109 protein-coding genes and 1 tRNA gene (2 of these 110 only partly in view) are annotated in these 113,701 nt (G+C 64.2%); 63 read left to right on the top strand and 47 right to left on the bottom strand.

The features are described from left to right. The 17 genes from WD006_RS03170 to WD006_RS03090 form a co-directional block, all read left to right on the top strand. A protein-coding gene (locus tag WD006_RS03170; RefSeq protein ID WP_024973173.1) for a hypothetical protein crosses the window boundary here: on the top strand, window positions 1–157 show its 3' portion. The gene continues 680 nt to the left of window position 1, outside the view; 157 of the gene's 837 nt are visible here — the last part of the coding sequence; the start codon falls outside the window, past its left edge; the stop codon is at window positions 155–157. Window positions 158–259: 102 nt separating this feature from the next. After that, the gene (locus WD006_RS03165) at window positions 260–1,696 is read left to right on the top strand and encodes a hypothetical protein (protein ID WP_024973174.1); all 1,437 of its coding nucleotides are present in this window, start codon (window positions 260–262) and stop codon (window positions 1,694–1,696) included. Window positions 1,697–1,709: 13 nt separating this feature from the next. Next, a complete protein-coding gene (locus tag WD006_RS03160; RefSeq protein ID WP_024973175.1) occupies window positions 1,710–2,642 on the top strand; it encodes a hypothetical protein in 933 nt (310 codons plus the stop codon). 85 nt (window positions 2,643–2,727) lie between these two features. Further along, a complete protein-coding gene (locus WD006_RS03155) occupies window positions 2,728–2,991 on the top strand; it encodes a helix-turn-helix transcriptional regulator (RefSeq protein ID WP_024973176.1) in 264 nt (87 codons plus the stop codon). Window positions 2,992–3,002: 11 nt separating this feature from the next. Next, on the top strand, window positions 3,003–3,485 hold the full coding sequence (locus WD006_RS03150; protein WP_024973177.1) for a hypothetical protein: 483 nt from the start codon (window positions 3,003–3,005) through the stop codon (window positions 3,483–3,485). Then, window positions 3,482–4,330: an ATP-binding protein gene (locus tag WD006_RS03145; RefSeq protein WP_024973178.1), complete on the top strand. Its 849-nt coding sequence runs from the start codon at window positions 3,482–3,484 to the stop codon at window positions 4,328–4,330. The genes WD006_RS03150 and WD006_RS03145 overlap by 4 nt, the downstream gene beginning before the upstream one ends. Window positions 4,331–4,335: 5 nt before the next feature. Next, window positions 4,336–4,962: a hypothetical protein gene (locus WD006_RS03140; RefSeq protein ID WP_024973179.1), complete on the top strand. Its 627-nt coding sequence runs from the start codon at window positions 4,336–4,338 to the stop codon at window positions 4,960–4,962. Window positions 4,963–4,972: 10 nt separating this feature from the next. Continuing rightward, window positions 4,973–5,827 carry a P63C domain-containing protein gene (locus WD006_RS03135; protein ID WP_024973180.1) on the top strand — a complete coding sequence of 285 codons (855 nt, stop codon included), beginning with the start codon at window positions 4,973–4,975 and terminating at the stop codon, window positions 5,825–5,827. Continuing rightward, window positions 5,824–6,324 carry a DUF6511 domain-containing protein gene (locus WD006_RS03130; RefSeq protein WP_024973181.1) on the top strand — a complete coding sequence of 167 codons (501 nt, stop codon included), beginning with the start codon at window positions 5,824–5,826 and terminating at the stop codon, window positions 6,322–6,324. Before WD006_RS03135 ends, WD006_RS03130 begins: the two co-directional genes overlap by 4 nt. Then, entirely contained in the window at window positions 6,321–7,058 is a 738-nt protein-coding gene (locus WD006_RS03125) for a PD-(D/E)XK nuclease family protein (RefSeq protein WP_024973182.1), read from the top strand. Before WD006_RS03130 ends, WD006_RS03125 begins: the two co-directional genes overlap by 4 nt. After that, the gene (locus tag WD006_RS03120) at window positions 7,055–7,309 is read left to right on the top strand and encodes a hypothetical protein (RefSeq protein ID WP_024973183.1); all 255 of its coding nucleotides are present in this window, start codon (window positions 7,055–7,057) and stop codon (window positions 7,307–7,309) included. The genes WD006_RS03125 and WD006_RS03120 overlap by 4 nt, the downstream gene beginning before the upstream one ends. Then, complete coding sequence (locus WD006_RS03115) at window positions 7,306–9,597, top strand: phage/plasmid primase, P4 family (RefSeq protein ID WP_024973184.1); 2,292 nt, start codon at window positions 7,306–7,308, stop codon at window positions 9,595–9,597. Before WD006_RS03120 ends, WD006_RS03115 begins: the two co-directional genes overlap by 4 nt. A gap of 128 nt (window positions 9,598–9,725) precedes the next feature. Beyond that, the gene (locus WD006_RS03110; RefSeq protein ID WP_024973185.1) at window positions 9,726–10,190 is read left to right on the top strand and encodes a crossover junction endodeoxyribonuclease RuvC; all 465 of its coding nucleotides are present in this window, start codon (window positions 9,726–9,728) and stop codon (window positions 10,188–10,190) included. A gap of 1 nt (window position 10,191) precedes the next feature. Continuing rightward, window positions 10,192–10,401 carry a hypothetical protein gene (locus WD006_RS03105; protein ID WP_024973186.1) on the top strand — a complete coding sequence of 70 codons (210 nt, stop codon included), beginning with the start codon at window positions 10,192–10,194 and terminating at the stop codon, window positions 10,399–10,401. Then, the gene (locus WD006_RS03100) at window positions 10,394–10,810 is read left to right on the top strand and encodes a DUF6362 family protein (protein ID WP_024973187.1); all 417 of its coding nucleotides are present in this window, start codon (window positions 10,394–10,396) and stop codon (window positions 10,808–10,810) included. Before WD006_RS03105 ends, WD006_RS03100 begins: the two co-directional genes overlap by 8 nt. 357 nt (window positions 10,811–11,167) lie before the next feature. Then, complete coding sequence (locus tag WD006_RS03095) at window positions 11,168–12,601, top strand: site-specific DNA-methyltransferase (protein ID WP_024973188.1); 1,434 nt, start codon at window positions 11,168–11,170, stop codon at window positions 12,599–12,601. After that, on the top strand, window positions 12,598–13,860 hold the full coding sequence (locus WD006_RS03090) for a site-specific DNA-methyltransferase (protein ID WP_024973189.1): 1,263 nt from the start codon (window positions 12,598–12,600) through the stop codon (window positions 13,858–13,860). Before WD006_RS03095 ends, WD006_RS03090 begins: the two co-directional genes overlap by 4 nt. On the opposite strand, the gene WD006_RS03085 is transcribed toward WD006_RS03090, so the two are convergent. The 3 genes from WD006_RS03085 to WD006_RS03075 form a co-directional block, all read right to left on the bottom strand. After that, the gene (locus tag WD006_RS03085; protein WP_024973190.1) at window positions 13,824–14,192 is read right to left on the bottom strand and encodes a hypothetical protein; all 369 of its coding nucleotides are present in this window, start codon (window positions 14,190–14,192) and stop codon (window positions 13,824–13,826) included. The genes WD006_RS03090 and WD006_RS03085 overlap by 37 nt on opposite strands. A 97-nt stretch (window positions 14,193–14,289) precedes the next feature. Then, window positions 14,290–14,853 (bottom strand): DUF3489 domain-containing protein, encoded by a 564-nt coding sequence (locus WD006_RS03080; protein ID WP_024973191.1) that lies wholly within the window; start codon window positions 14,851–14,853, stop codon window positions 14,290–14,292. Window positions 14,854–14,946: 93 nt separating this feature from the next. After that, window positions 14,947–15,153, bottom strand: coding sequence for a DUF6900 domain-containing protein (locus WD006_RS03075; protein WP_024973192.1), 207 nt, complete (start codon window positions 15,151–15,153; stop codon window positions 14,947–14,949). 106 nt (window positions 15,154–15,259) lie between these two features. On the opposite strand from WD006_RS03075, the gene WD006_RS03070 reads away from it, so the two are divergent. From WD006_RS03070 to WD006_RS02935, 28 genes are all read left to right on the top strand, one after another. Continuing rightward, window positions 15,260–15,826 carry a hypothetical protein gene (locus WD006_RS03070; protein WP_024973193.1) on the top strand — a complete coding sequence of 189 codons (567 nt, stop codon included), beginning with the start codon at window positions 15,260–15,262 and terminating at the stop codon, window positions 15,824–15,826. Further along, window positions 15,826–17,784, top strand: coding sequence for a phage terminase large subunit family protein (locus tag WD006_RS03065; RefSeq protein ID WP_024973194.1), 1,959 nt, complete (start codon window positions 15,826–15,828; stop codon window positions 17,782–17,784). Before WD006_RS03070 ends, WD006_RS03065 begins: the two co-directional genes overlap by 1 nt. A gap of 30 nt (window positions 17,785–17,814) precedes the next feature. Then, a complete protein-coding gene (locus WD006_RS03060; RefSeq protein ID WP_024973195.1) occupies window positions 17,815–18,306 on the top strand; it encodes a hypothetical protein in 492 nt (163 codons plus the stop codon). Further along, window positions 18,306–18,698, top strand: a complete 393-nt coding sequence (locus tag WD006_RS03055; RefSeq protein ID WP_024973196.1) for a hypothetical protein — start codon at window positions 18,306–18,308, stop codon at window positions 18,696–18,698. The genes WD006_RS03060 and WD006_RS03055 overlap by 1 nt, the downstream gene beginning before the upstream one ends. Continuing rightward, window positions 18,698–18,919: a phage head-tail joining protein gene (locus tag WD006_RS03050; RefSeq protein WP_024973197.1), complete on the top strand. Its 222-nt coding sequence runs from the start codon at window positions 18,698–18,700 to the stop codon at window positions 18,917–18,919. The genes WD006_RS03055 and WD006_RS03050 overlap by 1 nt, the downstream gene beginning before the upstream one ends. Further along, the gene (locus WD006_RS03045) at window positions 18,919–20,430 is read left to right on the top strand and encodes a phage portal protein (protein ID WP_024973198.1); all 1,512 of its coding nucleotides are present in this window, start codon (window positions 18,919–18,921) and stop codon (window positions 20,428–20,430) included. Before WD006_RS03050 ends, WD006_RS03045 begins: the two co-directional genes overlap by 1 nt. 33 nt (window positions 20,431–20,463) lie before the next feature. Next, a complete protein-coding gene (locus WD006_RS03040) occupies window positions 20,464–21,699 on the top strand; it encodes a S49 family peptidase (RefSeq protein ID WP_024973199.1) in 1,236 nt (411 codons plus the stop codon). A gap of 1 nt (window position 21,700) precedes the next feature. Continuing rightward, a complete protein-coding gene (locus WD006_RS03035) occupies window positions 21,701–22,078 on the top strand; it encodes a head decoration protein (protein ID WP_024973200.1) in 378 nt (125 codons plus the stop codon). A gap of 2 nt (window positions 22,079–22,080) precedes the next feature. Then, window positions 22,081–23,094 (top strand): major capsid protein, encoded by a 1,014-nt coding sequence (locus WD006_RS03030; protein ID WP_024973201.1) that lies wholly within the window; start codon window positions 22,081–22,083, stop codon window positions 23,092–23,094. Continuing rightward, window positions 23,091–23,396 carry a head-tail joining protein gene (locus tag WD006_RS03025; protein ID WP_235202017.1) on the top strand — a complete coding sequence of 102 codons (306 nt, stop codon included), beginning with the start codon at window positions 23,091–23,093 and terminating at the stop codon, window positions 23,394–23,396. Before WD006_RS03030 ends, WD006_RS03025 begins: the two co-directional genes overlap by 4 nt. 4 nt (window positions 23,397–23,400) lie before the next feature. Continuing rightward, window positions 23,401–23,847, top strand: a complete 447-nt coding sequence (locus WD006_RS03020) for a hypothetical protein (RefSeq protein ID WP_024973203.1) — start codon at window positions 23,401–23,403, stop codon at window positions 23,845–23,847. Window positions 23,848–23,852: 5 nt separating this feature from the next. Next, window positions 23,853–24,080: a DUF7210 family protein gene (locus WD006_RS03015; RefSeq protein WP_024973204.1), complete on the top strand. Its 228-nt coding sequence runs from the start codon at window positions 23,853–23,855 to the stop codon at window positions 24,078–24,080. Further along, complete coding sequence (locus tag WD006_RS03010; RefSeq protein ID WP_024973205.1) at window positions 24,077–24,829, top strand: hypothetical protein; 753 nt, start codon at window positions 24,077–24,079, stop codon at window positions 24,827–24,829. Before WD006_RS03015 ends, WD006_RS03010 begins: the two co-directional genes overlap by 4 nt. 11 nt (window positions 24,830–24,840) lie before the next feature. Next, window positions 24,841–25,254: a hypothetical protein gene (locus WD006_RS03005; RefSeq protein WP_024973206.1), complete on the top strand. Its 414-nt coding sequence runs from the start codon at window positions 24,841–24,843 to the stop codon at window positions 25,252–25,254. A gap of 41 nt (window positions 25,255–25,295) precedes the next feature. Next, on the top strand, window positions 25,296–25,460 hold the full coding sequence (locus WD006_RS03000) for a hypothetical protein (RefSeq protein WP_235202021.1): 165 nt from the start codon (window positions 25,296–25,298) through the stop codon (window positions 25,458–25,460). Further along, window positions 25,435–26,079 carry a DUF6441 family protein gene (locus tag WD006_RS02995; protein ID WP_024973208.1) on the top strand — a complete coding sequence of 215 codons (645 nt, stop codon included), beginning with the start codon at window positions 25,435–25,437 and terminating at the stop codon, window positions 26,077–26,079. The genes WD006_RS03000 and WD006_RS02995 overlap by 26 nt, the downstream gene beginning before the upstream one ends. Window positions 26,080–26,082: 3 nt before the next feature. Next, window positions 26,083–30,060: a tape measure protein gene (locus WD006_RS02990; RefSeq protein WP_024973209.1), complete on the top strand. Its 3,978-nt coding sequence runs from the start codon at window positions 26,083–26,085 to the stop codon at window positions 30,058–30,060. Window positions 30,061–30,069: 9 nt separating this feature from the next. Beyond that, on the top strand, window positions 30,070–30,480 hold the full coding sequence (locus tag WD006_RS02985; RefSeq protein ID WP_024973210.1) for a hypothetical protein: 411 nt from the start codon (window positions 30,070–30,072) through the stop codon (window positions 30,478–30,480). Further along, complete coding sequence (locus WD006_RS02980) at window positions 30,480–34,088, top strand: hypothetical protein (protein WP_024973211.1); 3,609 nt, start codon at window positions 30,480–30,482, stop codon at window positions 34,086–34,088. The genes WD006_RS02985 and WD006_RS02980 overlap by 1 nt, the downstream gene beginning before the upstream one ends. A gap of 46 nt (window positions 34,089–34,134) precedes the next feature. Beyond that, window positions 34,135–35,403 carry a hypothetical protein gene (locus WD006_RS02975; protein WP_024973212.1) on the top strand — a complete coding sequence of 423 codons (1,269 nt, stop codon included), beginning with the start codon at window positions 34,135–34,137 and terminating at the stop codon, window positions 35,401–35,403. A gap of 3 nt (window positions 35,404–35,406) precedes the next feature. Next, window positions 35,407–36,402, top strand: coding sequence for a hypothetical protein (locus WD006_RS02970; RefSeq protein WP_425647910.1), 996 nt, complete (start codon window positions 35,407–35,409; stop codon window positions 36,400–36,402). After that, the gene (locus tag WD006_RS02965) at window positions 36,399–36,794 is read left to right on the top strand and encodes a hypothetical protein (RefSeq protein ID WP_024973214.1); all 396 of its coding nucleotides are present in this window, start codon (window positions 36,399–36,401) and stop codon (window positions 36,792–36,794) included. The genes WD006_RS02970 and WD006_RS02965 overlap by 4 nt, the downstream gene beginning before the upstream one ends. Window positions 36,795–36,811: 17 nt before the next feature. Beyond that, complete coding sequence (locus tag WD006_RS02960; protein WP_024973215.1) at window positions 36,812–38,779, top strand: hypothetical protein; 1,968 nt, start codon at window positions 36,812–36,814, stop codon at window positions 38,777–38,779. Then, entirely contained in the window at window positions 38,772–38,993 is a 222-nt protein-coding gene (locus WD006_RS02955; protein ID WP_024973216.1) for a hypothetical protein, read from the top strand. The genes WD006_RS02960 and WD006_RS02955 overlap by 8 nt, the downstream gene beginning before the upstream one ends. Window positions 38,994–39,060: 67 nt before the next feature. After that, entirely contained in the window at window positions 39,061–39,369 is a 309-nt protein-coding gene (locus tag WD006_RS02950; RefSeq protein ID WP_286879704.1) for a DUF6127 family protein, read from the top strand. After that, window positions 39,366–39,587: a hypothetical protein gene (locus WD006_RS02945; RefSeq protein ID WP_024974783.1), complete on the top strand. Its 222-nt coding sequence runs from the start codon at window positions 39,366–39,368 to the stop codon at window positions 39,585–39,587. The genes WD006_RS02950 and WD006_RS02945 overlap by 4 nt, the downstream gene beginning before the upstream one ends. Then, window positions 39,584–40,084, top strand: coding sequence for a lysozyme (locus WD006_RS02940; protein WP_024974782.1), 501 nt, complete (start codon window positions 39,584–39,586; stop codon window positions 40,082–40,084). The genes WD006_RS02945 and WD006_RS02940 overlap by 4 nt, the downstream gene beginning before the upstream one ends. Continuing rightward, window positions 40,081–40,575, top strand: a complete 495-nt coding sequence (locus WD006_RS02935) for a hypothetical protein (protein WP_037057371.1) — start codon at window positions 40,081–40,083, stop codon at window positions 40,573–40,575. Before WD006_RS02940 ends, WD006_RS02935 begins: the two co-directional genes overlap by 4 nt. A gap of 22 nt (window positions 40,576–40,597) precedes the next feature. Here the strand turns inward: WD006_RS02935 and WD006_RS02930 are convergent, their stop codons facing one another. The 5 genes from WD006_RS02930 to WD006_RS02910 form a co-directional block, all read right to left on the bottom strand. Continuing rightward, on the bottom strand, window positions 40,598–42,562 hold the full coding sequence (locus WD006_RS02930) for a DUF2357 domain-containing protein (RefSeq protein ID WP_286879702.1): 1,965 nt from the start codon (window positions 42,560–42,562) through the stop codon (window positions 40,598–40,600). A gap of 1 nt (window position 42,563) precedes the next feature. Beyond that, window positions 42,564–44,567 carry an McrB family protein gene (locus tag WD006_RS02925; protein WP_286879701.1) on the bottom strand — a complete coding sequence of 668 codons (2,004 nt, stop codon included), beginning with the start codon at window positions 44,565–44,567 and terminating at the stop codon, window positions 42,564–42,566. Between the two features lie 42 nt (window positions 44,568–44,609). Next, window positions 44,610–45,668: a DNA-methyltransferase gene (locus WD006_RS02920; protein WP_200868548.1), complete on the bottom strand. Its 1,059-nt coding sequence runs from the start codon at window positions 45,666–45,668 to the stop codon at window positions 44,610–44,612. A gap of 448 nt (window positions 45,669–46,116) precedes the next feature. Then, a complete protein-coding gene (locus WD006_RS02915; RefSeq protein ID WP_024973312.1) occupies window positions 46,117–47,874 on the bottom strand; it encodes a DUF262 domain-containing protein in 1,758 nt (585 codons plus the stop codon). 15 nt (window positions 47,875–47,889) lie between these two features. Then, complete coding sequence (locus WD006_RS02910; protein WP_037056838.1) at window positions 47,890–48,789, bottom strand: helix-turn-helix transcriptional regulator; 900 nt, start codon at window positions 48,787–48,789, stop codon at window positions 47,890–47,892. 208 nt (window positions 48,790–48,997) lie between these two features. Here WD006_RS02910 and WD006_RS02905 point away from each other — a divergent pair, with 208 nt between their 5' ends. Continuing rightward, a complete protein-coding gene (locus tag WD006_RS02905; protein ID WP_009238717.1) occupies window positions 48,998–49,402 on the top strand; it encodes a lysozyme in 405 nt (134 codons plus the stop codon). 81 nt (window positions 49,403–49,483) lie between these two features. On the opposite strand, the gene WD006_RS02900 is transcribed toward WD006_RS02905, so the two are convergent. The 11 genes from WD006_RS02900 to WD006_RS02850 all read right to left on the bottom strand — a co-directional run bounded on the left by WD006_RS02900 (window position 49,484) and on the right by WD006_RS02850 (window position 60,987). After that, on the bottom strand, window positions 49,484–50,638 hold the full coding sequence (locus WD006_RS02900; RefSeq protein WP_024973314.1) for a S1C family serine protease: 1,155 nt from the start codon (window positions 50,636–50,638) through the stop codon (window positions 49,484–49,486). 23 nt (window positions 50,639–50,661) lie between these two features. Further along, window positions 50,662–51,627, bottom strand: coding sequence for a zinc metalloprotease HtpX (locus WD006_RS02895; RefSeq protein ID WP_024973315.1), 966 nt, complete (start codon window positions 51,625–51,627; stop codon window positions 50,662–50,664). Window positions 51,628–51,634: 7 nt separating this feature from the next. Beyond that, window positions 51,635–52,105: a phosphate-starvation-inducible PsiE family protein gene (locus WD006_RS02890; RefSeq protein ID WP_024973316.1), complete on the bottom strand. Its 471-nt coding sequence runs from the start codon at window positions 52,103–52,105 to the stop codon at window positions 51,635–51,637. Between the two features lie 75 nt (window positions 52,106–52,180). Then, window positions 52,181–52,621: a thioredoxin TrxC gene (gene trxC, locus WD006_RS02885; protein ID WP_024973317.1), complete on the bottom strand. Its 441-nt coding sequence runs from the start codon at window positions 52,619–52,621 to the stop codon at window positions 52,181–52,183. Beyond that, window positions 52,618–54,501, bottom strand: a complete 1,884-nt coding sequence (gene ftsH, locus WD006_RS02880) for an ATP-dependent zinc metalloprotease FtsH (protein WP_024973318.1) — start codon at window positions 54,499–54,501, stop codon at window positions 52,618–52,620. The genes trxC and ftsH overlap by 4 nt, the downstream gene beginning before the upstream one ends. Window positions 54,502–54,528: 27 nt before the next feature. Beyond that, complete coding sequence (gene cls / locus WD006_RS02875) at window positions 54,529–55,959, bottom strand: cardiolipin synthase (RefSeq protein WP_024973319.1); 1,431 nt, start codon at window positions 55,957–55,959, stop codon at window positions 54,529–54,531. Between the two features lie 17 nt (window positions 55,960–55,976). After that, window positions 55,977–58,826: a heat shock survival AAA family ATPase ClpK gene (gene clpK / locus WD006_RS02870; protein WP_024973320.1), complete on the bottom strand. Its 2,850-nt coding sequence runs from the start codon at window positions 58,824–58,826 to the stop codon at window positions 55,977–55,979. 93 nt (window positions 58,827–58,919) lie between these two features. After that, window positions 58,920–59,489 carry an Hsp20/alpha crystallin family protein gene (locus WD006_RS02865; protein ID WP_016446189.1) on the bottom strand — a complete coding sequence of 190 codons (570 nt, stop codon included), beginning with the start codon at window positions 59,487–59,489 and terminating at the stop codon, window positions 58,920–58,922. A gap of 32 nt (window positions 59,490–59,521) precedes the next feature. Continuing rightward, window positions 59,522–59,803 (bottom strand): methylation-associated defense system helix-turn-helix domain-containing protein MAD1, encoded by a 282-nt coding sequence (gene mads1, locus WD006_RS02860; RefSeq protein WP_003454941.1) that lies wholly within the window; start codon window positions 59,801–59,803, stop codon window positions 59,522–59,524. Window positions 59,804–60,394: 591 nt separating this feature from the next. Further along, the gene (locus WD006_RS02855) at window positions 60,395–60,766 is read right to left on the bottom strand and encodes a hypothetical protein (protein WP_008643645.1); all 372 of its coding nucleotides are present in this window, start codon (window positions 60,764–60,766) and stop codon (window positions 60,395–60,397) included. Window positions 60,767–60,867: 101 nt separating this feature from the next. Next, entirely contained in the window at window positions 60,868–60,987 is a 120-nt protein-coding gene (locus tag WD006_RS02850; RefSeq protein ID WP_375199157.1) for a hypothetical protein, read from the bottom strand. Between the two features lie 287 nt (window positions 60,988–61,274). Here WD006_RS02850 and WD006_RS02845 point away from each other — a divergent pair, with 287 nt between their 5' ends. Further along, window positions 61,275–61,676, top strand: coding sequence for a hypothetical protein (locus WD006_RS02845; protein WP_008643644.1), 402 nt, complete (start codon window positions 61,275–61,277; stop codon window positions 61,674–61,676). A gap of 98 nt (window positions 61,677–61,774) precedes the next feature. On the opposite strand, the gene WD006_RS02840 is transcribed toward WD006_RS02845, so the two are convergent. Both WD006_RS02840 and WD006_RS02835 read right to left on the bottom strand, forming a co-directional pair. Next, the gene (locus WD006_RS02840; RefSeq protein WP_008643642.1) at window positions 61,775–62,245 is read right to left on the bottom strand and encodes a DUF1854 domain-containing protein; all 471 of its coding nucleotides are present in this window, start codon (window positions 62,243–62,245) and stop codon (window positions 61,775–61,777) included. A 34-nt stretch (window positions 62,246–62,279) separates the two neighbouring features. Beyond that, the gene (locus WD006_RS02835) at window positions 62,280–64,583 is read right to left on the bottom strand and encodes an ABC transporter ATP-binding protein (RefSeq protein WP_035881519.1); all 2,304 of its coding nucleotides are present in this window, start codon (window positions 64,581–64,583) and stop codon (window positions 62,280–62,282) included. A gap of 294 nt (window positions 64,584–64,877) precedes the next feature. Here WD006_RS02835 and cphA (WD006_RS02830) point away from each other — a divergent pair, with 294 nt between their 5' ends. From cphA (WD006_RS02830) to WD006_RS02820, 3 genes are all read left to right on the top strand, one after another. Then, on the top strand, window positions 64,878–67,529 hold the full coding sequence (gene cphA / locus WD006_RS02830) for a cyanophycin synthetase (RefSeq protein ID WP_286879696.1): 2,652 nt from the start codon (window positions 64,878–64,880) through the stop codon (window positions 67,527–67,529). Between the two features lie 36 nt (window positions 67,530–67,565). After that, window positions 67,566–70,136 (top strand): cyanophycin synthetase, encoded by a 2,571-nt coding sequence (cphA, locus tag WD006_RS02825; protein ID WP_286879695.1) that lies wholly within the window; start codon window positions 67,566–67,568, stop codon window positions 70,134–70,136. 236 nt (window positions 70,137–70,372) lie between these two features. Further along, a complete protein-coding gene (locus tag WD006_RS02820) occupies window positions 70,373–70,849 on the top strand; it encodes an SRPBCC family protein (RefSeq protein ID WP_286879693.1) in 477 nt (158 codons plus the stop codon). Between the two features lie 178 nt (window positions 70,850–71,027). Here the strand turns inward: WD006_RS02820 and WD006_RS02815 are convergent, their stop codons facing one another. Then, entirely contained in the window at window positions 71,028–71,936 is a 909-nt protein-coding gene (locus tag WD006_RS02815; RefSeq protein WP_017515503.1) for a glutamate/aspartate ABC transporter substrate-binding protein, read from the bottom strand. 88 nt (window positions 71,937–72,024) lie between these two features. Then, complete coding sequence (locus tag WD006_RS02810) at window positions 72,025–73,302, bottom strand: D-amino acid dehydrogenase (protein WP_286879692.1); 1,278 nt, start codon at window positions 73,300–73,302, stop codon at window positions 72,025–72,027. Between the two features lie 192 nt (window positions 73,303–73,494). Between WD006_RS02810 and WD006_RS02805 the strand changes: the two genes are divergently transcribed. Both WD006_RS02805 and WD006_RS02800 read left to right on the top strand, forming a co-directional pair. Further along, window positions 73,495–74,448, top strand: coding sequence for a LysR substrate-binding domain-containing protein (locus tag WD006_RS02805; protein ID WP_060784393.1), 954 nt, complete (start codon window positions 73,495–73,497; stop codon window positions 74,446–74,448). A gap of 82 nt (window positions 74,449–74,530) precedes the next feature. Then, window positions 74,531–75,847: a hemolysin family protein gene (locus WD006_RS02800; RefSeq protein WP_286879691.1), complete on the top strand. Its 1,317-nt coding sequence runs from the start codon at window positions 74,531–74,533 to the stop codon at window positions 75,845–75,847. 126 nt (window positions 75,848–75,973) lie between these two features. On the opposite strand, the gene WD006_RS02795 is transcribed toward WD006_RS02800, so the two are convergent. From WD006_RS02795 to WD006_RS02745, 11 genes are all read right to left on the bottom strand, one after another. Next, window positions 75,974–76,444, bottom strand: a complete 471-nt coding sequence (locus WD006_RS02795; RefSeq protein ID WP_186426348.1) for a pilin — start codon at window positions 76,442–76,444, stop codon at window positions 75,974–75,976. Between the two features lie 34 nt (window positions 76,445–76,478). Further along, window positions 76,479–76,946, bottom strand: a complete 468-nt coding sequence (locus tag WD006_RS02790) for a prepilin-type N-terminal cleavage/methylation domain-containing protein (RefSeq protein WP_214608526.1) — start codon at window positions 76,944–76,946, stop codon at window positions 76,479–76,481. A gap of 495 nt (window positions 76,947–77,441) precedes the next feature. Continuing rightward, complete coding sequence (locus WD006_RS02785) at window positions 77,442–77,912, bottom strand: pilin (RefSeq protein ID WP_186426348.1); 471 nt, start codon at window positions 77,910–77,912, stop codon at window positions 77,442–77,444. 34 nt (window positions 77,913–77,946) lie between these two features. Further along, the gene (locus WD006_RS02780) at window positions 77,947–78,387 is read right to left on the bottom strand and encodes a pilin (RefSeq protein ID WP_425648044.1); all 441 of its coding nucleotides are present in this window, start codon (window positions 78,385–78,387) and stop codon (window positions 77,947–77,949) included. Window positions 78,388–79,060: 673 nt separating this feature from the next. Continuing rightward, a tRNA-Ser gene (locus WD006_RS02775) sits at window positions 79,061–79,150 on the bottom strand. A gap of 87 nt (window positions 79,151–79,237) precedes the next feature. Further along, window positions 79,238–80,545: a serine--tRNA ligase gene (serS, locus tag WD006_RS02770; protein WP_024570726.1), complete on the bottom strand. Its 1,308-nt coding sequence runs from the start codon at window positions 80,543–80,545 to the stop codon at window positions 79,238–79,240. A gap of 165 nt (window positions 80,546–80,710) precedes the next feature. Continuing rightward, complete coding sequence (locus tag WD006_RS02765) at window positions 80,711–82,006, bottom strand: replication-associated recombination protein A (RefSeq protein ID WP_035832998.1); 1,296 nt, start codon at window positions 82,004–82,006, stop codon at window positions 80,711–80,713. A 156-nt stretch (window positions 82,007–82,162) separates the two neighbouring features. Further along, on the bottom strand, window positions 82,163–82,912 hold the full coding sequence (locus WD006_RS02760; RefSeq protein ID WP_011515544.1) for an amino acid ABC transporter ATP-binding protein: 750 nt from the start codon (window positions 82,910–82,912) through the stop codon (window positions 82,163–82,165). Window positions 82,913–82,914: 2 nt separating this feature from the next. Next, window positions 82,915–83,607 carry an amino acid ABC transporter permease gene (locus tag WD006_RS02755; RefSeq protein WP_286879688.1) on the bottom strand — a complete coding sequence of 231 codons (693 nt, stop codon included), beginning with the start codon at window positions 83,605–83,607 and terminating at the stop codon, window positions 82,915–82,917. Between the two features lie 2 nt (window positions 83,608–83,609). Next, window positions 83,610–84,305, bottom strand: coding sequence for an amino acid ABC transporter permease (locus tag WD006_RS02750; protein WP_008643604.1), 696 nt, complete (start codon window positions 84,303–84,305; stop codon window positions 83,610–83,612). A gap of 105 nt (window positions 84,306–84,410) precedes the next feature. Then, window positions 84,411–85,259 (bottom strand): ABC transporter substrate-binding protein, encoded by an 849-nt coding sequence (locus WD006_RS02745; RefSeq protein ID WP_017515515.1) that lies wholly within the window; start codon window positions 85,257–85,259, stop codon window positions 84,411–84,413. A gap of 287 nt (window positions 85,260–85,546) precedes the next feature. Between WD006_RS02745 and WD006_RS02740 the strand changes: the two genes are divergently transcribed. Further along, complete coding sequence (locus tag WD006_RS02740) at window positions 85,547–86,209, top strand: hypothetical protein (protein ID WP_286879684.1); 663 nt, start codon at window positions 85,547–85,549, stop codon at window positions 86,207–86,209. Window positions 86,210–86,371: 162 nt separating this feature from the next. Then, complete coding sequence (locus WD006_RS02735) at window positions 86,372–86,539, top strand: hypothetical protein (RefSeq protein ID WP_008643601.1); 168 nt, start codon at window positions 86,372–86,374, stop codon at window positions 86,537–86,539. Window positions 86,540–86,567: 28 nt separating this feature from the next. On the opposite strand, the gene WD006_RS02730 is transcribed toward WD006_RS02735, so the two are convergent. The 3 genes from WD006_RS02730 to WD006_RS02720 all read right to left on the bottom strand — a co-directional run bounded on the left by WD006_RS02730 (window position 86,568) and on the right by WD006_RS02720 (window position 90,263). Next, entirely contained in the window at window positions 86,568–86,984 is a 417-nt protein-coding gene (locus tag WD006_RS02730; protein WP_035881484.1) for a hypothetical protein, read from the bottom strand. 8 nt (window positions 86,985–86,992) lie between these two features. Next, window positions 86,993–87,637: an outer membrane lipoprotein chaperone LolA gene (gene lolA / locus WD006_RS02725; RefSeq protein ID WP_008643599.1), complete on the bottom strand. Its 645-nt coding sequence runs from the start codon at window positions 87,635–87,637 to the stop codon at window positions 86,993–86,995. Between the two features lie 298 nt (window positions 87,638–87,935). After that, complete coding sequence (locus WD006_RS02720; RefSeq protein WP_286879682.1) at window positions 87,936–90,263, bottom strand: DNA translocase FtsK; 2,328 nt, start codon at window positions 90,261–90,263, stop codon at window positions 87,936–87,938. A gap of 181 nt (window positions 90,264–90,444) precedes the next feature. On the opposite strand from WD006_RS02720, the gene trxB reads away from it, so the two are divergent. From trxB to WD006_RS02705, 3 genes are all read left to right on the top strand, one after another. After that, complete coding sequence (gene trxB / locus WD006_RS02715; RefSeq protein WP_008643597.1) at window positions 90,445–91,398, top strand: thioredoxin-disulfide reductase; 954 nt, start codon at window positions 90,445–90,447, stop codon at window positions 91,396–91,398. Window positions 91,399–91,516: 118 nt separating this feature from the next. After that, a complete protein-coding gene (locus WD006_RS02710; RefSeq protein ID WP_286879681.1) occupies window positions 91,517–92,191 on the top strand; it encodes a Smr/MutS family protein in 675 nt (224 codons plus the stop codon). 7 nt (window positions 92,192–92,198) lie between these two features. Further along, window positions 92,199–92,846 (top strand): trimeric intracellular cation channel family protein, encoded by a 648-nt coding sequence (locus tag WD006_RS02705; protein WP_008643595.1) that lies wholly within the window; start codon window positions 92,199–92,201, stop codon window positions 92,844–92,846. A gap of 69 nt (window positions 92,847–92,915) precedes the next feature. Here the strand turns inward: WD006_RS02705 and glnK are convergent, their stop codons facing one another. Further along, the gene (glnK, locus tag WD006_RS02700) at window positions 92,916–93,254 is read right to left on the bottom strand and encodes a P-II family nitrogen regulator (protein WP_008643594.1); all 339 of its coding nucleotides are present in this window, start codon (window positions 93,252–93,254) and stop codon (window positions 92,916–92,918) included. A 113-nt stretch (window positions 93,255–93,367) separates the two neighbouring features. After that, complete coding sequence (locus tag WD006_RS02695) at window positions 93,368–95,431, bottom strand: NAD(+) synthase (protein WP_286879679.1); 2,064 nt, start codon at window positions 95,429–95,431, stop codon at window positions 93,368–93,370. Window positions 95,432–95,586: 155 nt separating this feature from the next. On the opposite strand from WD006_RS02695, the gene WD006_RS02690 reads away from it, so the two are divergent. Continuing rightward, window positions 95,587–96,783: a GNAT family N-acetyltransferase gene (locus WD006_RS02690; RefSeq protein WP_286879678.1), complete on the top strand. Its 1,197-nt coding sequence runs from the start codon at window positions 95,587–95,589 to the stop codon at window positions 96,781–96,783. A 70-nt stretch (window positions 96,784–96,853) separates the two neighbouring features. On the opposite strand, the gene ppa is transcribed toward WD006_RS02690, so the two are convergent. Further along, on the bottom strand, window positions 96,854–97,381 hold the full coding sequence (gene ppa / locus WD006_RS02685) for an inorganic diphosphatase (RefSeq protein ID WP_008643591.1): 528 nt from the start codon (window positions 97,379–97,381) through the stop codon (window positions 96,854–96,856). Between the two features lie 164 nt (window positions 97,382–97,545). Here ppa and WD006_RS02680 point away from each other — a divergent pair, with 164 nt between their 5' ends. The 4 genes from WD006_RS02680 to WD006_RS02665 all read left to right on the top strand — a co-directional run bounded on the left by WD006_RS02680 (window position 97,546) and on the right by WD006_RS02665 (window position 101,469). Further along, a complete protein-coding gene (locus tag WD006_RS02680; RefSeq protein WP_286879677.1) occupies window positions 97,546–98,982 on the top strand; it encodes an aldehyde dehydrogenase family protein in 1,437 nt (478 codons plus the stop codon). Beyond that, window positions 98,975–99,214: a hypothetical protein gene (locus WD006_RS02675; protein ID WP_008643588.1), complete on the top strand. Its 240-nt coding sequence runs from the start codon at window positions 98,975–98,977 to the stop codon at window positions 99,212–99,214. Before WD006_RS02680 ends, WD006_RS02675 begins: the two co-directional genes overlap by 8 nt. A 70-nt stretch (window positions 99,215–99,284) precedes the next feature. Continuing rightward, on the top strand, window positions 99,285–100,046 hold the full coding sequence (locus WD006_RS02670) for an SDR family oxidoreductase (protein WP_008643586.1): 762 nt from the start codon (window positions 99,285–99,287) through the stop codon (window positions 100,044–100,046). 109 nt (window positions 100,047–100,155) lie between these two features. After that, window positions 100,156–101,469: an MFS transporter gene (locus WD006_RS02665; protein WP_286879675.1), complete on the top strand. Its 1,314-nt coding sequence runs from the start codon at window positions 100,156–100,158 to the stop codon at window positions 101,467–101,469. A 72-nt stretch (window positions 101,470–101,541) separates the two neighbouring features. Here WD006_RS02665 and WD006_RS02660 read toward each other — a convergent pair whose 3' ends face one another. From WD006_RS02660 to WD006_RS02635, 6 genes are all read right to left on the bottom strand, one after another. Further along, complete coding sequence (locus WD006_RS02660) at window positions 101,542–107,520, bottom strand: Hpt domain-containing protein (RefSeq protein WP_286879674.1); 5,979 nt, start codon at window positions 107,518–107,520, stop codon at window positions 101,542–101,544. Window positions 107,521–107,552: 32 nt separating this feature from the next. Continuing rightward, window positions 107,553–109,754 (bottom strand): methyl-accepting chemotaxis protein, encoded by a 2,202-nt coding sequence (locus WD006_RS02655; protein WP_286879673.1) that lies wholly within the window; start codon window positions 109,752–109,754, stop codon window positions 107,553–107,555. A 157-nt stretch (window positions 109,755–109,911) separates the two neighbouring features. Then, window positions 109,912–110,454, bottom strand: a complete 543-nt coding sequence (locus WD006_RS02650; protein ID WP_008644881.1) for a chemotaxis protein CheW — start codon at window positions 110,452–110,454, stop codon at window positions 109,912–109,914. 77 nt (window positions 110,455–110,531) lie between these two features. Beyond that, complete coding sequence (locus WD006_RS02645) at window positions 110,532–110,900, bottom strand: response regulator (protein WP_008644878.1); 369 nt, start codon at window positions 110,898–110,900, stop codon at window positions 110,532–110,534. Window positions 110,901–110,934: 34 nt separating this feature from the next. Further along, a complete protein-coding gene (locus WD006_RS02640) occupies window positions 110,935–111,438 on the bottom strand; it encodes a response regulator (protein ID WP_008644875.1) in 504 nt (167 codons plus the stop codon). A 377-nt stretch (window positions 111,439–111,815) separates the two neighbouring features. After that, window positions 111,816–111,986, bottom strand: a complete 171-nt coding sequence (locus tag WD006_RS02635; protein WP_008644874.1) for a rubredoxin — start codon at window positions 111,984–111,986, stop codon at window positions 111,816–111,818. A gap of 245 nt (window positions 111,987–112,231) precedes the next feature. On the opposite strand from WD006_RS02635, the gene hemL reads away from it, so the two are divergent. Further along, on the top strand, window positions 112,232–113,524 hold the full coding sequence (gene hemL / locus WD006_RS02630) for a glutamate-1-semialdehyde 2,1-aminomutase (RefSeq protein WP_286879672.1): 1,293 nt from the start codon (window positions 112,232–112,234) through the stop codon (window positions 113,522–113,524). Here hemL and dapA read toward each other — a convergent pair. Beyond that, a protein-coding gene (dapA, locus tag WD006_RS02625; protein WP_286879671.1) for a 4-hydroxy-tetrahydrodipicolinate synthase crosses the window boundary here: on the bottom strand, window positions 113,511–113,701 show its final stretch. It continues 718 nt past the right edge of the window; 191 of the gene's 909 nt are visible here — the last part of the coding sequence; the start codon falls outside the window, past its right edge; the stop codon is at window positions 113,511–113,513. The two genes, hemL and dapA, sit on opposite strands and share 14 nt — an antisense overlap.

Genomic DNA, 113,701 nt, shown 5'->3' with positions numbered 1-113,701 from the left:
CCCCGAGTTGCCCGGCACCAGTCTTTACCTGACGGCTGATGGCGACATCGAATGTTTGCAGAAGGCCGTGGCCAAGCGCTTCGGCGTCAACCGGCGGTTCATCCAGGTGCGGATGGAGCGCTATGGCCTTCTCAAGCCGGGGGCCAAGATCTTCTGATCAAAGCCTTCGTCCCGCCGCCGACTGCGTGTCGGCTTTTTTTGAACCGCTCAGTTAACCACTCGCGCAATCGCGCACTTCGTTTAGAAAAGGAAATTGCCTATGCCAGCGGACGAACAAATCATCGCTCAAGAACACAACCAGCCGACCGCCGCGCCGCAGCAGTCCGCGAAGCAGGCGCGATCCCGCCAATCGGACGATGGCCCGGAAATCCTGCCGTGTATGGAGCACTTCGTGACCCTGGTGCGCAAAGCCAAGCGCCCCGGCCTCGCCTTGCTCCTGGTCGAGCGCGCCAGCGCTACGTCGCTGCCGGAAGTGGCGGCGCTGACAGACGCTGCCAAAGGCATCCTGGCGGTGCAGTCGCGCAAGGCGATGTTCCACGCCGTCGCCAAGCTCGGCTCGGACGTCCAGCAGCGCATTGAGCGGGCGGCCGAGCGCGTGGTGCTGCTCGATGACGAGTACGGTGCGCAGGCCGTCCAGTCTCTCCTTGACGACGAGGACATCAATGACGCAGCGATCATGGCCGCGCCGAGTGATCGCTACAGCCGGGCCCTATTTCTCTGCCTGCTGCAGGACTTTCCGGAGACCGGTGCCACGCGCGATCAGCGCTTCGACAATGCCGAGCGCGTGCAAGTGATGCATCGGCAATGGAAGAGCGAGAACTACTCCAGCCACTACCTCGGCCCGAAGGGCGTGGTGCCGAGCATTGATGCCGACGTTGAGGGTGTATTGCGCGGGCGCATTTCGGCGCTGTTCCCGCAAGTGGCTCCCGACCAAATCATCATCGAGCAGTTCACGCGCCGTGATCTCGCGCATGCCGACCGCTGCGGCGGCAAGGACTCTGACGAGGTCACGCCCGTGCTCCTGCACACCCTGACTGCAACCTTCAACGGGTCGACGGCGCACTTTCGGCAGGTTGCCAACGGCGAGGTGGTCGAGCACGAAGAACCTGCAGCGATGTCGGCCAGCTTTTCGTGGGAGCCCGGCACCGGTGCGCTCGGCGTGTTCTGCGAAGACCGTGAGGTGCGCCGTGAACTGGCGACCATCTTCCGCGATGTCGTCTTGGCGTGCGACGGGGAGATCAACGACATGCCGATGCGCGAATTCGACCTGTTCGGATTCTCGACACCGGCGATGCTCAAGCGCATCGAGCAGGAGCGAGTGGCGGGCATCGAAAAGATTTCGATCTTGCAGATCAAGGTGGCGCGGCCGTTCGAGCAGCAAACCACCGACGCGGCCAACGGACGTGAGTTGATCCAGCATCTGTCGAGCACGATGCTGATCGGCAAGGATCGGCGCGACACCCGGCAGATTTATCAGGTCGCCTATGACGACTATGGCATCGACGACTTGACGGAATACACGCTGGCGCAGGTGAAGTTGGTAGTCAGGATGGCCAAACAGCCGCACCGCAAGGCCCACAACGTCGCCGTCCAAATCACGTCGCCGAACGGTCTGAACGACAAGAGCAAGACCGAAGATGACCGAAAGCGCGTTCTGGAACAGCTCACGCGAATTGGGGTGCTCCGTGAGTTCTGAAGGCGCTACCGCAATGTCGGCGCATCTGAGCTTTCTGGCAGTGCTGGAGCGGCTGCCCCGGGTTGAGTCCCGCGTCATGGCGGCGGCGCTCGGACGATGCAGACCAACGTTCCTGCAACGACGATGGGTCACGGAAGAGGACTACCTCAGCCATGTGATGGTCCCCGTCCGGGATTCGGAGCAGGAAGTCGAGGTTGAGATCGATCAGGATGCGGCGGTGTACCGGTACCGCAGCCCGCAGCAGCGATCACGAACAGTTGAGCGACCTCTTGCCGACATCGCGTTGTACGCCCTCCAGGTGGATGCGTGGCTCGCCGACTTGGCGTCCTTGATCGGCATCGAAGATCGACAGCGTTCCGACCGCCGACATCGCGTGCCGGGCCACCTGTGGCACCTCGGGGAAGTGCGAATCGCGGGCACCCACGACTTCGCCCCGGTGTTCGTTGCCCGAGCGTGGGAGCGTGCTCCTGTTGCCGCGATGACCTCGGTTTTGAGTGATCCGATCTGGCCGCGTGGCGGCATCGTGTTGCGGCATCAGCGAGATCCAGTTGAGCTGCCCCGCGACCATGTCATGCGCGGTCTGGACGAGTTCGTTCGCGTGGACGACGGTCAGGACGCTTTCGACGCGAGCGCATTCGACAGGGTGCTGCGTGGCTTCATCACCCCCACCGGTGCGCCGGAGCCAGAGCAGTTCTTCCAAGGCAATCGTTTGAAGTTGCCGCACTTCTCCGAATCACGCGAGCTGTCTGCGGAGCGGGCCAAGATCGTCAAGCAGATGTGGAGTGCCGACGGAAAGAACGCGCCCGAAGTTTCCTGGGCCGAGGTCAACAGGATCGCCAATACCGGCTACCAGTCGTTCGATGACGCCTTCGGCGGAAAGGCTGAGCGCGAGGACGTGATCGCATTGGTCAAGCGCGGCAAATACCGCCTGCGACGCAACCCATAAACGCGCCCATAAATCAAACCAGACACGGGCCATAAACCCGTGCGGAGACTTCGATGTGCCCATTTCATCTAGGAGGCACATCGAAATGCAAACCCAAGTTCCATCAATCGAATCCGGTCGGAATCCGCGCCGGATGAATCCCGGCGGTGCAACCTGCATCGCCCTCGACGAAAACGAGCTCGCCATCCGCTGGGGGCTCTCCGTCAAGACGCTGCGCCGCTGGCGTCAAGAGCAGCTCGGCCCCATCTACTGCAAGCTCGGTCGCCGGGTCACCTACCTCCTGCACGAAATCGAAGCCTTCGAGCGCCGCGTCTCGCGCTACTCGAGCTTCACTCGTGCGTACCAGTGAGGAGGACGGCCATGAGCGATCTGACCATCTTCCCCGTCGACATCGCTGAGATGTCTGTGAGCCAACTGGCCGCGCTGCCGCCCGAGCAGAAGTGCGAGGTCGACAAGAACCTTGATGCTGCCATCGACTGGCTAAAGAAGGCTCGCACCAAGTTCGATGCGGCGCTGGAACAGTGCTACGGCGAGCAGGCCCGTGTCGCACTGCGTGAATCCGGCCGTGACTTTGGTACCGCCCACATCAGCGACGGCCCGCTGCACATCAAGTTCGAGCTGCCCAAAAAGGTCAGCTGGAACCAGAAACAGTTGGGCGAAATCGCCGAGCGCATCGTGGCCTCAGGCGAGAAGGTCGAGGGCTACCTCGACGTCAAGCTCTCAGTGTCCGAGTCCCGGTACATCAACTGGCCGCCCGCATTGCAGCAGCAATTCGCGGCCGCCCGCACGGTCGATTCCGGCAAGCCGTCCTTCACCCTGAGCACCGATGGGGGTGAGGCATGAAGCGGCTACCCATCGTGTCCGCCGTCGAGCGGATGGCCGAGCGCAAGGGCGTGAAGCTGCTGATGCTGGGCAAGTCCGGCATCGGCAAGACGTCTCGGCTCAAAGACCTCGACCCCGCCACCACACTGTTCCTTGACATCGAGGCAGGCGACTTGGCGGTCGCCGACTGGCCGGGCGACACCATCCGCCCGGCGTCCTGGCCCGAGAGCCGCGACTTCTTCGTGTTCCTTGCGGGCCCGGACAAGTCGCTGCCGCCGGAGAGCGCGTTCTCGCAGGCGCACTACGACCACGTCATCGAGAAGTTTGGCGATGCGACGCAGCTCGGTCGCTACCAGACCTTCTTCCTTGACTCGATCACGCAACTGTCTCGCCAGTGCTTTGCGTGGTGCAAGACGCAGCCCGGGGCGGTCAGTGATCGTTCCGGCAAGCCCGATCTGCGCGCGGCCTACGGGCTGCTCGGCCAGGAAATGATCGGCGCGTTGACCCACCTGCAGCACGCCCGTGGCAAGAACGTTGTGTTCGTGGCGATCCTCGATGAGCGACTGGATGACTTCAATCGCAAGGTGTTCGTCCCGCAGATCGAAGGCAGCAAGACCAGCCTGGAGCTGCCCGGCATCGTCGATGAGGTCGTGACGCTGGCCGAGATCAAGGCCGAGGACGGCAGTTCCTACCGCGCCTTCATCACGCACACCGTCAATCCCTACGGCTTCCCGGCCAAAGACCGCAGCGGTCGTCTCGACCTGCTGGAGCCGCCGCATCTCGGCGCGCTGATCGCCAAGTGCGCGGGCGCTGTCCCCGCGCTAGCCAGCGCCGCCAACCCCGCACACATCGAATCTCAGGAGTAATCGCAATGACCGCATGGAATGACTTCAACGACGCCGACTCTCAGCAATCCGGCTTCGATCTGATCCCCAAGGGCACCGTCGTGCCGGTGCGAATGACCATCAAGCCGGGTGGCTATGACGACCCCGAGCAAGGCTGGGGTGGCGGCTACGCCACCGAATCGTTCGAGACCGGTTCCATCTATCTGGCCGCCGAGTTTGTGGTCACCGCTGGCGATCATGCCAAGCGCAAGATGTGGAGCAACGTCGGCCTGCTCTCCAAGAAAGGCCCGACCTGGGGCCAGATGGGGCGCAGCTTCATCCGGGCCGCGCTCAACAGCGCCCGCAACGTCCACCCGCAAGACAACAGCCCACAGGCCGCCGCCGCGCGCCGCATCAATGGCTTCGCCGAACTGGACGGTCTGGAGTTCTTGGCGCGCGTCGACATCGAGAAGGACGCCAAGGGTCAAGACCGCAACGTGGTGAAGCTGGCAGTCGAGCCCGACCACCCCGACTACGCCAAGTTGAAAGGTGTGCCGCCGAAGGGCAGTCCGGGCGGTGGCAACTCCGGCGCTCCCGCGCAGGCGGCCCCGGCCTATTCCGCGCCCACCCCGCAACGCGCACCAGTGACGGGCAAACCGTCCTGGGCTCAGTGAGGAGACGGCTATGAATGCATCCGTCCTCACTGCCAGTCACTACGGCGTCGTGCGCTTCGGCGATCTGCAATGCGAGGCCGTCGTCCTCAAGGGCGGCGAGCGTGGCTACGTTCGTCGTCAACTGGCCAAGCTGCTGGGCTTCCACGAAACGCACAAGGGTGGCCGATTTGCCCGGTTTCTTGCCGACTTCGCTCCTAACTCCTTGTCGGCATTGGAGAAAACTCGTGAGCCGATTCTGTTGCCGTCAGGTCGGCAGGCGCAGTTCTTCCCGGCCGGGATCATTGCCGACGTCGCGTCGGCGGTGGTCAGCGCGGCCATCAACGGCACGCTGCACAAGGCCCGCCAGGGCATCGTGCCCAATTGCATGAAGATCATGCGCGCGCTGGCCACCACCGGCGAGGTCGCGCTGATCGACGAGGCGACGGGCTACCAGTACCACCGCGCGCCTGACGCGCTGCAGGAACTGATCTCCAAGCTGCTGCGCCAGTCGTGCTCTTCGTGGGAGCGCCGCTTCCACCCGGACTACTACCGCGCCCTCTACCGGCTGTTCGGCTGGAAGTACCAGGGCCACGACCAGAACCCGCCCCACGTTGTCGGTCAGATCACGCAGCGCTGGGTCTACGGCCCGGTGCTGCCCGCCACGCTGATCGACGAGATTCGCGCCCGCAAGGGCATCTCGCAGAAGCACCACCAGTGGCTGTCCGATCAGGGCCTCGCCCGTCTGGAAACGCAGATTCACGCGGTCACCGCCATTGCGCGCAGCTCGACCTGCTACCGCGACTTCGACCGCCGCTGTGAAGCGGCCTTCGCTGGCGGCGCGCTGCAGCTGGCGCTGCTGGCCGAAGACTTTGAGGAGGGGGCGTGAAATGCTGGGTCTGCAAACGACAGGCCCGGGGATTCGGTCACACCGACAACCGACACGGTGTCGGCGATCCCCGGCGCTACCCCATCGACTGGGTGTTCTGCTCGCAGCGCTGCCAATCCGCGTTCCACGCGATGTACGGCAACTGGCTGCGCGCCAAGGATGGTCGCAGCGACATCAAGGGGGTCGCCATGATCGATCCCTCTGATATCGAGCTGGCCGCAATGCGCAAGTGCCTCAAGTCCTTCGGCGAGGCGGCAGGAGAGATCGGCTTCACCAAACCGCTGGGCAACTACTCAGAAGCCGAGGCGCTGCAGGTGATCGACGCCATCGTCACGTGCTACACCAAGGCGATGGTTGAGCACCACGAGGCGAGCAAGTACCCGCCCGTGCGCGGCATGACGCCGACGCCCGACCCCATGACACCGAGTGCAGCCAATCCGTTCGCGGATCTGGAGGACGACCTGCCTTGGGAAGAACCGAAGGGGAAGAAGCCATGATGGACTTCAACTCCACTTCGAGCATCTCGGGCCAGATCACTGCGCTGGTCGACGCCGGGATGCAGCGGGCGCGAGCCCAGCAGTCCGAGCGCCAGTACCTTGGTGCCTCGCGGTTGGGCGCTGCCTGCGAGCGTGCGCTGCAGTTTGAGTACGCCAAGGCTCCCGTCGATCACGGCCGGGACACCCCGGGCCGGATGCTGCGCATCTTCGAGCGCGGCCACGTCATGGAGGACTGCATGGTCGCGTGGCTGCGCGACGCCGGTTTCGACTTGCGTACCCGCAGGGCCGATGGCGAGCAGTTTGGCTTCTCCGTGGCTGATGGCCGTCTGCAGGGCCACATCGACGGCGTCATCGTCGATGGCCCGGAGGGCTTTGCCTACCCGGCGCTCTGGGAAAACAAGTGCCTCGGCATGAAGTCCTGGCGCGAGCTGGAGAAGAACCGGCTCGCCGTGGCCAAGCCCGTATACGCCGCGCAAGTGGCGATCTACCAAGCCTATCTCGAACTGCACGAGCACCCGGCGATCTTCACGGCGCTCAACGCCGACACGATGGAGATCTACACCGAGGCCGTGCCCTTTGACGCAGCCCTGGCCCAGCGAATGTCTGATCGGGCGGTGAAGGTCATCACGGCGACCGAAGCGGGAGATCTCCTGCCGCGCGCCTTCAATGACCCGACCCACTTCGAGTGCCGGATGTGCGCGTGGCAAGACCGCTGCTGGAGAACACAAGCATGACCGACAACAACACCCCGGCCACCGGCATCGAGCCGATGATCGATGCCAAGCAGGCGGCCGCCGCGTTGCGCCTGCCGTACTACTGGTTCGCCGACCACGCGATGCGCACCAAGTACCGGATTCCGCACTACCTGATGGGTGGTCTGGTGCGCTACCGGCTGTCCGAACTCTCTGCGTGGGCCACGCGTACCACCGCCGTTCAGGGCCGTGATTCCCATGATGCGGACGCACCTGTCGAGGGAGCCGAATGATCGACTTCAACGACACCACCCAACCTGCGGAGCACAACAGGGAATCTGAACGAGACGAGATTCGCGCCGACTTGCTTGCGCGTCTGGAGTCGGTGCTGACCACGATGTTTCCGGCTGGCAAGAAGCGCCGTGGCAAGTTCCTGATCGGCGACATCCTCGGCAGTCCAGGTGACAGCCTCGAGGTGGTGCTGGAAGGTGAGAAGGCCGGTCTGTGGACGGATCGTGCCACCGGCGATGGCGGCGACATCTTCGCCCTGATCGCGGCCTATCTCGGTGCGAACGTCCACACCGATTTCCCTCGCGTGCTGGATGAAGCTGCCGATCTGCTCGGGCGGTCGCGGTCGGTGCCAGTGCGCAAGGCGAAGAAGGAAGCGCCTGTCGACGACCTCGGCCCGGCTACGGCGAAGTGGGACTACTTCGATGCCGGTGGCAAGCTGATCGCCGTCGTCTACCGCTATGACCCACCGGGAGGCAAGAAGGAATTCCGACCGTGGGACGCGAAGCGCCGCAAGATGGCCCCGCCTGAGCCGCGCCCGCTGTTCAACCAGCCGGGCGTCGCTGCGGCCAGCCACGTCGTCCTGGTCGAGGGCGAGAAGTGCGCGCAGGCCTTGATCGCCAGCGGCGTGGTGGCCACCACCGCCATGCACGGTGCCAATGCCCCGGTCGACAAGACCGACTGGTCGCCACTGGCTGGCAAGACGGTGCTGATCTGGCCCGACCGCGATGCGCCAGGGTGGGACTACGCCGACCGCGCGTCGCAGGCGATCTTGCAGGCAGGCGCGACCTCGGTCGCCATCCTCATGCCACCCGACGACAAGCCGGAGGGGTGGGACGCTGCAGATGCCATTCCCGAAGGTTTCGATGTCGGTGGCTTTCTGGCCGTCGGCGAGCGGATGCCGGTGATGCGCTCGGTGGAGGAAGCGCCTTCGCCAGACTTGCTGACGGGCATTGATTGGACGACCGAGGATGGCCTGTCCAGCGCTTTCACCCGCCGCTATGGCGAAGACTGGCGCTACTGTGCCCTGTGGGGCAAGTGGCTGGTCTGGACGGGTGTGCGCTGGAATCCCGATCAGGTGCTCTACGTGTCGCATCTTTCCAGGGGCATCTGCCGCAACGCCTCGCTGAAAGCGGACACGCCGAGGCTCAAGGGCAAGCTGGCCAGTTCCGCCACGATTTCGTCGGTTGAAAAGATCGCGCGCTCTGACCCGAAGCACGCATCCACCGCCGAGGAATGGGACGCCGATGTCTGGGCGCTGAACACCCCCGGTGGCGTGGTCGATCTACGCACCGGCCGGATGCGCCCGCACCGGCGGGACGACCGAATGACCAAGGTGACCACGGCTACTCCGCAGGGCAATCCGGACAGCGCTTGCCCGACGTGGCGAGCCTTCCTCACGGATGTCACCGGTGGCGACGCCGATCTGATGGCCTACCTGCAGCTGATGGTTGGCTACTGCCTGACGGGCGTCACCAGCGAACACGCGCTGTTCTTCTTGTACGGCACGGGCGCGAACGGCAAGTCGGTGTTCGTCAACGTGCTGACCACCATCCTGGGCGACTACGCGGCCAACGCGCCGATGGACACGTTCATGGAGGCGCGAAACGACCGGCACCCCACCGATCTCGCAGGGCTGCGCGGCGCACGCTTCGTGTCATCCATCGAAACCGAGCAAGGGCGGCGCTGGAACGAGTCCAAGGTCAAGGCCATCACCGGTGGCGACAAGGTGTCCGCGCGCTTTATGCGCCAGGACTTCTTCGAGTACCTGCCGCAGTTCAAGTTGGTGATCGCGGGCAATCACAAGCCGTCGATCCGCAATGTCGACGAGGCCATGAAGCGCCGACTGCACCTGATCCCGTTCACGGTGACGATCCCGCCCGAGCGCCGCGACGGCAGGCTGACCGAGAAGTTGCTCAAGGAGCGCGATGGGATTTTGGCGTGGGCCGTCGAGGGCTGCAGCCGCTGGCAGCGCCAGGGCTTGAAGCCGCCCGCCAGCGTGGTGTCGGCGACCGAGGAGTATTTCGAGGCCGAGGATGCGCTCGGGCAGTGGATCGAAGAACGCTGTCTGCTGGCCAAGTCCCACCGCGAAGGCGTCTCCGAACTGTTCGCCGACTGGCGCGAATGGGCCGAGCGAGCGGGCGAGTACGTGGGTTCGGTCAAGCGGTTCTCGGAGCTGATGGCGACTCGCAAGTTCGAGAAGTGTCGGCTGACCGGAGGGGCTCGCGCCATCGCGGGCATCGCCCTCAGGCCCAAGCCGTACAGCAACGCCTACCCCTACCGCGATGACTGACCAATCCGGGCGAGTGACGGATTTGACGGGTTTCCTGATTGACGCTCTACACGTGCGCGCACGTAAAGGACGTTGTCCTGACAACCCGTCGCATCCGTCACTCGCCCACCCAACACGGAGTAAAGACGATGAACACGACAATCCTGGCCCTTGATCTGGGCACACACACCGGGTGGGCTCTGCAGCACCTGGACGGCACCATCACCAGCGGCACGGAGCACTTTAAGCCGCAGCGATTCGAAGGCGGCGGAATGCGATTCCTTCGATTCAAGCGCTGGCTCAACGAACTCCTCTCGGCCAGCAATCACATCAACGCGGTGTTCTTCGAGGAAGTTCGGCGGCACGCGGGCGTTGATGCGGCGCACGCCTACGGCGGCTTCATGGGGCACCTGACCGCGTGGTGTGAGCATCACAACATTCCGTACCAGGGCGTTCCGATCGGCACGATCAAGAAGCACGCGACCGGCAAAGGCAATGCGGGCAAGGACGAAATGATCACGTCCGTCCGCGAACGTGGTCACACCCCAGTCGATGACAACGAGGCCGACGCGCTGGCCCTGCTGCATTGGGCCATCGAGACGCAGGAGGTGTGACGTGAAGGTGCCGACACCCCAATACCGCTGCCCCCTTGGTCGGCTGCAGCCGCAAGCCACGGATCTGGACGCCATCAAGGAACGTGGCTGGCGTGACCAGCACATCCTGGTGGTCAACGCCTCCGACGACCGTCTGGACTTCATCGAGCGCGAGATCGTGCGACGCATTGGTGAACGCCTGTACGGGCTGGGAGGGACGCGTCATGGCTGAGTGGACAACCGACGACGTGGCAGCACGCTTCGAAGAGGCCGCCACCACCGGACGACGCCTGCCCCCTGTACGTGTGCAGGGCTACTTCAATTGCTGGCCCGCCTTCGTTCGCAAGGAGTGGGAAGCCTTTGCTGCCGACGAGAAGGTGTACAGACCCTTCCCACCAAGCCCCGAGGCCATCGACCGGATGCTGGAGACGATGCGCTGGGTGCAGTGGCTCGAGGTCGAGCAGCGCCACCTCGTGTGGATGCGGGCCAAGCGCTACGGCTGGAGGGACATCACGATTCGCTTTGCCTGCGACCGGACGACGGCGTGGCGGCGTTGGCAGAGGGCAATGGAGATCGTGGCGGCGAACCTCAACAGCGAAGGCGTGCGGTTGCCTTCCAAAAACGTGGGCAATTTAGGGTAATGCTTGCCGCGCTTGTCCCTGCTTTGCCTTGCTTGTCCGTTTCGAGGCCCGGCAGTTCTGCAACAAAACAGCCCGGTCGGGGGTAGTATTTCGGCTATCTTCTGGACAGCGGTGACGGTTGAGGCCGAGCGCTTGGCAATAGGCCCAGGCAAAAGGGGTCCTTCCTTCCCAAATCGCAATGCGGGGGGCGCGAGCGCGACGCTTTTTTAGCGTCAGGGCGCGGGCAAGGTTACCAGTCGGCCAGGTTACCGGCCCCGGTTACCACCCCCAGGCGCAGTTACCACGCCACCAGAATCTTTATTCACCCAACCCGCCCGGCGGCAACGCTCGGCGGGTTTTGCTTTTGGGACTTCCACTTTGAACACGCTCAACGTCGAGTACCGCAAGGTCGAGGCGCTGATTCCCTACGCCCGCAATCCGCGCACGCACGCCGAGAGCCAGATCGCCAAGATCGCGGCCAGCATCGTCGAGTACGGCTGGACGAACCCGATCCTGGTCGATGGCGACAACGGCATCATCGCCGGGCACGGGCGTCTGGCCGCTGCGCGCAAGCTCGGGCTGGATCAGGTGCCGGTGATTGAACTGGCCCATCTGACCGTCGCGCAGAAGCGGGCACTGGTGATCGCCGACAACCGGCTGGCACTGGATGCGGGCTGGGACGAGGAGATGCTGGCCCTGGAACTGGCCGATCTGTCCGAGGCCGGATACGACCTCGCTCTGACCGGTTGCGAGGATGCCGAGATCGAGGCACTGCTCACCGGTGACGTGACCGACGCCGACGCCGATGCCGATGCCGATGCCGACGCAGAGCCGGACACCGAGGAACCGGATGCCGCAGACGACGTGCCGGAAGCACCCGTCGTGGCGGTGTCTCGCCCCGGCGATGTCTGGGCCATCGGCGCGCACCGCCTGATCTGTGGCGACGCCACCGACCGGGACGTGGTCGCTTCGCTGATGCAGGGTGAAGTCTCTCGCCTGTGCTTCACCTCGCCACCCTACGGCAACCAGCGCGACTACACCTCAGGTGGCATCTCCGATTGGGACGGCCTGATGCGCGGCGTGTTCGCGCACCTGCCGATGGCAGGCGACGGTCAGGTGCTGGTCAACCTGGGTCTGATCCACCGCGATAACGAAGTGATCCCGTACTGGGACGCTTGGCTATCCTGGATGCGCCAGCAGGGCTGGCGGCGCTTTGCATGGTACGTCTGGGATCAGGGGCCGGGGATGCCCGGCGATTGGGCAGGCCGCTTCGCGCCGAGCTTCGAGTTCGTCTTCCACTTCAACCGGGAGAGCCGCAAGCCGAACAAGATCGTCCCCTGCAAGCACGCCGGCCAGGAATCCCACCTGCGCGCCGACGGGTCGTCCACCGCGATGCGCGGCAAGGATGGCGAGGTGGGCGGCTGGACGCACAAGGGGCTGCCCACGCAAGACACCCGCATCCCCGACTCGGTGATCCGCGTGATGCGCCACAAGGGCAAGATCGGCCAGGACATCGACCACCCAGCCGTGTTCCCGGTGGCGCTGCCGGAGTTCGTGATCGAGGCCTACACGGATGCGGGCGATGTCGTGTTCGAGCCCTTCGGCGGCAGCGGCACGACGATGCTGGCCGCCGAGCGCACAGGCCGCATCTGCCGAAGCGTTGAAATCGCTCCGGAGTACGTGGACGTCGCCATCAAACGCTTCCAGCAGAACCACCCCGGCGTGCCGGTCACCTTGATCGCCACCGGCCAGTCCTTCGGGCAGGTGGCTGCTGAGCGCGCCACCACCCTGGATGCCGAGGTGATGGCATGAACTGGCTGGCCGACAAGATCGAACAGTGGCCCACCGGCAAGTTGCTGCCCTACGCCCGCAACGCGCGCACCCATTCCGAGGAGCAGGTGGCGCAGATCGCTGCCAGCATCGCGGAGTTTGGATTCACCAATCCGATCCTGGCGGGCAGTGACGGCATCATCGTCGCTGGCCACGGACGGCTCGCCGCCGCCCAGAAGCTGGGTCTGGAGCGGGTGCCGGTCGTCGTACTGGATCATCTGAGCCCGACGCAGCGCCGGGCCCTAGTCATTGCAGACAACCGCATCGCCGAGAACGCGGGCTGGGACGACACGATGCTGCGGATCGAACTCGAAGCCTTGCAGCTCGATGGTTTCGATCTGGACATCACCGGGTTCGACGCCGACGCACTGGCCGAACTGATCGCGGGTGACGAGCCGGACAACGAGGGGCAGACCGCTGAGGATGCGGTGCCCGAAGTCAGCGAGACGCCCATCTCGCGTCCGGGCGATGTCTGGATCATGGGCCAGCACCGGCTGCTTTGCGGCGACTCAACCGTGGCCGAGAGCTACGACCGCCTGATGCAAGGCGCGTTGGCGGATATGGTCTTCACCGACCCGCCGTACAACGTGAACTACGCCAACAGCGCCAAGGACAAGATGCGCGGTAAGGATCGCGCGATCCTGAACGACAACCTGGGGGATGGCTTCTACGACTTCCTGCTGGCAGCGCTGACGCCCACAGTGGCGCATTGCCGGGGCGGCATTTACGTGGCGATGTCCTCCAGCGAGCTGGATGTGCTGCAGGCTGCCTTCCGCGCCGCCGGTGGCAAATGGTCGACTTTCATCATCTGGGCCAAGAACACCTTCACGCTGGGTCGTGCCGACTACCAGCGCCAGTACGAGCCGATCCTCTATGGATGGCCCGAGGGGGCGACACGCCACTGGTGTGGTGACCGCGACCAGGGCGACGTCTGGAACATCAAGAAGCCGCAGAAGAACGACCTGCACCCGACGATGAAACCGGTCGAGCTGGTCGAGCGCGCGATCCGCAATTCGAGCCGCCCCGGCAACGTGGTGCTCGATCCCTTCGGTGGCTCTGGCACGACGCTGATCGCGGCGGAAAAGTCAGGCCGCATCGCGCGGCTGATCGAACTCGATCCGAAGTACGTTGATGTGATCGTGCGTCGGTGGGAAGATTTCACCGGGAAGCAGGCTACCCGCGAGGCGGATGGCGCGTTGCTTGATCAGGCGGCGAGCGACTCGTCGACGATCTCGCAGTGAATCACAAAGCCCGTCAGGTAAGGCAGGCCGCGCGGGATGCCGTATTGCTTGCTGGTCTGGCGGCCAATCGTCCAGCCCATCCAGCGTTGGGTGGCGGCGTTGATCGCGCCCGCCAGGGGCTGGCCCTGATAGAGCCCGTTCTGGACGTCGTCTGCAAAATGGCGTCCGTGGCGGCTGTCGAGGAAGACCTGAACCGATTCGAGGGGCTGGCTGGTGGCGTCCGAGATGGCGGTCATCGCCAGGGGCCATGCGGCGCTGGCGTGTTCGTTCATCGTGCCCCAAAAGCCCCAGGCTTCGTTCTGGGTGGCGGGGATCTGCGTGGTGGTGTTCATTTCTGGCTCCTTCGGGTTGATCGTTGCGACACCCGTAGTAACGCGCTGTTCGATTGAGAAGCCAAGCGCCGCTTGGCCTCTTTTTCGATCATTCTGATCAGGCGATGCGGTAGACCCGCTCGCCGCCCTGCGGCTTGTCCGACACGATGGTCAGGCCCAGCTTCTTCTTGAAGGCCCCGGCAAAGGTGCCGCGCACCGTGTGTGCCTGCCAACCGGTGGCGGTGCAGATCTGGCCGATGGTTGCGCCTTCGGGGCGTTGCAGCATCCGGATCACTTCGGCTTGCTTGCTGTTGTCGCGGGTGCGCGGCTTGGCCCACGTTGCTTCGGCGGCGGTTACGGCGGCTTCCAGTTCGGGATCACTCGCGGCGGCTTGCGCGCCTTCAGCGTTGGCGATGATCTGGTCGAGATGGGCTTCGAACGGACCGATGCTGTTCCTGTTTACGCCGGGGCGCGGCATACCCAGGGCGTCGTAGCCCTCGGCGGCGACGAACCAGTCAGTGCCGTCGGTGGTGATCAGGGCACGGTTGAACAACCCGTCGAGCACCTTCTTGCGCGCGCCGCCTTTGATGTTGTCGGGGAACCAGTCGATCTTGCCTGCGCTGGTGTTGATGGCTTTTGCCAGGATGGCGTGTTGGGCCGGGGTCAGGTTGGTGGTGGTCATGGGCTGCTCCTTCGGGGGGTGGATGACGATGTGATGAACGCGCTGTCTGGGACTGAAGCCAAGCGCTTTCTGCTTGGCTTCGTCGGTTTCCAATCAGTCCTTGGCGATTTCTGCGTCCGAGGCCTTCGGGCTCGATACGCCAAATTCGACGCCCGCCTTGAAGGCCGCTTCCAACGCGTCCTTGAGGCACCAAACCGCCGTGTCGTGGAAGTCGAGGCTGTCGGCGTTGCGGGTTTGCAGGGTTTCGATGCCGAGATGCTTCTGGGCGATGAGGGTGAGGATGGTGTCGATCTGGCTCATGGCGTTTTCCTTTCGGGGTTGGTTGGCGTGACGTGATGAACGCGCTGTTCCCGATGGAAGCCAAGCTCAATCTGCCGACATGACGAACAAATGAGTGAAGGTGACGATGGGACTCTCGATTCGCGCCTACGCGCGCCACCGTGGCGTGTCGCACGTGGCCGTGAAAAAGGCCATCGACACCGGGCGGATCACACCGCTGCCTGACGGCACGATTGATCCGGACACGGCGGACGCCCAGTGGGCACAAAACACATTGCAGCCGCGCAGCGCCGCTGCGCCAGAGAAGGTCAGCACTGCGAAAGCGCGGCGCGTGGCCGCGACGGACGAAGCAGCAACGCAGCGCGATGCCGTCGACGCCAGCACAGCGCCGATGTCGGCCAGTGGCACCTCGCTCTTGCAAGCGCGCACGGTCAACGAGGTGCTCAAAGCCAAGCTCAACAACCTGGAGCTGGCGCACCGCAAGAAGGAACTGGTGGATCGGGCGCAGGCCGTGGCACACGTTTTCAAGCTCGCGCGCATCGAGCGTGATGCGTGGTTGAACTGGCCTGCGCGCGTCTCCGGCCAGATGGCGTCCACGCTCGGCATCGACGCGCACCAGATGCACGTGGCGCTCGAATCTGCCGTGCGCGAGCACTTGATTGAGTTGGGCGAGTTGCGTCCGCGCGTTGATTGATGACGATGGACTACGAAGGCGCGCAGGAAATCGAACGGGCGTGGCGCGATGGGCTCACTCCCGACCCGCTGCTCACGGTATCGGAATGGTCAGATCGCCACAGGATGCTCTCCAGCAAGGCGTCTGCCGAGCCGGGGCGCTGGCGCACCAGCCGCACGCCCTACCTGAAGGCGATCATGGATTGCCTGTCGCCGACCTCGTCGGTCGAGCGTGTGGTGTTCATGAAGGCAGCGCAGCTCGGTGCGACCGAGATGGGGTCGAACTGGATCGGCTACGTCATTCACCACGCGCCGGGACCGATGATGGCGGTCTGGCCGACGGTGGAGATGGCCAAGCGCAACTCCAAGCAGCGGATCGACCCGCTGATCGAGGAGTCTGCGGCGCTGGCGGAACTGATCGCACCCGCGCGCAGCCGGGATTCGGGCAACACGATTCTGGCCAAGGAGTTCCGGGGTGGCGTGCTGGTGATGACCGGCGCGAACAGCGCGGTAGGCTTGCGCTCGATGCCGGTGCGCTACCTGTTCCTTGACGAGGTTGACGGGTATCCGCTGGACGTCGAGGGTGAAGGCGATGCGATCTCGCTGGCCGAGGCGCGCACGCGCACCTTTGCCCGGCGCAAGATCTTTATCGTGTCGACGCCGACGATCTCGGGGGCCTCGGCCATCGAACGCGAATACGAGGCCAGCGACCAACGCCGCTACTTCGTGCCGTGCCCACACTGCAACCACCCGCAGTGGTTGCGCTTCGAGCAACTGCGCTGGGATAAGGGGCAACCGGAAACCGCCGCATACATCTGCGAGTCCTGCGACACCGCGATTTCCGAGCACCACAAGACGTGGATGCTGGAGCGTGGCGAATGGCGTTCGATGGCACAGGGCAAGACGGCAGGCTTTCACCTGTCGTCGCTGTACAGCCCGGTGGGCTGGCGCTCCTGGCGTGACATCGCTGCCGCGTGGGAAGCCGCCGTCAACAAGGAGTCGGGATCGGCCGCCGCGATCAAGACCTTCAAGAACACCGAGCTGGGCGAAACCTGGGTCGAGGAAGGCGAAGCGCCCGACTGGCAACGTCTGGTCGAGCGCCGCGAGGAGTACCGCATCGGCAGCGTGCCGCAAGGCGGTCTGCTGCTGGTTGGCGGCGCGGACGTGCAGAAGGATCGCATCGAGGCCTCGGTCTGGGCCTTCGGGCGCGGCAAGGAATCGTGGCTGGTCGAGCATCGCGTGCTGATGGGTGACACCGCCCGCGACGCGGTGTGGAAAGCCCTGGCCGCGATGCTGGCCGAGCAGTGGACGCACGCATCGGGCGCGGCAATGCCGCTGGCGCGCTTCGCGCTGGACACCGGTTTTGCCACGCAGGAAGCCTACGCCTTCGTGCGTGCCTGCCACGATGCGCGCGTGATGGCGGTCAAGGGCGTGCCGCGCGGCGCGGCCCTGATCGGCACGCCCACGGCCATCGATGTCTCGCAGGGCGGCAAGAAGCTGCGCCGGGGCATCAAGGTGTTCACGGTGGCGGGCGGCATCGCCAAGCTGGAGTTCTACAACAACCTGCGCAAGGGCGCGGACGTCGGCGAGGACGGCTTGACCCCGGAGTTTCCTGCCGGGTTCGTCCATCTGCCGAAGATCGACGCCGAGTTCATCCAGCAGCTCTGCGCGGAGCAATTGATCACCCGCCGCGACCGCAACGGCTTCCCGGTGCGCGAGTGGCAAAAGATGCGAGAGCGCAACGAGGCCCTGGACTGCTATGTCTACGCCCGCGCGGCCGCATCCAGCGCGGGACTGGATCGCTTCGAGGAACGCCACTGGCGCGAACTGGAGCGGCAACTGGGGGTAGCACCCCCACCGGATGAGCCACCGCCCATCCACGACATCGAATTGAACGAGGCCACCCCCAGCGGTGGCCTCGCTGCTTCTGGAACCCGCAATACCGGTCGACGCGTCATCCGAAGCCGTTGGCTTCGCTGATGGCCGTCGCCTTCAAACCAAGGAGAACACATGAGTCTTGCCACCCGTATCGAGAGCCTGGTCATCCGGGTCGCCCAAGAGTTCAACGACGTCCGGGCGACCGCAGGCAATCTCGCCAGCCTGTCCACCACCGACAAGTCAAGTCTGGTCGCGGCGATCAACGAGCTGAAGGCGGCGGTGCTTTCCGCCACCGCCATCGACGACAACCAGATCGCCACCTCCACCACCTACTCGTCGAACAAGATCGTGTCGCTACTCGACGCGCTCAAGGCCGACATCCTCGGTGGCGCGGACGCCGCTTACGACACTTTGGTCGAGATCCAGCAGCTCCTGCAGAACGGCAGCACGGGTCTGGACGCGCTCCTGGCCGCCGTCAATCTGCGTGTGCGCTTCGACGCGGCGCAGACCCTGACGGTCGCCGAGCAACTTCAGGCGCGCACCAACATTGGCGCGGTTGCGGCCGTCGATGTTGGCAACACCGACACGGATTTCGTCGTGATCTTCGACGGGGCGCTGGCCTGATGAGCCTCGCGTCCAGCATCGCCGCCCTGGCTGCGCGCATCGGCTTCGAGGTCAAGGCCAAGATCGACGCCACGCACCCTGGACTTGCTCGGGTGTGGGTGAGTTTTGGCTACGTGGGCGGTCAGATCGTGATCGGCAGCGCGCGCAACGTTGCCAGCGTCGTGCGCACGGCGGCGGGCCGGTACCGCGTGCATTTCGCAGCGGCGATGCCGGATGCGAACTACTGCTGGACGGCGCTCGCGCGGAGCAGCACCAACAGCGGCCAGCAGCGTGTGGCTGTCATTCGCGCCAGCTCCGACCTGAAAACGGCCCAGTACGTCGACATCTCTTGCGCGACGACAGCAACGTCGTTCGACGACTCCTCCGAAATCAATCTCGTGGTGTACCGCTGATGGCCTACACAGAAACCCAGCTCCAGGCCCTGGAATCCGCGCTCGCCAAGGGCGAACGGCGTGTGACCTTTGCCGACAAGACGGTCGAGTACCGCTCGGTTGACGAACTGATGGCCGCTATCCGCGAGGTCAGGCGCGGACTGCTGCAGCAGGCGGCTGAAACCGGGTTGCTGCCCGGTGCACCGCGCCAGATCCGTGTCACGACGTCGAAGGGGTTCTGATGGCCTGGTACTCCAAACTCCGTAGCCTTTTTGGTCAGCCTCCCGTCCACGAGGCGGCGGGGCGTGGCCGCCGCTCGCTGGCGTGGATGCCCGGCAACCCCGGCGCGGTCGCCGCGATGCTGGCGACCAACGCCGAACTGCGCGGTAAGAGCCGGGACCTTGTTCGGCGCAATGCATGGGCGCAGGCCGGTATCGAAGCCTTCGTAGCCAATGCGGTCGGCACCGGCATCAAGCCGCAAAGCCTGTCTGGCGACGAACGGTTCAAGGCCGAGGTGCAGGCACTGTGGCGCGATTGGGTCGAGGAAGCCGACGCGGCCGGACAGACCGACTTCTATGGCCTGCAGGCCCTGGCGTGTCGGGCGATGCTCGAAGGTGGCGAATGCCTGATCCGACTGCGGCCACGCCGTCCGGAGGATGGCCTGTCGGTACCCCTGCAGCTCCAGTTGCTGGAGCCCGAGCACCTGCCCATCAACCTGAACACCGATCTGCCGTCCGGCAACGTCGTGCGCTCCGGCATCGAGTTCGACAGCCTGGGGCGTCGCGTGGCCTACCATCTGTACCGCTCGCACCCGGAGGACGGGCGTTTGGCCCCGATGTCGGGCCAGGGCGGGATGGACACGGTGCGCATCGATGCCAAGGAGATCATTCACCTGTTCCGCGTACTGCGCCCAGGCCAGATCCGGGGCGAGCCGTGGCTGTCGCGGGCCCTGGTCAAGCTCAACGAGCTTGACCAGTACGACGATGCTGAGCTGGTGCGCAAGAAGACCGCCGCGATGTTCGCGGGTTTCGTCACGCGCGCCAACCCCGAGGACAACCTGATGGGCGAAGGCGCATCGGACGCCGACGGTATTGCGCTTGCCGGACTGGAGCCGGGCACGCTGCAGATCCTGGAGCCCGGAGAGGACATCAAGTTCTCCGATCCTGCCGACGTTGGCGGTTCGTACTCCGAATTCCTGCGCACACAGTTCCGCGCGGTTGCCGCCGCCATTGGCATCACCTACGAGCAGCTGACCGGTGATCTGACCGGCGTGAACTACTCGTCCATCCGCGCCGGGATGCTGGAGTTCCGGCGTCGCTGCGAGATGGTGCAGCACGGGGTGCTCGTGCATCAGATGTGCCGTCCGGTGTGGGCGGCCTGGATGAAGCAGGCGGTGCTCGCCGGGGCCCTGGATGCCCCGGGCTTCGATCGTGGCGGGCCAGCCCGTCGCCGCCAGTACCTCGCGGTGAAGTGGATTCCCCAGGGCTGGCAGTGGGTCGATCCCGAGAAGGAATTCAAGGCGATGTTGCTGGCTATCCGCGCGGGCCTGATGAGTCGCTCGGAAGCCATCTCGGCCAACGGCTACGACGCCGAAGACGTCGACCGGGAGATCGCCGCCGACAACCAGCGCGCCGACGACCTTGGCCTGATCTTCGATTCCGACCCTCGCTACACGTCGAAGGACGGCGGCAGCGCGGAACCCAACCGCAGCGCCAGCGTGCCTGACGCCACCGGCAGCCAAACGTCTTCCTGACCGGCCGCCAGACCGCCTTCCACAAGGATTCCCATGACCGTGCTACCCCATCTGGCGGCGCGCCTGTTCGGCGTGCCGCTGGCGATCCATCGCCCGAAACTCGACGTCATCCTCTCCGTGCTCGGTGCACGCGTCGGCCTCGCCGACCTCGCTGCGCCCGTGGGCTACACGCCTGCGGCCCGCGCGCTTGGGCCTCCGAGCGGCAAGGTCGCCGTCATTCCGATCCACGGCACGCTGGTGCGCCGAACCTCGGGCATCGAAGCCGAGTCGGGCCTCGCCAGCTACACCGGCATCGCCGCGCAACTGGATGCGGCGCTGGCCAGCCCTGAAATCGCCGCGATCCTGCTCGACATTGATTCGCCCGGTGGCGAGTCGGGCGGCGTGTTCGATCTGGCCGACCGTATCCGAGCGGCGTCGGAAGTGAAGCCCATCTGGGCTGTGGCCAACGACATGGCGTTCTCTGCAGCCTATGCGCTCGCGTCCGCCGCCGCCCGCGTGTTTGTCGCGCGCACCGGCGGCGTCGGCTCGATCGGCGTCATCGCGATGCACGTCGATCAGTCGGTGAAGGACGCTCATGACGGCGTTCGCTACACCGCCGTGTTCGCGGGCGAACGCAAGAACGACCTCAACCCGCACGAACCGATCTCCAACGAAGCCCACGCCGTCCTCAAGGCCGAGGTGGATCGCATCTATGACCTGTTCGTCGAGACGGTCGCGCGCCATCGCGGCCTCGATGCGGACGCCGTGCGCGCCACGGAAGCGGGTCTGTTCTTCGGCCCGGACGCCGTCGCCACCGGTTTGGCCGACGCCGTCGGCAGCCTTGACGACGCGCTTACACAACTCACGCAATCGCTTTCCCCACTCCCGACTCAGGTGGCTACGGCCAGCCAAGCGGGCTTTCTTCGCAACCACCAGATGGAGTCTTTCATGAATGATCGAACCGACCCCGCTGCTTCTGATCGGCCTCTTGCTGATCCTGCTGGCAGTCATCCTCAACCGTCCGCCACCGCCACCGCGCTGAGCGTGGCCGACGCCGTCGAAATCGCCCAGACCTGCACGCTGGCCGGGCGAACCGACCTGATTGCGGGCTTTCTCGAAGCGCAGTCCTCGCCCTCCAAGGTGCGCAGCCAACTGCTTGCGGCGCAGGCCGAAGCCAGTCCCGAAATCACCAGCCGCATCGCCCCCGACGCCGCGCGCCCTGTGGCCAGCAATCCGCTGATCGACGCCGCCAAGCAGATCGCGGCGCAATCCACCAAGAAGGAGATCTGAGATGCCCTCTCTCGCCGAACCTCTGAACCTGGGCGACCTGCTCAAGTACGAAGCCCCAAACCTTTACTCGCGCGACCGCGTCACGGTCGCTTCGGGCCAGAACCTGCCGCTGGGCACGGTGGTCGGCATCGTCACCGCAACGGCCAAGTTCAAACAGCTTGATCCGTCCGCAGAAGACGGCACGCAGGTCGCCGCTGGCGTGCTGCTACAGGCCTGCGACGCCACCTTGATCGACCGTGACGACGGTCTCGTCGTCGCGCGCCACGCCATCGTCGCCCACCATGCGCTCGCGTGGCCCGACGCCATCACCACCGCCGAAAAACTCGCAGCCATCGCGCAACTGAAGGCGCTGGGCGTGCTCGTCCGTCAAGGAGCCTGATCATGAACAACCCTTTCAGCAATCCTGCGTTCTCGATGGCAGCGCTCACCGCCGCCATCAACATCCTGCCCAACCGCTATGGGCGACTGGAAGAACTGAACCTGATGCCGCCCAAGCCAGTGCGTCAGCGCCAGATCATCGTGGAGGAGATGAACGGTGTACTCAACCTGTTGCCCACCTTGCCACCGGGTTCGCCTGGTACGGTTGGCGTACGCGGCAAGCGCAAGCTGCGCTCCTTCGTGGTACCGCACATCCCACACGACGACGTGGTGCTGCCGGAAGAAGTGCAAGGTCTGCGTGCCTTCGGTTCGGAAACGGAAACCGAATCCATCGCCAACGTCGTCGCACGTCACTTGGAGACCATGCGCAACAAGCACGCCATCACGCTGGAGCACCTGCGCATGGGGGCGCTCAAGGGTGTGATCCTCGACGCCGATGGGTCGGAGTTGGTGGATTTGTTTGATGCCTTCGAGATCGATCAGACCGTTGTCGAGTTTCCGTTTTCCAACGAGAAAGGTGACGTCAAAGGCGCCTGTATCGCTACGGCAGCAGCTATCGAAGAAGGTCTCGGTGGTGAGTTCTCAACCGGAATCCACGTGCTGTGCTCGCAGGAGTTCTTTGCAGCGCTGATTGCCCACCCGACGGTAAAAACGGCCTATGCCAATTGGCAAAACGGTGCCATCTTGATCAACGATGTGCGCAAGGGCTTCACCTATGGCGGCATTACCTTCGAGGAGTACCGGGGTAAAGCTGTTGCGAGAATCGGCGAGACCGTTGTCGTGCGCCGTTTCATCGAGGCAGGCGATGCCCACGCCTTCCCGACCGGCACCATCGACACCTTCGGCACCTACTTTGCACCAGCCGACTTCAACGAGACGGTGAATACGCTCGGCCTATCGCTGTACGCCAAGCAGGAGCCGCGCAAGTTTGACCGGGGCACCGACCTGCACACGCAGTCCAACCCGCTGCCGATGTGCCATCGCCCTGGTGTGCTCGTGAAGCTGGTGGCTGCATGATGGGTCTCGTCGAGCAGGTTTATGCCGCCGCTTTGAACGCGGGCCTGCTGCGTGATTGCCGGTGGCAGCCAGCCGGTGGATCTCCGTCGCAGACGCACGCGGTCGGCTTCACGGCACCGGATGATTCCGTATTCGACGGGCTGGCCTCGACCACCGACTATCAGATGTCGTACCCGGCGTCGGTGTTCGTGGGGCTGTCCCCACGCGAGGCGGTCGAGATCGATGGCGTGATCTATCAGGTGCGTAGCACCCGGGCCGTGGGCGACGGCTCGGAGATGCGCGCACAGCTCACCCGGGTGTAGTGCCGTGTCCAGCAACTCGATCCGCGAACAGATCCTGCTCGCGGTGATGGCGGCGGTCCGCACGCCGGTGGAGTCGCTTGGGGCGACCTTGCACCGCTCGCCCACGGTGGCCATCAGCCGGGAGCAATGCCCGGCGCTGGTGGTGTTCCCCGAGTCCGAATCGATCACCGAGCGCGCCAACGACCGTGTCACGCGCGAGCTCACGGTGCGCCTGGTCGCGCTGGCCCGCGCGGTACCTCCCGCCATTCCGGAAACCGAAGCCGACCGGCTGATCACCGCCGCCCACGCCGCGCTGCTGGCCGACCGGAATCTGGGCGGCTTGAGCCTTGGCATCCGCGAGCAGGAATGCGAGTGGGACGTCGAGGACGCCGACGCGGTGGCCGCCGCTATTCCCGCGCGCTACGCGATCACCTACCGGACGCTCGACACCGATCTTTCAACCAAGGGATGACATCCATGACTTCCATCGTTCTGACCCAACCGCACACCCACGCGGGCCAGGCCCACAAGGCGGGCGAACGGCTCGATGTGGATGGCAGCACTGCCGACTGGCTCATCGCCAACGGCATCGCCCGCCACGACCGCCAGCGCGTACCCGAGCCCGAGCCCCAGCCGCAAGGCGACGGCACACCCATTGAGCCCATCCGACCCATCACCACCCAACGCAAGGAACCCAAGCAATGAGCACCTACGCCAGTTTCCAAGGGCGCGTCTTCCTCGGCAAGCGCGACATCGACGGCCTGCCCGTCGAAGTGCGCTCGCCCGGCAACGTCGCCGAGCTGAAGCTCTCCCTCAAGACCGACGTGCTGGAGCACTACGAGAGCCAGACCGGTCAGCGTTCGCTGGATCACCGGATGGTCAAGCAGAAATCGGCCACTGTGAACCTCACCATCGAGGAGTTCACCAAGGAAAACCTCGCGCTGGCGCTGTACGGCAACCACGTCACCGGCAGCACGGGCACTGTGACGGCTGAACCCATTGGCGGCGCGGCTCCGGTGGTCGGCGACCGCTACTTCCTCGCGCACCCCAAGGTCTCGGCACTGGTGGTGACCGATTCGGCAGGCACGCCCGCGACGCTGACCGCAGGCACGCACTACACCGCCGACACCGACTTCGGTGCCCTCCAGTTTCTGGATACCACCGGCTTTACCGCACCGTTCAAGGCGGCCTACAGCTACGGCGTCGCCACCGAGATCGGCATCTTCACGCAGGCGCTGCCCGAGCGTTACCTGCGCCTGGAAGGCATCAACACCGCGCAGGGCAACGCCAAGGTGCTGGTCGAGCTGTACCGCGTGGCCTTCGATCCCTTGAAGGAAATCTCCTTCATCTCGGACGAGTACAACAAATTCGAGCTGGAAGGCTCGCTCCTGGCCGACACCACCAAGCCCTACGACGCGGTGCTCGGCCAGTTTGGCCGCATCGTGCAACTGTGATGGGGACTGCCATGAGTGATCTGGAAACCCTCATCCCGCAGGCGGTGGAGCTGGTCATCGATGGCGAGCCGCTGGCGATCAAGCCACTCAAGGTCGGCCAGATGCCCGCCTTCCTGCGCGCTATCACCCCGGTGATGCAGCAGATCGGCGGCGATGGCATCGACTGGCTGGCACTGTTCGGCGAGCGCGGCGACGACCTGCTGACGGCAGTGTCCATCGCCGTCGGCAAGCCCCGCGCATGGGTCGATGAGTTGGCCGCCGACCAGGCCATCCTGCTGGCAGCGAAGGTGATCGAGGTGAACGCGGATTTTTTTACCCGGACGGTGATGCCGCGCCTGAACGGAGAAATGGGCGGTCTGATCGCACAGACCAGCGCAGTGGCGGCCACAGCGGCCACGGCTGGTTCGACACCGTCCAGCACCTGATTGCCCACGGCCACCGGCTGCCGGACATCCTCGACTACACCTTGGCGCAGGTGCGTGGCTTCGCCGCCGCCACCGCGCGGGAGGACGCCGCACGCGATGCGCGGCTGCTCTCGCTGATCGCCATCGGCGCACGCGGCGACTCGCGTCACCTCGACCAGACCCTCGACAGGCTCCAAAACCATGCGCATCTCGGTTCGCATCGATAGCAAGGCCGCGCAGGCGCAGTTGCGCCGCTGGGGCGGCGAGTTCCGCGAGAAGGTCCAGAAAGTAGTCGCGCGCGGCATCGCCAGTGAGGCCGCCGAACTCAAGCAGGACGTGCGCAGCCACGTCGCGGGCCAGATGACGGTGGCCAAGAAGTCCTTCGTCAAGGGCTTCACTGCCAAGGTGCTCGACAAGGACAAGAACCGGCTGCCTGCGCTCTACGTCGGCTCGCGCATCCCGTGGTCGGGCATCCACGAGCGTGGTGGCTCTATTTCCGGCCGGATGCTGATCCCGCTGCACGGGCGTGTCGGCCGCAAACGCTTCAAGGCCCAGATCGCCGAGCTGATGCGCGGCGGCAACGCCTATTTCATCAAGAACGCCAAGGGGAACATCGTGCTGATGGCTGAGAACATCAAGGAACACGACCGGCCGTTGGGGGGCTTCAAGCGCCGATACCGCAAGGCCGAGGGGATCAAGAAATTGAAGCGCGGGGCAGACATTCCTATTGCAGTGCTGGTGCCACGCGTGCAGCTCAAAAAACGCTTGAATGTCGAGCGCCTGGTCGCTGGACGTGTTCCGCGACTGGCAGCAGCCATCGAAAAACAGCTACGACGTGTGGATTGAGCAATGGCCAATCGCATCTCTGTCCTCGTTGCCCTCGAAGGCGTTGATGAGGGGCTCAAGCGCGCCGTTGATTCGGCGGAGAAGTCGCTGGGCGAACTCTCGGGCAGCGCTAAGACTGCCGGCCAGAAGGCATCTGCCGGAATGGCCGAGGTCAATGCGGGGGTCTCCGCTTTTGGCGAACAGATCAACCGTGCCAAGACGCAACTGCTGGCCTTCCTGACCATCAACTGGGCCAGCGGCAAGGTGCAGGAGATCGTCCAGATCGCGGACGCCTGGAACATGATGTCCGCTCGCCTTAAGCTCGCCACCGCTGGCCAGCGCGAGTACGCCGTTGCCCAGAAGGAGCTTTTCGACATCGCCCAGCGTATTGGCGTTCCGATCCAGGAAACCGCCACGCTGTACGGAAAGCTACAGCAGGCGGTGCGGATGCTCGGCGGTGAGCAAAAGGACGCGCTCACCCTTACCGAGAGCATCTCGCAGGCACTGCGCATCTCGGGCGCTTCGGCCACCGAGGCGCAGTCGTCCCTGCTGCAGTTTGGCCAGGCCCTGGCATCCGGAGTGCTTCGCGGTGAGGAGTTCAATTCTGTCGTTGAGAACAGCCCCCGTCTGGCGCAAGCCTTGGCTGACGGACTGAATGTGCCGATCGGACGGCTGCGCAAGCTGGCTGAGGAGGGTCGGCTCACTGCCGACGTGGTGGTCAATGCGTTGATGGGCCAAAAGGACAAGCTGGCGGCTGAATACGCCCAATTGCCCGCCACCGTGAGCCAGGCGTTCACGCGCTTGTCCAATGCCTTCGGCCAGTGGATCAGCCGTCTGGACGAATCGACAGGCTTCACGAAGAAGCTTGCCGAGGCGCTGACCTGGCTATCGCAGAACCTGGAGTTGGTGATGCATTGGCTGCAGCGCATCGCCGAGGTGGGTCTGGCCGTGCTCATCTACCGCCTGATCCCAGCCCTGATCACGGCCTGGCAGACGGCAGGTGCGGCTGCAGTGACAGCCGCCAGCGCCACATCGGCGGCCTGGGCAACCGCCAACCTGTCGGTGTCGGCGGCTGTGGCCAGCGTGGGCTTGCTCAAGACGGCGTTTGCCGTGCTGGGCGCTTTCCTCGTGGGTTGGGAAATCGGTACCTGGCTGTCCGAGAAATTCGAGATCGTGCGCAAGGCGGGCATTTTCATGGTGGAAATGCTGGTCAAGGGCGTGGAGCAACTTCAGTACCGCTGGGAAGCCTTCGCAGCCATCTTCACTTCGGACACTATTGCCCAGGCCACCCAGCGCCACCAGCAGCGCCTCGCCGAGATGAACCAGATCTTTGCGCAGATGTACGCCGACGCGGGCAAGGGGACGGAGGCTGCCAAGGGTGCGATGAATACGGCGGCCACCGCTGTCGAGGAAATCGCCAAGCGGCTCGAAGCCGTGCGCCAAGGCACTCAGGAAGCGGTCGGACGTGGCATCGAGGCGGTACATGCTGCGTTGGAGAAGCTCAAGTCCCGGCTGGGCGAGGTCGAACAGGCGGTCGGTAAGGCGCAGGGGCAGGTCAACGACGCCACCGCCAAAATGGCCGAAGCCTACAAAGGGCTTACCTCCATCGTGGAGGCCAACCTTCAGCAACAGATCCAGGCCGTCAAAGCCCGCTACGACCAAGAAAAATCTGCCCTCGAGCTCTCCAAGCAGTCCGAGGCGGCGCAAATCACCCAGTCCACCCAACTGCTCACCGAGGCGCTCACCCAGCAAACCACGCTGCGCCGTCAGGCGACGACCGAGACACTTGGCCTGATCGATCAGGAAACGCAGGCGCGCAAGGACGCCGCCGCCCGGCAAGGCCAGACCGAGGAAGATCGCCGTGCCAACGTGCAGCGTGTCGAGAACGACATCCTGGCCACCAAGCGCCAGACGCTGACCCAGGCGCTCTCTGAGTACCGCCAGCACATCGACGCCCTCAACGCCGAGGCCAACCGGCATCTGGCGGAAGTCCAGCGCATCGAGGAGGCCAAGCGACAGCTGTCCATGTCCACGGAGGAGCGCGTGCGCGACATTCGGCGCCAGGGCATGACGGAGTACGAGGCCACGGAGGACCGGAAACGCCAGATCGCGGAGTACCAGACCAAGGCCCGTGAGCAGCTGGCCAATGGTGAATTCGAGCAAGCGCGGCAGCTCGCGCAGAAAGCGATGGATTTGGCCGCACAGGTGGCCAGCAGCCAGACCAGCGAGGCCAAGCGCGGCGAGGATGCTCGCAAACAGTCAGAACAGGCGGTATCGCAGGTCACACAACTCGAAGCACAGTCGCGCCAGGCCTTTCGCAACCAGGAGTACGAGAAGGCCAATGCACTGATGCGTCAGGCCGATGAACTCCGTACCCAGTTGGCGCAAAAGACCCGGGAGGCCGACGCGCAGATTGCCCAGGGCAAAGATGGCGTCAACCAGGCTATCCAGCGCATCCGGGAGTCCGAGGAACTGCTCAACCAGACCCTGGATGCGGAGGCCAAAGCCCACCAGACGGCGGCCCAGTCGGCCTTGACGGCCCGAGACCAGATCCGCCAGACGCTGGAGCAGACGCAAACCCAGATCGACCAGATCACATCCCAGCTTCAAGAGGGTCTGAAACTCACGCTCGATGCCGACACCACGCGCTTCGACCAGGCCATCGCTGAGCTGGACAAGGCGCTGGCCGAGAAGGAATACCTGCTGCAAATCCAGGCCGATCTGCAGGAGGCGGAAAAGAAACTCAAGGAATACGAGCAGCTGCTCAAAGAGGGCAAGACGCTGCCGGTCGATGCCGATGTATCCAAGGCCCGGGAGGCACTGGACAAGCTCAAGACCTACGCCGATCAGAACGCGCAGTTCGAGCTCAAGGTGGCAACAGAAAAAGCCCAAGCCGCGATTACCAACGTGGACGGAATGATCAAAGCCCTTGATCGCATCCAGACCGAGTCGCGCCACCAGGTCAGCACCAATGCCGATGCGGCCCGTTCAGAAATCATGAGCCTCAACGGTGCCAATACCAGCAGCACGCACACCATCTACGTCAAAAAGGTGGAGCAGAACGCTACCGGCGGCATGGTCGGCCGGGTGCTGAACTTCTCTGGTGGCGGTGCGGTAGCGCCTGCGTTCCCCCGGATGGCTGGCGGGAATGTGCCGGGCTCGGGTCACCACGACACTGTGCCACGGACCCTGGAGGCGGGCGCCTTTGTGCTTCGCAAGGCGGCGGTGCGTAAGTACGGCGCGGGCAATTTGGCGCGCCTGGCGCAAGTTTCCAATTCCGTCGCTCGTTTTGCACGCGGCGGCGCGGTCGGCCCGCAACCACCCAAGCGCAATCGCGAGGTGGTTGAAACCGAGAAGATGATCGAACTGGGCATCAAGGCACTCGGACAGATCAACTACAGCGGAAGCCTGGACGCCAAGGACAAGACCTTTGCCTACTGGATGCCGATGGCACGTACCGATCGGCGGGATCTGGAGAAACTGGTCGACCGTAAGACCCTGACCGCCAACGAAAAAGCCCAACTCGAGGGCATCCGCCAGCGTTGGCGCTACGCCATGTCAACGGTCATCATGTACGGCAAGGACTTCGAACGCGACCTGATCGACTACATGGAGTCTCTAGACGGTCAGTTCTTTGCCCGTGGGGGTTTAGCCAAGTCCGACACCGTCCCTGCGATGCTCACCCCGGGCGAGTTCGTCGTGAACCGGCAGGCCGTCGCCCGCTACGGCGCTGGCTTCTTCGAAGCCATCAACAACCTGAGCGCTCCGGCGCAGGCACTGGCCGGGCGTGCGCTGGCGGGCATCCAAGGCTTTGCCTCGGGCGGTCTGGTGCAGCCCGCAAGCCGCAGCCTGCCACGTCCGTCGTTGTCCGAAAGCACGCCCACCCGCACCGTGCGCGTGGAACTGTCTGCGGGACAGCAGAAGGTCAACGCCACCGTCGATGCGCGCGATGAAGCGCGCCTCTTGCAACTGCTAGACGCCGCCCGCGCCCGCACTGTCTGAGATTCCCTGATGCAACTGAAGAACCTCGCCACCGGGGTGGCTTTGCCATTGCCCGACGACTTGCTGTGGGCAGACGAACACGCGTGGTCACCTGCGGTGGCCAGCACTTCCTACCTGATTACCGGAGCCTTGCTGATTCAGTCAGCGACGCGGCAGGCAGGACGCCCGATCACCTTGGTGGGTGCGCCCGACATGGCGTGGGTGACGCGCGCCGCCGTGGAGCAACTGCGTGCGTGGGCTGCGCTGGCGGTGAGTGAAGCCACGGGCCGCTTCGAACTGAGTGTCACCGATGGCCGGGTCTTCACGGTTGCGTTCCGTCACCAGGACGCCGCCATTGAGGCCGAGCCGGTGATGGGTTTCCCGGCGCGCGCGAGCACCGATTTCTACCGACTGACCCTTCGATTCTTGGAGATTGCCTGATGCCCATCCAATCTGGCGACGTGAAGCTGCTCAAGTCCGCCGTGATGGCGGACGTGCCCGAAGGCGGCGGCGCGCCCACGGGCCTCGTGATTGCCGATGGCGTATCGAACGCCATCTTCCCCGACATCTCCGAGCTGGATCGCGCCGGAGGCCGTGTCAACCTGCGCAAGAGCTTCGTGCAAGTGGCCACGGATGACACCGACACCTACTTCGGGGCCAACGTCATCGTGGCCGAGCCGCCGCAGGACGAGCGCGTCAGCGTCACGCTGTTTTCCACCCGCAAGACCTTCGACACCCGTGAGCAGGCGCAGACCCGCATCGAGGCCTACCTCAACAAAGGGCCGGAGTGGGCGGGCTACCTGTTCGAGAACCACATTGCTGGCCAGCGGGTGATCCAGCTCTTCCAACGCCTCAGCGACGCCGTGCCCAACGTCGGCCAGACCCTCGTCCTGATCGAGAACGAAGGACTGCCCACGCAGAAGGAGCAGTACATCCGCGCCACCGCCGTGTCGGTGGTCGAGCGCAGTTTCACTTACAACACCGACCAAGACTACAAGGCGGCGGTCGTCACAGTCGCCATCAGCGACGCGCTGCGCTTTGATTTCACGGGCTCGCCTGCCAGCCGAACTTTCACGCGTGCAACCAACAGCACCAAGGTACGCGACACGGTGGTGGCCGACGCGGGCACCTACGTCGGCGTGGTTCCACTGACGCAGGCTGCCAATGTGGGCGACTTCACCATCAAGGGCGCGTCCATCTACACGCAGCTCGTGCCCAGCGCCCAGACCGAGACGCCGATCTCCTTCGTGCCCCCCTACGCCGCAGCAGGTTTGCCGGTACCGGGCGCTGCACCCGTGAGCTACACGGCCAGCCATGCCTGGAACACCAGCATCAAATTCAACCTGCCGGGCGGCTGCCTGCCCGGATCGCTGTCCATCGTCACCGACGGCGTCACGATCTTCGACGACGCGGGCCTGCTCAAGACCGCCAGCGGCACGCTGGGCACCATCGACTACGCCAACGGCATCCTGAGCCTGAACTCCGGCTCGATGTCCAACAGCAAGGCCATCACCTACACACCTGCTGCACAACTGCAGCGCGCGCCGCAAAGCGCGGAGATCGCGGTCACGCCGGAATCGCGCAGCCAGTCCTACGTCGGCTCCGTGAACCCGGTGCCGCAACCCGCCACGCTTGCCATCAGCTACATGGCGCAGGGCCGTTGGTACGTGCTTTCGGATGGCGGCAATGGCTCCCTCAAAGGGCTGGATGCCAGCTACGGCGCGGGCACTTTCAACAAGAACACCGGCGCCTTCGTCGTGACCTTGGGGGCACTGCCCGACGTGGGCTCATCGCTGATCCTGACGTGGAACGTGCCGACCCAGGAAACGCAGCAGCCAACCGCCGCTCTGAAGGCATCGCAGGCCCTGCAGCTTGCCCCGCCCGAAGGCAAAAGCGTTCAGCCGGGCACGCTCACCATCACCTGGCCACACGAGAGCGGCACGGGCACGCGCACGGCTTCCGCCACCACGTTTGGCGAGCTCAGTGGTGCTGCCACCGGCAACCTGAACGTCGCGCAAAACCTCTTGAGCTTCGCACCGAACGTCTTGCCGCCGGTCGGCGCGCTGCTGACGGTGGACTACGTTGCGGGCCCCAAGCAGGAAGACAGCTTCGCGCACCCCTCGCGGGACGGCCAGGGCAAGGTGCCCGTGACTGCAACCCTTGGCTCCATCGAGCCGGGTTCATTGGAGATCGAGTGGAACACCCTGACGGACACCGCCGTACTCGGGGTCTATACGCTGCAGCAGATTCAGGCGATGGGGCTGGGGCTGTGGAATCTCGTCGATCCCACGCAGTACGCCCGCGACGATGGGGCGGGCAACGTGCTGCGCGCAGGCCAAGTCATCGGCAGCGTCAACTACGCCACGGGCGCGGTGCAGTTTCAGCCGGATGTGACGATCAAGATTCCAAGCCCGGTGTATACCGAACAGCGCCTTGGTTGGGCCTCGGGCGTGGGCCAGATGTTTCGCCTCAACTACGGCGGCATCAGCTACGTGGACGCGCCGTCGATGTACCCGAACGACGAGTCCGGCTACGTCAAGCTGCGCTACAACAGCGCGGGCTCGACCAGCAACCACAGCGAGACGTTCGCGTTCAGCCCGTCGTTTCGGCTGGTGCCCGGCGTCAACGCGCAGGTGGTGACCGGAACGGTATTGCTGGCCATTGCGGGCAGCCAGCCCTGGGGCGACAACGGTCAGGGAACGCTCCGTGAATTCACGCCCAGCGGCTGGGTCACGCGCGGCAGCATCAACTACCTCTCGGGCGCGGTGACCCTCACCTCGTGGTCGGCGGGCGCGACCAACAGCATCACGCGCGCCAGTTGCGTGACCACTGTGGGCGAGAACATCTCCAGCGAGTACGTGTTCCGCAGCGGTGCTGCGCCACTTCGCCCAGGATCGCTCTCCATCCAGTTCGCCCGCGCGGAGGGTGGAACCCAGACCGTGACGGCAGGCATCGACGGCACGATCACCGCGTCTGGCGTCATCGGCAGCGTCGATTACGACACTGGCCTTGTGCGAGTGAGGTTTGGCACCGTGGTCACGGCGGCGGGCAACGAGAGCGAGCCGTGGTTCGACGCCGAGAACGTGCGGCCAGACGGCAAGATCTTCCGGCCAGAGCCGGTCGCGGCCTCCAGCCTGCGTTACAGCGCCGTGGCCTACAGCTATCTGCCCCTGGATGCGGCGTTGCTGGGCATCGACCCGGTACGCCTTCCCAGCGACGGGCGTGTGCCGATCTTCCGTCCAGGTGGTTTCTCCGTCGTCGGCCACACCGGTCGCATCACTGCCTCGGTCAGCAACGGCCAGACCATCGACTGTGCCCGCGTGCGTCTGTCGCGCGTGCGTGTGGTCGGCCACAACGGCGTGGTGATCCACACAGGCTACGTTACCGATCTGGAAGCAGGCACCGTCACGTTCACCGACGTGACTGGCTACAGCCAGCCGGTGACCATCGAGCACCGCATCGAGGACATGGCCGTGGTGCGCGACGTGCAGATCAACGGCGAGATCAGCTTCACGCGCCCGCTGACGCACGCCTATCCGCTGGCCAGTCCCGGCGATCCCGTCTCCGGCAGTTTTGTCTCCAGTGCGCTGGTGGCCGGTGACCTGTTCGCCCGCGTGAACCTCGTGTTCGATCAGAGCACCTGGAACGGCAGCTGGTCGGATGAACTCGTTGGCAGCGCTGCCACCGCCACCTTTAACCACACCCAGTACCCGATCATGGTCACCAATCGCGGGGCGCTCACCGAGCGCTGGGTGGTGCGGATGACCAACAGCACCTCGTTCGAGGTCATCGGCGAGAACGTGGGCGTGATCGCTACCGGCAATACCAGCGCCGACTGCGCCCCCAACAACCCGGCGACCGGCGTGCCGTACTTCCGTCTGCCCGCGCTCGGCTGGGGCAACGGCTGGGCCACCGGCAACGTGCTGCGCTTCAACACCATCGGCAGCCAGTTCCCGGTCTGGGTGGTGCGCACCGTCCAGCAGGGACCGGAGTCCGTGCCCGACGACCACTTCACGTTGCTGATTCGCGGGGATGTCGACACGCCCTGATGGTGTGGGTGCCCCTGATCTTTGAACCCTTCTCGCAGGAATTCCTATGACCGACCTGACCGTCAAATACTTCAGCAGCGGCATGACCGGCGCGCCCCAGATCGCCAACAACTGGGGCGATCTGGTGACGATGCTCGACGCCTGCCTTGTCAACGGCTTCGCTCTCAAGGCCATCGACACGCTGACCTGTGTTGATGGCTTGGCCACCGCCACCATCAGCGCGGGCCACGCCTACCGGCCCGAGCAGGTAGTCGAGATCGCCGGGGCCGACCAGCCCGCGTACAACGGGCAGTTCCGGGTCATCGCTACCACCGCAACTACGTTCACCTTCGCAGTGACCGGCACGCCCGTGTCGCCCGCGACCAGCGCCACCAGCCTGTCGGCCAAGGTTGCGCCGCTGGGGTGGGAGAAGGCGTTCGCGAGCACGAACAAGGCGGCGTACCGCAGCAAGAATCCCGCCTCGCCGCAGAACCTGCTGCTGATCGACGACAGCCTCAAGACGCCGGGCTATACGACGACGTGGGCCAAATGGGCCAACGTCGGCATCGTCGAAGACCTGACGGACATCGACACCATCGTCGGCGCGCAGGCTCCGTTCGATCCGAACAACCCGACGCAGAACTGGAAGCAGGTACAGGCCAACCAGTGGGGCTGGCACAAGTGGTATCACGCGCGCCAGACCGGCTATGACACTTACGGCGACAGCGGCGGCGGCGGCCGCAACTGGGTACTTGTAGGCGACGACCGGTTGTTCTTCCTGTTCGTCTCCAACGCTGCCGGGTACGGCTGGTACGGGCGCAACAGCTACTGCTTTGGCGATATCGAAAGCTTTAAGCTGGGTGACAACTACGCCACTGTGCTGTGCGCCGACGATCTGTACTGGAGCAACAACAACCACTACCTCAGCTACCCAGGCCAATACAACGGATACGGGATGGCCTCGTCGCTCGACTTCGCGGGCAAGGTTCTGCTGCGCAGCCACACCCAACTCGGCCACCCAGTGCGCTTTGGCCTCACATCGCTGAACACCAACAATGGCCAGCAGATCTGCGGCCGTGGCCCGATGCCGTTCCCCAATGGCCCGGACTACAGCCTCTGGCTGCTGCCGACCTACGTGCGGGAGGAGTCGGGGCATATGCGCGGCCTGATGCCGGGGATGCTGTGGATGCCGCAGTACCTCCCCTACAGCGATCAGACCATCGTCGATAACGTGGTCGGTCAGGCGGGCAAGAAGTTCCTGCTGGTCAGGACTCAGTACAGCTCGGAAACCGAGGGCGCGCAGATCGCCTTCGATATCACCGGGCCGTGGAGGTAAGCCATGGCGTGGTGGGACAGCGTGGCGTCGTTGACGCCGGTCGCGGCGTGGGATGCGCTGCACTTCGCGAACGGGCAACTGCAGGATCAGGTCGGCAGCAATGCCATCACCGTGCAGGGCGGTGTGGCCACGCCATTTCCGCTCTACGGGTTGTACGGCCAGGACAAGCCCTGGCCGTTGGCCACGCCGATGTCCTTGTCCGGCGACTTCGTGCTGGCGGGCTTCGTGATGCACGTCAGCCGAGGGCTGGTGTTCTACAAGACCCTCGGCGACAGCAATAGCTACTTTTTGGATCAGGAGTCCAACGGCGCAATCTACCAGTACGCCAATGGCAGTGGCGGTCAGGTGGGCAGCGGGCCCGCGTGGGGCGCGCCCAAGTTCATGGCGCTGGTCGTCAGCCCGGCCAGTGCCCGCGTGTACATCAACGACGACTGGGCGGGCGCGGCTTTCGCGCGCTCGTGGGTGGCAGACAGCGTGGGCGACATCGGCTACTACGCCGACGGCAACGAATACAACATCGGCGGCAGCGAGCGCTTCTTCGCGGCCGGGTTGTGGTCTGGTGTCGCAAGTCTTGCCGACGTGCGCGCGCTCGAATCCGCCTGCCGTGCCGCGCTCGCGGGACCGCCGGTCGGCGTGCATTCCGCTGCCTTGGCCCGCTGGCACAGCCCGAACACTGAACTGTGGAGCCAGCCAGGCAGCTACCCGCCCCGGGTTCGAGCTGTGGCCAGCGCGCGCCGAGACATCTATTTCGGCGGCAACGGCCAGATCACCGGCACCGTCAAGGAGAAGGGGCAGCCCGACCAACCCCTCGTTCGCCAAGTTCTGCTCTACAGCGAAAACACCCACGTCCTGGTGGCGAGCACGTGGTCTCAGGCTGACGGCACCTACCGATTCGAGCGCATCGACCCTCAACAGCGCTACACGGTGATCTGCACGGACTACCGACAGATGTACCGCGCAGTGATCGCGGACAACCTCAGGCCGGAGCCGATGCCATGACCGTCGCCATCACGCAGGAACACAACGAGGCACGGCTGGCGGGCACGCTGTCCTTCCTCGATGCGGGAACCAACCCGGCGCGGCTGCGCATCTACGGCGGCACGCGTCCACCCAATCCGGCGGCGACGCCCACCAGTGCGATGCTGGTGGAGATCGCGCTCACCAAACCTGCAGGAACGATTGCGGGCGGACTCCTGACGCTGACCCAGCAGGAGGACGGCCTGATCGCTGCCACCGGCATCGCCACCTGGGCGCGGCTGGTCAACGGCAGTGAGGTGACGGCACTCGATCTGGATTGCAGCGGCACCGATGGCGCGGGCGATGTGAAGCTCGCCAGCACCAACCTCTATTTGGGCGGGGACGCCCGGATGGTATCGGCCATCTTGGGCTGAAGGATCGGGGGTGAACGATGCCTGCGCACTCTGGGCAGAACGTCGACCTGCTGTACGACCGACCCGCCGCCGCCGCCGCCGCCACCGCCGCCGATCTGATCTTCGGCGCGGACTACGTGCCGCCGCGCAACGATGTGGTGGTGCAGGCCACGCTGCCGCTTCCGGTGGCCAGCGTCGCCTTCATCCCGCCCGCACGGCTGGAGGTGTTGGCCGAGCTGCCGGGCCTGACAGTCAGCACGCTCATCCTGCGCCCGAGCGTGCCGCTCAATGTCGGCGTGGCCAGCCTGCCCGGCGTGGCGTTCACCGGCGAGGTGCGCTACGCCTCGCGCACCCAGCGACCGACGATCGGCCAAACGGCGCACGAGTGGCAGCAGGCCGTGCAGCACGAGGGCGGCGCAGCGCAGCGCCAGCAGGATGCGACGGCCAAGCCCGCAGGCTGGGGTGCGGCGTGGCAGCGGGGGGCTGTGTCGGTGCACGGCATCGCGCACCGGTTGCCGCCGGTCTTGGTGGCCGCGCCGCTGCTGCGGCGCACCGGCCAGCAGCAGGCGAAGCGCTTGTACGGTGCAACCGGGTTCACCCACGAGAACGCGGCGCCCATCGCGCCGATTCGGATGGGCGTGTTCCAGAACGCCACCCGTTTGCGCGACGCCACGCGCTTCGCGCATCAGGACGGTGACCGTAGCAAGCGCGCCGGTCGGCTCGTCCTCTGGCAAAGCGCCCGAGCGCTGACGCAGCGCCAGGGCACGGACTTCCAGAGCGCAAGCCGCCGACCGGTGGGCTGGCGCGGGCGGTACCAGGAAGCGATGCGGCCACCACCCGGCATCAGCGTGTGGGTGATCCCCGAGCCGCCCGAGCCGCCGCGTTGCTACACGCCGAGCGGCCACCTGCTGTTCGCTGCGCTGGCTCCTGCCAGTGCCCATCTGCTGTTCTTCTGCGAAAACCACACCGACCCGCCCGATGGCGAGCCGGTGGTCGTTCCCGTTCGGAGGGTCTATTTCGTGATCAACAACGCGACCCTGCACCGGCTTCCCGATGGATTGCCCGTGCCGGTGTTCAATCTCTCGCTGTCGCTCGACGCCGCGTCCTGGACCTGGGGCTTCGAGGCACTGCTCCCCGCCGCTGCAGAAAGCCTCGTCGCGCCCGGCAGCAACGGCGGCCCGGTCGAACTGGTGGCCAGCGTCAACGGCACGGCCTTCCGCGTGCTGGCCGAGAGCATCAGCCGCGAGCGGTTGTTTGGCGACGCAAGCATCCGCATCTCGGGCCGTGGACGCAACGCCGTGCTGGCTGCTCCCTACGCGCCGGTGATGAGCTTCCAGCAACCGCAGGCGCGCACGGCTCGGCAGTTGATGGACGACGTGCTGACGCTCAACGGCATCCCGCTGGGCTGGAACATCGATTGGGGCCTGACGGACTGGAACGTTCCGGCTGGGGTGTTCACACAGCAGGGTACGTGGATGGAAGCGCTGGTCGCCATCGCCAGCGCCGCCGGGGGCTACCTGATCCCGAATCCGTCCGACCAGAGCATCCGTGTGCGCCACCGCTATCCGGCCGCGCCGTGGGACTGGGGCACCGTCACGCCCGACTTCGTGCTGCCCGTCGATGCCGTGGCCCGCGAGTCGCTGCGCTGGGTGGAGAAGCCCGCGTACAACCGCGTGTTCGTGTCAGGGCAAGACGTCGGCGTGCTCGGCCAGGTGACCCGAGCCGGGACTGCCGGAGATGTTCTGGCCCCGATGGTGGTCGATGCGCTGATCACGGAGGCCGCTGCAGCGCGCCAACGCGGCATCGCTGTACTGGCCGATACCGGCCAACAGATCGAGGTGAGCCTGCGCCTGCCGGTGCTGGCCGAGACCGGAATCATCCAGCCGGGTGCATTCGTCGAGTACCAGGACGGCAACAGCGCCCGGCTTGGGCTGGTGCGCTCGACGCAGATCGAGGCCGGGATGCCGGAGGTCTGGCAGACCTTGGGGGTGCAGAGCCATGCATAACCTCTACGAACAGTTCCGCCAGCTCATACCCGACCCGCCGCTGCAGGCTGGCACGGTGGTGAGCGTCGGCGCAGGCGTGGTGACCGTCGCCTTACCCGGTGGGGGTCTGATCCGCGCACGTGGCAGCGCCGCCATCGGCCAGAAGGTGTTCGTGCGCGATGACGTCATCGAGGGCGTCGCGCCCAGCCTGACGCTGGAAATCATCGAAATCTGAAATCCAACTTTCCGATCAACCCCTGAACCCGCCCACGAGGCGGGTTCTGCATTTCTGGAGACCTGCAATGACCGAACCCGAACAACAAGCGCCCGCCGCCCTCGTGGAGAACATGCTGCTTCTGCGCAAGGAGGATTTCGACGATCTGCTCGACCGTGCCGCCGAACGCGGAGCCGAGCGTTGCCTCGCCCATCTCGGCCTAGAAAACGGCAGTGCCGCGAAGGACATCCGCGAGCTGCGCGACCTGCTGGAAGCGTGGCGCGATGCCCGTCGCACGGCATGGCAGACCACGGTGAAGGTCATCACCACCTGCATCCTGGCCGCGCTGCTGGTCGGCGCTGCCATCAAGTTGAAGCTGATGGGAGGCGCGCAATGAATCCCAAGCTCTGGCTGCTGGACGACTGGCGGCGCGTGCTGCGTCGTGCCTGGAGCATCCGCTTCTCGCTGCTGGCCGCGACTTTCACGGCGGCGGAAGTGGTGGTGCCGCTGTTTGGCGACGTGCTGCCGCGTGGCGCATTCGTGCTGCTGGCCTTCGCCGCCAGCATCGGCGCGACCGTGGCCCGCATCGTGGCGCAACCGGAGATGCACCGATGATCCGGCCACCGCAAAGACGCACCGTGGCTGCGCTGGCGCTGTCCGCCGCCGCCCTGGTCGGCATCGTGCTGCACGAGGGCTACACCGATCGCGCAGTGATCCCGGTCAAGGGCGATGTGCCGACCATTGGTTTTGGCACCACCACTGGGGTGAAGCTGGGTGACACCACCACGCCGCCGAAGGCGCTGGCTCGGGCGCTCACCGATGTGCAGCAGTTCGAGGGCGCATTGAAAACGTGCGTGACCGTGCCGCTGGCCCAGCACGAGTATGACGCGCTGGTGAGCTTCTCCTACAACGTCGGCAGCCGCGCGTTCTGCCAGTCCACGCTGGTCAGGAAACTCAACGCCGAGGACTACGCCGGAGCCTGTGCCGAGCTGCTGCGCTGGCGCTTCTTCCAGCGCAAGGACTGCGCGCTGCCTGCCAATGCGCGCCTGTGCGGCGGGCTGGCCACACGGCGCGAGGCCGAGTACCGCCAGTGCATCGGGGAAGCGCCATGAGCCTGATCTCGTGGCCGTACCGCTGGCTGGCCCTTGTCCTGCTCGCCGCTGCACTGATCGGATTCGGCTGGATCAAGGGTGCGAGCCACGTTCAAGCGCAATGGGATGCCGCCATCCAGCAACAAACCCTGCAAGCCGCCGCCGTCCGCGAGCGGCAGGCGCAAGCCACCGTCAAGGTCGTTACGCAGTACGTCGATCGCGTCCGCATCGTCCGCGAGAAGGGCGACACCATCATCAAGGAGGTTCCCGTCTATGTGCCCGTTCAAGCTGATGCTGCTTGCACTATCAACCGTGGCTTTGTGCGCCTGCACGACGCTGCCGCCACCGGTGAGTTGCCCGAGTCCGCCCGAGATGCTGATGCGGCCGCCGCAGGCATTGCGCTCTCTGCCGTCGCCGGAACCGTTGCCGCCAACTACCAGACCTGCCACGAGAATGCCGAGCAACTGAGGGCGCTGCAGGTGTGGGTCAGGATGGTGGCGAGTATCAAGTAAATGCGCTGGAGCCAGAGTAGAGCTACAGGACCCAATGGCCGCGCTCTTCTTCATAGTTGGATGGTCCGGCAACCGCTTCGAGCGCGACAGCCAGAAGTGAGGCGATGGCCTGTGTCTGCGCTGCGTCGCCACCAGGCGCCAAGTCGAAGGCGCCGACACTGGGGATTCGGTGCGTGCCCGACCCCCCAAAAGCACCAGGGTTCCGAACAAAGAGGTTGGGCTTTGGCAGATTGACAACGCCTCCGACGCCATCACCAGGAAAGAGAACGTAGGCTCCTCGCGTTCCAAGGATGCCATCTCGGTACGTGTGCATCTTGAATAGGTCTTCGAGCTTGTGGACGCGCGCTACTTCGGCTTCGTAATCAGCGGCTCCAGCGTCCGGTTCGCCATCAGGGGGCTCCTCGAAAACTGTCTCCGACAGTTGCCTCTCTAGACGATACTTTGCGTCGAAGTGAAACCAGTGCGACGGCGCTTCGGCGGCGACCTTGGTCATACGGATGCTGAAATCCGGATCGAAAAATGCGGTGTAGCTGCCCTCCCAAGCAGATTGCGGTGTTTTCGGGCGGCGAAAGCGGCGATTGAAGAAAAGAGAGACAAGGACCCTGGCGCCATTGGTCCCTGTGAACTCGAAGCGGCACTCGCTTCGCGCTCCCTTGGTAAGCCGCACCTTCAGCCCGTCTTTACTGACGGTCAGGAAATTGCCACCGCCGACTTCGGTACAAAGTGAAAGTAATATCTCCCGAAGGCAAAAGAAGCACCAATACTCGTAGATCTGGTTCACTGGACGGATGTCACCGGAGAGTCCGTCTGACAGCTGTGCGCCGTCATTCCACGCAAGATCCATAGCCATGCGCAGCGACAGGTCGTATCGGAGTAAGTCCTTGTAGCCTCGCTTTCGCAGGAGTGTCTGCGAGTTCGCTGGGATTTGCGTGAGGGCGCCCACCTCTCGCCACATTCCGTGCTGCAACGCTTCGTCGATTGATACCGCCCAGGCGCGCGCTTCGCGCGCTGACGCTCTTCGCCCCTGCGCTTCCAAGGCGCCTTCAAGCCGCCGCGCGACAAGGCTGCAATGCTCCAAGAAGGCTTTGGCGTATCGGTTCTCGGGCGTGTCGCGGGACTCGTAGATCTCGCGCTGTGGCAACGAGGCGGGCGTGAAACCTCGGAAGAGGCGTGCCAGTGGGCCGCCAGCCCGTAGTTCAGCGTAATCAAGTCCGTCTGCGACTAGCTCTGGGTCGACCTCTAGGATCTCCTCAATCGACGTCGATTCAACGCGTTCCACCAGACGCGCATGTGGCCGCTCCACGATTTCCTCGATGGATGTCGGCAGTCTGGCTCTTGACATCACGTGACGCATCAGGAAATGCAGGGCGGCTTCGTTGGCAGCGAGACCGTCAGTCGTCTGAAAGTTCAGGGATACTGGGCTGTCATAGGAGAGCAGTAGCTCTGCAGCCTTCGCTGCCAGCTCATCCAGCAGGCGCTTGAACTCATCGAAGTAGCGCAGCTTGCGGCAGGCGACCTCGGCTCGGAGCTCCCCGCCGAACACTGGCGATAGGTTCAGGACGCCGGCGTGAGAGCGCAGCCGGATTTGACCTGTGATCACCGTTTTGCCGTCCTCTTGCCGCCAGCGCCTGGGCGGCTCCCTCGTGAAGGCGCTCGCGACCCTATCCTCGAACGGCCATGCAGGATTCGCTTTGCACTGTTTAACGGCCTCGTCCATGGAAGACGGCGTGGCCACGTCGACGAAGTAGTCGGTGTCCTCGCGGAGCTGGAACTTCTCGAACAGTTCTCCAGCGTCGCGCCAGCACATTGGCGGTATGCCGCCCGACGAGACCTCATCGGCCCTGGCTTCCTCCTCGGCGGACAGCAGGCAGTCCGACTGGATAGCTCCCTCGGAGAGCGGCTTGCCTTCGCCGAGGTCGGCTTCGATGTCGATCCAGCAGCCCGCGCCTAGGTCGAATCGCGCGCGATGCAGAGGAACGAAGCTCATATCACTTCACGAAGGAGACGTAGTTGCGCGAGAGCAGCCGAGCGTGCATTTCCAGCAGCTTCGTCCGGCACCGTCCGAACTCCTTACCTGCCGGCAGCGCGATGGCTTCAGCTGGCTCAATGCGTGTCGGGGCCTCAGCACCAAGCGTGTACTTGGCTGGGGGAGCGCTGTCCGCATGCGAGCCGCCCAGGAACGCGTGCAGCGCCTTCAGGCTGTCTCCCAGAGCCGAGCGGCTGCCGTGGATCTTGGGAAGAACCTTCTGGAATAGAGCCCGATCGAGGCCATCGACCCAACGCTGCACGGCCTCCTCAGAGGTGGCGCCGTTGGCGATCTGGGCTTTGGTCCAGACCAGCATGTAGGCGTAGATCTCTTTGTTGATCCGGAAGGCGAACTCGAAGCCAACAGGCGCGAGCAGCTTGAAGCAGCCTTCCAGGACCTTGAGGGTGAAGTTCCGGCAGACGTCGAACTCAACGGCGTCTATGCCATGCTTAACTACCAGAGGGTAGAGAACCTTGACTGGATCGGAGTCGCGGCCTTCCCCGGCCTCTCGGTCGTCAATGGCCTCTCGCAGAAGCTGGTTGGCCACAGCAATGTCCACTGTCTCGTCGGGCGTTGCCCCGGCTGCGTATTCGGACGGCCGGAGCGCGCGCACCTCAAGGACATGAGCCCGATCGAGCACCTTAGGCGAGAACATGTAGGTGGTCTCGTCAATGTTTACGGTGCCGACGTAAAAAAGGTTGGGAGGTAGCCTCAGGGGCTGCTCGTTGGTGACCAGAATCTTTGCTGACTTTGCCTCCGAACTGTCAGGGTCTTCGAGATCCAGCAGCTCGCTGATGACTCGAAGTGAGCGCGGATCAATCAACGCCGCGTTGTCGCTGTCTTCCACGATGGTCGAGGCTTCCATGAGCGACAAGAAGGGGGCGAAATATCGCTCGACATGCGAGAGGTTCATCTCGTCGAAGATGAGGAAGTGCGGAATGGAAGTCGAGGTGGGATTGCACGCGCGCAGGATGATCCGGAGCGTGTCGGTAATCTCGTAGCTCTCGTTGGTGTCCTTGCCGTCAGGCGTCTTCCGAGATTGCCCGAAGGGGGTACGAAATCCGATCAAGCGCTTCGGGGAGGTCCAGTCTGGACCGATTGGCACCAACTGGAAGATGCTTCCGTCGACTTGTCCTTCATAGACATCCTGAAGCTGTTCGGCCAACCGCAAGCTTGAGCGGGATTTGCCAGTGCCAGAGGCACCGGTGAGAATCACAAAGGGCTTTGCGGCGAGAGCCGCCACGAGGTCAAGTGAACACAACTTACCCGTTGCTTCCAGCTCGGTTGGCGCCTCGCTCCCGGCGAGATCGAGGTAGTCCTCTGGGCTTGCCGGCGCGTCTTGCAAGTCGGCATCCTCAACGCCTGTCCCTGCGTTCGAGTCGAACAAAGTGGCGATCTCCTGAGGCGTCAGACCCACATCACCAATCAGCTTGTCTCGCAGGAGCTCGGCGCGCCGGATCGGGTCCGTTTCGGTGCCGAGCGTTCCGTCGAGGTCCAACCGGCGAAAGACCCAGACTGCGGCTTCAGTCAGCTTTGGCTTTGCTTCGTTAGCAGACTTCAACAGCGGCTTGGCGAGATTCGCCTCGTAGCCGTCCTTGAAGCCGACGCCACGTGGCTTGGTGTTGGAGAACTCGACGATGGTCTGCCACGGATTGCTGTTAACCGTCGTTCCCGGCCCGTTGGACATGTATTTGCCCGCGCGAAACCCACCCTTCTTGTCGTCGCTGGCGAAGACGTTGAAGAACTGCTTTTGCGCTTTCATATCCGGCGCGTCATGAACGGCCGCCAGTTCCCGCAACGCCTGCATGTAGGCGCCCTCGCCAAGTGACAGAGGCACCTTTGAAGCTCCCTTGAGAAGCAACGATCGCTTGAGGATTAGGAACTCCATTAAGGAGCTCTTGGCCCGCGTGTCTTCAAGGGCTTGGATGCTGGCTTTGATGCGCGTTGCGGTCAGGTATCGGGCCATTTGATCTTCCGTCGTTGTTCTTTTATGAGGAGTTTCTATGCTTTAGCCAAGCTCTCCGAGGTGCTCCACCATCGACTGACAGAACTCTTTCTTTATGTCGATGCCGATCGCGCGAAAGCCGTTCTTCCTTGCGAAGAGAAGACTCGTCCCACTCCCTCCGAACGGATCGAGCACGACGCCATGCTGCGGCGTGGTCGAGAGGATGGGAATCCGAACGAGCTCCTCCGAAAAGCGGGCTTTGTGCCTGTGGCTACACCGAGCTGGCGGGATCTCCCAGGTGTCGGGCGGCGGCAGGATGCTGCCGGTTTCGGACTTGCGCCCGACGGCGTCCTTGTTGAAGTAGTACCAGCGCGACTTCACCAGGTGGAACATATACTCGTGCGACATCGAGCAACGGTCACGCACCTGGTCGGGGATTGGATTCGGCTTCACCCAGACGTTGTCGTTGCGGACGATCCAGTCCTTATCCTGCATTGCAATTGCGAACCGATGGGGGATGAGCAGAAGCTGCTTGGGTTTGCACAACAGCCCGTCGCCTGTACGGTCCTGAGGGCGCAGGCCGAACCGCCGCGCGCTTTGCTTCGACTCTCCGCTCTTGTGCTCACCCTTGCCGCTCCAGTAGGTGTCACCGAGGTTGACCCACAGGCTACCGTTTTCGGCAAGCACAGGCCTGGCTGATTCAAAGCAAGCCACTAGCTGTTCAATGAATTGCTGTGGATGCTCTTCAAGCCCGATCTGACCCTTGGCTCCGTAGTCACGCTGACCGTAGAACGGGGGTGAGGTGACCATGCAGTTCACAAGCACACCGGCTGTCGCCAAGTGCGCCATAGCCTCCCGGACATCCATGTTGAAGATCAACACGTTCTCGTCTGCGTAGTAGGCAGCCTTACGCAACTTGGCATCGCAGAAAGCTTCTTCGGTGGCGACCTGAGGGATCAGGGCGAGATTGGCTTTTGTCAATGGCTTCGCAGCCGGCTTGTCTGCAGGCTTCTTGCCTCCTTTTTCGGGGCTCTTCGACGCTGACTGCAACTTGCTGACTGAGACGGCCACGTCAGAGCCTTGGTCGGCGTTCATATTTTGCAGAACCTCTTCTTCACTCATTTGCCCCCCTCGACAGGGGAGTTGCTGGCCTCACGTCGCCGCTGCTGCATGGTTGGAAGCACGATTTGATGCTGTTCGCAGTAGTTGGCTACCAGAACCTCGAGCATGTTGACCATACTGCGCTGCTCGTTATCAGCGGCAGCCTTCAAGGCCAGCTTGAAGGAGGGTGATACCCGCAGGTTTAGGGTGTCTGACTTTGTTTCTTCGAATCGCAAGGGAGCCCCGCAAGTGTCTGTGCAAATGCGTGATTTTAGCGTTGCAACCGACATTTTTCTAGCGGTACTGCCCCAGATAAAGCTGACCCGTAGCCAACGCCGCCGACAAGCGCGCAGACGAACTCTGGGCTTGCTACTCCTTGTAGTAGTTTGACTAAACATACACTGCGCCATCCCGACCCAGACATCATTTGGGGCCCCCGTCGTCGTCACCACTTTGTGTTCGGTTTTCATCAAACCTGCCCATCTGTGGCCGTTGTGATGTCAGGCGTCTTGCTTGCGGACTCGGTTGGCGACACTTCAAGAGCCCAGTGCTTCTTGAGCACGCCTACGAGGCGCTCTTGCCGATCAACCAGCATCGCCGGTGTCCATTTTTCTTCCGAGCGCACTTCCTGCGTCAGGACGAAGGGTGACGCTGTGCCCTTGCCCTTGAAGTACACGTTCTTCTTCTTGGCGAAGTCGTAGTTGCTGGCGGACGAGTTCTTGTTCCGGTCAAGCGGAACCAAGTTGGCCAAGCGGTGTGTCCACGCCTCCCGATCGTTCTCATCTGGGAACCACTGGAGCCAGTCCGAGCCATCTGGCGGTGTTTGCGGCAGCACGTGCTCCAACGACACGGCGTTCTGCAGTTGCACTCCGGGTGCGCGCACCAGTGACTCAAGGCGCAAGACCAGCGCCATCCTCGCCTTGGGCAGATCGTCGTAAACGTCGCCATCAAGTGCCGCGACGAACTTGCGCTTTTGCGCGTCTGTCAGGGCGAGTGTGGTGAGCGCGGCCAGATCCCCCTTGAAGGTTTCAGGCTCGATTTCCTTGGTGAGCGCAGCGTAGGTTTCGATGCGTTCGTTGATACCCACCTTGGTGACCAGCAGGAAATAGGTCAGGCGTTCCAGTGATTGAAAAAACTCTGCAAGCAGTTTGGGTTGCTGCCGAAAACGCTTGAAGTAGACCAGTGCCGGGGGCACCCAGTCCTTGAAGTCCACGCGGTTGAGCCAAGACAGGTGTTCGTTGATCGTCTCGGCGTGTTCGGTGGCCTCGAAGTCTGCATCGCGCACGAAGTCCCACACTTCGGCATAGGGTTTGATGACCTTGTCGACGAGGTCGATGGGGGTCTTGTACTCGGTGACGTGCTCCTGGAACTCCTTGACCAGGATGTACTTCTGCTTCTTCTTGGCGTAGATGCTGCGGATGTGGCCAAACAGGTCACCGAAGGCGTCGCGACCCAGCGAGCTTTCGATCCGGCTCCACTCTTTGGCGTAGGCGCGGCTCTTGACGTCGCCTGCTGTGGTGCGGATCAGGCCCAGCACCTGCGCCTTGATGATGTCGATAGGCGCGAGGTCGAGTCCCCGGTTGTTGAGTACGGAGAAGATGCGGTATGCGGCTTCGAGGTCGGGCGTGGAGATGACAACCAGCGAGCAGTCGTTGGCGAGGAACTGCCACAGCGCAATGAGGTCGGCAGGCGGAAGCGCCTTGGCCTTTTCGAGCAGCAGCGTGGCGTTTTCACGGTAACGCAGACGGCTGTCTTTCAGCTTGTCCGTACTGGCGACCAACTGTGCGATGCCACCCGGCTCCTGAATATTGGAGCGGAAGAAGTCGGCATCTTCCTCGCGGGCAGTCAGGCGGTACTCGTTTTTCTCGCCAAGACTGACCTTGCCCTTTTTGTAGAGGAAATCAGTGATGTCGTCTGCCGCGTCCGGCATCACGGTGCGCAACACGGCGAACAGCATTGTGAGCGTAGACAGGCGTTGCTGGCCGTCGACCACCGATGACTTCGGGTCCCGGTCGTTCTTGATCAGAACAATGCTGCCGAGGAAGTATTGGCTGCTGGCCCCCGAGACACGCGCGTCCTGCATCGCCGAGTACAGATCATCGAACAGCTCTGTGGCCTGCTCGGTTGTCCAGGCGTAGGGGCGCTGGTAGTCCGGAATCTCGAACTGGTAGCTGCCTTCGAAGATCTCCCTGATCAGTTTGTCGTGGGCTTCAAGCGTCTTGGCCATTGGTTTTCTTCTTTCCTATCGTTTCTTTGGGCTGCTTGGGGCTTGGTAGCCCGGAGCCAGCTTGGCGTTCTCGACGCCGTACAGCGCCAGCGGATCGCTGAGCCATAGGCGGTACTGTTCTTCCTTGAGCCGATGGTCGGGCGAGCAGTCCACGCTCCAGCGCAGCAGCATGTAGCCCGCGACGGCGGCGCGAACACGCATCCGGATCGAGCCGTCGGTCATCCCGTAGTCCATCTTGATGATCTCGGGGCGCTCAAGGCGCGGGTGCGGCACGAAGTCCAGCTCGACGATGCGCGTCCACTGGATGTCGTTGTCCGGCCGTTCGTTGGCCTGTGGCTCCTCGTCGAGCAGCGTTGGCGCTTCGATGCGCGTGACGACAAAGTCCCGAAACTCCCCGCTCTTGCGATCAAAGGCCCGGACGTGCCAGCGCAGGCCGGTATCAACCAGTGCGAACGGAACGATGACGCGCTCGGATTCACCGCTGCTCATCGAGTGGTAGCGGATGGCGACGGGTCGCTTGGCGTGGATCGCCCGGCAGACCGGGGCCAACACATCCATCCTGGGGTTGCTCAGAGCGGTAGGCGACTCGCACGGCAGCAGCGGCTGCGTTGCGCCGGTCACGCCATCGCCGAAGCCCAGAGCCAGCGCCGACAGCACGCGCTGCGATGCGTGGTCGAACAGCGGGGAGAACGCCTGCCCGATGCGGTAGATCTTGTTGCTGCCGTCGAAGGTGATGTTCTGCGGCGCGATTTCCCGGTACAGCGCCAAATCGCGTGTCGCCCCTGCCGGAGCAACGCCAAAACGGTCGATCAGGTCGGGGCGGCCAATCTCACCGAAGAAGTAGAGCCGGAAGTCGATGTAGGCCAGCCGCTCGCGCTGGGCGTGGCTCAAGCTCTCAACGCGCTGGGGATGCATGGTCAGGTGATCCTCACCCACGGAAGATGACGGTTAGACCGAAATTGGTTGTTCGATTGCTCATTTCTAGGCAGTTTACATCATCAAATTGATGACATAATACTCTGCGACGGAAGCTGGGGCAATGAGGTATGGCGAGTGAATGCCGGGGTAGTGTGAAGTTGATCGGTTTGCGCTCCTCGCCGTCCAGGATTTCGCTTGTCGTAAGGTGAAGCGTGGAATCGAGATCACTGCCATTCCTTACATCTGCCCCGCAGGCTTCTGGACGATTGGTTACGGCCACTTCTGCGATCCGAAGCATCCGCCGATCACGGAGGCAGAAGCCGAGGCCTATCTGGCGCGAGATCTGCAGACGGCTCTGGCGGCGACGCTGCGCTACTGCCCTGTGCTGGCCACCGAGCCCGAGAGCCGGATCGCGACCATCGTGGACTTCACGTTCAACCTCGGGGCGGGGCGGCTGCAGACCTCGACGCTGCGACGGCGGATCAACCAACGAGACTGGAGTGCAGCCGCAACAGAGCTGCGTCGATGGGTCTATGGTGGCGGCAAAGTGCTGCCGGGACTCTTCGCGCGACGAGAGGCTGAAATTTCCTTACTGGACACCAAAGTGTAGGGCATCGAGTTTCTGCGGCGCGAATACTTCATGCATCCCATCGTTATTCTTTGCCGATCCCCAGAAGTCATCAACTCCAGATCAGGCGCCAGGTTGCAACTCCACGCGCACTTCCCGTGGCTTACCGGCCCGCTCGACTGACAAGACCACAACATCTCCTACCTTTTGGTCGTCAAGCCGTGCGAGCAGTTTGGCGACATCGTCGACGGGAGCGCCGTCTATGCCTGTGATACGGTCTCCCGGCACGATGCCTTCGGGGCCAACGGTGATACCGCTCAGCCCCGCCTTTTGCGCCGCTGAGCCAGGGGCGACACGGAGCACAAACACGCCTTGGGTACTGGTCAGTGCCTGCAATCGGCGGTTGAGCTGCTCGTCTACCTCGATCCCAAGCGCCGGACGGATGTATTTGCCGGTCTTGATAAGTTGTGGCACCACACGCATGACCGTGTCCACCGGTACGGCGAAGCCAATCCCAGCCGATGCACCGGAAGGGCTGTAGATCGCTGTGTTGATGCCGATCAGACGGCCGGCGGAATCGAGCAACGGCCCACCCGAGTTGCCGGGGTTGATAGCGGCATCGGTTTGAATCAGGTGTTCGATGGTCACTCCGCCAGATTCTCCGGGCAGCGATCGATCTAGCGCGGACACGATGCCGTTGGTGAGTGTCCAATCCAGGCCGAAGGGGTTGCCGATGGCGAACACCTTTTGTCCCACCTTGAGGTCTGCGCTGGTGCCGACCGGAACGGCGGGCGGGCGCTGGAAGCCGACGCCGATTTTGAGCACCGCGATATCGTGTGCCGGACTCACTCCGACCAGCGCGGCTTGGTAATCGCGGCCGTCGGCCAGTTTGACCGTGGCCTCCGACGCCCCCTGAATCACATGAAAGTTGGTAACGACATGACCGGCGTCATCCCAGATGAAACCCGAACCCGTCCCGCGCGGCACGGAAAAGACGTTGCGCGTCCAGACATCTCGTACCAGTTGGGACGTCGTGATGTAGACCACCGATGCCCGGGATTTCTCGAACAGTTCGATGGTGGCCTTTTCATCAGCGGCCAGGTCGCCACGCGGCGTTACGGTGCGCTCGGCAGCTTCGCGCGGGCTGAACCAGGCTTCGATGGCGGGCAGAAACTGCCACAAGAGCATGAGTGCGGCAACACACGCGGTGATGAAGAGCCACCGCCGGACGAAATGATCCGGAGCTGGGCGTTGTGGGTAAGGATCGTGGTAAGCCATGGCGGGGGTTCCTTTCGAGTGATTTAGCGCCAAAGGCCGCTCAGGCCCCGGCGTGGCGGGCGCATCGGGCCGAACGACCTTGGCGCGAGATATTCCGTTTGGAACGGCAGGGCCTGCGATGGCTGAGGCGCCAACGCCATCAGGCGCGCGATACGATCCTCTGTCGCCGGATGCGTGCGCAACCAGGACGGTTCGGGATTCCCCCAGCCGGGCAACAACCAGGCTCGCCACGAGCGGCTCACCCGCTCGATCTTCGCCAGCGCCGAGGCGAGCCCGTGCGGATCTCCCGTCAGCTCTACTGCCATCCGGTCGGCATCGAACTCTCGCACACGTGACAGACCCAACTGTGCGAGCAGTGCCAGTTGCGGCGAAGCGGCCAACAACAGTAAGCCAATCCAGTTAATTTCTGCTGCACCGACCAGCAAGGCTGGCATGCTGATCAGGAGCGCGACCTGACCCAACAACGCCAGCAGGTTCGTGAGCCGGCTGATCGAATCGGCCAAGCCCATGACACGAAGATCTTCTTGAGCGATGTGCGCGACTTCATGCGCCAGCACGGCTTGCAGTTCGCGCATACTCAGGCTGCGGAGCAGGCCATCGGTGAGGGCAATGGAGGCAAGGCGCCTGGAGCCGGTGGCAAAGGCATTGACGATGTCGCTGGGCACATAGTACGGAACCGGCGTGTTCGGCAATCCTGCGCGAGCTGCGAGCGCTCGCAGCAACGACCAGATTGCGGGGGCTTCATCAGGGCGCAAGGGACGGGCGCCATACAGACGCAAGGTCATCGCGGAGGCGGCGACAGGTTCGATCAGCAGGGTCAATGCGCATGTTGCCAGTGCCAGCCAAAGGCCAATCTCGCCGAACAGCAGACTGCCAGCGGCAGCTGCGATCCCCACCAGGGTCAAAACCAGCAGCGCGGTTTGAAAGCGATTGAGCCAGCGGTGCCTCGACCTGGCGTCGTGTCGGCCGACTAGACCATAGGGGGTCATGCCTCCATTACTCGCTCTTGCGGTCATCGCGTTCACGCATGAGCCAATAGGTCAGACCCAAGGCCAGTACCGTCCCCGCCAGCGCGGCCACTTTGGCAGGATCAACGTCGGGTTCGAGGATTATGAACTTGCGGGCCAGTGCCAGGATCGCGATCAGAATGACGGTCTTGACCTGGATGATGCTTTCCTTGCGCAGAGCCACTTTGACGATCGAATGCTTGAATTCCATGGCGATCAGCAGCGTCATGGTGGCACCGAACACCAGCTGGAAAACCTTATGATCCAGTGGATTCAGCGCATCCATGACGAGCAGTGTGAACACCAGCCGAATCAACTGAATCAGCGAAATCACAATTACCAACGCGATGACGCCCGAAAGCGTGATGGCAACGAACTGCTCGAAGCGCTCGTAACCCGTCATCAACCGCCACTGGGAGCGTATCTCGTCAAGGGCCGTGTGGCCAGATTCTTTATTCATAAGCGTTGCGCTCTCTCTTTCAATGAAACGTTAATGGAACGGAGAGTCCGAGAAGACGACTCGATCACACCTGAATCACCGGGGCAATTGCGAAGCCACCCAGCGCATAATGTCCTGCGCGCCCATGGCGCCCGCCTGACGTGCAACCTCATGTCCCCCTTGGAACAAAATCAGGGTTGGAATGCTGCGAATACCGAACTGGGCGGCCAGGTGAGGCTCGGCCTCGGTATTTACCTTGGCCAACCTCACCTTGGGTTCAAGCAGGGAGGCCGCCTGCTCGAACTGCGGCGCCATCATCTTGCACGGTCCGCACCACGGCGCCCAAAAGTCAACCAGCAGCGGCAGGTCACTGCGCTCCAGATGACGGGCGAAGGTCGCTGTGGTCAGATCAATGGGTTCTCCGGTGAACAGCGGGTGCTGGCACCGCCCGCAATTGGGCTTCTCTGCCAACTTGTTGGCTGGCACGCGATTGATGGATTGGCAGTGTGGGCAGACGATATGAATGCTGTCACTCATGAGGTGGCTCCTTGGGACACAGAGGAAGTAATGGCTCCAGCAGTTGGGCCGCCGTGACATGGGGATTCGAACTGTAGCCCTTGCGTCAGTTGCCGGATGCTGTATTCATCCAGCGTTTCCCGTGCGAGCAGTTCGCGCGCGCATCGCTCCAGCACATCTCGGTTAATTTCGAGAATTCGGTATGCACGATCAAACACACCCATCACAATGTCACGGATGGCTTGGTCGATGCGTGTCTGAGTCGATTCGGCTACTCGGCAGCCACCCTGTGCCAGTTCAGGCGCATCAAGAAAACGCGGCCTCTGTGCCTCAAAAGCAACGTACCCCAAACCCTCATCCATGCCGAAGCGCGTAATCATGTCGCGGGCGATGTCGGTGGCCCGCGCGAGATCGTCTGAAGCCCCTGTGGACAGCTCGCCAAACACGAGCTTCTCAGCCGCACGCCCTCCCAGGAGCACGGCGATCTTGTGCTCCAGGTCGGCACGTGTCATCAGAAATCGGTCTTCGGTGGGCCGCTGCAGGGTGTAGCCGAGTGCACCGATGCCACGCGGAACGATTGAAACCTTGTGTACTGGGTCGGTGCCTGGCAGCGCCAGCGCCACCAGCGCATGCCCCATCTCGTGATAGGCCACGGTTTCCCGCTCCTTGGGATTGAGCACTCGGTTCTTCTTCTCCAGGCCCGCCACGATGCGCTCGATGGCGGAGGTGAAATCCTGCAACTCCACGGCGGACGCTTTGCGCCGGGTCGCGGCCAGCGCGGCCTCGTTGACCAGGTTCGCGAGGTCTGCACCCGAAAAGCCCGTGGTCAGCGCAGCCACCTGTTCGAGATCGATATCCTGAGCCAGCGTCACCTTCTTGACGTGGACTTTCAGGATGTCCAGCCGTCCCTTCTTGTCGGGCCGGTCCACCAGCACCTGACGGTCGAAGCGACCGGCGCGCAGCAGCGCCTGGTCGAGGATTTCGGGGCGGTTGGTGGCGGCGAGGATGATCAGCCCGACCGAGCTGTCGAAGCCGTCCATCTCCGTGAGCAGCTGGTTGAGGGTCTGCTCGCGCTCGTCGTGGCCGCCGATGGGGCCGCCGACGCCGCGCGCGCGGCCCAGCGCATCGAGCTCGTCGATGAAGATGATGGCCGGCGCCTGCCCGCGGGCCTGCTCGAACAGGTCGCGCACGCGCGCTGCACCCACGCCGACGAACATCTCGACGAACTCCGAGCCTGAGATGGAAAAGAACGGTACCCCGGCCTCGCCCGCCACGGCCTTGGCCAGCAGGGTCTTGCCCGTGCCGGGCGGGCCAACCAGCAACACACCTTTCGGGATGCGCGCCCCGAGCCGTCCATACTCCTGCGGATTCTTGAGGAAATCGACGATCTCAACCAACTCCGCCTTGGCCTCATCGACACCCGCGACATCGGCAAAGGTGACGCCGGTGTTCTTCTCCATGAACACCTTGGCGCGGCTCTTGCCGATGCTCAGGAAGCCGCCCATGCCCTGCTTCTCGGCGAAGCGGCGGAACAGGAAGAACCAGACGCCGAAGAAGGCCACCGCCGGCAGAATCCAGGAGAGCACATCACGTAGCCAGGTGCTTTCCACCACCCGCGCGTAAGGCACGTCGTACTTGGACAGCCGCTCGGCCAGGTCGGGTTCGACGCGAGTGGCCACGATGGTGGTCTTGCCCCGGCTGTCCGGCGATTTCAGGCGCCCGGTGACCGTGCGGTCCGACACCAGCACTTCGGCGACGCGCCCCTCGGCCAGCGCCTTCTCGAATTCGCTGTAGGGCACGGGCTCGACGGTCTTGGCCGCCTGCCAGTAGTTCTGCAGCGTCAGCAGCAACAGGCCGGCGACGATCCAGTAGCCAATGTTCCATTGATCTTTCTTTTCCATGGGCAATGTTCCTCGCAAGTCGTGCCGCTAGAGAATGGGGGTGAACAGACGGGCCACCCCGTCGCGCAAGCGGATGGCCAGCGGGCGGGCGCGCAACGCCATGGCCGATATCTCGTTCGATGCATCACGGGCGGCATCAAAAAGGGATTCCAGCCGCGTAGACAGCGCGGTGTCGTACACCTCCACATTGAACTCGAAGTTGAGGCGCAGGCTGCGCGCATCCCAATTGGCCGAACCCAGGCAGCACCACTGGCCGTCTATCAGCATCAGCTTGCTGTGGTCGAACGGGCCAGGCCGTTCGAAGATGCGTACACCGTGCTCCAGCACCTGCCAGTAGTGGGCGCGCGCGGCCCATTGCACCGTGGGATGGTCGCCGTTTGCGGGCGTCAGCACCTCGACGCGCACGCCGCGCAACGCGGCCGTGCTCAGCGCCGCGATCATCGGCTGATCGGGCACGAAGTAAGGTGTCCAGATGCGCACCGAATGCTTCGCCGCGCTCAAAGCGCCCATGAAGGTCCAGCGCATCCTGTCCAGGGCCTCATCGGGACCGGCCTCGATGCCGCGCGCCCAAGAGGTTCCTTGCTCATCAGCCGTTGCGGGCGGTTCGCCCCAGAAACCCTTGCTGAGCCGCTCGCCCGTGGTATCGCACCAATCATCGGTGAAGCACCGCATCAGATGCGCAACCACCGGCCCGCGCAGACGAAAGTGCAAATCGTGACAGGCCTGCTCCGGCGCATCGGGCCGCCAATACGGGCTGCAGATGTTCATGCCACCGGTGAAACCTGTCTCGCCATCGATCACCAGCAGCTTGCGGTGATTGCGCAGATGCGCGGCATGCAGGCGCGCGGGAATCAACGTCGGGTTGAACGTCGCTGCCGGAACGCCGGCGCGTTGCAAGGCGCGGTAAGCGCTGCGGGGCCTCCAGCGGGCATAGACGTCGTCGATCAGCACCCGCACTTGCACGCCGCGCTCATGAGCCCGGCGCAGCGCATCGACGAACTGCGCCCCGATGCCTTGGCTGTCGAAGATGTACGAAGCCAGCGCGACGCTGTGCCGCGCCGACTCGATGGCAGCGAGCATGGCCGGGTAGGCCTGCTCGCCATCGACGAGCGGCTCGATGCGGTTGCCGCTGGTCAGCGACTGGCCGGTGGCACGTCCCACCAGGTGCGCCAGGCCGGCAAACGGCGCCGATACGGCCTGGGGCATCGTAGGCACGAGGTCCTGCCGAACAGCAGGATCTGCCCCCGGAAACAGCCGCCGCGCCCGCCGCTGGTAACGGTTGATGCCGAACAGCCCATACAGCAGCGAACCGGCAAGCGGCAACAAGGCGATCAGCAGTACCCACAGCGTGGCCGATCGCGGGTCACGCTTGTAGATGATCGCGTGCCCCGCTGTGGGGATAGCGACCGCCAGCGACACGAGGGTGGCTGCCCATGTCAGCCCGTTGGGGTCGGACACGACAGCCTCCCCATGACTCAAGATTCGCCGCCCGCTGACTTCTTCTTGCGCGCAGGCTTGCTCGGGTCGCTCGGCGGCGTCTCGGCCACGTTCGCGGCATCGGGCTTCTCAGGCTCGGCCGGCTTCGCGGGTGGCTCCTGGCGCTCGAAGACCACCCGTTCGGCCTTGTCGTCCCAGCGGGCGCTGGCGTGATCGGCCTTGCCGATACCGCCACCCAGCATCTCGCGCGCCAGAGCAGTTTCCAGCTCGCTGCGGATCAGCCGCTTGAGCTCACGCGCGCCGAACTCGGGCTTGTAGCCTTCCTCCGCGAAGTGATCGATCAAGGTCTGATCGAAGGCGAGCGTCACGCCCTGGCTGGCGGCGTTGCGGGCCACACGATCGAGCTGCAGGCCGACGATATGGCGGATCTCCTCCTTGCCCAGCGCATGGAAGACGATGATCTCGTCGATGCGGTTGAGGAACTCGGGGCGGAAGTGTCCGCGCAGCACGTCCATCACCTCGCCCTTGGTCTTCTCGTATTCCTCGCCGGCGGCGCCACGGGCCTTCAGCCGACGCTGGATGATGTCCGAGCCCAAGTTCGAGGTGGCGATGATGATGGTATTGGTGAAATCCACCACCCGGCCCTTGCCGTCGGTGAGCCGCCCGTCGTCGAACACCTGCAGCAGGATGTTGTAGACGTCGGGGTGAGCCTTCTCGATCTCGTCCAGCAGCAACACGCTGTAGGGTTTGCGCCGCACCTTCTCGGTGAGCTGGCCACCCTCGTCGTAGCCGACGTAACCCGGAGGCGCCCCCACCAGGCGTGCCACGGTATGGCGTTCCCCGTACTCGGACATGTCGATGCGCAGCAGCGCACCTTCATCGCCATAGATGGACTCGGCCAGCGCCTTGGCGAGCTCGGTCTTGCCCACGCCGGTCGGCCCGAGGAACAGAAAAGTCGCCACCGGCTTGCTGCCTTCGCGCAGGCCCGCGCGCGACAACCGCACGGCATCGGCCACCGCGCGCACTGCTTCGTCCTGGCCCACCAGGCGCTCGTGCAGCCGCTGCTCCAGATGCAGCAGCTTCTCGCGTTCTTCCACCGTCAGCTCGTTGACCGGAATGCCGGTCAGGCGCGAGACGATCTGCGCGACATGCTCGGCCTTGACTTCGGCGCTGCCCGAGGCGCGCTCGCGTTCCCATTCCTCGACGAGCTTCTTGAGTTCAGTCTCCTTGGCCTCGATGCGCTTGCCCAGCTCGGCGGCCTTGTCGTACTGCTTGCGCGAGGCCACATAGTCCTGCTCACGCCGCAGCTGGTGCAGTTCGGACTCCAGCTCTTGCACCGCCACCGGGCGGGCCGTGGCCGACAGCTTCACGCGTGCGGCCGCCTGGTCGAGCAGGTCGATGGCCTTGTCAGGCAAAAAGCGCGCGGTGATGTAGCGGTCCGACAACTCGGCGGCGGCGATGATCGCATCCTCGGTGATGCTGACCTTGTGGTGCGCCTCGAAGGTGTCGCGCAGGCCGCGCAGGATCATCATGGTCTGCGCTATCGTCGGCTCGGGCACCATCACCGGCTGGAAGCGACGCTCCAGCGCGGCGTCCTTCTCGATGTACTTCTGATACTCGTTGAGCGTGGTAGCGCCGATCAGGTTCAGTTCGCCGCGCGCCATCATCGGCTTGAACACGTTGGCCACGTCCAGCCCGCCTTCGCCGCCACCCTGGCCTGCACCGACGATGGTGTGCACCTCGTCGATGAAGAGAATCAGCTCGCCCTGGTGCTCGGTCACTTCCTTGAGCACCTTCTGCACGCGCTCCTCGAACTCGCCGCGGTACTTGGCGCCTGCCACCATGGCGTTGATGTTGAGTTCGACCAGACGCTTGTCGCGCAGCGTCTCGGGCACTTCGCCGGCGACCATGCGCTGCGCCAGCCCTTCGACGATGGCGGTCTTGCCGACGCCGGGCTCGCCGATCAGCACCGGGTTGTTCTTCTTGCGCCGGGCCAGCACTTCGATGGTCGTCTCGATCTCCTGCGCGCGGCCGATGACCGGATCGAGCTTGCCCTCGCGCGCCATCTTGGTGAGGTCGCGCGAATACTTGTCGAGTTCCGGCGTGTTGGTCGGCGTCTCGGCGCGGCCATCCTCGGCCCCTTTGCCGACCACCTTGCTTACCTGCTGGCGCAGCGCTTGCGGCGTGAGGCCGTAACGGCGCAGCAGGTTGGCCGCCAAACCTTCGCCTTCCTCGGCGAGCCCGATCAGGAAATGCTCCGGCCCGACATAAGAGTGGCCGAGTTCGTTGGAGGCCACGAAAGCACGGCTGAGCGCGTCCTTGACCCGGGGCGACACGCCGATCTCGCCCTCGAACGGCTTATCGCCGCGCTTGGCTTCGGATTCGATCTGGCGCTTGAGGTCATCGACCTTGATCTTGAACTGCCCCAGGATGGTCTTGACCACGTCGCTGTCGGATAGCGCCAGCAGCAGGTGTTCGGTATCGACTTCGGCGCGCCCGAACTCTGCAGCGTGTCGGGCGGCCTCCTGCAATAGGGCCTCGGACTGTTCGCTGATACGGCTGGCGAGCCCACTGCCGCGACGGCGCGCGGTGCCCGTACCGGCCGGGGCGGGTTCGCCGAACGAGGCATCGACGACCTCGTCGGTATCGGCCGCCATGGACGGTGCGTCGTCACCGATGCGGAAGAAGTCGCTGCCAAGGAAGTCTTCGAACAGCCCGCTGCGCGAGCCGAACAAGGCTTCCAGCGGTGAGACGGTGCGCTTTTGCTGGCGCACCAGTTGGCGATAGTGATCGTCACACAACAGCATGGTGCTGTGGCGACCATTGAGATTGGCTTCCACCCGCACCGTGGCGGGCTGGCCGCAGACTTGGCATTGTTTTCTGGCCATGCTGATGCTCCTGTAAAGACTGATCTGACGAGGCACCGCCGATCACGGTGCCTCATCTTTTTGTGGTTTTTGAGAAAAACGCGCTGCCCCGCGTTAGCCGTTGATCGGGATCGAGCGCCCCTGCTTGGGCGTACTGGCCTCGCGCTTTTCCATCGTGATCGTGAGCACGCCGTTCTTGAAAGCGGCCTTGATCGTGTCCTGGTTGGCATCGGCCGGCAGGTTCAGAGCGCGCTGAAAGCTGCCGTAGGAGCGCTCCACCCGGTGGAAACCGCCGTCTTTCGTTTCCTGCTCCTGACGCTTTTCACCGCGCACCAGCAGCACGTCGTTGTCGAGCGTGATCTGGATGTCTTTTTCCTCGATGCCGGGTACTTCCAGGGCGATCTTGTACTGCTTGTCGGTCTCCTGGATGTCCAGCGCCGGCTTCAGCATGCCCGGCCAGTCCGACGGCCAGCGTGGCATGGCCAGCGTCGGGAAACCGAAGCCTCGAAACGCGTCGTCGAACAGGCGGTCGATCTCGCGATGCAATTGCAGGATGGGACTGACGGGCCCACCCGCCACAGGCAGGTCATTGCGCTGCACCGGCAGCGAGGCAGTGCTCTGTTGTTCTTCCTGCTCCTTTTTGAACCAGTTCCAGGGAGCCAATTTCTTGAAATCAATGTCCATGTCACACCTCCAGAAATCAATTGAAGACTCACTCAATCCGCTTGCCTGCGGCTATGGATAGCGCGCCCAGGCAACACGGGATGTTTCGCTGACTTCGGCTGCTCATCTGTGCGTATCACCTCCTTCTTTCTGCCTGCTTGGATCTGATCATTGATCCATTGATCGATTTCACTTTGACGAAACCGCCACGTCCCGCCGACCTTGAAGGCCGGAATTTCCCCGTGCGCGGCGAGCCGGTAAAGCGTCCGCTTGCCGACCTTTAAGTAGGTAGCCAACTCGTCGAGTGTGAAGATCGCCTGCTGGCGCGCTGTCATACCACCCCCACAAGTTCCGTCGTCACGCGGCCTCGCTCGAGGAAATTCTTGCAAGACTTTGCAAGATATTGCGCCTAACATGCCGAAAGTCAAGAGTCAACATCCAGCGACCTGCTGGCCGATTGATGTGACTCAAATCTTCAAGGACGGTATGCCAGGGCGGGCCGGTCCGGCGCAGGGGACGGTGGGTTGATCGGGACCTTGCGGGCGCCGCCCACGGCCGCAGATCAAACACCGATCCTCACGTTGTAACCGAGCGCCCGCAGCCCCTTGCTCGTGCGCATGTTCCTTGGCGGAAACTCGTCTGGGCGCGCCCAGCCGACGATTTCCCCGAGACTGCTCAGGCCAATGTGCGGAATGGCCCAGTCGTCGCTGCGGATCGCGTTACCCAAGAAGCCCAGTGGCAGCGCAGGACGATTTTGGCCAAATCATCGAATCCACGTCCTCAAGGCCAAGGCGTTACTATTTAGTTCGGATTACGGACGCGGGTTCGGTTCCGTGTTCCACCACCAAACATGAAACCCAACCGTCACCGGTTGGGTTTTTTGTTGCCTGCACGATTCATCGCGCGCCGATGTGGCGCGCCCGTCGTCAGTGCATCGACGCGCCATCCAGAGGCATGCCAGCCAGCCGCGCCGCATGAAACGGTTCGATGCCGACCGTCACGCCGAGGTGCGTATACAGCCGCTCCGCCTGATCAGGCGAGGTGAGCACACCAGGCATCCATAGCCGCTGCAGCCGCGCCAGGGGTTCGCCCGAGTGCGCGGCAAACGCCTCGGGGCCGAACTCCTGGATGGCTTTGAACAGCACGAGACCGACCAGGTACATGTCGCCAGTGTTCAGCGCGATCTCTGCCTGGGCAGTCCAACGCGCTGTGCGATCTTCAATTTTTTCCGCTTCGGCGAAACGCTCTGTCATGGTCGGCATGAAGGCGTCACCCGGCGGGAGAAAAGTAAAACTCATCAAACGACTCCAGTCCCCGTATCTGAACGATGACGGCATTCTTCGCAGAAAACTTAAAAAATCGGAACCGATTCACGCAAGATCCAGCGAAAAAACAACACTTAGCGAACCACACGCCACAAGGCCGGCGCTACCGCTGGGACCCATCCAGCACTGCACCACATCGTAAGGCTTTGGAGGCAGACGCAGCGCGTGCCCTGATAGGTGACGGCCTGACCAATTTCATACGTGGTTCATACGTGGGGCCATCGCGCCAGGTGTCATGGCTGCCGCCATCGGGCTGCCCTGTCGATCTACCACTGGAACTGTCGTTGCCACCAGAACGGCCGCTTGCGCTGGGTGCGTCCTTGTCGACTCCATAGCGATAGCCAGGATACGTCTTGCGTTGATCTGTCCGCCAACACCAAGGAAATCGTAATTTCCATAAATCATCGGGCACCCTGCCTGCCGTCAGGACGGGGGACGCTACAATAGGCCATCGCTGTTTTCCCTTCCCCGCATCGCCTCCATGTCCGACCACCCCCGCTTCACCGTCAACCGCTCCGTCTGCCTGCTTGTGCCGGAGCAGCCCTTCCTTGACTGGGTCAAGGCGGTGGATCCCGAACCTGTGCCCACGCTGACGCTCGAGGCCATCCGCGACGACGCCAGCGTGTTCCTGTTGCCCGAGGTGGCAGATACACCTGAGAACGCGCTGCGCTGGGTGGAGAAGCGCTGGCGTACGTTCTTCGAATTCATGCTCGGGGAATGGTTTGACGACTCGCTATGGCCCCAGCAGATCTCGCTGGAGATGTTCCGCCAGTGGTTCACCCCTCGTTTTCACTCGATGGTGTGGGACATGGCGCCGGACTCGCCGATCGAACTCGAAGACTGGGATGACGAGGACGACCAGGTATCGACGTTGCTGCACTGAGTCGCTTCGCGACTGCGCGACGGTCAGATGAGGAAACGAAAACGGCACGCCATTGCGTGCCGTTTTTCATGCTGTGCCGGGCGATGGCCTCGGCAGCGTCAGAGGAACCGATCCAGGATCTTGCGGCTGGGCTTGTCGAGCGCCATCAGGTCTCGAATCAGATAGTGGATGCCGTGGCTGTCCGAGATCAGCAGCGTATTGCCAACGAGCCGACGGATATCCTCCTCGCCACGCAGCACCAGATCAGTCTGACCACGATCGGTCTGCACGGTCCACACGCTCGGCGTGGCATACGTCGAGACGCCCACGATCTTCCGGATTTCTGGCATGAACTCGCGCCCGGCCAGTTCCGACTCGATCAGTTCGCGGGTCGGCGCCGGCAGGCCGTCGAGGCTCGGAATCCAGGCCAGTTCCCGGCCATCCGTGCTCATCATGCCCACGCCGCCGTCGGGCGCGGAGATCGGGAAGGCTCGCACCGGCACCACCCCTTCGTGCGACACGCCATCGGCCAGCGTCAGCACCAGCTTGCCGAAGCTGTTGCGGGTCAGATTGAAGTCAGGCGTCTGCATGGCCGCTTGTTCGTGAGTCTGTTCGGAAGTTTGATTACTGCGCACCGACGGCCTCCTTCGCTTCCGCGACTTCGCCGTCGCTGATCGCATCGGCGTCGGTATCCACGTTGCGCGCCTGTGCCTGGTACAGCTTGTAGTACGCGCCTTCACACGCCATCAGTTCGTCGTGATTCCCCACTTCGACGATCTGGCCACGATCCATCACCACCAGACGGTCGGCCTTGCGCAGCGTGGAGAGGCGGTGCGCGATGGCGATCGTGGTACGGCCCTGCACGAGATTGTCCAGCGCCTTCTGGATTTCCTTCTCCGTCGTGGTATCCACCGACGAGGTGGCTTCGTCCAGAATCAGGATGCGCGGATTGATCAGCAGCGCGCGGGCGATCGAGATGCGCTGGCGCTCGCCGCCGGACAACGCCTGACCACGTTCGCCCACGAGCGAATCGTAGCCGTGCGGCAGCCTCAGAATGAACTCGTGCGCGTGGGCGGCACGGGCGGCCGCGATGATTTCCTCTCGGGTCGCGTCGGGCTTGCCGTAGGCGATATTGTCGGCGATCGTGCCGAAGAACAGGAACGGCTCCTGCAGAACCAGGCCGATATGGCGGCGGAACTCCGAAACCGGCAGCGAGCGGATATCGACACCGTCCACGCGAATCGCGCCTTCGGACACGTCATAGAAACGGCAGATCAGGTTGACCAGCGTGCTCTTGCCCGAACCGCTATGCCCCACCAGGCCGATCATCTCGCCCGGCTGGATCGACAGGTTCAACCCGCGGATCACGGCGCGGTTCCCGTAGCGGAACCCGAGGTCGCGCAATTCGATGGCGCCCTGGACATTGTCGATGTGCACCGGCTTCTGCGGCTCCGGCACGCTCGACACGTGATCGAGAATATCGAAGATCCGCTTGGCGCCGGCGGCAGCCTTCTGCGTCACCGAGACGATGCGGCTCATCGAATCCAGGCGCGTGTAGAAGCGGCTGATATAGGTCAGGAACGCCACCAGCACACCCACGGTGATCGCATCGTGGCTGACCTGCCAGATGCCGAAAATCCAGACCACCAGCAGGCCCACCTCGGTCAGGAACGTGACCGTCGGCGTGAACAGCGACCACACCGCGTTGACCCGATCATTGATGGCCAGGTTGTGCTTGTTCGCCTCGCGAAAGCGCGTCACTTCGCGCTTTTCCTGCGCGAAGGCCTTCACTACCCGGATACCCGGGATCGTATCGGCCAGCACGTTGGTGATCTCCGACCAGATCCGGTCGATCTTCTCGAAGCCATGGCGCAGGCGGTCGCGCACCAGATGGATCATCCACGCGATGAACGGCAGCGGCACCAGCGTGACCAGCGCCAGCCACGGATTGATCGACACGAGGATGATCGACGTCATTGCGATCATCAGCACGTCGGTGGCGAAGTCCAACAGGTGCAAGGACAGGAACACGCTGATGCGGTCGCTCTCCGAGCCGATGCGCGCCATCAGGTCGCCGGTGCGCTTGCCGCCGAAATACTCGAGCGACAGCTTGAGCAGATGCTCGTAGGTGGTGGTGCGCAGGTCGGCGCTGATCCGCTCCGACACCCTGGCCAGCAGGTAGGTACGTGCCCAGCCCAGCACCCAGGCAACCAGGGCGGCGCCCAGCAGGCCGGCCAGGTAGAGTTTGACAAGGCCGATATCGATTGGCACACCGTTCTGGTAGGGAATCAGCACCTTGTCCATCAGCGGCATGGTCAGGTACGGCGGTACGAGCGTGGCGGCGGTACCCAGCAGTAGCAGGACGAAGCCGCCCAGGAGTTCCCAGCGGTAGGGCCGCGCGAAGCGCCACAGGCGCAGGAGCGCCCATGTCGACGGAGGCGTCTCCAGTTCCCGGCTGCATTGCGGGCACTGTTCCTCGCCCGGTGGCAACGGCGCCTTGCAGGTGGGACAGATCTCGGTATCGGCCGGCTCCGGGGCGCGGCCTGTTGCCAGGGCGTCGCGGCGCGTATCGAACTGGTCGGCCAGTCTCAATGCGTCGGGATTGTAACCAAGCGTATAGCGCCAGCTTGCCAGACGGCGCTGGCCATCCGACAGTTCCAGCGTGCCCACCCCGGCGTGGTCCCCATGGGCCAGCGTCTGGCCGGCCGTGATTTCCCAGTCCTGGAGGGTTTTTTCACCGGGCGCGCGCGCAATCAGGCGACGGTCCGTCACAACCAGCCACCCTTGGGTAAAATGCAACCTTGCGTCCAGGTCCAGCGTCAGTCCGGCCAGGACGTTTTCCCCAGGCTGCAGGGCGGCGCCGATTTCGGCGCCCCAGGGTCCTTGCAAACCGGGGCTGGGAGGGACGGACGGGGAAGACTGGGTCATTGTTGGCGCGTCAGACAAGAAGCGAAAAGCGAATGAAAAGCGCGTCCGCAATGGGTCCCGAAGGGATCAGCGACGGACATAACTTGAAACAATTTAAGCGGAGCGCCATATGGCGGCCCGCAATTTTGCCCGCAAGTATACATAACGCAAACAAGCGGAGGAGCCTGGTGCACTGCACAACACGTTCCGGCCAGATCGGGGCAGCCAAGGGTCAACCCTGAAGGCGCCGTAACGTTAACGAAAGGTTAGGCTTCCATTTCTCGGGCATTCAGCCCACTGCCTCAAGCTAAGTCAATGAAAAAGAAGGACATTGAGATTTTCGATGTCATGTCGCTGCGCGGCCCGAATATGTGGACATATCGGCCGGTGCTGGAGGCATGGGTCGACATCGGCGAACTGGAGGATTTCCCCTCCAACACGATTCCGGGGTTCTATGAGCGCCTGTCGGCCTGGCTGCCGACGCTGATCGAACACCGCTGCAGCCCGGGGGTGCGTGGCGGATTCCTGATGCGCCTGAAGGAAGGTACCTGGCCGGGCCACATCCTGGAACACGTCACGCTTGAGCTGCAGAACCTGGCCGGGATGCCGGGCGGCTTCGGCAAGGCCCGCGAGACCCCGATCCGCGGCGTGTACAAGGTCATCGTCCGCGCCTGGCACGAGGAAGTGACGCGCGCAGCCCTGTTCACGGCCCGCGACCTGGTCATGGCTGCCATCGAGGACCGTCCTTTCGACGTGCCCGCCGCGGTGGACAACCTGCGCCGCCTGGTCGACGAACACTGCCTGGGCCCGAGCACGGCCTGCATCGTCGATGCCGCGGATGACCGCGACATTCCGTCGGTCCGCCTGTCGGACGGCAACCTCGTCCAGCTAGGCTATGGCGCCCGCCAGCGTCGCATCTGGACGGCCGAGACCGACCGGACCAGCGCCATCGGCGAGTCGATCTCGCGCGACAAGGACCTGACCAAGAGCCTGCTGGAATCCTGCGGTGTGCCGGTGCCGGAAGGCCGCATGGTCGAAAGTGCCGAAGACGCCTGGGATGCCGCCGAGGACATCGGCGTACCCGTGGTGGTCAAGCCGTACGACGGCAACCACGGCCGTGGCGTGTTCACGAACCTGATGACCCGCGAGGAAGTGGAAACGGCCTATGCCGTGGCCATCGAGGAAGGCAGTGGCGTGATCGTCGAGCGTTTCGTGCCCGGCAACGAGCACCGCCTGCTGGTGGTGGGCGGCCGCGTGGTCGCCGTCGCGATGGGGGAAACCGCCTCGGTGGTCGGCGACGGCAAGTCGACGATCGACGAGCTGATCGAATTGCAGATCAACTCCGACCCACGTCGGGGCAGCACCGAAGACCATCCGCTGAACCGCGTGCGTCTGGATTCGGCCGCACGCCTGGAACTGAAGCGCCAGGGCTATGCCGACGGCAGCGCCGTGCCGCCGGAAGGCCGCACCGTGCTGATCCAGCGCAACGGCAATGTCGCGTTCGACGTGACCGACCGCGTGCATCCGAGCGTGGCCGCCCATGCCTCGCTGGCCGCTCGCGTGGTGGGTCTCGACATCGCCGGCGTGGACCTCGTCGCACAGGACATCTCGCGCCCGCTGGCCGAACAACGTGGCGCCATCGTCGAAGTCAACGCCGGCCCGGGCCTGCTGATGCATATCAAGCCCGCCGAAGGCGAGCCGCGCCCGGTGGGCCGCGCTATCGTCGATCACCTGTTCCCGAGCCGGAACGGCGTGGAAGACGATGGCCGCATCCCCGTGGTGGGCATTACGGGCACCAACGGCAAGACTGTGGTGGCCAAGCTCGTGGCGCGACTGCTGCAACTGTCGGGCAAGCACACGGGTCTGGCCTGCAGCGACGGCCTGTTCCTGGACCGCCGCCAAGTGGAGAAAGGCGGCCGGGGCGACCGCGCGAGCTGGGATGCCGGTCATCGCATTCTGATGAACCGCGCAGTGGAAGCCGCCGTGTTCGAGAGCGACAGCGGCGTGATCCTGTCGCAGGGCCTGCCCTATGACCGCTGCCAGGTGGGCGTGGTCACGAACTTCGGAAAACCCGACCACATCGGCGACTTCTACGTCGAAGATGAAGACCGCATGTACAACGTGCTGCGCACGCAGGTGGATGTGGTGCTCAAGACCGGCGTGGCCGTGCTCAACGCCGCCGACGCGCGTCTGGTCGAAATGGCCGAGCTGTGCGATGGCGACGTCATCTTCTTCGGCCTGTCCGCCGACCTGCCGGCCATCGCCACGCATCGCGCGGCAGGCAAGCGCGCGGTGTTCGTGCGCGACGGCAAGGTGGTGCTGGCCACCGGCAACAGCGAGACCGCGCTGACCGATGTGTCGGCGATTCCGCTGACCTACGCCGGACGTGTGGCATTCCAGATCGAGAACGTGCTGGCCGCCGTGGCCACGGGTTGGGCGCTCGGCATTTCGAACGACCTGATCCGTGCCGGCATCGTCACGTTCGACGTCGGCCAGGTGGATGTTCCGGGCCGCTTCACGCTGTTCGAGCACCATGGCGCTACCGTGGTGGTGGACGACGCGCACAACGCCCCGGCGCTCGAAGCGCTGGCGGCCGCGCTCGACCGCTTTCCGTCCGAGCGCCGGATGCTCGTGTTCGGCGCGGGCGTGCAGCGTCGCGACGAGGACCTGATCGAACAGGGCAAGGTGATTGGCGCCACGTTCGACCGCGTGTTCCTGTGCGAGGACCGGAGCGTCAAGCGCGAACTCCCCGAGACCGAGGCGCGCGCGCTGCTCAAGAAGGGCCTGTACGAAGGCCGCCGCGTGACCAAGATCATCGACGAAGGCGCGCGCCGCGCGGCGGTGGAAGCCGCGCTGGCCCAACTCGTGGCGGGTGATCTGCTGGTACTGCAATGCGACGAGGGCTCGACAGACAGCACGGTGGAACAGGTACACCAGTGGATGGGCCGCGCCGGACGCCGCGCGTGATGCGCGAGCCGGAAAGAAAAACGGAAAACTGATTCTATGGAAGTTTCTCGCATCCGGGCCCTGCGTGGCCCGAACCTCTGGTGTCGTCACACAGCCATCGAAGCCATCGTGGCGTGCTCGGACAAGTCCCTTCGGCTGGCCGAGCTGCCCGGTTTCGAAGACCGCCTGCGCGGGCGTTTTCCGGGCATCGGCCCGCTGCGCCCGGACGATGAGGCCGGATCGCCCTCGATGGCGCATGTGCTCGAAGTGGCAGCCCTGGGCCTGCAAGCCGCGGCCGGCTGCCCGGTGACGTTCAGCCACACCGCACCGACGCTCGAACCCGGCACCTATCAGGTGGTGGTGCAGTACAGCGAAGAGGAAGTGGGCCGTCTGGCATTCAATCTGGCCGAGCAGCTTTGCATCGCCGCGCGCGACGACCTGCCCTTCGACCTGGACGATGCCCTGCATCGCCTGCGTGAGCTCGACGAAGATGTGCGCCTGGGTCCGAGCACGGGCTCGATCGTCTACGCCGCCGTGGCGCGTGGCATTCCGTATCGCCGCCTGACGCAGGGCTCGATGGTCCAGTTTGGCTGGGGCAGCAAGCAGCGCCGCATCCAGGCCGCCGAGACCGACATGACCAGCGCGGTGTCCGAATCCATCGCGCAGGACAAGGAACTCACCAAGAGCCTGCTGCACGCGGCAGGTGTGCCGGTGCCGATGGGCCGCTCGGTCTCCAGCGCCGAAGAGGCATGGGCCGCCGCGCAGGAAATCAACGGTCCGGTGGTGGTCAAGCCGCGCGACGGCAACCAGGGCAAGGGCGTGGCCGTGCGCATCCGCACGCGCGAGGAAGTGATGACGGCTTATGAAGTGGCCGCCGATATTTCCTCGGACGTGCTCGTCGAGCGCTACATCCCCGGTCACGACTTCCGCCTGCTCGTGGTGGGCAAGCACCTGGTGGCCGCCGCCCGCCGCGATCCGCCGCAGGTGATTGGCGACGGGGTGCACACCGTGCGCCAGCTCGTGGAAGAAGTGAACCGCGACCCGCGCCGTGGCGAGGGTCATGCCACGTCGCTGACGAAGATCCGCTTCGACGATATCGCGCTGGCCACGCTGGCCAAGCAGGGCCTGAGCGCCGACGCCGTGCCGGCCAAGGGCACCCGCGTGGTCCTGCGCAACAACGCGAACCTGTCGACCGGCGGCAGCGCCACCGACGTCACCGACGACGTGCATCCAGACATCGCCGCGCGCGCCGTGGCGGCCGCGCAAATGGTCGGTCTGGACATCTGCGGCGTCGACGCGGTCTGTGAAACGATGCTCAAGCCGTTCGAAGAGCAGGCCGGCGGCATCGTCGAAGTCAATGCCGCGCCGGGCCTGCGCATGCACCTGCAGCCGTCGTACGGCAAAGGTCGCGCGGTCGGCGAAGCCATCATCTCGACCATGTTCGCCGATGGCGACGATGGCCGCATCCCGGTGGTTGCGGTCTCGGGCACCAACGGAAAGACCACCACGGTGCGCCTGATCACCCATATCCTGGCCTCCAACGGCCTGCGCATGGGCATGACGGGTACCGACGGCGTGTACATCCAGGGCGAACGCATCGATACCGGTGACTGCAGCGGCCCGCGCAGCGCGCGCAACGTGCTGCTGCACCCGGACGTGGACGCCGCCGTGTTCGAAACCGCGCGCGGTGGCCTGCTGCGCGAAGGCCTGGCATTCGACCGCTGCGACGTGGCCGTGGTGACCAACGTTGGCGAAGGCGATCACCTGGGCCTGTCGTACATCAGCACCGTCGAGGACCTGGCCGTGCTGAAGAGCGTGATCGTGCAGAACGTGGCACCGCACGGGATGGCCGTGCTCAACGCCGCGGACGAAATGGTGGTGCGCATGGCCGATGCCTGCCCGGGCACCGTGACGTTCTTCGCGCACGATGCCGGTCTGCCAACGATGGCGCTGCATCGCGCGCAAGGCAGGCGCGTGGTGTTCGTCGAGGGCGACCAGATCGTGGCGACCGAAGGCGACACCGAAGTGCGCATCCCGCTGGCGGACATCCCGCTCACGCGCAATGGCTCGATCGGCTTCCAGGTGGAAAACGCGATGTCGTCGATCGCCGCCGCCTGGGCGCTTGGCATCGACTGGGCGGTGATCCGCCGCGCGCTGGCCACCTTCGTCAACGACGCCGCGACGGCCCCGGGCCGCTTCAACGTGTTCGACTACAAGGGCGCCACGCTGATCGCCGACTACGGCCACAACCCCGACGCCATCCAGGCGCTGTGCAATGCCGTGGAGACCATGCCGTCGAAGCGACGCGTGGTGGTGATCAGCGGCGCGGGCGACCGACGCGACGAGGACATCCGCAAGCAGACGCAAATCCTGGGCGGCGTGTTCGACGAGGTGGTGCTGTATCAGGACCAGTGCCAGCGCGGCCGCGAGGATGGCGAGGTACTGGCGCTGCTGCGCGAAGGCCTGCAAGGCGCCCAGCGCACGAGCCATGTCGAGGAGATCCGCGGCGAGTTCGTCGCCATCGACACGGCACTGAGCCATCTGCAGCCGGGCGACCTGTGCCTGATCTTGATCGACCAGGTGGAAGAAGCGCTCGACCACATCGCAAAGCGCGTCGCGGGCAACTGATTCGGCTGATTCGGCCGAATCAGCCGCTACGTGGCTTGCCCCCTCTTCCGCCAGGCGGGAGAGGGGCCGTGGAAGCGGGCTTTCCGGCTCAACAACGACGTAACGTTGCCGGAACCACAAGCCCTCCCCCCGACTCTCACCCGCTTGCCGTCCACCATCATTCGGTGCGACAGTATCCCTCCTCCCCATCGTTACCCTGACGGCCCCTGCTCCGCCCGTCATCGAGGAGATTCCACATGGCTATTCCGCAGACCGTCGTCGTCACCTACATCGCCGCCACGCCGGAGCAAGTCTGGGGTGCGCTGACCGACCCCACGCAAAGCACGCAGTACTTCTTCGGCCGACGCGTCGAATCCGATTGGAAAGTCGACAGCCCGTTCGTGCTACGCATGGAAGATGGTCAAATCGATTCGCAGGGCGTGGTGCTGACCGCCGACGCGCCTTACCGGTTGTCCGTCACATGGCGCGTGGAATGGCTCGAGGCATTCCGGCAACTACCGGAAGTGATCGTCACCTGGCAAATCGACGCGCTCGGTGACGAGGCCGTACGACTGACCGTCAGCGAGACCCATCGGGAGCCGGTTGACGAACAGATCCTGCAGGGCGGCCGCAACGGCTGGCCGATGATCGTGGCAGGCCTGAAGACATGGCTTGAAACGGGACGCCGGCTCAAGCTCGAGACGCCACAGCCGCCGCCCGCGCCGGATCAGTGATCTGTCATCGGCGTGCGGGAAAAAAATGAGAAGAGGGCGCGATGCTGATGTGCCGGTGTACGGCACGCTGTTGTTCTGGATGCATCGGCCCTCTCCTCCCCTTCCACGTCAACATGTCAACATTGACCAGACGGAAGGAACACCCCGCGCAAATCGCGATACAAGCGACTGATGGGCCTTACTGGAATGCCTTGTCGTTCGGCTCGGCAAACAGTTGCTTCATGTCCGGCGACAGCGGGTAATTCATATTGATGTTGCGCGGCGGGATCGGCGACTGGAACCACTTCGCGTAGAGCTTCTCGCCGCGGCCGCTGGTCATGATGTCCGCCACCACGCCATCCACCAGTTTCTTGAACGACGGATCGTCCTTGCGGAACATGCAGGCGTAGTTCTCGGTCTGCAGCGGCTTGCCAGCGACCACCCACTCAGCAGCATTCTTGGCCTTGGTGCGCTCGCCGTACAGCAGCGGCTCGTCCATCACGAACGCAGCAGCGCGACCGGTCTCGAGAATCAGGAACGCCTGGCCGTGATCCTTGGCGCTGGTCAGGTTCATGTTCATGCCTTCGCCGTTCATCTTGACCAGCAGGCGCTCGCCGGTGGTGCCAGCCGTGGTCACCACGTTCTTGTCCTTGAGCTGCGGGAAGTCCGTGACACCCGAATCCTTCTTCGTCAGCATCCGGATGCCGTAGATAAACAGGCTGTTCGAAAATGCCACCTGCTTCTGGCGCTCGAGGTTATTCGTGGTGCTGCCGCACTCGATGTCGATGGTGCCGTTCTGCATCAGCGGGATGCGGTTCTGCGACGTGATCGGCGTCAGCTTGACCTGCAGGTTCGGCATGTTCAGTGTCGCCTTCACCTTGTCGACGATCGCCAGCAGGTAGTCATGGGAGTAACCCATCACCTCCTTGCCATCCGAGTACGAGAACGGAATCGACGACTCGCGGTAACCGAGCGAGATCACACCGCTGTCCTTGATCTTCTTCAGCGTATCGCCATCGGCGGCATGTGCACCGGCAGCGGCGCAGAGCAGCGCAGCGGCGGCCAGCAGGCGGGTGACGGGGGTCGGACGGACGGACAGTGACTTCATGGTTCGGCTCCTTGGTTGGGGCTTGATTTAATGGCACGACTCTCAAACTGCGACTTCCAGCACAACCCGTGTGCGCCCGCGAGAATGACTATGCGAGCGCTGCACTGAAATCTTCGGCATCCACCACCGGCCTGCGGCCAGCCATCCGATCGGCCAGCACACCCGCGCTGCCCATGGCCAGCGTGAAACCCAGCGCGCCGTGGCCAAGGTTCAGCCACAGACCGCGAATGCGTGATTCGCCGATCATCGGCAAACCCGTGGGCGTGGCCGGACGCAGGCCGGCCCACGGCTGCAATGCATCAAGGTCCGCGCCATGGCTCACGTCGCCAAACACCGCACGCGTCTGCGTGACCAGCGTCTGCGCGCGCTCGCGGTCGATCACCGCGCCGCCGCGCACGATATCCGCCATCCCCGCTACACGCAGCGTATCGCCGATGCGCGCATAGACGATCTTGTTGGCGAAGTCCGTCACGCTGATACGCGGCGCCAGCACGCCCTGCCTGATCGGCACCGTGATGCTGTACCCCTTCAGCGGCCACAGCATCGGCCGCACACCGAGCGGCTTGAGCAACGGCACGCTGCCGATGCCGCCCGACACGATCACCGCATCGGCGCGGATATCACCCGCATCGGTGCGCAGGCCCGTCACGCGGTCCCCCGCACGCACCAGTCCGGTCACACGCGTGCCGAAGCGCAGCGTGACACCCGGCCTGCCTTGCAACAGATGGGCCAGCGACACGCAGAAGCGATGGCAATCGCCCACTTCCTCGCTCGGCGTGTGGATCGCACCGACGATGCCCTGCCGAATGCCGGCCAACGCCGGCTCCAGCGCAACCGTGGCATCGCGATCCAATGCCTGCTGTTCGCAACCAAGGTTGGCCTGGTAGTCGAGCAGGCGACAGGCCGATTCGTAGGCCGCCGCATCACGGTGCACGATCAGCTTGCCGCTACGCGCGAAATCGAAACCACCGCCCTCCTGCCGCGCGTCCGGACGATCGACGAAAGCCTGCATCAGATCGCGCGAGTAGAACGACAGGCGCAGTAGCTTGCGCGTGGCGGCCTCGCTCGCCGATGCATTGCACGCCAGAGCGAAAGCCAGCAGCCAGCGCCATTGCGACGGGTCCATGGATGGCCGGAAGCGCATCGGTGAATCGCGATCCAGCAACCAGCCCGGCACCTTCGACAACACGCCCGGCCCGGCCAGCGGCGCCACATAGCTGTAGCTGAGCTGGCCGCCGTTGGCGAAGCTGGTTTCCTCGCCCGGACCATCATGGCGCTCGACCACGGTGACTTCGTGACCATCGTTGGCCAACCGCCACGCGGAGGTCATGCCGACCACACCGGCACCCACGATCGCTATGCGCATCCGCTTGCCTTGCGTCCTGTTCAAACGATGGGCCAGAGCGTAGAGCACCCGGCGCGGCTTGCCCAATGCCAATACGTGCCAGAATATGTCCTCAAGCTATAGGGGCCCGCCACCCGGGTCTACCCGTAGTGCGGAGCACCATTTCCCGCACCAACACGAACACCAGCGCGACCATTCCCCCGCACCAGAACCATGCGCCTGCGCCAGATTGAAGTGTTCCGCGCCGTGATGCTGACCGGTACCGTCAGCGAGGCGGCGCGCCTGCTCCATGTGTCCCAGCCCGTGGTAAGCCGGGTACTGCAGCATGCGGAATCGTCGCTGGGCTTCCGCCTGTTCGATCGCCAGCGCGGCAGGCTGCAGCCGACGCCGGAAGCGCTTGCGCTCTATGGCGATGTCGAAAGGCTATATGGTGAGATCGAGCGTGTGCGGCGCGTATCGGAAAGCCTGCGCCACAAGGGCACGGGGCGCCTGCGCGTGGCCGCCACGCCGAGCCTGGCCAACCCGCTGCTGGTGCCGGCGGTGCGCCGCTTCTGCGCGCGGCATCCGGAAACGCAGGTTCAGGTGCTGACGCACCATACGAGCGAGATTGTCGAGGCGCTGCTGGCCAACCAGATCGACGTGGGCTTTGCCTTTTCGCCGCCCAGGCACGAGGCAATCACCAGCGAGCCGGTGGCCGCCGGGCGAATGCTGCTGGCAGTGCCGCGCCCGCAGGCACTGCCCTCGGGCGGCCGGCGCGGCATCGTGTCGATCCGCAAGCTGATGGAGCGGCCGTTCATCGGCTATGACGACGACAGCTCGCTGGGGCTGCTGGTCCGGCAAACGCTGGCCCGTCACGCGCTGGAACCACATTCGACGCTCGAGGTCCAAACCTATTCCCTCGCACTGGCCCTGGTGGATGCGGGCCTGGGCGTCACGCTGCTCGACCAGTACACCGCGTTGAGCGCCAATCCGGCCAATGTCGCGCTGCACGACGTGCAACCCGAATTGCCGTTCGAAATCCAGATGCTGCGCGCCACCCATCGTGGCAAATCGAGCCTGGTCGATGATATGCGGGCACAGTTCGCGGCCGCCGCCTCGGCGCTGGCCGCCACGCTCGACGATCGTCTGGATTCGCCCGTCGTCCAGTTTGATCCTGCCCCGCGCTGACTGGCAGACATTTACCAGACAATTGACAGGCCCCCGCCTGTGCACCAATATCAACACGCCCAGATCGGCGCGTGAATAACTTATGTTCGTACTGATCCTGACCCTTCTCGTGGTGGTAAGCGCGTTCTTTTCGATCTCCGAGATCGCCTTGACCGCCGCCCGCCGCACCAAGCTCCAAGTCCTGTCTGAACGCGGCGACCACCGCGCGACCAAGGTATTGCTGCTCAAGGAGGAGCCCGGCAACTTCTTCACGGTGGTACAGATCGGCGTCAACAGCGTGGCGATCCTGGCCGGTATCCTCGGTGAGAAGCATGTCTCGGATCTCGTCTACGGATTCCTGAGTGCGTACCTCGATGCCGGCATGGCACAGCGCATCGCCAATGTCAGCTCGTTCCTGATCGTCACGCTGCTGTTTATCCAGTTCGCGGACCTGATCCCCAAACGCATCGCCATGACCTTCCCCGAAGCGTGCGCGGTGCAGGTGATCGGCCCGATGCTGACGCTGCTCAAGCTGTTCAAGCCCGTGGTCTGGGTGTTCAATGCAGCAGCCGATGCCACGCTCAAGCTGTTCGGCATTCCCACCAAGCCGGTCGATCAGATCACCACCGAGGATATCGCCGCCATGGTCGATGCCGGCGCCGAGGCCGGGGTGCTGCACAAGCACGAACTGCATCTGATCGAAAACGTGTTCGAACTCGATTCGAAGCCGATCACGGCCATCATGACCCAGCGCGACGACGTGGTCTTCCTGACCCTCGACGACACCGCCGACGGCCTGCGCCGCAAGCTGGTCAAGCAACCGCACGCACAATACCCGGTGTGCGGCAAGAATATCGACGACGTGCTGGGCTATATGGAGTCGAAGGTCATCCTGCAACTGCTGCTGGCCGATGAAAGCGGCGCAGCATTGGACAGCATCGGCAAACACTACGACAAGAACGTGCTGGTGATCCCGGACACGCTGACACTCTCGGAGTCACTGACCCGCTTCCGCGAGATGCATGAGAATTTTGCGGTGGTAATGAACGAGTACGGGCTGGTGGTGGGCATCGTCACGCTGGACGACATCGTCGGCGCGCTGATGGGTGACATCCTCTACTCGAACGAAGACGAACAGATCGTGCGCCGTGACGAATCTTCGTGGCTGGTCGACGGCCTGACGCCGCTGGTCGACCTGAAGAAGGCACTGGATATCGACGTGCTGCCTGGCGAAGACTATGTAGATACAGCAGCCGGCCTGGTGATCTACTCGCTAAAGCGGATCCCGAAGAAGTCGGAAGCGATCACCGTGGCGGGCTTCCGGTTTGAGGTGGTCGACATCGACCATCACAAGATCGACCAGTTGCTGGTTTCAAGGCTGCCAGCGAGTGCTTCGCAGACTGCGCCTGTCGGTCAATAGCAGAGACCACTTGATGGGAATGGAATTAGGCTTTCCTACGGTTTGCCCCCCAAATGAAAGAGGCGCCCGAGAAAGCGCCTCCAACTCTACAACCCCGGTCGTACGCGGGTGGAAACTGCACCTCGACTAGCACTTCAAACCGCGAACACCACCGTCACATGCAGTGCCACTTGCGACCCAAGTAATGTTGATACCGCTCGTTCCGGAAATCGGGGTTAGAACCAGAGTTTCTGCCGTACCCGTGGAATCGGTTGCATCCAGCGTTGCGCTGATAGCACCGTTAGAAATTGACGCAATGGATTGAACATACTCTGGCAGCGGATCAACTGCAGTGCCAGCAGGGATCGCTGGAATTCCGTTCGCGCCAGCGTTGCAACCGACAAGCGTACCGTTGCTTTGTGAGCACATCGAGATTGCAGTCTTAAAGCCAGCGAGTGCGATCACTGCACCGTTGGCTTTTGTTCTTTGCGTGTAGTCCTGATACTGGGGGAGCGCGATCGCCGTCAAAATCCCAATAATTGCCACCACGATCATAAGTTCGATCAGTGTGAAGCCCTTGCTGGTTTTCACGAGTTCACGGTCAGGTGTTGATTGCATGTCGCGTTCGCGCCCCGATTTGCCAAATACTAGATCAGCACTTGAGGCCTCGCTTGCCGTTATCGCAAGCCGTGCCAGTAGCAACCCAGGTGACATTGGTCGCGTTGACGGTCGGCGTCAGCGTCAGCGTATCTGCCGCGCCTGTCGAATCGGTCGCTTCCAGGGTCGCAATAATAATGCCCGACTTGATGGAAGTGATACCCGTTACGTACTTCGGCAGCGGATCGGCCGCAGTGCCAGCGGGAATGGCCGGAACGTTGTTCGAACCAGCATCACAGCCAGTGAGAGTTCCCAGCTCTTGGGAGCACATCGCAATAGAGGTCTTGAAGCTTTCCAGGCCCGCGACCGCGCCGTTCGCCTTCGTACGCTGCGTGTAATCCTGGTACTGCGGGATTGCGATGGCGGCCAGAATACCGATGATCGCGACGACAATCATCAGTTCGATCAGCGTGAAGCCCTTCTGGGCACGACGGCCCAGCATTTTCATTTGTACCCGTTGCATGTGATTTGACCCCTTGAAGAGATTTTTCATCGGCAGCAAAAGTGCTGCAAGCTTGATATAGCATGCATCGTGCCAGAGGCAAATGTGATCTATATGTTATATTTTCGCCAAATTTTGGCACTGCGGCATACCGTATCTGAGTTAGAGGTGACAATTTCTGTCATATCAATGAGCCGAGAGTGACAATTTTCGTCACTTACGTCCACCCCTTCGGATCGTCAACGGTTGGACTGCAACGGCATTGCCTGTTTTACATGACTACGCATTCGCCTAACACTTGCTATCGGATCCTCCGCCTCGCGCACCGTAGGCAGCAGTGCGGCAGGCATCATCCGCTCAAAGAGCCGATCGACCAACTCCCCATCCAGTGATGCAACATATTCAACTGCGCTTGGGAAAGACAGCGCAGCATAGCCCCCCAAATGAAAGAGGCGCCCGAGAAAGCGCCTCCAACTCTACAACCCCGGTCGTACGCGGGTGGAAACTGCACCTCGACTAGCACTTCAAACCGCGAACACCACCGTCACATGCAGTGCCACTTGCGACCCAAGTAATGTTGATACCGCTCGTTCCGGAAATCGGGGTTAGAACCAGAGTTTCTGCCGTACCCGTGGAATCGGTTGCATCCAGCGTTGCGCTGATAGCACCGTTAGAAATTGACGCAATGGATTGAACATACTCTGGCAGCGGATCAACTGCAGTGCCAGCAGGGATCGCTGGAATTCCGTTCGCGCCAGCGTTGCAACCGACAAGCGTACCGTTGCTTTGTGAGCACATCGAGATTGCAGTCTTAAAGCCAGCGAGTGCGATCACTGCACCGTTGGCTTTTGTTCTTTGCGTGTAGTCCTGATACTGGGGGAGCGCGATCGCCGTCAAAATCCCAATAATTGCCACCACGATCATAAGTTCGATCAGTGTGAAGCCCTTGCTGGTTTTCACGAGTTCACGGTCAGGTGTTGATTGCATGTCGCGTTCGCGCCCCGATTTGCCAAATACTAGATCAGCACTTGAGGCCTCGCTTGCCGTTATCGCAAGCCGTGCCAGTAGCAACCCAGGTGACATTGGTCGCGTTGACGGTCGGCGTCAGCGTATCTGCCGCGCCTGTCGAATCGGTCGCTTCCAGGGTCGCAATAATAATGCCCGACTTGATGGAAGTGATACCCGTTACGTACTTCGGCAGCGGATCGGCCGCAGTGCCAGCGGGAATGGCCGGAACGTTGTTCGAACCAGCATCACAGCCAGTGAGAGTTCCCAGCTCTTGGGAGCACATCGCAATAGAGGTCTTGAAGCTTTCCAGGCCCGCGACCGCGCCGTTCGCCTTCGTACGCTGCGTGTAATCCTGGTACTGCGGGATTGCGATGGCGGCCAGAATACCGATGATCGCGACGACAATCATCAGTTCGATCAGCGTGAAGCCCTTCTGGGCACGACGGCCCAGCATTTTCATTTGTACCCGTTGCATGTGATTTGACCCCTTGAAGAGATTTTTCATCGGCAGCAAAAGTGCCACAAAGCCAACAAAGCAAGCTTTGCGCCAGCATTGGAAGCGCCGCTCAACACCCGATTGCTGACAAAATCTGGCACCGTCGCACACAGCACTTGAGTAATTTTTGACAAACACTGTCACTTTTAATGAAGCGCAAGTGACAAAATCTGTCACTTTGACGAACTTGGGCCAGATCTTAGCTACTTGCTCTTAGCTTGACCCTCAGCTAGCTGCGCACTCTTGGGTTGTAAACGCTTACCCCGGCATTTGAGAAATCGCGCGATGCGATTGAGCTTGCTGGCGACAACGCTACCGCCTGATCGAGTCCTCGCGAGCATCCCTTCGAGGCCTACCGTCCGGCCGCTTCTCAGAGTAATTTGAGCGGACACCTACTTCGCGCAGTGCGCTGGTTCGTATGTGCGTTTCTTGCTCTTGAGCGCCTACTCATGTGCATCCGACTAAGACACCGCCTCATACGAGTTGAGTGGGCAATCTTTGTCGGGCTTCTATGAGTCTGTTATGTGGGGCGCAAAAAACAAAACCGACGTTGCTTTCGCAAACGTCGGTTCTTAGTTTTACTACGCTGTTTTTGTCTGCTGGTGGTCGAATCCGTCAGCAGCTTTTTGTTTGGCGGAGAGGGTGGGATTCGAACCCACGGTACCGTCGCCGGTACGCCTGATTTCGAGTCAGGTACATTCGACCACTCTGCCACCTCTCCGGTAACTTGGTCGTCGCTGCGTTAGCGGCGAAACCAAGATTATAGGGATATCCATATCCGGAGCGCAAGCCCCTTCTGTAACTATTTTTACGCTTCCGGTTCCAGACGCGTGATGCCGCCCATGTACGGTTGCAGCGCCTTCGGCACCGTCACCGAACCGTCTGCGTTCTGGTAGTTCTCCAGGATCGCCACCAGCGTGCGGCCCACGGCCAGGCCGGAGCCGTTCAGCGTGTGCACCAGTTCCGGCTTGCCCTGTCCGGCGCGCATACGTGCCTGCATGCGGCGCGCCTGGAAGTCGCCCATGCTCGAGCACGAGCTGATTTCGCGGTACGTGTTCTGCGCTGGAATCCACACTTCGATGTCGTAGGTCTTGGTGCTGCCGAAGCCCATGTCGCCCGTGCACAGCACGACGGTACGGAACGGCAACTCGAGCTTCTTCAGGATCGTTTCGGCGTGACCAGTCATCTGCTCGAGCGCGTCCATCGACTGCTCGGACGGCACCACCTGCACCATCTCGACCTTGTCGAACTGATGCTGGCGGATCATGCCGCGCGTGTCCTTGCCGTACGAGCCGGCTTCCGAACGGAAGCATGGCGTGTGGGCCACGAAGCGCAGCGGCAGTTTTTCCGCGGCAACGATCGCGTCGCGGACCATGTTGGTCAGCGGCACTTCGGCGGTCGGGATCAGGTAGAAGTTCTCGATAGCGTCCTGGCCATCCTCACCGCCGACCTTGCGCGGCACCTTGAACAGGTCGTCCTCGAACTTCGGCAGCTGGCCGGTACCGCGCATCGACGCGGCATTGACGATGTACGGCACGTACATCTCGGTGTAGCCATGTTCAAGCGTGTGCGTGTCCACCATGAGCTGGACCAGCGCGCGATGCATGCGTGCCACGCCACCCCGCAGGAAGGCGAAGCGCGAGCCAGTGACCTTCGTGGCCGTCTCGAAATCCAGGCCGAGACGGGCGCCGACATCCACGTGATCCTTGATCTCGAAATCGAACGTGCGCGGCGTGCCCACGCGGCGCACTTCGACGTTCTCGGTTTCGTCCTTGCCCGTCGGCACGCTTTCGTGCGGCAGGTTCGGGATCGAGAGCATCGCGTCGCTGATCTGGTCCTGGATTTCGGCCAGGCGCTGGGCGGATGCCTTCAGCGTGTCGCCGATACCGGCCACTTCGGCCATCGGGCCCGAGGCGTCTTCGCCCTTGCCCTTGAGCATCCCGATCTGCTTGGAGAGGCTGTTGCGGCGCGCCTGCAGATCCTCGGTCTGGGTCTGCAGTTGCTTGCGTTCGGCCTCAAGGGCCTGGAACAGGGCCACATCGAGTTGAAAACCGCGCGTGGCGAGGCGCTGGGCCACGGCGTCGATGTCTTTGCGGAGCAGCTGGATGTCGAGCATGTTGCTTGGTCATGTGCAGTGCCGGCAACATGCCGGCGAACGGAACATTTTACTGCACTGGCACTACCCGCCGGGAGCAAATCCGGCTGGATTTTGCCGTCTGCTCCACACTTTGGGAGTTATCCGGGTCCCTGCTCGCCGCCCCGCTCTCCCCTCGCCCCCTGCTCAGTCCTTGCCGGACTTGCCGCGCTGCTCGCGATGCCAGGCGTCGTCCAGATCGCGCAGATGCCGCAGCTTGTCGCCGATCTTGCCTTCCAGCCCGCGCGGCGTGGGCTGGTACCAGTCCTGGCTGCGCAGATCGTCGGGCAGGTAGTGCTCGCCCGCTGCGTAGGCTTCCGGCTCGTCATGCGCATAGCGATACGCATGGCCGTAGCCAAGCTCCTTCATCAGTTTTGTCGGCGCGTTGCGCAGATGCACGGGCACGGCCCGCGACTTGTCCTTGGCGACAAAGGCACGCGCCGCGTTGTACGCGTTGTAGCCCGCGTTCGACTTTGGCGCCACGGCCAGGTACAGCAGCGCCTGGGCCAATGCAAGCTCGCCTTCCGGCGATCCCAGCCGCTCGTAGGTCTCCGCGGCATCGAGCGTGATCCGTGCCGCGCGCGGATCGGCCAGGCCGATGTCCTCCCACGCCATCCGCACGATCCGGCGCGCCAGGTAACGCGGGTCGGCGCCACCATCGAGCATCCGGCAGAACCAGTACAGCGCGCCATCCGGGTCGGAACCACGCACGGACTTGTGCAAGGCGCTGATCTGGTCGTAGAACGCGTCGCCACCCTTGTCGAAACGACGCAGGTTTTCCGATAGCGCGCTGCCCAACAGCGCCGTATCCACCGCATCCACACCGGCATTGCGAGCCGCACGCGCCACGATCTCGATATTGTTGAGCAGCTTGCGGCCATCGCCGTCGGCCGAGGCGACGATCAGGCCCATTGCCTCGTCGTCCCAGCGAATGCCACCGAGTTCCTCGCTGGCACGCAGCACGAGCTGCTTGAGTTCGTCTTCGTTCAGGCTCTTGAGCACGTAGACGGCCGCCCGAGACAGCAACGCGCCATTGACCTCGAACGACGGATTCTCAGTGGTGGCGCCGATAAACGTGAACAGCCCGCTTTCCACGTGCGGCAGGAACGCGTCCTGCTGGCTCTTGTTGAAGCGATGCACCTCGTCGACGAACACCAGGGTGCGCCGTCCATGCGCACGGAACTGCTCGGCCCGTTCCACCGCCTCGCGAATATCCTTGACTCCCGACAGCACGGCCGACAGGGCAATGAACTCGGCATCGAACGCATTGGCCATCAGCCGGGCCAGCGTGGTCTTGCCCACGCCGGGCGGGCCCCAGAGGATCATCGAATGCGGCTCGCCCGACTCGAACGCCACGCGCAGCGGCTTGCCCGGGCCGAGCAGGTGCTGCTGGCCGATGACTTCGTCGATATTGCGCGGGCGCAGGCGCTCGGCCAGCGGCATTCGGGAACGGTCGGGGGGGTCGGAGAACAGCGAATCCGCCACGGTACTAGGGCCTCTCAATCTGGTGCGGCCGCCGGAAGCGGCTTGCGAACGCCACAGTGTAGACCATCGGCGCCGCCTGCCGCGGCCCGCCCCACGCCATCCGGCCTGCCGGTATCAGGGTGCGATAACCGACTCCCAAGGCGATCGGATATCGGCCAGGAAGCGTTGCGCGCGTGGATGCTCGGGCTTCTGGAAGAAGCGCTCCGGCGTGGCGCGCTCGAGCACCTCGCCCTGATCCATGAAGATCACGCGGTCCGCCACCTCGCGCGCGAAGCCCATTTCGTGGGTGACGCAGACCATCGTCATGCCGTCGCGCGCGAGCCCCTTCATCACCTGGAGCACCTCGTTGACCATTTCGGGGTCAAGCGCCGACGTCGGTTCGTCGAACAGCATGACCGGTGGCTTCATTGCCAGCGCGCGGGCAATCGCCACGCGCTGTTGCTGGCCGCCAGACAACTGCCCCGGATAGGCCGACGCCTTGTGCGGCAGCCCCACCCGTTCCAACAGGCTCATCGCAAAATCTTTCGCTTCCTGTGTCGACATCCGCTTGAGCCGCACGGGCGCCAGCGTGCAGTTCTCCAGCACCGTCAGGTGTGGAAACAGGTTGAACTGCTGGAAGACGAAGCCGATGCCACTACGCAGTGCGTTGACGTCCACGTTGCGCGCGTGCACGTCCTGCCCGTTCACGACGATCCGCCCCTTCTGGATGGCCTCGAGCCGGTTCAGCGTGCGGATCAGCGTCGACTTGCCCGAGCCCGACGGCCCGCACACGACGACCACTTCCGCCTTCGCCACCGATTCGTTGATATCGACCAGCGCCTGGTAATCGCCGTACCACTTGCTGACATGTTCGATGCTGATCATGGTTACACCTTCACAGCGTTGCGTGCCGCGAGCCGGCGCTCGAGCAGATAGGCGCAACGGGTCAATCCGAAGCACATGACAAAATAGCTCAATGCCAGCAGCAGGTAGACCTGCGCGGCCTGGGTCAGCATCTGCGTGCTGATCTGCCCGGCGATGAACGAGACCTCCGGCAAGCTGATGATGTAGCCGAGCGACGTCTCCTTGATCGTCGACACAAGCTGGTTCACGAGCGACGGCAGCATGTTGCGCAGTGCCTGCGGCAGGATGACCAGCGCCATCGCCTGCGCATACGACAAGCCGAGCGACCGCGCGCATTCCATCTGCCCGCGCGGCAGCCCCTGGATGCCGGCGCGCACGATCTCCGCCAGATAGGCCCCGTCGAAGACCACCAGCGCGACCAGCATCGTCGCGAACTGCGGCGTGCGATGCCCGGTCACCGAAGGCAGCAGGAAGTACGCCCAGAACACCACCATCAGCAGCGGCGTGCCGCGCACGACGTAGATCAGGACGGTGGCCGGCCAACGCAGCGAGCGGAACGGGCTCACGCGGCACAGCCCCAGCACGATGCCGACCGGCAACGCCAGCACCAGCCCGGACGCCGCCAGCAACACGGTCAACGCCAGCCCGCCCAGCGGGCCATTCGGATACTGGCCGATCAGGAAATAAAGTCCGTAGTTCTGCAGAACGTCGAGCATGGCTACATGCTCCGTACCGGAAACCGGTGTTGATACCAGAGCGAGAACAGCGTGATCGTCATCGATATGGTCAGGTACGCCAGCGTGGCGAACGCGAAGGACTCGAAGCCCCGGAAGGTGGCGCTCTCCACCTGTTGCGCCTGGTACATCAGCTCGGCCACGCCGATCACCATCGCGATGCTCGAGTTCTTCCAGAGATTCAGGATCTGGTTCACCAGCGGCGGCACCGTGATGCGCAGCGATTGCGGCAACACCACCAGCCGCATCGACGCCAGAAAGCTGAAACCAAGCGCGCGGCTGGCTTCCAGTTGTTCTTTCGGGATGGAGCGAATGCCGCTGCGGATGTCCTCCGCCATATAGGCCGTGGTGTACAGGACCAGCGCGATCAGCGCGCTGACGGCCTCGTAGTTGTGTTCGTACAACCAGCTCTTGATCGCGAACGGCAGCAGCTGCGGCGCGCCGAAATACCAGAACAGCATATGGGCCAGCAGCGGAACGTTGCGAATCGCCTCGACATAGGTCTGGCCCAATCCCCGCAGGGGCGCCAGCGGCGCAAGCCGCAGCAGGGCGATCACGATAGCCAGCGGCAACGATATGGCAAACGCGATGACCGACAGCTTGAGGGACATCACGAACCCGCTGACCAGCCATTCGTGATACTGCCCCGACAGCAACATCGACAGGTTGAAGGTGGGCATGGGATGTGGCTGTCCGGCGCGATGCCGGACAGCCAGGGGAGGTTTATCGGACCGGGTTGATCAAGCCGGACTCCTCTGGCCTGGCCCGGGCCTGGGGTTGGCGCCTCAGTCGATCTTGTCAGTCGAGATCTTGAACGCGCGCGGCGGGAACTTCATCTTGGTGTTGGGCCCGAACCACTTGTCGTAGAGCTTTTGCGCGTCGCCATCGGCTTCCATCTTGCTCAGCACCTGGTTGACCTGGTTGCGGAACCCGGTCTCGCCCTTCCTGATGCCCAGCGCGAGGTGCTCGCTCGACAGGTACTGAGGCACCAGCGTGTAGTCCTTGGCTGCGGGGCCGAGCTTCACGAGGTTGCTCACCAGCGACGTCTCGTCATTCACATACGCCACACCCTTGCCCTGCTCCAGCGCCAGCAGCGCCTGCGGGCTGTTGTCAAACGACACCACGGTGGCATTCTTGATCTTGGCGGCAATATTGGATTCCATGGTGGAACCCTTGACGGTCAGGATCTTCTTGCCGTCGAGCTGGCCCAGCGTCGTGATGCCGCTCTCCTTGCGCACCATCGCCTTCTGTCCGGTGATGAAGGTCGACAGCGAGAAATCGATCTGCGACTCGCGCTCCTTGTTGTGCGTCAGCGACGCCGCCAGCAGATCCACGTGGCCCTGCTGAAGCTCCGGCAGACGGGCCGCCACGGAGATCTGCTTGAGCACCGGCTTCACGCCAAGGCTCTTGGCCACCGCATTGCACATGTCAACGTCGTATCCCACGATCTCGCGGGTGGCCGGATCGACGAAGCTGAACGGCTCGTCCGTGCCAAGTACCCCGCACACCAGTTGGCCCTTGGCCTTGATATCCGCGATTTGGTCGGCACTGGCCGGTGCTGCGCTCAGTGCAAGCGCGGACAGCGTTGCCACGCCGGCGATCTGGCGGAGTTTCCGCCTGAAGTCTGCTTGCATATTCTCTCCTCGGTTGAAGAAGGTCTTGTGGGGTGCAGCAGAAACATAGTCTATTTGTGACGCTTCCGATTCGATGTCGGGGCGAACCCTATCTTCGCCGCGCGACAGCGGACACTGCGCCGCTTCCCTACAGTTCGCGCCGAATCTGCCGATATTTCCTAATGGCCTGCGTTTCGACGGATGCGGCCCGCATCGCGCCGATGCGGCCGCCGGCCAGGCGGATATCGGCCGACCCTTGGTCGGCCTAGCGAAAATCGGGGATTTGTATGTTGCGTTACCGAATGCTGATGTTCAAGTTGAATCGGCTGGTGGGCAAGAACAGGCTCACCGGCGCGGAAGAGATCTCACTGGCGGGCCAGTTCGCCGAGATGATCACGTCACAGGAGGAGGTGGACCGCATCATCGCGGATCTGGTCGATCACGAGAATCCGCAGGTACGCCGTATTGGCCTGGCCGCGATCCGTCGTTCGCACCGCTTTGGTGGCCAGACGCTGATGCAGGCAGTCTTGCGCCGGCTGGCCGACGTGGAAGGCTGGCTACGCCACGATGCGGTCTGGATCGCGCAGGAAGGCCAGCTCGATAGCGCCGAACTGCGGGCCGCGCTGCGGCGGGTGGCTGGCAATGTCCGGCTGCCGCAGGATGCGGTGCGGGCGCGCGACAATCCTGCCGACGGCCTGCTCCATGCTGCCGTCCGTGCGCGGCATGTGCTTGACGCGCTGATCAAGAAGTCGGCTGCGGCGCACAATGCCGCGCTGGCGGCGGGTGGCGCGCTGGCAGGCGCCAACGATGGCAAGCCCTACGCGCAAGGCTCGATTGGCCAGATCCACTCCGCCCATCGGCAATTGCAGCGCAAGATGGCGGCGCGCAAGCTGCGCAGCAGCACGAAGCTGAAATTCCGCAAGGTAGAGCCGCGATACGCGGAAAACGACAACCGGCGCTTTCTGCTCTGAGCCTCGGCTGGTTCACGGCGGCGCGGCCGATGCTGCGTCGCCGCAATATGTGCGATGGCAATCCGATCTGAATTCTTTCGATAGACGGGATCGGGACGGCCAGTGCGGCCTACCATGACGGACACCCGGCGCTGGTGCCGGCCCCATGAGGAAACCGTAGCCATGGCCATCACGACCCGCATCCGCAAGAAGAAGCAGTACCGCAAAGCCGTGTTGAAGTTGCGCGCGGCGATCAAGCGCGGCGACGCGGAGGCGATCCGCATCCGCCGCGAACAACTGCAGGCCATGCCCAAGCCACGTCTGCGCTACGCGCGCGAGGCACAGGCCTAGCGCCAAAGGCTGACGGGGCGTCGCCGGGTCAGCCCTTGGCGCGCTCGGTCAGCTTTTTCATGGCATCGGCAGGCAGCGGACCGTGGCAGCTACGCTCGCCGCCGGCCTCTCCCACCACGAGCCAGACCTTGTCCGGCGTATCGGCGGGATGCAGCAGCCATGCTGGACCCCGCGCCGTATTGCTGGCCGGCAGGTCTTCCAGGGTGCCGTTGTGAGGCGATTGCAGCATCGTCGCGCAGTCGGTCTGCGGAATGCGCGTGGCCTTGAGGAAGTCCGGATTGCCGAGCACTTCGGGCAGCGCCGTATCGGAGCCGCGCAGGAAGGCATCGACGTCGAAACGGCTTGCATGTGAGCTTGCGCAGGCGGACAGCACCAGCGCCGCGGCCAGCGTGGCGCCCGGCACGGCCAGGCGACGCAACGAAAGGAATGCTTGGGCGTGTGTCATGGCGCTCCTCACTGCTTCATCACATCGGCGCCCTTGGGCACTGTGAAGCGGAATGCATCGGCGGGCAGCGACGGATTCTTCTGGATCGCCGAGAAGGTCAGGATGGTCGTGTTGCCGAAGGCGTCACGCAACTCCATCGCCTCGAGGTTGCCGCCCTTGAAACCGATGCCGATCCGCTCGAACTGCGTATCCTTTTCCTTCGGCGTCAGTTCCAGCCATTCCACGCCATCGCGCGTGGCCCCGTTCTTCACGTCGAAATTCTTCGACAGGTCATTGCTGCCGAACAGGATGGCCGCCGGGCTCGACCCAAGCGCGCCATCGAGCTTACGCTCGGTCACCTGGTTCAGGTCCTTGTCGTAGATGTAGAGGATCTGGCCGTCGGCCTGCAGCAGTTGCTCGTATGGCTTGGTATAGCGCCACGCGAACTTGCCGGGGCGCGAGAACGCGAATGTCCCGCTCGACGTGCTGGCTACCTTGAGATCGGCGCCCTTCCCCTTCATCTGCTGCTGCGTGAATTCGCCGCGAGCCGTCTTCACGCTGGTCACGAAGGTCTGCAACTGGTCGGTTGCCGCCGCCTGCGCGACAGGCGCGGCCGCCAGCAGTGCCAGTGCGGCGCCCAGGGAAACCAGGGGAGCAAGAATGCGATATCGCATGTATCCGATTCCTTTCTTGAGTGGCTGATGCCCGGCGCTGGCCGGGATGTCGGGTTAGAGCCGGAGTCGGCGCCCTGAATTCCGCAGCGGCTTGTGAGCGGCGTAACGGTATATTAACCGTCACTTGCGAGGGGCCCGAAGCCGTGTGAAACGCGCTATGACGCGTTTCATCCTCCTCACGCCTTAGAAGCGCTGTCAAAATGATTCTGGCGTCGTTGCGCGGCCTTGCCGTACCACTTGTACTGTCTGCGGCCGCGCGTCTAGCCAGAACCGCTTTGCTTCATCTTGATAGCGCCTCTTACTCGTCGTGCGCGCCCGCGCCGGCCGGCACGAGGATGTCACGGTTGCCGTTGCCCGACATGGCCGAGACCAGTCCGGCCTTTTCCATGTCCTCGAGCAAGCGCGCCGCGCGGTTGTAGCCGATGCGCAGATGGCGCTGCACCAGCGAGATCGATGCGCGGCGATTCTTGATCACCACCTCCACGGCCTGATCGTAGAGCGGATCGGCCTCAGCGCCACCACCGCCAATCCCGGCGCCGCCGCCCAGGCTATCGCCCGCGCCATCGCCGTCGACCAGACCGCCTTCGAGAATGCCCTCGATGTAGTTGGCTTCGCCGCTTTCCTTGAGCTTTTCGACCACGCGATGCACTTCCTCATCGGATACGAACGCCCCGTGGACACGCACCGGCAAGCCTGTGCCCGGCGCGAGGTAAAGCATGTCGCCCATGCCGAGCAGTGCTTCGGCGCCCTGCTGATCCAGAATCGTGCGCGAGTCGATCTTGCTGCTCACCTGGAATGCGATGCGCGTCGGCACGTTGGCCTTGATCAGGCCGGTAATCACGTCCACTGACGGCCGCTGCGTGGCCAGCACCAGGTGCAGGCCAGCCGCGCGCGCCTTCTGGGCGATCCGGGCGATCAGTTCCTCGACCTTCTTGCCGACCACCATCATCAGGTCGGCCAGTTCGTCGATCACGATCACGATCGTCGGCAGCCTGTCGAGCGGTTCCGGCGCGTCCGGCGTCAGGCTGAACGGGTTCGGAATCTTCTCTTCCCTTGCGGCGGCTTCGTCGATCTTCTTGTTGTAGCCGGCCAGATTGCGCACGCCGAGCTTGCTCATGAGCTTGTAGCGGCGCTCCATCTCGCCGACCGCCCAGTTCAGCGCGTTGCCGGCCTGGCGCATATCGGTGACCACCGGGCAAAGCAGATGCGGAATGCCTTCGTAGACGCTCATTTCGAGCATCTTCGGGTCGATCAGGATCAGGCGGACCTGATCCGCCTTGGCCTTGTAGAGCAGCGACAGGATCATTGCGTTGATACCCACCGACTTGCCCGAGCCTGTGGTACCCGCCACCATGCAGTGCGGCATCCTGGCCAGATCGGCCACCATCGGCTTGCCGGCGATGTCCTTGCCGAGCGCCATGGTCAGGTGCGACACGCTCTCGTTGTAGACCTGTGAGCCCAGGATCTCCGACAAGCGCACGGTCTGGCGCTTCGGGTTCGGAAGCTCCAGACCCATGTAGTTCTTGCCCGGAATCGTCTCGACCACCCGGATCGACACCAGCGACAGGCTACGCGCCAGATCGCGGGCCAGATTGACCACCTGGCTGCCCTTGACGCCGGTGGCCGGCTCGATTTCGTAGCGCGTGATGACGGGGCCCGGATAGGCGGCCACGACCTTGACCTCCACGCCGAAGTCCTTGAGCTTCTTTTCGATCAGGCGCGAGGTGTATTCGAGCGTTTCGGCGCTGACCGTTTCCTGATGCACAGGGATCGGGTCGAGCAGCGACAGCGGCGGCAGGTCCGAATCCTGGATATCGGCGAACAGCGGCTGCTGCTTCTCGCGCTCGACGCGCTCGTGCTTAGGCACCGCCTGCGGGCGCACGATCTGGATCGGCGGCGCCTCTTCCTGCCGGACGCGCTGCACTTCCACGGTCTCGGTGCGCTCCACCTTGGCAGCGGCGCCGATGATGCGGTCCTGCTTGTTCTCGCGGCGAGCCTTGATGCCCATGAACAGGGTTTCGACGAAGGCGCCGACGTGCTCGGCCACCGACAGCCACGAGAAATGGAAGAACAGGGACAGGCCGATCGCGAACAGCAGCAGCAACAGCAGCGTGGCGCCGGAGAAGCCGAGCGCAAGCTGCAGCCAGCCGCCCAGCAGGTCACCCAGCACGCCACCGGGCGCGCGCGGCAGGGCCGAGCGCAGCGGATACATGCGGATCGCCTCCAGGCCCATGCTGGACACCAGCGTCAGCCCGAAGCCAATCCAGCTGATGACCGTGCTGTGCTGCGGCTCCTGCACGCGCTCGGGCAGTTCGGCGGTCAGCTCGCGCCAGCCACGCCAGCAGCGGCGGATCAGCAACACGCTCCACCAGTAGGCCGAGAATCCGAAGATGAAGAACAGGACGTCGGCCACCCAGGCGCCCACACGTCCGCCAAGGTTATGGATGTCGGCCACCTGGCTCGCATGAGACCAGCCGGGATCGGCCTTGCTGTAGCTGGCCAGCACGCAGAGAAAGCCGAGCGTGACGGCCAGCAGCAGGAACCAGCGCACCTCGCCCAGCAGCTTGCCAATACGCGATGGAAGTGCCGACGGGTCGGTCCGGGTAGTCGTGGTAGCGCGCGCCATGCGTCAGGGTCGGTTCGAGAGTACGAAGTGAACGATGGCGGCCATTTTAACCTTGGCCGGGCTATCGCCCTCATTGGAATTTGCAACAGTCGGCAAAACGCCATGCCACTTATAATGGCGGTTTCGAGTGACACCGGCGCAACCACCGTGCCGGTGCACGCGCTGCCTACAGGAACGCATCATGTCCGCAAAACACGCAAAAGTGCTGATTCTCGGGTCTGGTCCGGCCGGCTACACCGCCGCCGTCTACGCTGCCCGCGCCAACCTGAACCCGGTGCTGATCACCGGCCTGGCCCAGGGCGGCCAGCTCATGACCACGACCGACGTGGAAAACTGGCCCGCCGATCCTAACGGCGTGCAGGGCCCGGACTTGATGCAGCGCTTCCTGGCGCACGCCGAACGCTTCAACACGGAAATCATCTTCGATCACATCCATACGGCCAAGCTGACGGAAAAGCCGATCCGCCTGATCGGCGATTCGGGCGAGTACACCTGCGACGCCCTGATCATCGCCACCGGCGCGTCCGCCCAGTACCTGGGCCTGCCGTCGGAAGAAGCCTTCATGGGCCGCGGTGTCTCGGCCTGCGCCACCTGCGACGGTTTCTTCTACAAGAACCAGGAAGTGGCCGTGATCGGTGGCGGCAACACCGCCGTGGAAGAAGCGCTCTATCTGTCCCATATCGCCAGCAAGGTCACGCTGATCCACCGCCGCGACAAGTTCCGCGCCGAGCCGATCCTGGTGGACCGCCTGATGCAGCGCGTGGAAGAAGGCCGGATCGCCCTGCGCTACGACAGCACGCTGGACGAAGTGCTGGGCGATGAGTCGGGCGTGACCGGCCTGCGCATCCGCGACACCAAGGACGCCGCCAAGACCGAGGATCTGAAGCTCGCCGGTGTGTTCGTGGCCATCGGCCACAAGCCGAACACCGACCTGTTCGAAGGCCAGCTCGAGATGAAGAACGGCTATATCGTGACCAAGAGCGGCCTGTCGGGCGACGCCACGGCCACCAACATCCCGGGTGTGTTCGCCGCCGGCGACGTGCAGGACCACGTCTACCGCCAGGCCATTACCAGCGCCGGCACGGGCTGCATGGCCGCGCTCGACGCGCAACGCTATGTGGAAGCGCTGAAGTAATCGCCCCCGGGCACCTGGTACTAGCGTCACCGAATCGGGCCGGTTTTTACCGGCCCGATTCCTTATTGGATTCCTTATAATCGACGCCGAGCCACCTGCCCCCTTAGAGAATCGCTCCATGTCGCACGGCGCCAAACCCACATCCAAGCCCCCCCAACGCATGGGCCTGCACGATCTGGCCACGGTGCGCGACGGCCTCAAGGCCGACGCCGAGCGCCGCGAAGCCGAGCGGCAAGCCGCCGAGGCCGCCGCCAGGCGCGCCGAGGAAGAAGCCAACGTGTTCCGCACCAGCGTCGGGCAGGTCAGCAACCTGCGCGACCGGAACCGCGTCGAGCATCCCGTGAAGAAGCCGACCCCGGAGCCGGTGCAAACCCGCCTCAACGACAAGGCCGTGCTCGAGGCATCGCTGTCCGATGAATTCGATGTCGAGAACCTGCTCGATATCGACGAGACGATGTCGTTCCGGCGCCCGGGCATCGGCGAGGACGTCATCAAGAAGCTGCGCCGCGGCGAATGGGTACCCCAGGACAAGGTCGACCTGCACGGCCTGCGCTCCGACGAGGCCCGGGAGGCGTTGGCCAACTTTCTCCGCCGATCGGTGCGCAACGGCGTGCGATGCGTGCGCGTAATTCACGGCAAAGGCATCGGGTCGCCAGACAAGCTGCCGGTGCTCAAGAGCAAGGTACGTAGCTGGCTGGTCCAGAAGGAAGAAGTGATCGCCTTCGTCCAGGCACGCGAATCGCAGGGCGGCGCCGGCGCGCTGATGGTCCTGCTACGCCAGCCCAAGACCTGAGAACCGGATGCAATATCACCTGCCGTTCGATTTGCTGATGGGGCGACTGCCCCTGATCCTGCACGTGATGGAAGTGATCGGCGTGCTGGCGTTCGCCGTCTCCGGCGTGGTCGATGCCCGCAAGCAGCGGCTGGATGTGGTCGGCACCTTCGTCGTCGCATTCGCCACGGCATTTGGCGGCGGTACCTTGCGCGACGTGTTGCTCGACCGCCGGCCCTTCTACTGGGTGGACCACGAGTACTACGTCCTGCTGATCTTTGTGATGTCGTTGGGCGCGTCGTTCGTCCTGCGCGTGGCCAGCCGGGTGGCGTCGGACCGCACCATGCTGGTGGCCGATGCGATCGGGCTCGGATTGTTTTCGGTCACCGGCACCTCGCTGGCGCTGGTAGCGCAGATGACGCCGACCGTAGCGGTGATGATGGGCATCATTTCGGCGGTGTTCGGCGGCGTGGTGCGTGACGTGCTCTGCAACGAGGTGCCGATGATCCTGCGCGACCGCTCGCCGTATGCCACCTGTTCGTTCGTCGGCTGCTGGATCTACGTGGGGCTGACCTGGCTGCGTGCCGACCAGGAGGTGGCGCTGCTGGCCGGCGCGCTGGTCACGATGGGAATGCGGCTGGTGTCGGTGCAGTTTGGCTGGAAGCTGCCGAGCTAGCGCAAGCCCGCGACGCGACCCAAAACAAAAGGCCGGCATCTGCCGGCCTTTTTGCCATCTCAGTCTCGATCAGACTGCGGCTTCGTCCTGCTCGCCGGTACGAATGCGGATCACACGTTCGATCTCGGTCACGAAGATCTTGCCGTCACCGATCTTGCCGGTGTGGGCGGCCTTGACGATGGCGTCGAGCACCGTGTCGAGCTGGTTCTCGGCCACGACCACTTCGATCTTGATCTTCGGAAGGAAGTCGACCACGTACTCGGCTCCGCGATAGAGCTCGGTGTGGCCCTTCTGACGGCCAAAACCCTTGACTTCGGTCACCGTCAACCCCGTCACGCCGACGTCGGCCATTGCCTCACGCACTTCGTCGAGCTTGAACGGTTTGATGATGGCGGTAATCTGCTTCATGGCTGGCCTCTGTCTCTAAATATGTCGGAAGATGAAGGATTCTAGCCCGAAACACCACATGACGATTGCGGGCAGACCCACATTGCCCGCAATCGCACCCGATTTCTGCCGGTTCAATCCGGGATCCGCGCGAGATCCCGCATCCACACGACCGACTCGCCATCGCTCGGCGCGCGCCAGTCGCCGCGCGGGGAGAGCGAGCCGCCCGAGCCGACCTTGGGCGCGTTCGGAATACAGGAGCGCTTGAACTGGCTGGTGCGGAAGAAGCGGTCGACAAAGATACCGAGGACGCGCTTGATTTCGGGCAGTTGATAGACGTTGCGGGCCACATGAGGTCCGTTCGGCCACGTTCCACGCGCCGCGTCACCCCAGGCATGGAGCGCCAGGAATGCGACCTTCGACGGCGTGAACCCGAAGCGCAGCGTGTAGTACAGGTTGAAATCCTGCAACTCGTACGGCCCGATAATCTGTTCGGTCTTCTGCTCGGGTGCCTTGTCCTGCCCGGCCGCGGTTGCCCCGCTGGGCACCAGTTCCGGGCTGATGTCGGTGGCCAGCACCGCCAGCAGCACATCCTGGCCTCCCTCGGCCACCTGCCCGGTCTCGGCCACCCAGCGCACCAGGTGGCTGATAAGCGTCTTGGGCACGCTGGCGTTGACGTTGTAGTGCGACATGTGGTCACCCACGCCGTAGGTACACCAGCCCAGCGCCAGTTCGCTGAGATCGCCGGTGCCGATCACGATCGCATGGTTGTGATTCGCCAGCCGGAACAGATGGTTGGTGCGTTCACCGGCCTGCACGTTCTCGAACGTGACGTCGTAGACGGGCTCGCCGCGCGAATACGGATGATCCAGATCCGCGAGCATTGCCAGGCAACTCGGCCGGATATCGATCTCGCGCGCGGTGCAGCCCACCAGTTTCATCAGTTCGCGCGCCTGCTGCAGCGTGCGGTCGCTCGTGGCAAAGCCCGGCATCGTATAGGCCAGGATGTTCGAGCGGGGCAGGCCGAGCCGGTCCATCGCCTTGGCGCACACCAGCAGGGCATGCGTGGAATCGAGCCCGCCCGAGACGCCGATCACCACCTTCGAGATCTTGCTCGACGACAGCCGCTGCACCAGCGCCTGCACCTGGATGTTGTAGACCTCCATGCAGCGCTCGTCGCGCTGGCGCGGGTCCGACGGCACATACGGGAAACGCGCCACCTTGCGTTGGAGCGGCATGGCCTGCGTGGACGGCACGTCGATGTGGAACGACACGGTGTCAAAGCGTTCCACTTCCTCGCGGTGGCGACGCACCGACTGGCCAAACGACGTCTGGTGCATCCGCTCGCGCGACAGCCGCTCGAGGTCGACATCGGCGAACAGCAGGTGAGAGCTGTCGGCAAACCGCTCCGATTCGCCCAGCAGTTCACCGTTTTCATAGATCAGCGCCTGGCCATCCCAGGCCAGATCGGTCGTCGATTCGCCCTTTCCGGCGGACGTGTACAGGTACGCGGCCAGGCAGCGTGCCGACTGTTGCGACACGAGCTGATGGCGATACCCCGACTTGCCAATCACGATATTCGATGCCGACAGGTTCACGAGTACGGTGGCACCGGCCAGCGCGGCAAACGACGACGGGGGAATCGGCACCCAGACGTCTTCGCAGATCTCCGCATGGAAGCGGAAAAATGGAATGCTCTCGATCTCGAACAGCAGATCGGCACCGAACGGCACCTCCGCGCCGAGCAGCGAGACCAGCGGCGTGGCCGCGCAGTCCGCGGAGCTGAACTGGCGTGCCTCATAGAATTCCCAGTAATTGGGCAGATAGCTCTTGGGCACCACGCCCTGAATCTTGCCGCCGGCCACAACCACCGCGCAGTTGAACAGCTGGTGCTCCACCAGTACCGGCAGGCCGACGATCAGCGCCGCATTGATCCCGGCCGACGCCTCCACGATCCGTTGCAGCGCCAGTTCGCATTCGCGCAGCAGCGCCCGCTGGTGAAACAGGTCATCGCACGTGTAAGCCGACAGGCCCAGTTCCGGAAACGCCACCAGCACGGCGCCGCCGTCGGCCGCCTGGCGCGCCAGCAGGATCGTCTGCTCGGCATTGAAGGCCGGATCGGCCACGCGGCACTCGGGCACGCCCACGGCCACGCGCGCGAAGCCGTGGGAATAGAGGTTGAAGAACGGGTGAGTCATGGATGGCCCAGGATTGGGGGGCTGAGGATGCCTGCATTCTACGACGCACACGCGGCGCGTGCTGCCCCGCATCCTGCGCCGCAGCATCGTTTCCGGTAGACTCGACCAGCATCTGGCCGTGGACAACCTGCCCTCCCCCGCCCTCCCCAGTATTCATGAGCGAATCGCGCCTCAGCCCCAACTACCGCACGGAGATCGTGCAGGACCTTGCCGACATCGACGCCAACGACTGGGATGCGCTGCTCGCCGCGCAGGCCGAGCCCACGCCATTCCTGCGCCACGCGTTCCTGCAGGCGCTGCACGCCAGCGGCAGCGCCACGGACGAAACCGGATGGTCGCCGCGCTTCCTGGCGCTGTGGGTGCCCGACGGCAAGGAGCCGGGCCGGGACCGGCTGGCCGCGGCAATGCCGCTCTACGCCAAATCCCATTCCTACGGCGAGTACGTATTCGACTGGGCCTGGGCCGATGCCTACCGCCAGCACGGCATCCCCTACTACCCGAAATGGCTGGCCGCGATTCCGTTCACACCGGTGCGTGGCGCGCGGCTGCTGGCCGAGGATGAACTGTCGCGCCGCGTGCTGCTGCGCTTCGCGCTGGCGCTGGCCCAGGAGAGCGAGCTCTCGTCGCTCCACGTGCTGTTTCCGTCGGACCATGAAGCCGACCTGATGGACGAGGCCGGGATGATGATGCGCCACGGCGTGCAGTTCCACTGGTCCAATCCGGGCTACGAGAACTTTGACGCGTTCCTGGCCACGCTATCGCAGAAGAAGCGCAAGAACATCCGCGCCGAGCGCCGTCGCGTGACGGAGGCCGGCATCACGTTCCGCCATCTGCGCGGGGCCGACATCGACGACGATGCGTGGAAGCTGTTCAACCGTTGCTATCGCCAGACCTACCGCGATCACCACTCCACGCCCTACCTGAACCTCGATTTCTTCCGCCGCATCGGCGCGGCGATGCCCGAGCACCTGTTGCTGGTGATCGCCGAGCGCGAAGGCCGCGACATCGCCAGCTCACTGCTGGTCTACGATGCCGATCCGGCGGTCAGCACGCTGTACGGCCGCTACTGGGGCGCGCTGGAACACCATCCCTGCCTGCATTTCGAGACTGCCTACTACCAGCCACTGGAGTTCTGCATCCGCGAAGGCATCGGCACGTTCGAAGGCGGCGCGCAGGGCGAACACAAGATGGCGCGCGGCTTCCTGCCAGTGGCCACGCGCTCCGCGCACTGGCTGGCGCACCCGTCGTTCGCCGACGCGGTCGAGCGCTTCCTGGAGCGGGAGCGTCAGGGGATCGATGCGTATATGGATGAGTTGAACGAGCGGAATCCGTTCGCGGGCGCGCGCGAGTAGCGAGTCGTCCCCCGGCAACAAAAAAACCCGCCAGATGGCGGGTTTCTTCGATAACGCGGTAGGCAGCGAATTACTTCGTGAAGTTCGCCACGCCGTCGCTGATTTCCTTGTGGGCTTCTTCGATGCCAGCCCAGCCTTCCACCTTGACCCACTTGCCGGCTTCGAGTGCCTTGTAGTTCTCGAAGAAGTGCTTGATCTGGTCGAGCGTATTTTGCGGCACATCCGACAGACCCTTCATGTGGGCGGTAGCCGGGCACAGCTTGTCCATGGGGATGGCCACGAGCTTGGCGTCCACGCCCGACTCGTCGGTCATCTTCAGCATGCCCAGTGCACGGCAGCGCACAACGGCGCCGGCCAGGATCGGGAACGGGGTGATGACCAGCACATCCACCGGGTCGCCGTCGCCCGACAGCGTTTGCGGGATGAAGCCGTAGTTGGCCGGGTAGCGCATGCCGGTGCCAATGAAGCGGTCCACGAACAGCAGGCCGGTCTCCTTGTCGGCCTCGTACTTCACGGGATCGCTCTGGGCCGAGATCTCGATGATGACGTTGAAATCGTTGGGAAGGTCCTTGCCCGGGGAGACGAGGTTGAAGCTCATGAGAGTTCTCCGAATGCCTGTGTGTTGGGATGGCCGGCATTATAGCGGTTTGCTTCTTACCTCTGGCTGACATCCGGGTGCCTTGCACGCCCCGCGCGGTGCGCGATAATGCGGCATTCCCGAATTCAGCAATGGCTCCATAACGGAGCCCGTGGAGACCCCGCATGCACGCCCAGCATTTTGTCGCCAACCGCCTGATCGCCCCGGACTCCGGCCTGCGCATCAAGGTGTTCGACCCGTCCAGCGGCCAACCCTTCGCCGAGATCGCCCGCGGCAACGCCACGGACGTCAACGTGGCCGTCCACGCGGCCCGCCGGGCGTTCGACGGCGCCTGGGGCGCGATGTCCCCTGCCGACCGCGTGCGTCTGCTGAACCGCGTGGCGCTCACCTTGATAGCGCATGAGGACGAACTGGCCGCGCTGGAAGCACGCGACACCGGCAAGCCGCTGCGCCAGGCCCGTGCCGACGCACGGGCGGTGGCACGCTACTTCGAGTTCTACGCGGGCGCGGCAGACAAGCTGCATGGTCAGACGATCCCCTATCAGGCCGGCTATACCGTCCTGACCGTGCGCGAGCCGCATGGGGTAACCGGCCACATCATCCCGTGGAACTACCCGCTGCAGATCTTCGGCCGCAGCGTGGGCGCGGCGCTGGCCGCCGGCAACGCGTGCGTGGTCAAGCCGGCCGAGGATGCCTGCCTGTCGCTGCTGCGCGTGGCCGAACTGGCCGCCGAAGCCGGCCTGCCCGAAGGCGCCCTGAACATCGTCACCGGTTACGGCCACGAAGCGGGCGCGGCACTGGCCCGGCACCCCGGCATCAACCATATTTCGTTCACGGGATCGCCCGAAACCGGCAAGCTCGTATCCCAGCTCGCGGCCGAAAACCACGTGCCGGTGACGCTGGAACTCGGCGGCAAGTCGCCGCAGATTGTCTTTGCCGATGCCGACCTCGACGCGCTGCTGCCCGTGGTGGTCAACGGCATCGTGCAGAATGCGGGCCAGACCTGCTCGGCGGGCAGCCGCCTGCTGGTGGAACGGCCGGTCTACGAGGAGTTGCTCGACCGCGTCGCCAGCGTCTTCGAATCGCTGCGCGTGGGCCCCTCGGAACTCGATCTCGAATGCGGCCCGCTGATCAGCCGCAAGCAGCAGCAGCGTGTCTGGGACTTCGTCTCCGACGCACAGCACGCCGGCATCTCCGTGATGGCGCAGGGCCAGATCGTGGCGGAAGCGCCTGAGTCCGGCTACTACCAGGTGCCGATGCTGTTCCGCGACGTGCCGGCCACGCACCGGCTGGCGCAGGAGGAAGTCTTCGGCCCGCTGCTGGCGGCCATGCCGTTCGATACCGAGGACGAAGCCCTGCAACTGGCCAACGGCACCGCGTACGGCCTCGTGGCCGGGGTCTGGACGCGCGACGGCGGGCGGCAGTTGCGCCTGGCGCGCAAGCTGCGCGCGGGCCAGGTATTCATCAACAACTATGGCGCCGGCGGCGGCGTCGAGCTGCCGTTCGGCGGCACCGGCCAGTCAGGCTACGGCCGGGAGAAGGGCTTCGAGGCCCTGTACGGATTCACCACTCTGAAAACCATTGCCATTCAACATGGGTAACATCAATTTCCTGTCGGTCGCGTTCGCCATCTTCTTTTTCTGGATGGCCTGGCACGTGAGAAACAAGCGCGCCACGAACCCGTCCGGCATGCCGCGCCTGCAAGTCTTCAAACGCAAATGGGGCGAGTCGCTGGGGGATCGCATCCACTGGTGCCTTTATGTCGCCCTGCCCTTCCTGCTGGCCATCATGATGGTCGGCAATGCATTGCGGGGCAAAGGCCCCTTCCACTGAGCATCCGTAGCTGGACGGTTACCAGGCGCGGCATGCACCGCGTCCGGACCACAATCACAGGAGACAAACGATGGCCAGACTGTCTGGAAAGGTAGCGGTAGTCACAGGTGGGGGTTCGGGCTTTGGCGAGGGCATCGCGCACACGTTCGCGCGCGAAGGCGCCAGCGTGATGGTGGCCGACCTGAACCTGGAAGCCGCCGAGCGTGTGGCGGCGGCCATCCGCGAGGCAGGAGGCCAGGCGCGCGCGATGCGTGCCGACGTGTCGCAGGGCGATGACGTGGCCGCGATGCGCGATGCGACGCTGGCCGCGTTCGGCGACGTCCACTGCGTGGTCAACAACGCCGGCACGACCCATCGCAACAAGCCGATCCTGGAAGTCACCGAAGCCGAGTTCGATCGCGTCTACGCGGTCAACGTCAAGAGCATCTACTGGTCCGCGCATCACTTCATCCCACATTTCCGCAAGCGCGGCGGCGGCAATTTCGTCAACGTGGCCTCCACCGCCGGCATTCGCCCCCGCCCCGGGCTGGTCTGGTACAACGGCAGCAAGGGCGCGGTCATCGTCGCCAGCAAGGCCATGGCCGCCGAGCTTGGCCCCGACAATATCCGCGTCAACTGCGTCAACCCCGTCATCGGCGCCACCGGCCTGCTCGAACAGTTCATGGGCCTGCCTGACACCCCGGAGAACCGCGCGAAGTTCCTGGCCACAATCCCGATGGGTCGCATGTCGACACCGCAGGACGTGGCCAACGCCTGCCTGTACCTGGCATCAGACGAAGCCGCGTTCATCACCGGCACCTGCATCGAAGTCGATGGAGGACGCTGCGTCTGATCCACGCCCCCGATTCACATCCGATGTGAATCCGAGTTGCCCCCGATTCGTTTTTCCAACCCAGCGGTAACGTCGTATCCCAAAGCAAAACCCGAAAGAGGAGACAGCAATGACAACGACCGCAGTCAGTTCCGGCGCGCAAGACGCCGGCTTCGAGGACGCCACCTACCGCAAGGTGAGCTGGCGCCTGGTGCCCTTCCTGTTGCTCTGTTACGTGGTGGCCTATCTGGACCGCGTCAACGTGGGCTTCGCGAAGCTGCAGATGCTCAACGACCTCAAGTTCAGCGAGACGATCTACGGCCTCGGCGCGGGCATCTTCTTTATCGGCTACTTCATCTTCGAAGTGCCGAGCAACGTGATCCTGCACAAGGTGGGTGCGCGCATCTGGATCGCGCGGATCATGATCACCTGGGGCCTGATCTCGGCGGCGATGATGTTCGTCACCACGCCGATGATGTTCTACGTGCTGCGCTTTCTGCTGGGCGTGGCGGAAGCGGGTTTCTTCCCCGGTATCATCCTGTACCTGACCTACTGGTACCCGGCCAGCCGGCGCGGACGCACGACCACGTACTTCATGACGGCCATCGCGCTGTCCGGCGTGATCGGTGGCCCGCTGTCCGGGTGGCTGATGCAATCGTTCGACGGCCACAACGGCTGGTCGGGATGGCAATGGATGTTCCTGGTCGAAGGCATCCCGTCGATCCTGGTGGGCCTGTGGGTGCTGGCGTATCTCGACGACCGCATCACCCACGCCAAGTGGCTGACCGATGACGAGAAGGCGCTGCTCCAGCGGAATATCGCCAGCGAGGACCAGCACAAGGAAGACCCGCCCGTGGTCCAGGTGCTGTCGAGCCCGCGCGTGTGGCTGATGAGCGCGATCTACTTCAGCTTCGTGATGGGCCTGTATGGCGTGAGCTTCTGGCTGCCGACGATCATCAAGCAGACCGGCGTGAAGGGCGCGCTCGACGTGGGCCTGCTGACCGCGATTCCCTACGGGTGCGCGGTGATCGGGATGATCCTGTTCGCGCGCAGCGCCGACCGTCGCGGCGAGCGGCGCTGGCATATCGCGATTCCGGCGCTGGCCGGCGCGGTGGGTCTGGTGCTGTCGGTGCAATGGCACAGCGACACGACCATGGCGATGGTGGCCCTGACGATCGCCACGATTGGCATCCTGACCACGCTGCCGCTGTTCTGGAGCCTGCCGACGTCCTTCCTGGCCGGAACCGGCGCCGCCGCGGGCATCGCGCTGATCAATTCCCTCGGAAATCTGGCTGGCTTCCTGAGCCCCTACGCGGTGGGCTGGCTCAAGGACATGACGCAAAGTACCGACTCAGGCATGTACCTGCTGGCGGTCTGCATGGTGGTGGGCGCTGCGCTGACGCTGTCGGTGCCGGCGCGGATGGTGAATCAGAAGAAGGATTGAGGGATAGAAGGTTTGGGTTGAAGCGCCGCTCTCCCGTAGGACGGGAGAGCGGCGCCGGCCGAAGCGAACGGCTTACGACTCGCCCAACATCTGCGCCACCGACCCGGCCGCTGCAGCGGCCTTCTCGCCGATCAGCTGCTGCAGCGTGCGCAGCAATTCATCCTCGTTGAACGGCTTGCCCAGGTACACGTTCACGCCAATCTCCGCGGCATAGCGACGGTGCTTCTCCGCAGTGCGCGAGGTGATCATCACCAGCGGCATCTGGCTCGTGCGGCTGTCGGCGCGAACATTGCGCGTCAGGTCGAAACCGTCCATGTTCGGCATCTCGATGTCGACAAGCATCGCATCGGGCATCACCTCCTGTAGCTGACGCAGTGCGTCGACGCCGTCGCGGGCCAGCACTACCTGGTAGCCGGCGCGCGTCAGCAGCCGCTGGCTGGCCTTGCGCACGGTCAGCGAGTCGTCCACCACCATGACGGTCGGCTGTGTGATCAGACCCGCCACGGGCACCGCTTCGCCATTGCCCGCAAACTCGGCCACGGCGCCCATCGTCTCCGGCGCCCGCAGGTGTACCGGCGCGGACGGTGCCACGCCGCCGCGCTCGCGCATCCACCGCTGCGCCAGCACCACGGGGTTGTAGATCAGCACGATCTCGCCATCGCCCAGCGTGGTTGCTCCTGCAATGCCTTCCAGACGAGCCAGATGCGGGCCGATGTGCTTCACCACCACTTCGCGGTTACCGATCACTTCGTCCACGTGCACGGCCACGCGCTCGGCGCCCGAACGCACCACCACCACCGGCGAGTACTTGCGGCCCGACGCCATCGGCGCGGTTTCCTCCAGCAGCGCGCCGAAGTAGTAGAACGGCGCATCCGCGCCCGCAGGACCAAAGCGGCGGGCATTGTAGGCATCGAGCAGCGGCTTTTCGCGCAGCTGGTGCACCTGGTCGATCATGCCGCTCGGGATGGCATACAGGCGTCCGCCCAGCGAGACCAGCAGCACCTGCGTGATAGCCGTGGTCAGCGGCAGATGCACCGTGAAACTGGTGCCCCGTCCAACTTCCGTCGAGAGCGTGATACGGCCACCCAGCGCCACCGTCTCCGATCGCACCACGTCCATGCCAACGCCCCGGCCCGCGAGTTCGGACACCGCATCGGCCGTCGTAAAGCCCGGCGCGAAGATCATCTCGGTCAGGCGTGCGTCGCTGGCATCCTCGTCATGCGCCAGCAGGTGCCGCGCCACCGCCCGTTGACGAATGCGAGCAAGGTCAAGGCCGCCACCGTCGTCGAAGAACGTCAGCACGACCTCGTTGCCTTCCTGCTGCACTTCCAGCGTCAGCGCGCCCGTGGCCGACTTGCCGGCGGCACGACGCGCGTCGGCCGGCTCGATGCCATGCACCACGGCATTGCGGATCAGGTGTTCGATCGGGCCGGCCATGCGGTCCAGCACCGAGCGGTCGATTTCCACCGTGCCGCCCTTGATCAGCAGGCGCACTTCCTTGCCAGTCTCGGTCGCGGATTGCCGCGCCACGCGGTAGAGACGCTCGGCCAGCGCATCGAACTGCACCATGCGAGCCTGCATCAGCCCGCGCTGCAAGCCACGCGTGAGTCGCGCCTGCGCTGCCAGGTCGCCCGACGCGCGGTCAAAGCCGCGCTGCAGGTTCTGCTCCACGGTCGCCACGTCGTTCACCGACTCGGCCATCATCCGCGTCAGTTCCTGGAAGCGCGTGAAGCGGTCGAACTCGAGCGGGTCGAATTCCTGGTTTTGCTGCGCGTCGGCGATGCGCGATGCCATCTGCGTCTCGGCCTGGATTTCGATCTCGCGAAGCTGCATCCGCAGACGCGCGACGTTATCGTTCAGTTCACCGAGGTAGCTGCGCAGCGCCAGCAGTTCGCTATCCAGACGCGCTCGCGTCGCGCCCACTTCACCCGCATCGTTGATCAGCGTATCGAGCGCGCGGGCCTGCACCCGCACCAGCGCGCGCTGGCGATCGGCATCGGTCGGCAGGTTCGCCGGCACCGGCATCGCCTGCGGCGCGGCCGGTAGCAGATCCTGCGTAGGCTGCTGCGTCACGTCCATCGACACCACCGATGTAACCGGCACAGCCGGCACGGCGGATTCGGGCTCGGCCGCGATCAACCCGTTGACCACATCGGCATCGTCCACCGGCAGCAGCCGGCCGCTCTGCAACGCATCAACGTGCGCGAGGATGCGGTCGTACCAGGCATAGAGGCGGCCGAATAACTCCGGCGCCATGCGCTGGCCACGCACGCTCGCTTCGAGCAGCGTTTCCATTTCGTGCGCGGCCTGACCCAGGGCCATCGCGCCAGCCATGCGCGCGCTGCCCTTCAGCGTGTGCAGCCCGCGCAGGATCAGCCCGCCGTGCTGGGTATCGGCAGGTGCGGATTCCCAGGTGCGCAACATCTTGCCGAGGTCGGGCAGACTGCCTTGTGCTTCCTCAAGGAAGATCTCCACCAGTGCCGGATCGAGTGACGAGGCGTCGGTCGACAAGTCGACCTGCGGTGCGTCAAGTACGTCAGGAGCGCCCGGCGATACGTGCGCGACGGCTGCCGACTCATGGCGCGGCGTCGGCAACGAAATCACCACCGCATCATGCACCGGCGTCTCGGCGTCGGCCGGACCGACTGTCGTCAGCGTTGGCGCCGAGACCGGCGGGAGCGATGTGATCGGCGTCAGCTTGACCGGCGGAAGGTTCGTCACCGCGTGCGGCTCGGGCAATTCCCGCAGATCGGCATCATCGGTATCTTCAGCAGGCTGCGACTGACCGAACAATCGCGCGACCGAGCCCACCTGTCCCGACACATCGGTCTCCGGCACCGCTGCGCGCGGGCGCATCAGCGCTCGCTCGCCAAAATCGTTCAGGTCGCGGACGACCGCGGCATCGGCATCAGGCCAGATGCCCGCGGCGAACTGGTGCAGCATGCCACGCAGCCGTTCGACGGCCTGCTCCAGCAAGCGGAAATCGCCCGGATGCATCGCGACCGGGTGCCGGCCCAGCAGCAGCAGAAGCTGCTCCAGCGCCTCGGCGATCTCGCGCACCGGCTCCAGGCCCACCGTCGACGCGCTGCCCTGCAGCGTGTGAGCCACGCGCAGCGCAAGCTCGCTCGGACAAGGATGTTCCTCGTGCTTCCACTCGGACAGATCGGTCGCGAACTGCCGCAGCAGATCGTCGGCTTCCTGCAGGTAGACGTTGTAGAGCGGCAGTCCGATCCGGACCGGGCCAATCACCTTGTAGTTGTCGTCGTCGCTGGCGAGTCCGCCGGACAGGCGGAACGGCAGCACGTTGTCCTCGGCCGGAACCTCCTCCGCAGCCACATCTGGCTGCGCGGCCGGCAGCGTCAGCAGCGCATCGAGCGGGTCCAGCGGCGCAGTTGCGTCGACGGCAGCGGCGGCGGCAGCGTGGGCCGGCGCCGAGTCTGGATCGCGCACACGCTGCGCGGCGGCAACGAGTCCAGCGATGTCCCGTACGGTCGACGGGTCCTGCTGCAACGCCTGCGCCCATTCGCGCAGCAGATCGTGCGCCTGGTGCAGCAGCACAAGCAGTTCGGGCTGCGGCTCGCGTGCTTCGGCAATCCACAGATTCATGACCTGTTCGACGGCCCACGCGGCTTCGCCGTAGCGGCTCAGGCCAACCATGCGGCTGGAGCCCTTGAGCGTATGGAAGCCGCGACGCACGCGGCTCAGCACATCGGTATCGCGCAGTGCCTCGAGCCCGCCCTGCACGTCGGCGGCGATACTCCCGAGCACCTCTTCGGCCTCGGAGAGGAAAATCTCAAGCAGCTCGGCGTCGATCGCTTCGGCATCCACCGGCATCGGCGCGGCGGCCGGCGCCACGGTGGCTGCCGGTGCTGCAGCCGTCGCCGGCAGTGGATCGGCCAGTGCCACGATCATACGTTCGGCCGCCGAATCGCTGCCGGCTAGCCATGCATGGAGTTGCGTGGTGGCTTCGCTGGCCTGACGCCGCAGCGCCGCATCGTCGTCGATGGCGGCCTGATCGGAGACCGCCTGCAACGCACCACGCAGGCGCTGGATCTCTGGCGAGTCGGCGCCTGCCGCCACGCGGATCGCATCCATGGCCGCGCCACGCGCCACCGCCAGCACGCCCTGCGGCGCCGGATCGCGATGCTGCAAGTCCGCGTAGATGTCGTCTTCCGTGACATCGGCCTTGGCCCGTCCAAACTCCAGCAGATCGGCAAAGGCATGTACCGCGCCAAGCTCGGCGGCGATATCGGACAGCATCGCGATGCGCGACGCTTCCTCGACAGTTCCGGGCAGGACTTCCAGCCACCGCAGCACGGTCCGCACCGCTTCCAGCGCCGCCTCCGCCGCTTCGTCGATGCCATCCCGCATCGCCGCGCTGACGTACACGCGCTCGAGCGTGGCAAGCAGGGATTCGAATGCCTGTCTGGCATCGGCCAATGCTTCGCTGGCGTCAGGACGCGCCGCGTTGCGATCATACGTATCGAGCCATGATTCGCCGCTGTCGAGTTGCGCGCGCAACTGAGCGACCGCTTCCGCACGCATTGCCTGGGCACTGGCGGCCTCGACCATCCCGGCGAGCCAGGCCGGTGCCTGGGCATCGGGATTGGCCAGGCAGGCAGCCAGCGCGTCGCAGCGCTGCGCGAATTCCTGTGCCGATGCGTGACCTGACTTGCCATGCACACGCCACGGCATTGCCAGCGCCTGCGACAGGAACAGCGCCACGCCAGCACGGCCCAGCGCGTCGTTCGACGGACGGCGGCCCGCATGAGCAGCCACCGCGGTCAGGCATTGCTCCAAAGCCGGTTGAGCAAGCGGCAGCGCCGCTTCGGCGAGCGAGGCCACCGCCAGCTCCCAGCCGGCCTGATCCTCGCCTGCCGCACGCTCGATCGACCGCGCGGCCTGCTGCAGATTGCGGGTGTCGATGGCATCGAGCCAGCCGTAGTAGCGCTGGCGGAAGTCGGCACGCGCCACCACATGCGCCGGGTCGACACGATATGCCTGCAGGCTGCGAGCGATATCGGCGCGCAGCACCTGCACGGCAACTTGCACGGCGGGCGTCGCGATGTCGTCGGATTCATCGGCGGCCAGCCCGGTGCTGACCAGGAAGAAAATCGCATCGTTCAACAGCGCCTGCGGCACGCGCACCTGGCCTTGCAGGTACTGGCGCACCAGCAGGTGCGTGCGTGCAGCGAAACGCTTGGCCAGCAGATCGGACGGCAGCAGGCCATGAGCGAGGCCACGGAACACCATGGCCAGCGTATGCCAGATACCGCGATCAGGCGTGTCTGTGGCGCGGCGCGCCTCCTGCTCCTGGTTGCGCACGTCGTCGAGCGCCAGTTGCAGCGGCAGCCAGGCCTCGCGCAGCATGGACGTGTCCGGGCACGGCGCGGGCAAGCGCAGCGCGCGCAGCAAGGCAGCCTCGAAGCGCTGGCGCGCCCGGGTGACGGCCGATGCCGAAAGCGTAGGCAGCACGATACCCGGCAGCATCTGCAGCTCATCGAGCCACAGGTCCGCCGGATGCACGCGCTCTTCCTTCATCAGGTTCAACGCGGTGGCATAGGGCTGGTACAGGCGCAGCGGGTCTTCGGCATCGCCCGCCATCAGGTCGTCGACGTACTCGGCCAGCGCCTGCGCGCCGGTGCGGAACACCACGAGCGTTTCCTGGCTGGCGGGCACCGTGCCGGCGTCGATGGCCTCGAGCAGGCGGCGCAATGCCTGGCAATAGGCATCCACGCCGCGCAGCCCGACGATATGCACCGCGCCTGCGGCCTGATGCAGTTGCTGGCCGGCCAGCCGCAGCGAAGTGGTATCGCGCGCGCCCAACGCCTCCGGCGTCTGCTGGATCTCGTCCACGTAGTGGCCGAGTTCGATGGCGGCATCGTCGAGCGCGGTACGCAGGCTTGGCGCGAGCCAGGCCAGCACCGACAGGTCGCGCTGCGGCGCGGCGGGTGCCTCCGCCGCCGGAACGGGAGCAGGCTCCGGCGTGGATGACAGTTGCGCCGCGGCCGCCTCGGCCACTTCGCTCGACAGGATGGTATTGAAAGACATGACCAGTTCCGTTGCGCCCTTGCGGGCGGCCGTCAGGCGATCTTGAACCGCGATACCGAGTTACGCAGCTCTTCGGTCAGTGCGGTCAGCTGGCGCACCGACGCGGCGGTCTGGCGCGTGCCGGCGGTGGTCTGCGCGGTCACTTGCAGGATGCCGTCGATGTGGCGGGCCACGTTGGTGGCCAGGCCCGCTTCGTGCGATGTGGTCTGCGAGATCTGTTCGATCAGCTCGGCGAGCTGGCGCGACACGCGACCGATCTCGACCAGTGCGGCACCCGCGTTATCGGACAGGCGCGCGCCCTCGACCACGCCCTGCGTGCTCTGCTCCATGGCGTGCACGGCGTCCTGGGTGTCGGTCTGAATCGTGCGGATCAGCGCGCCGATCTGCTTGGTTGCCTCGCCCGAACGTTCGGCCAGACGCTGCACCTCTTCCGCCACCACCGAGAAGCCGCGGCCGGCTTCGCCTGCGGAAGCCGCCTGGATGGCGGCGTTCAGTGCCAGCACGTTGGTCTGTTCGGTAATGTCCGAGATCAGCTCGACGATTTCACCGATCTCCTGCGACGATTCGCCCAGACGCTTGATCCGCTTGGACGTTTCCTGGATCTGCTCGCGAATGCCGTTCATGCCCGCGATCGCGTTCTGCACGGCGTGCTGGCCCTGCTCCGCCGCGGCCAGCGATGCGCGTGCCACGTTGGCCGATTCGGCCGCACCGCGTGAAACCTGCGTGATGCGGTCCGCCATCTCCACCACGGATTCGCCGGTCTGACGAATCTGGCGCGACTGCTGCTCGGTCGTGGTGGCCAGTTGCACCGAGGTTTCCTGCACCTGCGTCGAGGCGTGCTGCACGTCTCCAGCGGTCTGCTGCACGCGGCCCACCAGTTCCTTCAGTTCTTCCACCGTGTAGTTCACCGAGTCGGCGATGGCGCCAGTGATGTCCTCGGTCACGGTGGCCTGACGCGTCAAGTCACCGTCAGCAATGTCCTGCAGCTCATTCATCAGCTGCAGAATGGCCTTCTGGGTGGCGTCGTTGTTGCGCTTTTCATCGAGTCGGCGCGCTTCGGCTTCGTGCTCGCGCGCCTCGGCTTCGAGCGCCCGGACGCGCGAGTCGCGCAGGTAGAGGGCCGCGAGACCGGCCAGGCACAGCAGCGTGGCCAGCGCGGAGATAACCATCGCGCCCAGTGTCCAGGGGCGGAAGCGCACATCCTGCGCATAGGCCGACTGCAACGCCGACAACTCGCCGCGCAGGGCTTCGTTGTCGTTGAAGATCTGCTGCTGGGCGCGCTTGGCGGCGATCAGGCCAGGCAGGTTCTGCAGAATCGTCTGCGTGGTCTTCTGCACGGCGTCGAAGCGCTGCGAAAGCTGCTGCAGGTAGCTGCGCGTCTCGGCATCGTGCGCGGCGGTCAGACGCAGCGCTTCGGAGCCGTTGATCAGGCCGTCGAGTGTTTCGCGGAACGTGTTGGTGTCCTTGCCAAGCAGGAACGCGGTTTCAGGGTTGACGCCTTCGCCCGAGAGGAACTCGTTGAGGTTCTTGCCCAGACGCTGCGTCAGCATCACCAGCTGAGCGGAAGCCGCCACCTCACGTGTATTGGCACCCGACTGCAGCTTGATGGCCGCCACCTGTTCGGCGGCTTCGAGCAGTTCGGGGTTGGACGCGTTGAAGATCTGCAGCGTCTGGCCGATCGTCGTCAGAATGGCCTGCTGGGCGAGCACGTCGGCGGCGCTCTTCTCGGAACGCTTCCACGAGCCCATCGCCTTTTCCAGCAGCGGCTCGCCCGGCCCGCTCGTGGCCCGCACATGCTTCTCGTCGCTGCCGTTCTGCAGCGCCAGCATGTCGGTGGTCAACTGCTCTTTCGACTCTCGCAGCTGCTTGAACGCCTGGGCGTTACCGAGCAGCGCCACAGGCACCGCCTTACCGAGACGCTGCGAGTGCATCAGCATGTCGCCGGTCACCTCGATCTGCGCCGCGCCGTTGCTGGCCTGCCGGTTATCAAGGTACACGGAGGCGAGCAGCGCCGACAGCGACACCACCACGCCCACGGTCAGCGCGCGCTGCTGCGCCGAGAACGGCATCCGCATCAGCCAGCCCGACATCATCTCGACAGGGGTCTGGCCAAGGCCGCCCTGCTGTCTGGCCGCGCCGGCCGCCGCAAACGCGGCGCCACCCGGCGCCGCCACTTCTGCGGCAGCGCCCGCGGCTGCGGTGCGGCGACCCAGGCCGATCTTCTTGATACCCATAGCAACCCTCTGTTCGTTCGTTATTATGAAGCCGCTTCAGAATGATTCCGGCGTCGTTGCGGGGCCTTGCCAACCCACTTGTACTGTCTGCGGCCCCGCGCCCAGCCAGAACCACTGCGCTTCATTCTGAAACGGCTTCATTTCCAGATTCCGCTGATCAAGCCACGGTACGGCCGGCCTGCAGAAACACAGGCGACGCCAGCAACTGCCCGATATCAAGCACCTGCCAGCCACGCCCCTCCCTGTCCGCGAAGCGCAAGCCCTGCCAGCCTTCGGGTTCCTCACCCTGAGCCGGCGTCAGATCCGCCGCATGGCGCAGACCCAGCACGCGCGTGGCGATGATGCCGCACGCACGTTCGACGTGACGCGACAGGACGACGATCTTGCTGCCCGGCTGTACCGGCGTGGGGCCGTCGCCACAGAACATGGCGAAATCGATCACGCCCAGCAGGTTGCCGCGCGCGTTGACCAGGCCGCGATACCAGGGCTGCGTCAGCGGCACGCCGGCAGGCTGGCGCATCTCGATCACCTCGCCGGTTTCCAGCAACGGCAGCAGCCAGTTGCGCTGGCCCACCACCACACCCAGGTAGCTATCGACGGCCGGCAGGTTGCGCGCGTCGCGCAGACGTCGGGCCAGCATGGCCTGGTAATCCTGCAGGCGGGTCTGGCGGGCACGAAGGTCTTGGCGCGGCGCGTTCATGATGGGGATACCGGTAGGTGAAACCTTGGGGCAGTGGTGCCGGAGCGCGTTGCCCGCTTGCTGATGGGCTGGCTGGCTCAGTTCGCCAGCGCGGCGATCTTCGACAGCAGTTCCTCGCTGTCCACCGGCTTGACGACGTAGTCCGACGCGCCCTGCCGCATGCCCCAGATCCGGTCGGTTTCCAGGCCCTTGCTGGTGCACATGATCACGGGGATGTCCTTGAAGCGGTCGTCGCGCTTGATCGCGCGCGTGGCCTGGTAGCCGTTCTGACCCGGCATCACCACATCCATCAGGATCAGGTCGAAAGCGTCCGCCTCGAGCCGGGCCATGGCCTGGTCGCTGTTGCCGGCCACGGAAACCTTGAAGCCCTTCTTGCCGAGCAGGTCGGACATGAACAGGGCTTCGGTGGGCGAATCGTCGACGATAAGGATTTTGCTGATGGTCATTGTCTTGTTCCTGGATGCTTCGGGCGGCCGGTTGTCAGGCCGCCACGGCCGCACCCTCGTCGGCCACGCAACCCGTCAGGCAGGACTGGACGGCCTGCAGCAGGGCTTCGCGGGAAAAGGGCTTGGCAAGATGGTTATGCGCGCCGACAAGCTTGCCGCGCGAACGGTCGAACACGCCGTCGCGAGACGACAGCATGATCACGGGAATGGCGTGGAAGCGTGGGCTCTTCTTGATGAGAGAGCAGGTCTGGTAGCCGTCCAGACGGGGCATCAGGATGTCGCAGAAGATGACGTCCGGGCGCAGGTCGCCAACCTTGGCGAGCGCCTCGAATCCGTCCTCGGCCAGCATGACCTGATAGCCAGCGTTCGTCAGGAAGATTTCCGCCGTGCGGCGGATGGTGCTGGAGTCGTCGATGACAAGAATCTTGCCCGACACCCTGCGGCCCGACACCGCAGATGCCTCGTCGGCGCCGGCATCGGCACCGATTCTGACCCCGTCGACAGACTTGCTGTCTATTTCTGTTTGCGTGACCCGCATGTTGTTCCCGCGACCAACTGCCCGCAGAGAAGCACGGACGCCGGCATTCACTTGAGAACTCCCGCACGGCATCACCCATGGCGTGCCGGCGGCCCCCGATTTCAACTTTCCCAATCAACAAACCCGGCTACCCGGCCGGTCCGGCGGCGCGTTCTGACTGCTCGCGCCTGCCTTGCTGGAAGCCGCCTTGACCTGGCGGCTCCTTTTATTCTTGTAGCTGCATACCACCGCGCTCAGCCTGCGTGCGCAGGCCGGACCGGGGTGCAGTTTTGCCGCAAAGTGTGACAATTCATAGTTAGGCCGTCAATCCGGGGCTTCCGGCCCGGCCTGTCGAACTGTCTCTTTCCCGCGACGGGAAACGGTTACGGCGAATGGCTTCAGATCGCCACCATCTCGAAATCTTCCTTGCGCGCGCCGCATTCCGGACAGGTCCAGTTGATGGGCACGTCTTCCCATTTGGTACCCGGGGCGATGCCGTCTTCCGGCGCGCCAGCGGCTTCGTCGTAAATCCAGCCGCAGATCAGGCACATCCAAGTCTTGTATTCCATATGCAGGCTCTTGCCAGTCTCCATTAAAATCAAGCGCAGATGGTACCGAATCAGCGCCGATGACGCCACCCATGCCCCGGCGCGTTCACACCAGTTTCGTTTGCGTTCGCGCATGTTAGCGTGCAGATGCCGCCCGAACGGCACGCAATTCACCCGATTTGCTCATATTTTGAGCATTTCGAAGCCGACGCGGCCCCCGGCCGGACGCATGTTTTTCCTCCTGAATCCTTTTCAGCCAGATTCCCATGTCCCGTAACCAGCAGCTTTTCGATCGCGCCCAGCAGACCATTCCCGGCGGCGTCAACTCGCCCGTCCGCGCCTTCCGTTCGGTGGGCGGCACGCCGCGCTTTATCACCCGCGCCGAGGGCGCCTATATGTGGGATGCCGACGGCCAGCGCTATATCGACTACATCGGCTCCTGGGGCCCGATGATCGTCGGCCACGCGCATCCGGACGTGGTGCGCGCCGTGCAGGAGACCGCCACCCAGAGCTTCTCGTTCGGCGCGCCGACCGAGGCCGAAATCGACATGGCCGAGGAAATCTGCAAGCTCGTGCCGTCGATCGAGCAGGTGCGCCTGGTGTCGTCGGGCACCGAGGCCACCATGAGCGCGCTGCGCCTGGCACGCGGCTTCACCGGCCGCGACCTGATCATCAAGTTCGAGGGCTGCTACCACGGCCATGCCGACAGCCTGCTGGTCAAGGCCGGCTCGGGCCTGCTGACGTTTGCCGACACCACGCAGAACGCGCCGTCGTCGGCGGGCGTGCCGGCTGATGTCACGCGGCACACGATGGTGCTGGAGTACAACAACGTCACCCAGCTCGAGGAAGCGTTCGCGCGCCACAAGGGCGAGATCGCCGCCGTGATCGTGGAGCCGGTGGCCGGCAACATGAACCTGGTGCGCGCCAGCGAGGCATTCCTGACCGCGATGCGCAACCTGTGCAGCGAACACGGCAGCGTGCTGATCTTCGACGAGGTGATGACGGGCTTCCGCGTGGCGCTTGGCGGCGCGCAGGCGCACTACGGCATCAAGCCGGACATGACCTGCCTGGGCAAGGTGATCGGCGGCGGAATGCCGGCGGCGGCGTTCGGCGGCCGGCGCGACATCATGGCCAAGCTTGCGCCGCTGGGTGGTGTCTATCAGGCCGGCACGCTCTCCGGCAACCCGCTGGCCGTGGCCGCCGGCCTGACCACGCTGCGCCTGATCCAGGCCCCGGGCTTCTACGACCGCCTGGCCACGCAGACGCGCAAGCTGGCCGACGGCCTGACCGCGGCCGCCCGCGAGGCTGGCGTGCCATTCTGCGCGGACGCGATCGGCGGCATGTTCGGCATCTACTTCACCAACGAAGTGCCCGGCAGCTTCGCCGAGGTGACCAAGGCCGACGTGGGCCGCTTCAACCGCTTCTTCCATGCCATGCTGGCCGAAGGCGTCTACCTGGCGCCATCGGCCTTCGAGGCCGGCTTTGTCTCGGCCAAGCATGACGATGCGATCATCGAGGCGACGGTGGCTGCCGCCGCCAAGGCCTTCAAGGCTGGCTGACCGCCCCGCTCACGGTATCCATCGCATCGAACATCGCCGCGAGCTGGTTCACCAGTTCCGGCGATGCGCGGGTCATCGGCGCGCGCAGCTCATCGCGCAACCAGCCCTGACGCGCCAGCAGCGCCTTGATCGGCCCCGGGTTCGGCTCCGCGAAGAGCGTCTGGATCAGCGGCATCA

This window comes from Cupriavidus sp. Met-2 (genome assembly GCF_049843575.1).
Classification (GTDB): Bacteria; Pseudomonadota; Gammaproteobacteria; order Burkholderiales; family Burkholderiaceae; genus Cupriavidus; species Cupriavidus metallidurans.
Note: the sequence above shows the minus strand (reverse complement) of the source record. Positions and strands in the feature narration are given on the sequence as shown.

Excerpts from the sequence above, each read along its gene's own strand:
- WD006_RS02710 (WP_286879681.1), top strand. The coding sequence starts at position 91,517 with ATGTCGCACGGCGCCAAACCCACATCCAAGCCCCCCCAACGCATGGGC.
- WD006_RS02660 (WP_286879674.1), bottom strand. The coding sequence starts at position 107,520 with ATGTCTTTCAATACCATCCTGTCGAGCGAAGTGGCCGAGGCGGCCGCG.
- WD006_RS03025 (WP_235202017.1), top strand. The coding sequence starts at position 23,091 with ATGATGGGTCTCGTCGAGCAGGTTTATGCCGCCGCTTTGAACGCGGGC.
- WD006_RS02950 (WP_286879704.1), top strand. The coding sequence starts at position 39,061 with ATGACCGAACCCGAACAACAAGCGCCCGCCGCCCTCGTGGAGAACATG.
- WD006_RS02985 (WP_024973210.1), top strand. The coding sequence starts at position 30,070 with ATGCAACTGAAGAACCTCGCCACCGGGGTGGCTTTGCCATTGCCCGAC.
- WD006_RS02965 (WP_024973214.1), top strand. The coding sequence starts at position 36,399 with ATGACCGTCGCCATCACGCAGGAACACAACGAGGCACGGCTGGCGGGC.
- WD006_RS02910 (WP_037056838.1), bottom strand. The coding sequence starts at position 48,789 with ATGCATCCCCAGCGCGTTGAGAGCTTGAGCCACGCCCAGCGCGAGCGG.
- cphA (WP_286879695.1), top strand. The coding sequence starts at position 67,566 with ATGGAAGTTTCTCGCATCCGGGCCCTGCGTGGCCCGAACCTCTGGTGT.
- trxB (WP_008643597.1), top strand. The coding sequence starts at position 90,445 with ATGTCCGCAAAACACGCAAAAGTGCTGATTCTCGGGTCTGGTCCGGCC.
- WD006_RS03115 (WP_024973184.1), top strand. The coding sequence starts at position 7,306 with ATGATCGACTTCAACGACACCACCCAACCTGCGGAGCACAACAGGGAA.
- WD006_RS02795 (WP_186426348.1), bottom strand. The coding sequence starts at position 76,444 with ATGCAATCAACACCTGACCGTGAACTCGTGAAAACCAGCAAGGGCTTC.
- WD006_RS03015 (WP_024973204.1), top strand. The coding sequence starts at position 23,853 with ATGACTTCCATCGTTCTGACCCAACCGCACACCCACGCGGGCCAGGCC.
- glnK (WP_008643594.1), bottom strand. The coding sequence starts at position 93,254 with ATGAAGCAGATTACCGCCATCATCAAACCGTTCAAGCTCGACGAAGTG.
- WD006_RS02680 (WP_286879677.1), top strand. The coding sequence starts at position 97,546 with ATGCACGCCCAGCATTTTGTCGCCAACCGCCTGATCGCCCCGGACTCC.
- WD006_RS02665 (WP_286879675.1), top strand. The coding sequence starts at position 100,156 with ATGACAACGACCGCAGTCAGTTCCGGCGCGCAAGACGCCGGCTTCGAG.
- WD006_RS02900 (WP_024973314.1), bottom strand. The coding sequence starts at position 50,638 with ATGGCTTACCACGATCCTTACCCACAACGCCCAGCTCCGGATCATTTC.
- WD006_RS02675 (WP_008643588.1), top strand. The coding sequence starts at position 98,975 with ATGGGTAACATCAATTTCCTGTCGGTCGCGTTCGCCATCTTCTTTTTC.
- WD006_RS02960 (WP_024973215.1), top strand. The coding sequence starts at position 36,812 with ATGCCTGCGCACTCTGGGCAGAACGTCGACCTGCTGTACGACCGACCC.
- WD006_RS02810 (WP_286879692.1), bottom strand. The coding sequence starts at position 73,302 with ATGCGCATAGCGATCGTGGGTGCCGGTGTGGTCGGCATGACCTCCGCG.
- WD006_RS03165 (WP_024973174.1), top strand. The coding sequence starts at position 260 with ATGCCAGCGGACGAACAAATCATCGCTCAAGAACACAACCAGCCGACC.
- serS (WP_024570726.1), bottom strand. The coding sequence starts at position 80,545 with ATGCTCGACATCCAGCTGCTCCGCAAAGACATCGACGCCGTGGCCCAG.
- WD006_RS03110 (WP_024973185.1), top strand. The coding sequence starts at position 9,726 with ATGAACACGACAATCCTGGCCCTTGATCTGGGCACACACACCGGGTGG.
- hemL (WP_286879672.1), top strand. The coding sequence starts at position 112,232 with ATGTCCCGTAACCAGCAGCTTTTCGATCGCGCCCAGCAGACCATTCCC.
- WD006_RS03150 (WP_024973177.1), top strand. The coding sequence starts at position 3,003 with ATGAGCGATCTGACCATCTTCCCCGTCGACATCGCTGAGATGTCTGTG.
- WD006_RS03055 (WP_024973196.1), top strand. The coding sequence starts at position 18,306 with ATGAGCCTCGCGTCCAGCATCGCCGCCCTGGCTGCGCGCATCGGCTTC.
- WD006_RS02970 (WP_425647910.1), top strand. The coding sequence starts at position 35,407 with ATGGCGTGGTGGGACAGCGTGGCGTCGTTGACGCCGGTCGCGGCGTGG.
- WD006_RS02935 (WP_037057371.1), top strand. The coding sequence starts at position 40,081 with ATGAGCCTGATCTCGTGGCCGTACCGCTGGCTGGCCCTTGTCCTGCTC.
- WD006_RS02695 (WP_286879679.1), bottom strand. The coding sequence starts at position 95,431 with ATGACTCACCCGTTCTTCAACCTCTATTCCCACGGCTTCGCGCGCGTG.
- WD006_RS03145 (WP_024973178.1), top strand. The coding sequence starts at position 3,482 with ATGAAGCGGCTACCCATCGTGTCCGCCGTCGAGCGGATGGCCGAGCGC.
- WD006_RS03090 (WP_024973189.1), top strand. The coding sequence starts at position 12,598 with ATGAACTGGCTGGCCGACAAGATCGAACAGTGGCCCACCGGCAAGTTG.
- WD006_RS03125 (WP_024973182.1), top strand. The coding sequence starts at position 6,321 with ATGATGGACTTCAACTCCACTTCGAGCATCTCGGGCCAGATCACTGCG.
- ppa (WP_008643591.1), bottom strand. The coding sequence starts at position 97,381 with ATGAGCTTCAACCTCGTCTCCCCGGGCAAGGACCTTCCCAACGATTTC.
- WD006_RS02865 (WP_016446189.1), bottom strand. The coding sequence starts at position 59,489 with ATGGACATTGATTTCAAGAAATTGGCTCCCTGGAACTGGTTCAAAAAG.
- WD006_RS02670 (WP_008643586.1), top strand. The coding sequence starts at position 99,285 with ATGGCCAGACTGTCTGGAAAGGTAGCGGTAGTCACAGGTGGGGGTTCG.
- cphA (WP_286879696.1), top strand. The coding sequence starts at position 64,878 with ATGAAAAAGAAGGACATTGAGATTTTCGATGTCATGTCGCTGCGCGGC.
- WD006_RS03140 (WP_024973179.1), top strand. The coding sequence starts at position 4,336 with ATGACCGCATGGAATGACTTCAACGACGCCGACTCTCAGCAATCCGGC.
- WD006_RS03120 (WP_024973183.1), top strand. The coding sequence starts at position 7,055 with ATGACCGACAACAACACCCCGGCCACCGGCATCGAGCCGATGATCGAT.
- WD006_RS02815 (WP_017515503.1), bottom strand. The coding sequence starts at position 71,936 with ATGAAGTCACTGTCCGTCCGTCCGACCCCCGTCACCCGCCTGCTGGCC.
- WD006_RS03070 (WP_024973193.1), top strand. The coding sequence starts at position 15,260 with ATGGGACTCTCGATTCGCGCCTACGCGCGCCACCGTGGCGTGTCGCAC.
- WD006_RS02740 (WP_286879684.1), top strand. The coding sequence starts at position 85,547 with ATGTTCAAGTTGAATCGGCTGGTGGGCAAGAACAGGCTCACCGGCGCG.
- WD006_RS03050 (WP_024973197.1), top strand. The coding sequence starts at position 18,698 with ATGGCCTACACAGAAACCCAGCTCCAGGCCCTGGAATCCGCGCTCGCC.
- WD006_RS02760 (WP_011515544.1), bottom strand. The coding sequence starts at position 82,912 with ATGATCAGCATCGAACATGTCAGCAAGTGGTACGGCGATTACCAGGCG.
- WD006_RS02780 (WP_425648044.1), bottom strand. The coding sequence starts at position 78,387 with ATGCTGGGCCGTCGTGCCCAGAAGGGCTTCACGCTGATCGAACTGATG.
- WD006_RS02750 (WP_008643604.1), bottom strand. The coding sequence starts at position 84,305 with ATGCCCACCTTCAACCTGTCGATGTTGCTGTCGGGGCAGTATCACGAA.
- WD006_RS02800 (WP_286879691.1), top strand. The coding sequence starts at position 74,531 with ATGTTCGTACTGATCCTGACCCTTCTCGTGGTGGTAAGCGCGTTCTTT.
- WD006_RS02940 (WP_024974782.1), top strand. The coding sequence starts at position 39,584 with ATGATCCGGCCACCGCAAAGACGCACCGTGGCTGCGCTGGCGCTGTCC.
- WD006_RS02835 (WP_035881519.1), bottom strand. The coding sequence starts at position 64,583 with ATGACCCAGTCTTCCCCGTCCGTCCCTCCCAGCCCCGGTTTGCAAGGA.
- WD006_RS02840 (WP_008643642.1), bottom strand. The coding sequence starts at position 62,245 with ATGCAGACGCCTGACTTCAATCTGACCCGCAACAGCTTCGGCAAGCTG.
- WD006_RS02890 (WP_024973316.1), bottom strand. The coding sequence starts at position 52,105 with ATGAATAAAGAATCTGGCCACACGGCCCTTGACGAGATACGCTCCCAG.
- WD006_RS02690 (WP_286879678.1), top strand. The coding sequence starts at position 95,587 with ATGAGCGAATCGCGCCTCAGCCCCAACTACCGCACGGAGATCGTGCAG.
- WD006_RS02765 (WP_035832998.1), bottom strand. The coding sequence starts at position 82,006 with ATGCCGCTGGCCGAGCGCCTGCGCCCGCGCAATATCGACGAAGTCATC.
- WD006_RS03060 (WP_024973195.1), top strand. The coding sequence starts at position 17,815 with ATGAGTCTTGCCACCCGTATCGAGAGCCTGGTCATCCGGGTCGCCCAA.
- trxC (WP_024973317.1), bottom strand. The coding sequence starts at position 52,621 with ATGAGTGACAGCATTCATATCGTCTGCCCACACTGCCAATCCATCAAT.
- WD006_RS02805 (WP_060784393.1), top strand. The coding sequence starts at position 73,495 with ATGCGCCTGCGCCAGATTGAAGTGTTCCGCGCCGTGATGCTGACCGGT.
- WD006_RS02945 (WP_024974783.1), top strand. The coding sequence starts at position 39,366 with ATGAATCCCAAGCTCTGGCTGCTGGACGACTGGCGGCGCGTGCTGCGT.
- WD006_RS02720 (WP_286879682.1), bottom strand. The coding sequence starts at position 90,263 with ATGGCGCGCGCTACCACGACTACCCGGACCGACCCGTCGGCACTTCCA.
- WD006_RS02930 (WP_286879702.1), bottom strand. The coding sequence starts at position 42,562 with ATGAGCTTCGTTCCTCTGCATCGCGCGCGATTCGACCTAGGCGCGGGC.
- WD006_RS03040 (WP_024973199.1), top strand. The coding sequence starts at position 20,464 with ATGACCGTGCTACCCCATCTGGCGGCGCGCCTGTTCGGCGTGCCGCTG.
- WD006_RS03030 (WP_024973201.1), top strand. The coding sequence starts at position 22,081 with ATGAACAACCCTTTCAGCAATCCTGCGTTCTCGATGGCAGCGCTCACC.
- WD006_RS03085 (WP_024973190.1), bottom strand. The coding sequence starts at position 14,192 with ATGAACACCACCACGCAGATCCCCGCCACCCAGAACGAAGCCTGGGGC.
- WD006_RS03135 (WP_024973180.1), top strand. The coding sequence starts at position 4,973 with ATGAATGCATCCGTCCTCACTGCCAGTCACTACGGCGTCGTGCGCTTC.
- WD006_RS02995 (WP_024973208.1), top strand. The coding sequence starts at position 25,435 with ATGCGCATCTCGGTTCGCATCGATAGCAAGGCCGCGCAGGCGCAGTTG.
- WD006_RS02730 (WP_035881484.1), bottom strand. The coding sequence starts at position 86,984 with ATGACACACGCCCAAGCATTCCTTTCGTTGCGTCGCCTGGCCGTGCCG.
- ftsH (WP_024973318.1), bottom strand. The coding sequence starts at position 54,501 with ATGGAAAAGAAAGATCAATGGAACATTGGCTACTGGATCGTCGCCGGC.
- WD006_RS03160 (WP_024973175.1), top strand. The coding sequence starts at position 1,710 with ATGTCGGCGCATCTGAGCTTTCTGGCAGTGCTGGAGCGGCTGCCCCGG.
- WD006_RS02650 (WP_008644881.1), bottom strand. The coding sequence starts at position 110,454 with ATGAACGCGCCGCGCCAAGACCTTCGTGCCCGCCAGACCCGCCTGCAG.
- WD006_RS03075 (WP_024973192.1), bottom strand. The coding sequence starts at position 15,153 with ATGAGCCAGATCGACACCATCCTCACCCTCATCGCCCAGAAGCATCTC.
- WD006_RS02920 (WP_200868548.1), bottom strand. The coding sequence starts at position 45,668 with ATGAGTGAAGAAGAGGTTCTGCAAAATATGAACGCCGACCAAGGCTCT.
- WD006_RS02845 (WP_008643644.1), top strand. The coding sequence starts at position 61,275 with ATGTCCGACCACCCCCGCTTCACCGTCAACCGCTCCGTCTGCCTGCTT.
- WD006_RS02745 (WP_017515515.1), bottom strand. The coding sequence starts at position 85,259 with ATGCAAGCAGACTTCAGGCGGAAACTCCGCCAGATCGCCGGCGTGGCA.
- lolA (WP_008643599.1), bottom strand. The coding sequence starts at position 87,637 with ATGCGATATCGCATTCTTGCTCCCCTGGTTTCCCTGGGCGCCGCACTG.
- WD006_RS02705 (WP_008643595.1), top strand. The coding sequence starts at position 92,199 with ATGCAATATCACCTGCCGTTCGATTTGCTGATGGGGCGACTGCCCCTG.
- WD006_RS03045 (WP_024973198.1), top strand. The coding sequence starts at position 18,919 with ATGGCCTGGTACTCCAAACTCCGTAGCCTTTTTGGTCAGCCTCCCGTC.
- WD006_RS03010 (WP_024973205.1), top strand. The coding sequence starts at position 24,077 with ATGAGCACCTACGCCAGTTTCCAAGGGCGCGTCTTCCTCGGCAAGCGC.
- WD006_RS02855 (WP_008643645.1), bottom strand. The coding sequence starts at position 60,766 with ATGAGTTTTACTTTTCTCCCGCCGGGTGACGCCTTCATGCCGACCATG.
- WD006_RS02735 (WP_008643601.1), top strand. The coding sequence starts at position 86,372 with ATGGCCATCACGACCCGCATCCGCAAGAAGAAGCAGTACCGCAAAGCC.
- WD006_RS02915 (WP_024973312.1), bottom strand. The coding sequence starts at position 47,874 with ATGGCCAAGACGCTTGAAGCCCACGACAAACTGATCAGGGAGATCTTC.
- clpK (WP_024973320.1), bottom strand. The coding sequence starts at position 58,826 with ATGGCCAGAAAACAATGCCAAGTCTGCGGCCAGCCCGCCACGGTGCGG.
- WD006_RS02645 (WP_008644878.1), bottom strand. The coding sequence starts at position 110,900 with ATGACCATCAGCAAAATCCTTATCGTCGACGATTCGCCCACCGAAGCC.
- WD006_RS03080 (WP_024973191.1), bottom strand. The coding sequence starts at position 14,853 with ATGACCACCACCAACCTGACCCCGGCCCAACACGCCATCCTGGCAAAA.
- WD006_RS02925 (WP_286879701.1), bottom strand. The coding sequence starts at position 44,567 with ATGGCCCGATACCTGACCGCAACGCGCATCAAAGCCAGCATCCAAGCC.
- WD006_RS03005 (WP_024973206.1), top strand. The coding sequence starts at position 24,841 with ATGAGTGATCTGGAAACCCTCATCCCGCAGGCGGTGGAGCTGGTCATC.
- WD006_RS02635 (WP_008644874.1), bottom strand. The coding sequence starts at position 111,986 with ATGGAATACAAGACTTGGATGTGCCTGATCTGCGGCTGGATTTACGAC.
- WD006_RS02640 (WP_008644875.1), bottom strand. The coding sequence starts at position 111,438 with ATGCGGGTCACGCAAACAGAAATAGACAGCAAGTCTGTCGACGGGGTC.
- WD006_RS02955 (WP_024973216.1), top strand. The coding sequence starts at position 38,772 with ATGCATAACCTCTACGAACAGTTCCGCCAGCTCATACCCGACCCGCCG.
- WD006_RS02990 (WP_024973209.1), top strand. The coding sequence starts at position 26,083 with ATGGCCAATCGCATCTCTGTCCTCGTTGCCCTCGAAGGCGTTGATGAG.
- mads1 (WP_003454941.1), bottom strand. The coding sequence starts at position 59,803 with ATGACAGCGCGCCAGCAGGCGATCTTCACACTCGACGAGTTGGCTACC.
- WD006_RS03065 (WP_024973194.1), top strand. The coding sequence starts at position 15,826 with ATGACGATGGACTACGAAGGCGCGCAGGAAATCGAACGGGCGTGGCGC.
- WD006_RS02975 (WP_024973212.1), top strand. The coding sequence starts at position 34,135 with ATGACCGACCTGACCGTCAAATACTTCAGCAGCGGCATGACCGGCGCG.
- WD006_RS02790 (WP_214608526.1), bottom strand. The coding sequence starts at position 76,946 with ATGCAACGGGTACAAATGAAAATGCTGGGCCGTCGTGCCCAGAAGGGC.
- WD006_RS03100 (WP_024973187.1), top strand. The coding sequence starts at position 10,394 with ATGGCTGAGTGGACAACCGACGACGTGGCAGCACGCTTCGAAGAGGCC.
- WD006_RS02980 (WP_024973211.1), top strand. The coding sequence starts at position 30,480 with ATGCCCATCCAATCTGGCGACGTGAAGCTGCTCAAGTCCGCCGTGATG.
- WD006_RS02755 (WP_286879688.1), bottom strand. The coding sequence starts at position 83,607 with ATGCTCGACGTTCTGCAGAACTACGGACTTTATTTCCTGATCGGCCAG.
- WD006_RS03035 (WP_024973200.1), top strand. The coding sequence starts at position 21,701 with ATGCCCTCTCTCGCCGAACCTCTGAACCTGGGCGACCTGCTCAAGTAC.
- WD006_RS02655 (WP_286879673.1), bottom strand. The coding sequence starts at position 109,754 with ATGGGTATCAAGAAGATCGGCCTGGGTCGCCGCACCGCAGCCGCGGGC.
- WD006_RS02820 (WP_286879693.1), top strand. The coding sequence starts at position 70,373 with ATGGCTATTCCGCAGACCGTCGTCGTCACCTACATCGCCGCCACGCCG.
- WD006_RS02785 (WP_186426348.1), bottom strand. The coding sequence starts at position 77,912 with ATGCAATCAACACCTGACCGTGAACTCGTGAAAACCAGCAAGGGCTTC.
- WD006_RS02895 (WP_024973315.1), bottom strand. The coding sequence starts at position 51,627 with ATGACCCCCTATGGTCTAGTCGGCCGACACGACGCCAGGTCGAGGCAC.
- WD006_RS03155 (WP_024973176.1), top strand. The coding sequence starts at position 2,728 with ATGCAAACCCAAGTTCCATCAATCGAATCCGGTCGGAATCCGCGCCGG.